Origin of the sequence: Gimesia sp., from assembly GCF_040219335.1 — a bacterium.
Lineage (GTDB): Bacteria > Planctomycetota > Planctomycetia > Planctomycetales > Planctomycetaceae > Gimesia.
The window spans coordinates 115344-230686 of record NZ_JAVJSQ010000006.1 but is presented as its reverse complement, the minus strand read 5'-3'; the positions used below and the strand labels follow the sequence as shown (position 1 = coordinate 230686).

Annotated in this window: 76 protein-coding genes, 1 tRNA gene and 1 pseudogene (2 of these 78 cut by a window edge); 50 read left to right on the top strand and 28 right to left on the bottom strand. The window is 53.8% G+C overall.

Annotation, left to right across the window (positions count from 1 at the left end; all coding sequences use genetic code 11):
* Positions 1 to 4875, top strand: the 3' portion of a protein-coding gene (locus tag RID21_RS06995) for a Calx-beta domain-containing protein (protein WP_350187944.1). Its footprint begins 4317 nt before the window's first position; the window shows 4875 of its 9192 coding nt (coding positions 4318–9192); its start codon lies beyond the left edge, outside the window; the stop codon is at positions 4873 to 4875.
* Between the two features lie 23 nt (positions 4876 to 4898).
* Here the strand turns inward: RID21_RS06995 and RID21_RS06990 are convergent, their stop codons facing one another.
* The 3 genes from RID21_RS06990 to RID21_RS06980 all read right to left on the bottom strand — a co-directional run bounded on the left by RID21_RS06990 (position 4899) and on the right by RID21_RS06980 (position 10512).
* Positions 4899 to 5297 carry a hypothetical protein gene (locus RID21_RS06990; protein WP_350187943.1) on the bottom strand — a complete coding sequence of 133 codons (399 nt, stop codon included), beginning with the start codon at positions 5295 to 5297 and terminating at the stop codon, positions 4899 to 4901.
* On the bottom strand, positions 5294 to 9772 hold the full coding sequence (locus tag RID21_RS06985; RefSeq protein WP_350187942.1) for a serine/threonine-protein kinase: 4479 nt from the start codon (positions 9770 to 9772) through the stop codon (positions 5294 to 5296). Before RID21_RS06985 ends, RID21_RS06990 begins: the two co-directional genes overlap by 4 nt.
* Before the next feature lie 167 nt (positions 9773 to 9939).
* Positions 9940 to 10512 carry an ECF-type sigma factor gene (locus RID21_RS06980; RefSeq protein WP_350187941.1) on the bottom strand — a complete coding sequence of 191 codons (573 nt, stop codon included), beginning with the start codon at positions 10510 to 10512 and terminating at the stop codon, positions 9940 to 9942.
* 141 nt (positions 10513 to 10653) lie between these two features.
* Here RID21_RS06980 and RID21_RS06975 point away from each other — a divergent pair, with 141 nt between their 5' ends.
* Positions 10654 to 12171 carry a polysaccharide deacetylase family protein gene (locus RID21_RS06975; RefSeq protein WP_350187940.1) on the top strand — a complete coding sequence of 506 codons (1518 nt, stop codon included), beginning with the start codon at positions 10654 to 10656 and terminating at the stop codon, positions 12169 to 12171.
* Positions 12172 to 13229: 1058 nt separating this feature from the next.
* Here RID21_RS06975 and RID21_RS06970 read toward each other — a convergent pair.
* Positions 13230 to 14819, bottom strand: coding sequence for an arylsulfatase (locus RID21_RS06970; RefSeq protein ID WP_350187939.1), 1590 nt, complete (start codon positions 14817 to 14819; stop codon positions 13230 to 13232).
* Positions 14820 to 15041: 222 nt separating this feature from the next.
* On the opposite strand from RID21_RS06970, the gene RID21_RS06965 reads away from it, so the two are divergent.
* Positions 15042 to 16139 carry a twin-arginine translocation signal domain-containing protein gene (locus tag RID21_RS06965; RefSeq protein ID WP_350187938.1) on the top strand — a complete coding sequence of 366 codons (1098 nt, stop codon included), beginning with the start codon at positions 15042 to 15044 and terminating at the stop codon, positions 16137 to 16139.
* Positions 16140 to 16208: 69 nt separating this feature from the next.
* Positions 16209 to 18131, top strand: coding sequence for an exo-alpha-sialidase (locus tag RID21_RS06960; RefSeq protein ID WP_350187937.1), 1923 nt, complete (start codon positions 16209 to 16211; stop codon positions 18129 to 18131).
* 52 nt (positions 18132 to 18183) lie between these two features.
* Here RID21_RS06960 and RID21_RS06955 read toward each other — a convergent pair whose 3' ends face one another.
* Positions 18184 to 19443, bottom strand: a complete 1260-nt coding sequence (locus RID21_RS06955) for an outer membrane protein assembly factor BamB family protein (protein WP_350187936.1) — start codon at positions 19441 to 19443, stop codon at positions 18184 to 18186.
* Positions 19444 to 19660: 217 nt separating this feature from the next.
* On the opposite strand from RID21_RS06955, the gene RID21_RS06950 reads away from it, so the two are divergent.
* The 4 genes from RID21_RS06950 to RID21_RS06935 all read left to right on the top strand — a co-directional run bounded on the left by RID21_RS06950 (position 19661) and on the right by RID21_RS06935 (position 24713).
* Positions 19661 to 20929: a sialidase family protein gene (locus tag RID21_RS06950; protein ID WP_350187935.1), complete on the top strand. Its 1269-nt coding sequence runs from the start codon at positions 19661 to 19663 to the stop codon at positions 20927 to 20929.
* A 168-nt stretch (positions 20930 to 21097) separates the two neighbouring features.
* Positions 21098 to 22222 (top strand): hypothetical protein, encoded by a 1125-nt coding sequence (locus tag RID21_RS06945; protein WP_350187934.1) that lies wholly within the window; start codon positions 21098 to 21100, stop codon positions 22220 to 22222.
* A gap of 119 nt (positions 22223 to 22341) precedes the next feature.
* Positions 22342 to 23628, top strand: a complete 1287-nt coding sequence (locus RID21_RS06940) for a Gfo/Idh/MocA family protein (protein ID WP_350187933.1) — start codon at positions 22342 to 22344, stop codon at positions 23626 to 23628.
* A 44-nt stretch (positions 23629 to 23672) separates the two neighbouring features.
* The gene (locus RID21_RS06935) at positions 23673 to 24713 is read left to right on the top strand and encodes a Gfo/Idh/MocA family protein (protein WP_350187932.1); all 1041 of its coding nucleotides are present in this window, start codon (positions 23673 to 23675) and stop codon (positions 24711 to 24713) included.
* Positions 24714 to 24732: 19 nt separating this feature from the next.
* Here RID21_RS06935 and RID21_RS06930 read toward each other — a convergent pair whose 3' ends face one another.
* The 3 genes from RID21_RS06930 to RID21_RS06920 form a co-directional block, all read right to left on the bottom strand.
* Positions 24733 to 26193, bottom strand: a complete 1461-nt coding sequence (locus RID21_RS06930; protein ID WP_350187931.1) for a sulfatase — start codon at positions 26191 to 26193, stop codon at positions 24733 to 24735.
* 114 nt (positions 26194 to 26307) lie between these two features.
* Positions 26308 to 27612: an anti-sigma factor gene (locus tag RID21_RS06925; RefSeq protein ID WP_350187930.1), complete on the bottom strand. Its 1305-nt coding sequence runs from the start codon at positions 27610 to 27612 to the stop codon at positions 26308 to 26310.
* Entirely contained in the window at positions 27599 to 28162 is a 564-nt protein-coding gene (locus RID21_RS06920; RefSeq protein WP_145041456.1) for a sigma-70 family RNA polymerase sigma factor, read from the bottom strand. Before RID21_RS06920 ends, RID21_RS06925 begins: the two co-directional genes overlap by 14 nt.
* 619 nt (positions 28163 to 28781) lie before the next feature.
* On the opposite strand from RID21_RS06920, the gene RID21_RS06915 reads away from it, so the two are divergent.
* The 10 genes from RID21_RS06915 to RID21_RS06870 all read left to right on the top strand — a co-directional run bounded on the left by RID21_RS06915 (position 28782) and on the right by RID21_RS06870 (position 43164).
* Positions 28782 to 30194, top strand: coding sequence for a DUF1501 domain-containing protein (locus RID21_RS06915; protein WP_350187929.1), 1413 nt, complete (start codon positions 28782 to 28784; stop codon positions 30192 to 30194).
* Positions 30195 to 30337: 143 nt separating this feature from the next.
* Positions 30338 to 31066 (top strand): 3-keto-disaccharide hydrolase, encoded by a 729-nt coding sequence (locus RID21_RS06910; RefSeq protein WP_232106587.1) that lies wholly within the window; start codon positions 30338 to 30340, stop codon positions 31064 to 31066.
* A gap of 290 nt (positions 31067 to 31356) precedes the next feature.
* A complete protein-coding gene (locus RID21_RS06905; RefSeq protein ID WP_350187928.1) occupies positions 31357 to 33642 on the top strand; it encodes a DUF1592 domain-containing protein in 2286 nt (761 codons plus the stop codon).
* A 14-nt stretch (positions 33643 to 33656) separates the two neighbouring features.
* On the top strand, positions 33657 to 34976 hold the full coding sequence (locus RID21_RS06900; RefSeq protein WP_350187927.1) for a DUF1552 domain-containing protein: 1320 nt from the start codon (positions 33657 to 33659) through the stop codon (positions 34974 to 34976).
* A 194-nt stretch (positions 34977 to 35170) separates the two neighbouring features.
* Positions 35171 to 35554 (top strand): cupin domain-containing protein, encoded by a 384-nt coding sequence (locus RID21_RS06895; RefSeq protein WP_350187926.1) that lies wholly within the window; start codon positions 35171 to 35173, stop codon positions 35552 to 35554.
* Positions 35555 to 35743: 189 nt separating this feature from the next.
* On the top strand, positions 35744 to 36742 hold the full coding sequence (locus tag RID21_RS06890; protein ID WP_350187925.1) for a DUF1559 domain-containing protein: 999 nt from the start codon (positions 35744 to 35746) through the stop codon (positions 36740 to 36742).
* Between the two features lie 94 nt (positions 36743 to 36836).
* Positions 36837 to 37265 (top strand): carboxypeptidase-like regulatory domain-containing protein, encoded by a 429-nt coding sequence (locus tag RID21_RS06885; protein ID WP_350187924.1) that lies wholly within the window; start codon positions 36837 to 36839, stop codon positions 37263 to 37265.
* A 189-nt stretch (positions 37266 to 37454) separates the two neighbouring features.
* Positions 37455 to 39578 carry a LamG-like jellyroll fold domain-containing protein gene (locus tag RID21_RS06880; protein ID WP_350187923.1) on the top strand — a complete coding sequence of 708 codons (2124 nt, stop codon included), beginning with the start codon at positions 37455 to 37457 and terminating at the stop codon, positions 39576 to 39578.
* 269 nt (positions 39579 to 39847) lie between these two features.
* A complete protein-coding gene (locus RID21_RS06875; RefSeq protein WP_350187922.1) occupies positions 39848 to 41992 on the top strand; it encodes a tetratricopeptide repeat protein in 2145 nt (714 codons plus the stop codon).
* Positions 41989 to 43164 (top strand): multiheme c-type cytochrome, encoded by a 1176-nt coding sequence (locus RID21_RS06870; RefSeq protein ID WP_350187921.1) that lies wholly within the window; start codon positions 41989 to 41991, stop codon positions 43162 to 43164. Before RID21_RS06875 ends, RID21_RS06870 begins: the two co-directional genes overlap by 4 nt.
* A 311-nt stretch (positions 43165 to 43475) precedes the next feature.
* Here RID21_RS06870 and RID21_RS06865 read toward each other — a convergent pair whose 3' ends face one another.
* Complete coding sequence (locus tag RID21_RS06865; protein ID WP_350187920.1) at positions 43476 to 43652, bottom strand: hypothetical protein; 177 nt, start codon at positions 43650 to 43652, stop codon at positions 43476 to 43478.
* 66 nt (positions 43653 to 43718) lie between these two features.
* Here RID21_RS06865 and RID21_RS06860 point away from each other — a divergent pair, with 66 nt between their 5' ends.
* Genes RID21_RS06860 through RID21_RS06840 form a run of 5 tightly spaced genes read left to right on the top strand, consistent with a single transcriptional unit; the run spans position 43719 to position 48919 of the window.
* On the top strand, positions 43719 to 44888 hold the full coding sequence (locus RID21_RS06860; protein ID WP_350187919.1) for an ABC transporter permease: 1170 nt from the start codon (positions 43719 to 43721) through the stop codon (positions 44886 to 44888).
* A gap of 46 nt (positions 44889 to 44934) precedes the next feature.
* Entirely contained in the window at positions 44935 to 45492 is a 558-nt protein-coding gene (locus RID21_RS06855; RefSeq protein WP_350187918.1) for a hypothetical protein, read from the top strand.
* A gap of 3 nt (positions 45493 to 45495) precedes the next feature.
* Positions 45496 to 47049 carry an HlyD family secretion protein gene (locus tag RID21_RS06850; protein WP_350187917.1) on the top strand — a complete coding sequence of 518 codons (1554 nt, stop codon included), beginning with the start codon at positions 45496 to 45498 and terminating at the stop codon, positions 47047 to 47049.
* A gap of 2 nt (positions 47050 to 47051) precedes the next feature.
* Positions 47052 to 47783 carry an ABC transporter ATP-binding protein gene (locus tag RID21_RS06845; protein WP_350187916.1) on the top strand — a complete coding sequence of 244 codons (732 nt, stop codon included), beginning with the start codon at positions 47052 to 47054 and terminating at the stop codon, positions 47781 to 47783.
* Positions 47780 to 48919 carry an ABC transporter permease gene (locus RID21_RS06840; protein WP_350187915.1) on the top strand — a complete coding sequence of 380 codons (1140 nt, stop codon included), beginning with the start codon at positions 47780 to 47782 and terminating at the stop codon, positions 48917 to 48919. Before RID21_RS06845 ends, RID21_RS06840 begins: the two co-directional genes overlap by 4 nt.
* Positions 48920 to 48940: 21 nt before the next feature.
* Here RID21_RS06840 and RID21_RS06835 read toward each other — a convergent pair whose 3' ends face one another.
* Complete coding sequence (locus RID21_RS06835; protein ID WP_145186013.1) at positions 48941 to 50386, bottom strand: DUF1501 domain-containing protein; 1446 nt, start codon at positions 50384 to 50386, stop codon at positions 48941 to 48943.
* A 465-nt stretch (positions 50387 to 50851) separates the two neighbouring features.
* On the opposite strand from RID21_RS06835, the gene RID21_RS06830 reads away from it, so the two are divergent.
* Together RID21_RS06830 and RID21_RS06825 are read left to right on the top strand one after the other, a co-directional pair.
* Positions 50852 to 51139: a LexA family protein gene (locus RID21_RS06830; RefSeq protein WP_350187914.1), complete on the top strand. Its 288-nt coding sequence runs from the start codon at positions 50852 to 50854 to the stop codon at positions 51137 to 51139.
* A gap of 230 nt (positions 51140 to 51369) precedes the next feature.
* A complete protein-coding gene (locus RID21_RS06825; RefSeq protein ID WP_350187913.1) occupies positions 51370 to 52716 on the top strand; it encodes a DUF1501 domain-containing protein in 1347 nt (448 codons plus the stop codon).
* Positions 52717 to 52783: 67 nt separating this feature from the next.
* Here the strand turns inward: RID21_RS06825 and RID21_RS06820 are convergent, their stop codons facing one another.
* The 3 genes from RID21_RS06820 to RID21_RS06810 all read right to left on the bottom strand — a co-directional run bounded on the left by RID21_RS06820 (position 52784) and on the right by RID21_RS06810 (position 55413).
* Positions 52784 to 53770, bottom strand: a complete 987-nt coding sequence (locus RID21_RS06820) for a DUF1559 domain-containing protein (protein WP_350187912.1) — start codon at positions 53768 to 53770, stop codon at positions 52784 to 52786.
* A 114-nt stretch (positions 53771 to 53884) separates the two neighbouring features.
* Complete coding sequence (locus RID21_RS06815) at positions 53885 to 54271, bottom strand: hypothetical protein (protein WP_350187911.1); 387 nt, start codon at positions 54269 to 54271, stop codon at positions 53885 to 53887.
* 110 nt (positions 54272 to 54381) lie between these two features.
* Positions 54382 to 55413, bottom strand: a complete 1032-nt coding sequence (locus tag RID21_RS06810; protein WP_350187910.1) for a DUF1559 domain-containing protein — start codon at positions 55411 to 55413, stop codon at positions 54382 to 54384.
* 686 nt (positions 55414 to 56099) lie between these two features.
* On the opposite strand from RID21_RS06810, the gene RID21_RS06805 reads away from it, so the two are divergent.
* Complete coding sequence (locus RID21_RS06805; RefSeq protein WP_350187909.1) at positions 56100 to 57413, top strand: PQQ-binding-like beta-propeller repeat protein; 1314 nt, start codon at positions 56100 to 56102, stop codon at positions 57411 to 57413.
* 393 nt (positions 57414 to 57806) lie between these two features.
* Here RID21_RS06805 and RID21_RS06800 read toward each other — a convergent pair whose 3' ends face one another.
* The 10 genes from RID21_RS06800 to RID21_RS06755 form a co-directional block, all read right to left on the bottom strand.
* A complete protein-coding gene (locus RID21_RS06800; protein ID WP_350187908.1) occupies positions 57807 to 58301 on the bottom strand; it encodes a hypothetical protein in 495 nt (164 codons plus the stop codon).
* Between the two features lie 26 nt (positions 58302 to 58327).
* Entirely contained in the window at positions 58328 to 59437 is a 1110-nt protein-coding gene (locus RID21_RS06795; protein WP_350187907.1) for a sialidase family protein, read from the bottom strand.
* A gap of 94 nt (positions 59438 to 59531) precedes the next feature.
* On the bottom strand, positions 59532 to 62699 hold the full coding sequence (locus tag RID21_RS06790; RefSeq protein WP_350187906.1) for an efflux RND transporter permease subunit: 3168 nt from the start codon (positions 62697 to 62699) through the stop codon (positions 59532 to 59534).
* An 83-nt stretch (positions 62700 to 62782) separates the two neighbouring features.
* The gene (locus tag RID21_RS06785; RefSeq protein ID WP_350187905.1) at positions 62783 to 64039 is read right to left on the bottom strand and encodes an efflux RND transporter periplasmic adaptor subunit; all 1257 of its coding nucleotides are present in this window, start codon (positions 64037 to 64039) and stop codon (positions 62783 to 62785) included.
* A gap of 76 nt (positions 64040 to 64115) precedes the next feature.
* Complete coding sequence (locus RID21_RS06780; protein ID WP_350187904.1) at positions 64116 to 64844, bottom strand: TetR/AcrR family transcriptional regulator; 729 nt, start codon at positions 64842 to 64844, stop codon at positions 64116 to 64118.
* A gap of 290 nt (positions 64845 to 65134) precedes the next feature.
* Positions 65135 to 66571 carry a sigma-54-dependent transcriptional regulator gene (locus RID21_RS06775; RefSeq protein WP_350187903.1) on the bottom strand — a complete coding sequence of 479 codons (1437 nt, stop codon included), beginning with the start codon at positions 66569 to 66571 and terminating at the stop codon, positions 65135 to 65137.
* A 162-nt stretch (positions 66572 to 66733) separates the two neighbouring features.
* Complete coding sequence (locus tag RID21_RS06770; protein WP_350187902.1) at positions 66734 to 67468, bottom strand: sensor histidine kinase; 735 nt, start codon at positions 67466 to 67468, stop codon at positions 66734 to 66736.
* 264 nt (positions 67469 to 67732) lie between these two features.
* The gene (gene pnp / locus RID21_RS06765) at positions 67733 to 69868 is read right to left on the bottom strand and encodes a polyribonucleotide nucleotidyltransferase (RefSeq protein WP_350187901.1); all 2136 of its coding nucleotides are present in this window, start codon (positions 69866 to 69868) and stop codon (positions 67733 to 67735) included.
* 55 nt (positions 69869 to 69923) lie between these two features.
* Positions 69924 to 70193, bottom strand: a complete 270-nt coding sequence (gene rpsO / locus RID21_RS06760) for a 30S ribosomal protein S15 (protein ID WP_145041487.1) — start codon at positions 70191 to 70193, stop codon at positions 69924 to 69926.
* A gap of 309 nt (positions 70194 to 70502) precedes the next feature.
* Positions 70503 to 72824, bottom strand: a complete 2322-nt coding sequence (locus tag RID21_RS06755) for an NfeD family protein (RefSeq protein WP_350187900.1) — start codon at positions 72822 to 72824, stop codon at positions 70503 to 70505.
* Positions 72825 to 73273: 449 nt separating this feature from the next.
* Between RID21_RS06755 and RID21_RS06750 the strand changes: the two genes are divergently transcribed.
* The 13 genes from RID21_RS06750 to csrA all read left to right on the top strand — a co-directional run bounded on the left by RID21_RS06750 (position 73274) and on the right by csrA (position 95901).
* Complete coding sequence (locus RID21_RS06750) at positions 73274 to 77845, top strand: DEAD/DEAH box helicase (protein WP_350187899.1); 4572 nt, start codon at positions 73274 to 73276, stop codon at positions 77843 to 77845.
* Positions 77846 to 77884: 39 nt separating this feature from the next.
* Entirely contained in the window at positions 77885 to 80830 is a 2946-nt protein-coding gene (locus RID21_RS06745) for a tetratricopeptide repeat protein (protein WP_350187898.1), read from the top strand.
* Between the two features lie 164 nt (positions 80831 to 80994).
* Positions 80995 to 81261 (top strand): MazG nucleotide pyrophosphohydrolase domain-containing protein, encoded by a 267-nt coding sequence (locus RID21_RS06740; RefSeq protein ID WP_145046299.1) that lies wholly within the window; start codon positions 80995 to 80997, stop codon positions 81259 to 81261.
* Between the two features lie 146 nt (positions 81262 to 81407).
* Positions 81408 to 83186, top strand: coding sequence for a hypothetical protein (locus tag RID21_RS06735; protein ID WP_350187897.1), 1779 nt, complete (start codon positions 81408 to 81410; stop codon positions 83184 to 83186).
* 35 nt (positions 83187 to 83221) lie between these two features.
* Positions 83222 to 84121, top strand: coding sequence for a hypothetical protein (locus RID21_RS06730; RefSeq protein ID WP_350187896.1), 900 nt, complete (start codon positions 83222 to 83224; stop codon positions 84119 to 84121).
* A gap of 20 nt (positions 84122 to 84141) precedes the next feature.
* Complete coding sequence (locus RID21_RS06725; protein WP_145186057.1) at positions 84142 to 84798, top strand: MotA/TolQ/ExbB proton channel family protein; 657 nt, start codon at positions 84142 to 84144, stop codon at positions 84796 to 84798.
* A gap of 20 nt (positions 84799 to 84818) precedes the next feature.
* Entirely contained in the window at positions 84819 to 85295 is a 477-nt protein-coding gene (locus tag RID21_RS06720) for an ExbD/TolR family protein (protein ID WP_149342201.1), read from the top strand.
* 107 nt (positions 85296 to 85402) lie between these two features.
* Complete coding sequence (locus RID21_RS06715; RefSeq protein WP_350187895.1) at positions 85403 to 86614, top strand: ExbD/TolR family protein; 1212 nt, start codon at positions 85403 to 85405, stop codon at positions 86612 to 86614.
* Between the two features lie 62 nt (positions 86615 to 86676).
* Complete coding sequence (locus RID21_RS06710; RefSeq protein WP_350187894.1) at positions 86677 to 90360, top strand: outer membrane protein assembly factor BamB family protein; 3684 nt, start codon at positions 86677 to 86679, stop codon at positions 90358 to 90360.
* Positions 90360 to 92903, top strand: coding sequence for an ABC transporter substrate-binding protein (locus RID21_RS06705; RefSeq protein WP_350187893.1), 2544 nt, complete (start codon positions 90360 to 90362; stop codon positions 92901 to 92903). Before RID21_RS06710 ends, RID21_RS06705 begins: the two co-directional genes overlap by 1 nt.
* Positions 92904 to 92925: 22 nt before the next feature.
* Positions 92926 to 94629, top strand: coding sequence for a hypothetical protein (locus RID21_RS06700; RefSeq protein WP_350187892.1), 1704 nt, complete (start codon positions 92926 to 92928; stop codon positions 94627 to 94629).
* A gap of 35 nt (positions 94630 to 94664) precedes the next feature.
* Complete coding sequence (locus tag RID21_RS06695; protein ID WP_350187891.1) at positions 94665 to 95459, top strand: MOSC domain-containing protein; 795 nt, start codon at positions 94665 to 94667, stop codon at positions 95457 to 95459.
* A 244-nt stretch (positions 95460 to 95703) separates the two neighbouring features.
* Complete coding sequence (csrA, locus tag RID21_RS06690; protein WP_145041500.1) at positions 95704 to 95901, top strand: carbon storage regulator CsrA; 198 nt, start codon at positions 95704 to 95706, stop codon at positions 95899 to 95901.
* A gap of 38 nt (positions 95902 to 95939) precedes the next feature.
* Here csrA and RID21_RS06685 read toward each other — a convergent pair whose 3' ends face one another.
* On the bottom strand, positions 95940 to 96830 hold the full coding sequence (locus RID21_RS06685; protein ID WP_350187890.1) for a sugar phosphate isomerase/epimerase family protein: 891 nt from the start codon (positions 96828 to 96830) through the stop codon (positions 95940 to 95942).
* A 274-nt stretch (positions 96831 to 97104) separates the two neighbouring features.
* On the opposite strand from RID21_RS06685, the gene htpG reads away from it, so the two are divergent.
* Positions 97105 to 99015, top strand: a complete 1911-nt coding sequence (gene htpG / locus RID21_RS06680) for a molecular chaperone HtpG (protein ID WP_350187889.1) — start codon at positions 97105 to 97107, stop codon at positions 99013 to 99015.
* Positions 99016 to 99027: 12 nt separating this feature from the next.
* On the opposite strand, the gene RID21_RS06675 is transcribed toward htpG, so the two are convergent.
* Positions 99028 to 100500 (bottom strand): NAD(P)/FAD-dependent oxidoreductase, encoded by a 1473-nt coding sequence (locus RID21_RS06675; protein ID WP_350187888.1) that lies wholly within the window; start codon positions 100498 to 100500, stop codon positions 99028 to 99030.
* A gap of 101 nt (positions 100501 to 100601) precedes the next feature.
* Here RID21_RS06675 and RID21_RS06670 point away from each other — a divergent pair, with 101 nt between their 5' ends.
* The 9 genes and pseudogenes from RID21_RS06670 to RID21_RS06630 all read left to right on the top strand — a co-directional run bounded on the left by RID21_RS06670 (position 100602) and on the right by RID21_RS06630 (position 109655).
* Complete coding sequence (locus RID21_RS06670) at positions 100602 to 102185, top strand: aldehyde dehydrogenase (NADP(+)) (protein WP_350187887.1); 1584 nt, start codon at positions 100602 to 100604, stop codon at positions 102183 to 102185.
* Between the two features lie 274 nt (positions 102186 to 102459).
* Positions 102460 to 102532 (top strand) — tRNA-Lys (locus tag RID21_RS06665).
* Positions 102533 to 102696: 164 nt separating this feature from the next.
* Positions 102697 to 103386, top strand: a complete 690-nt coding sequence (locus tag RID21_RS06660; protein WP_350187886.1) for a peroxiredoxin — start codon at positions 102697 to 102699, stop codon at positions 103384 to 103386.
* 18 nt (positions 103387 to 103404) lie between these two features.
* A pseudogene (locus tag RID21_RS06655) lies at positions 103405 to 103731 on the top strand (protein kinase domain-containing protein); the annotation flags it as partial.
* A gap of 99 nt (positions 103732 to 103830) precedes the next feature.
* Positions 103831 to 104187: a protein kinase domain-containing protein gene (locus RID21_RS06650; protein WP_350187986.1), complete on the top strand. Its 357-nt coding sequence runs from the start codon at positions 103831 to 103833 to the stop codon at positions 104185 to 104187.
* A 234-nt stretch (positions 104188 to 104421) separates the two neighbouring features.
* Complete coding sequence (locus RID21_RS06645) at positions 104422 to 107787, top strand: hypothetical protein (protein ID WP_350187885.1); 3366 nt, start codon at positions 104422 to 104424, stop codon at positions 107785 to 107787.
* Between the two features lie 241 nt (positions 107788 to 108028).
* A complete protein-coding gene (locus tag RID21_RS06640) occupies positions 108029 to 108598 on the top strand; it encodes a hypothetical protein (protein ID WP_350187884.1) in 570 nt (189 codons plus the stop codon).
* Positions 108599 to 108697: 99 nt separating this feature from the next.
* Positions 108698 to 109240: a hypothetical protein gene (locus tag RID21_RS06635; protein ID WP_350187883.1), complete on the top strand. Its 543-nt coding sequence runs from the start codon at positions 108698 to 108700 to the stop codon at positions 109238 to 109240.
* Positions 109241 to 109409: 169 nt separating this feature from the next.
* Positions 109410 to 109655: a hypothetical protein gene (locus RID21_RS06630; protein ID WP_350187882.1), complete on the top strand. Its 246-nt coding sequence runs from the start codon at positions 109410 to 109412 to the stop codon at positions 109653 to 109655.
* A 669-nt stretch (positions 109656 to 110324) separates the two neighbouring features.
* On the opposite strand, the gene RID21_RS06625 is transcribed toward RID21_RS06630, so the two are convergent.
* A complete protein-coding gene (locus tag RID21_RS06625; protein WP_350187881.1) occupies positions 110325 to 111368 on the bottom strand; it encodes a DUF1559 domain-containing protein in 1044 nt (347 codons plus the stop codon).
* A 603-nt stretch (positions 111369 to 111971) separates the two neighbouring features.
* Here RID21_RS06625 and RID21_RS06620 point away from each other — a divergent pair.
* Positions 111972 to 113600 carry a sialidase family protein gene (locus tag RID21_RS06620; protein ID WP_350187880.1) on the top strand — a complete coding sequence of 543 codons (1629 nt, stop codon included), beginning with the start codon at positions 111972 to 111974 and terminating at the stop codon, positions 113598 to 113600.
* A gap of 82 nt (positions 113601 to 113682) precedes the next feature.
* On the opposite strand, the gene RID21_RS06615 is transcribed toward RID21_RS06620, so the two are convergent.
* On the bottom strand, positions 113683 to 114333 hold the full coding sequence (locus tag RID21_RS06615) for a hypothetical protein (protein ID WP_350187879.1): 651 nt from the start codon (positions 114331 to 114333) through the stop codon (positions 113683 to 113685).
* A gap of 34 nt (positions 114334 to 114367) precedes the next feature.
* Positions 114368 to 115343: the 3' portion of a Gfo/Idh/MocA family protein gene (locus tag RID21_RS06610; protein WP_350187878.1), read on the bottom strand. 362 nt of this gene lie beyond the right edge of the window; only the last 976 of its 1338 coding nucleotides appear in the window; the start codon falls outside the window, past its right edge; the stop codon is at positions 114368 to 114370.

The following is a 115343-nucleotide window of genomic DNA, read 5'->3' as shown; positions in this document are numbered from 1 at the left end:
AAACAAGGTACTAACGATTATGAATCCAACACTGGCAGTGTGATCTTCCAGTCTGATCCGGAATCGATTGTTCAAACACAGACTATTTCCATTATCATCAATGGTGATAATCAAGTCGAAAATGATGAATTGTTTAATGTATACCTCTCAAATCCCTCCCAGGGAACAATACTGGCTACCTCCAGTGCCAGGGGAACTATCGAGAATGATGATCAGGCTCAGATTACGATCGATGACATCATCATTAATGAATCTGCGAGAACAGCATCTGTCAGAGTATCACTCGACAAACCCGTTGCCTCAGCCATCAACGTCGACTACACAACGGCCAACCTGTCCGCGATTGACACGGAAGATTACCTGGCGCAGTCAGGCACATTAACTTTTGGGGCTGGTCAACTATTCAGAACGATCAGTATTCCCCTGATCGATTCTGACAATATCGAAGCCGACGAAATGTTTCTCGTCAACCTGCTGAACCTGCAGAATAACGGCTTCAACGTTGTTCTTGCCGATGACCAAGCCGAAGTCACAATCAAAGATGACGATCAAGCCGCCATTTCCATTGCAGATATCGTAGTCAATGAAGATGCGGGTACCGTAGAGATCACTGTCTCGCAGGATGTACCAGCCAGTACTTCTGTCAGTGTCGATTATGCCACAGCAGACCAGTCAGCTCTCGATGTTGATGACTATCAGTCACAGAACGGCACACTAACGTTTGCTCCGGGTGAGCAGACAAAAGTCATCACTCTTAATATTGTGGATTCAGATCAGATAGAAGCTGACGAAATATTCCTGATTAACCTGTTCAATCTTCAGGCAGGTGGTGCAAATATCATGTTGGCTGACGATCAGGCAGAGGTCACTATTCGCGATAATGACCAGGCCAGTATTTCGATCGATGATGTTTCAGTCGACGAATCTATGGGAACAGCCATTTTAACTGTCACATTGACTCAACCGGTATCAACTACCGTTACGATTGACTTCACCACTTCTGACCAGACAGCAACTGAATCCACTGACTATCAGGCGCAATCAGGACTTCTGGTATTTCCACCGGGTGAACTGACAAAAACCATTACAGTTACCACCTTTGACTCGGACGAGGTGGAATTGGAGGAACGACTGGTGGTGCTCCTATCAAACATACAGTCAGGAGGAACCGATGTCGTTTTTGCCAAATCGCAAGGAGAAATTACGATCCAGGATAACGACGTTGCCAGTCTGACTATCGAAGATATCACAGTCGAAGAAGATACTGGCACTGTGGAAATTGCCGTTTCATTGAATCAGCCGATTGACACCACTATCACTGTTGACTATGCATCAGCAGACCAGTCAGCAATTGCCGTTGATGATTACTCTTTACAGACCGCTACTTTGTCATTCGCTCCCGGCGAACTTACACGGACCATTTCAATCCCTGTCGTTAATTCTGATCTGGTGGAACTGGAAAAATCCTTCCTCGTGAACTTGACCAACCTGCAGGCCAGCGGACGCGATGTGATTCTTGCCGATGACCAGGCGGTCGTGACCATCTCCGACGATGATCAGGCGCAATTGACGATTGATGACATTTCCATCAATGAAGCTGACGGGACTGCGGAAGTGACCGTTTCCCTCGATCATCCTGTTGCAGGTGAGATCAGTGTCTTCTTTGAAACAGCAGATCAGACAGCCTTTGCGAGCGAAGACTACGAGGGCCAGTCCGGCACGATCACTTTTTCCGCCGGTCAGCAGACCAGGATCATCAGCATCCCCCTGATCGACACAGATCACGTTGAACCGGATGAGCAGTTCCTGGTCAATCTGAGCCAGCTACAGAACAATGGATTTGATGTGTTACTGGCAGATGACCAGGCAGAAGTCACAATTCGGGATGATGACCAGGCTCAGTTTACGATCGACGACATCATTGTAAGTGAAGCCGATGGTACTGCTGTCTTGACCGTTTCTTTGAGTCACCCGGTCACATCCGCGGTCACCATCGATTATGCAACGGCAGACGATTCGGCGTTCTCTCCCGAAGATTACCAGGCTCAAACAGGCACACTGACCTTCCTGCCCGGTGTGCAGTCGCAGAGTATTACCATCGCTCTTATCAATTCCGATCCGATCGAACTCGATGAACGCTTTCTGATCAATCTCTCCAACATTCAGGCCGGAAGTGCAGATGTCGTGATGGGTGATCATCAGGGAGAGGTTACGATTCAGGATAACGAACAGGCACAATTGATTGTGAGTGACCTGACCGTCAATGAGGCAGACGGGACGGCTGAAGTCGTAGTCACGCTGGATCAACCGGTAAGCTTCGAAGTTCGAGTGAACTATTCACTGTCCGATGGGAAGGCCAGAAACTCACTCGACTACCAGAGTCAGTCCGGAACACTGACCTTTGCTCCTGGGGAACAGAGCAAAACAATCACGGTTGCCCTGATTGATAATGACAAGGTAGAAGAAATCGAAGACTTTCACGTGAATTTGTCTGGCCTCAACATACAGAGCGATGTGGTGATCATCGGCCGTTCCCAGGCAGACGTTTCCATCGTTGATGATGACCAGGCCCAGTTTTCAATCACCGATATCACCGTCGATGAAGCAGCAGGAGTCGCCCGACTCTATATCTATCTGACAGATACCGTGTACGCGAACATCTCAGTTGATTACAGCACCATAGATCAATCCGCTGTCAGCGATTCTGACTATCTGGGGAAATCGGGCAGACTGACATTCACTCAGGGACAGACGGCCAAGAGCATTACGATCACCATTACCGACGATCAGATAGTTGAAGGTTTAGAATCATTTTACGTTCAGCTTTCGAATATTCAGGCGAACGGGGCGCAACTCACTTTTGCCAGTGATTCTGGCGAAGTAACCATCGAAGACAATGAAGAAGCCAACCTGACGATGAGCGACGTGACTGTCGATGAATCGGCGGGAGTCGCACTTGTTTCACTGACACTGGACCAACCAGTCGAAGCGGCGGTTTCTCTTGATTTCAACACGCTGGACCAGAGTGCCCTGGCGAACGCGGACTACCAGCCTACAGCAGGTACGGTCACGTTTCAGCCGGGTGAAGTCTCACAGACGGTCAGCATCCCTCTGATCGACACGGATCTGGTGGAACTGACAGAATCGTTCCTGGTTCAATTCACAAATCTGCAGGCCGGCGGTGCGAATATCGCGCTGAGTCGTAACCAGGCAGAGGTGACAATAACGGATGTTGACCAGTCCAATATCACGATCGACGACATTTCGGTGGATGAGTCCGCCGCGAATGTGCAGGTGACCGTCTCGCTGGATGCCCCCGTCGATGCACCGGTGGTCATCAACTATGCAACCGCCAGCCAGACTGCCCAGTCGCCTTCGGACTACGCTCACAGATCGGGATCACTGACGTTTACGCCGGGAACACAGACCCAGTTAATCAGCATTCCGATTGTCGATTCTGGTCTGCTGGAAATTGACGAAACATTTTTAGTGATCCTGTCCGGTCTGCAGGCTAATGGACATAATGTAATTCTGGCTGATGACCGGGCCGTAGTTACGATCCTCGATGATGACAGTGCCTCTGCAGAGGTGAATCTGAGACTGGTCTCCTCCCCGACCCCGACACAGCCGGACGGTTCGATCATCCAGTTACCCGAACATGAGGCGTGGGTCAGTGAGTGGGCCACATGGTGGATTGAAATCTGGGTCCAGACCAACGATCAGACCAGCCAGGGGAGCATCTCTGTCGATGTCGATCTGTCTTACAATTCGGCCGTTGCCTCCGCGATGGAAATCGAATACGGGCCTCGGTTCTCTACAAACCAGACTGGTGATATTGATGATTCAACAGGAACGATCACCGACCTGCATGCGGAAACATCAACGGCTGGACTGCAGGTTAACCGGCGAACGCTGTTTGCCCGGATTCGCTTCACTCCCCAGGCGCAGGATCAGATTGATCTCGATCTGAGTACAAAGATATTGCCTGCTGAAGATTTGGAACTGCAGGCGAATTCCGTCGAAGTTCAGCTATCCAATGCCGCCCCCTTTGTCACGCCGACTGAAGCGATCCCCGCTGTCCAGATCTACGCCAACCCGTATGACCTCAATAACGACGACGCCATTAATTTCCGGGATCTGATTCTGTTTGCCAGTGTGTATAATTCGACTCCCAGCCTGTCTGATTCGGACTATGCCTGGTTTGCAGACTTGAATCAGGATGACCGGGTGCACTTCCGGGATCTGCTGCTGTTTGCTTCCAATTATGGGAAGTCTAAAGCCAATCATTCCATTGTCACCTACCCCTCCAACTTCCCGGATGCCTGGAATCAGCTGCTGGTGGCTGACACGTCGAGTGCACCGCAGCAGACGGCGACGCCCTTGTCACAAACAGTCGCGACGACTTCCTTCTCTCGGATTGTCGATCAGGTCAGTGGCAGTCTCTCTGCAGAACAGAATGTCATGCTGGAAGCCACGACTGTTCAAGTGGTCGATCTGGAAGGTGACGCGCTGGGACAGGTTGCTGGCGGGACGATCTATATCGATGTGAATGCGGCAGGATACGGCTGGTATCTGGAAGGAAGTCCTGCTGCTGATTTTAATTTCGTATATGAAAGTGATCTGAGTCTCATCGCGTTGCCCGGCAGTGACGCAGACGGCCGTTTCGATCTACAGACTGTGCTCTTCCATGAACTGGGGCATCTTCTGGGATATGAACACTCAGAAGACGGAGTGATGCAGGGTACACTCGCCCCCAGTATCCGCCTGCTGCCCGACTGGGAAATCAACTTCGAATTCGACCAGGACTTCTCTCTGGATGACACTGACGAATTCTTTCTGGACATTCAGGACGAGACGGAATTGACTCCTTTTTAGGAATCCAAGCAGGCGACAACCGACTAGAGGGCTGTCAGTTCTTCGAGCAGGTTGATCTGAATCGACGGACAAATATTGATTCGCAGACAGTTCTCGCTTTCTTCCGTGAACTGGATGGATTTGACCGGAAGTTGTTTGTCCGGTGTCTGACTGAGCACCACATATTTACCTCGCAAGGGGAAGTAATGGTCTTCTAAGCCTGCCTCTTCGAGCGTCATAAAGATCAACACGCCGTTTTTAATTTTGGCCCCTTGTACTCGCGTAAAGAGCAGAGACGATTTTCCAGGAGGGCGATCTGATATATCGTTTCGCTGCTCTGTAGAAAGGGCAGTTCTGGTATCGGTGGGTTCCGCCAGAAACAGCACCGACAGGCTGAACAGAATCACAAAGATTGATGAGACGGTTGTGAGTAGATCTTTCATTTTACTCCCCCTCCCACAGGCTCGCTGCTTTTTTCAGTAGCTTGTGAGTTTGCCTGTTGTCGCTGCTGAAATTTGGGATCGACGAGCCGCCTGGTTTTCTCTGACTGACCCGGCACGATCAGTTGTTTCCAGTCAGGCTGCTTGATATCGGAGAAAATATCTTCCAGTGACTTTAACTGGCTGTTGGACGACTTATCCAACTCGATGACATTTCCGAAGATCTTAAGGAGCTTGGTTTCCGGAACATCGGGCTTGCCGTCTGCGAATGCTTGCAACAGTTCCTGAACCACTTTTGCCTGCTGCGCTGAAAAGTCGAATTCCATACCGACGCCCTGTTGGGGATTCGGCCAGAGGAAGTAGAAGTGCTCGTCTGCTTTCCAGATCGGGTGATTCTCCGCCAGTTTCTGGAAATTATAGTGCAGCGTTTTCTCGACTGGTTTATCACCGATCACATTCAATTCTGAGTCAACATAGCGTGCGGATCGGCCATTGGTGGCCCAGCCGACGAGTTGGGTGCTGACCGTGACAGCGTACTCACCCGGCGTCACTTCGAAGGTACTCGCCCCGCGTTGCACGCGTTTCATGATCCGCGTGCCGGAATCGGCCTTGAGTGGGGCCAGATCGATGCTCATGCCCGGGTCTTTACCGAAGATGACGACAGATTTATACGGAGTTCGCGCGGGATGAGGTTTTGTCGCCTGTACTGGTTGTTGACTGAATGGGTTCAGAGTTCCTGATTCCTGTCCGGGAAAGACTTGCTGCTGCTGAGACTGGGTGCGATTGTTTTCGAATGTGCCTCCGCCGAATGGGTTCACAAAGCCGCCGATACCCGCCCCCTGTGAGAAAGAACCACCTATCATCTGCTGTGCCAGTCGCCACGTCTCATTTGTTTTGCCGGGAACGATCATCGTCTTCCAGGCAGGATGCTGACCATTGTTGAACAGCTCTTTGAGTGACTCCACAGGACCAGATGTACTATCCGCTGTCGCAATATTGAATAAAATAGATTCAGGTACATCCGGCTTTCCAACCGCACACGCTTCCAGCAGTTTCTGAACGACGCGTGCCTGTGGCAGGGAGAGTGTGTAGATCTTTAAGTTGTGCTGACCTGTGTTCGACCAGTAAAAACGGAACAGTCCACCCCGGGACCAGTCCGGATGATTCTTAGCCAGTTTACTGTAATCCAGTTGGATCGTTACTGAGACGATTTCTCCCGGCTTGACTTCAACCGTTTTCAGATCATATTGCGGTGTGCTATCGATCGATTCCGAGCCACGTCCGCCTCCCAGTACATCACGATCATTCCGGGGCTGTGTCACTTTTCTGCCCCAACCCGCTAATGTACTGGAGACCCGAATCTGATACTTACCCGCGGGCAGTTCGTGAGTCATTGGTTCCAGCGTGGAAAAGCGGTCTGCAAAGCCGTAGACATTTCGGGCTGCACTGCCTCCACCAAACATCCCCATACTCATATCCCCACCGCCCATTTCCATACCGCCTGGCATCATATCTCCCCATTCGGATGAATCTATGGGAAAGATACCGGCACGGAGATAAGGCGGTACCTGTCCGCTGATGAGAATGGCTCCCGGGCCGCGGAGTTCTGCTGGTGTCGGTTTTTGTAAATTGCGCGTCATCGCGACAATCTGGCTTGTCAGATCAACCAGTAAGGGTTCTCCCGGCTGTTTGTCGATCTTTTTCGTGAATTTGACGAGTTGTCCCGAGGCGGTGAAACTGACTTTAATATATTGCACGCCCGGTTCCACGATCAGTTCATAGGGCCAGGATTGAACCTGATAGTAGCGGTCGGCTTCCACAACTACATTGCTGATGGGAGTTGTCCCACTGTATTGTAGAATCACCTTCTCATTAGCCGGATTCCTCAGAGTCGGTATAAAGAGACTGAGTAACATCAGGCAGGCCACCAGGATCGTCACCCATTCCATGAAGACCCACGGATTCCTTTTCGCTGCAGCAGCCCCTTTGCGACGAATAAAGTAAGCAGCGATGAGCATCGCCGAGACCACGACCAGATTCAGTCCCCAGTTCAAGATAAAGCCCTGTTCGGTCGGATTCAGGTGTCGCCAGACCTGTACCACCAGGATCGAGCTTAACAGCAGGAAGATGCCGACCAGCACGCCGATGATGACCCGCTTATTGGAGCGCCGCTGCTCCTGGACAAACGGGTCACCTTCGGGGGCAGGTTGTTGCTCGAGTGTTCCTACCGCACGTGCATCGCGCCGTTTCAGATAGCGGGCAATGTAGAGTAAAATTCCAACCGGACCGGCAAACAGACAGGCCAGCAGAAACAATCCATCCAGCACCTTTTCCGAACGTGAGTCGGGTTCGACCAGATTCTGTGCCCCACAGATCATGACCAGCAGCCCGACGGGCACAAAAAACAGGGATGAGACCAGGACCATCTCCGACACACTGTAGGTAAAATGCAGTCCGGTAGAGATACCAAAGAGCCAGATCAACAGTGGCAGAACCAGCAGGACGGCACCGACGCCGACGACAATCCGGTCGAACTGCGATCCCCGTTTTCCTTGTGGGGCCATGACCGTTTCGGGGATTTCCAACGCATCCTCCGCGGATAGTCCCAGTCGTTTTTTGAGGTTCTGATCGAGCCAGAAACCGACGCTGAGACAGAGTCCGCCCAGCAGAGCGAGTACAATTACCGGAACCATCTGCCAATCCTTGGAGATCGACATCATCGCAGGTATGATTCCCGTCGCTTCGGCCCAGTTCCAGAGCACCAGCAGCACCCAGATTCCGATCCCCATGATGGTAAACAGCCAGGCATCGCGTTGCTGCATCGCATTGAACTGGCCGGGCTCCAGTGACTGGTAAAAACGCCAGAGTTGATAGACGGCGAATCCGCTGACGCCGAGCAGCGCGATCAGCGAAGCCAGCAAAACCTGGTACATATCGGGCTCCACGTTCAGCAGGGGGACCTTCATGCGGACCATCAGGGTGAGCACGAATGACAGAAAGAGCGTCAGGTTCAGTGAGGCGAGACAGAGAAACCAGGTCGTCGCCGGGAGTCGCCGTCCTTCAGTTCCCCGCACCAGATAGATGATTGTGGAGAACACCATGATCGCCAGCAGCGTGCCGGAGACTTTGACGACTTTGTCCAGCAAATGGACTTCCTCAAGTTGCGAACCGGTTCTCATCAACGAAAAGGCCAGGAAGATTCCGACGCCGACTGCCAGCAGCATCCCCCCGACCAGGTTGCCAGGAGTCTTATGCCTGAGCTCAGGTTCCAGGTCCGCGACCGTTTCGACGGGTTGTGGTGCCTGCGGGACTTCAATCTTTTGTCGTGGCGCGGGTCGTGCAGCGCGGGGCGGGCGTGCCTCCGGTGTGTATCCCGGATGCTGCAGGCGGGCGAGGTGCGTGCCCAGCAGTTCGGCAATTTCGGCTGCGGTCTGAATACGATGTTCGGGCTGTTTTTCCAGCAGACAATCGATGATTTCAATCAACCACTCGGGGATGTCTTCGTTGACTTCCTGAATCGGTCGCGGTGTGTCATCACAGACACGGCGGACGACGGCGGCCAGGTTACTGGCCCGGAAGGGAGATCTCCCGGTACACATGGCATACATGACTGCGCCCAGGCTGAAGAGATCGCTACGTTGATCCACGCGGTCTCCCGAGGCCTGCTCGGGGGACATGTACTGCGGAGTGCCTGAGACTTCGCCGGTCCTCGTGATCGTCACATCATCGACGGCGCGGGCCAGACCAAAATCAGTAATCTTGACCCGTTCGACACCATTTTCCAGGAGGATATTGGCAGGTTTGATATCGCGGTGAATCAATCCCTGTTTGTGAGCGGCGGCGAGCCCCTCGGCGATCTGATTGCCAATGCGGAGTATTTCGGTGACTTTGAGTGAGCCGACTTTGTCCAGTTTTTCCTGGAGCGACTGCCCCACGACGTATTCCATCACAAGGTAGGGGAGCGTCGCTTCGTCGACGGCATGAATGGTGACGATGTGCGGGTGGCTCACTGCAGCGGCGGCCTGCGCTTCCCGCAGGAAGCGTTTGCGGGCATTGGGATTAACGGCCAGGAGGGGGGACATCACCTTGATGGCGACGATCCGATTGAGCTTGGGATCCAGGGCCCGAAAGACGATGCCCATCCCCCCCTGCCCGATGACTTCCTGAACCTGGTAGTCTCCCAGGGTCCCTAACAGGTTCGGGTCGTCGGAAGGGGCAAGAAAATCGAGTGACAGCGGCTCTGCTGTGCCGGAACCGACGGGGGACTTTTCCAGGAAGCTGCCCGCGTCGTCGTAGGCCAGGAGCAATGCTTCCACACGACGACGCTGTTCGAGATCTGCACCGCAGGTTTCATCCAGAAACTGGGCACGTTCTGCCGGGGTCTTCTTTTCGAGTGCCGCCAGGAAGAGGCCCTCAACCGACTGCGGGTTCACATTCTCGCGCGTGGGTTCCGGATTGTCAGCAGCAGGATCAGACATGAGACTGTTTTCTGTTAAACCTTACGTCCCGGGAACCACGCCAGTCCCCTTCTATCATTACATGCGACAGCATGGTGCCCGGCGCCTCATCCTCACGGTCAATAAAACGCGATTTTCATCAGATTTAATGCAAGCGGGCCGAATTAGATCGCCCTAAGCTGCTGTAATTAAACGAGTTGATCGGTATCGCCCCGCATCTGGTGATAGAGCCAGGCACGCGAATAAGCCCAGTGCCTGGCCGCGGTCGCCCGGGAGATGCCCAGCACATCCGCCGCTTCCTGTTCGCTGAGACCGGCGAAATAGCGGAGCTTCACGAGCTCTGCTTTCTGCGGGTCCTCTTCGGCGAAGAGCGTCAGCGCTTCATCGAGGGACAGCAGATCATCGGGTTGTTCAAGGGCCGGAGCTGAGATTTCGGGGAGATCGACACGCTCGTGGTCACCGCCGTGCTTGAGTCGTTTTTTGCGTCGTGCATTTTCGATTAATATCCGCCGCATCGACTCGGCTGCCGCTGCGAAGAAATGGCCCCGGTGATCCCACTCCTGTTCTGCGGACTGTCCGACCAGACGCAGGTAGGCTTCATGGACCAGCGCGGTTGCGGTCAGGGTCTGTCCGGGTGCTTCGTGCGCGAGCTTCTGTCGCGCCAGTCGCTGGAGTTCGGCATAGACGACAGGCAGCAATTGATCGGTGGCTGCCAGGTCTCCTGCTTCCAGGGCCTGTAAGATGTGTGTGATATCCTGCATGCGTTGAGCTCGTACGCGATTAAGATTCATTCGACGGATTAATAGAAATGTTGCTATCCGCCAGTGTAACCTGTGAGACCGCCGATGCAAATCAGAATTCTGTTTCCCAGCAGTGTATCGATCCGTTAACATGGAAGCGGAATGCTAGTTGTTGTCCTCCGGGAAGTCATGTTCCCTCAAAGAAAGTTCCGAACCATGCTGCGTGCTCTCCGAGATTCCGTCTGGTGCCTGCTGATCCTGGGGCTGGTTGCTCAACAGAGTCAGTCAGTGCAGGCAGCCGAGTGGGGAAGTCTATCAGGTAAGTTTGTCTATACCGGCCCGTCTGTGAAACAACAAAAGACTCCGTTCCCCGAGGCTCCGTCACTGGTCGTTGGACCGCAGGGTGGCATCAAGAATATCTTTGTGTATCTCAAAGCACGAAATTTCAAACCGGAACGGATTCACCCTGACTTTCGAAAACTGCCGAACCTGGTGGTGATTGAACATCGAAACCAGCGTTTCGAACCGCATGCTGCCGCCCTGTGGCAACCACATCAGAAGCTGGTACTATCCAATCAATCGCCCCGCGTGCACGTAACTCAATTATTTCCACTCAAAAATCAGCGTCCGGATATAGCTGCCATTGGTCCGGGGCGTAAAGAAACCATTCCGTTTGAATACCCGGAACTACTTCCCATCCAAATCAAATGTGATATTCACCCCTTTGAAACCGGTTACCTGCTGGTTCTAGACCATCCATACGTGTCTATCTCCGATGAAACGGGGGCATTCCAGATCAAGAATCTGCCTGTCGGGGAATGGGAGTTTCGCGTCTGGCACGAGCAGGCTGGCCATCTGGCTGCGCGGCAGGAGTGGCAGAAGGGTCGGATCAAGCTCCAGATTAAGCCGGGGGATAATGATCTGGGCATAATTAAAGTGACTCCCAAAGTGTTCGTTCGAAAAGTGGCTGCCAAAGAACCTGCAAAGGCAGGAGTGGTCCTCACGTTTGACGACCGGAATATGAATCAGTGGGTCAAACAGATTCCGCTGTTCCAGAAGTACAATGCGCAGGTGACCTTCTTTGTTGATCACTTTCAGACATTGACAACGCAGCAGATTGATGCGTTGAAACAGCTCAAAGCGGCCGGACATACGATTGGCTGTCACGGGGCCAGGCATCGCAAGGCGGTCGACTATGTGCGTGCACATGGCATGGAGCGTTATCTCAAGGATGAAATTGATCCGGCGGTGAAACGGATGACCGACGCCGGATTTCCGCCGACCTGCTTTGCTTATCCCAGCAGTTCGCGGAATGCCGAGATTGACCAGGCTCTGCTGAAAACGTTCCGTCATCTGCGGGGTGGGACCGGGTTACCGGCAGGTCAGCGGATGCGGAATCTGAAAGCGATATATGTGCCGGTTGATCAGATTGCCGACCGCGGATGTCTGATCGGTACGGGCATCGATTACGCGGGGACGGAGAAGCGGCCCGATTACCTGGTGGAGATCAAAGACGCCCTGGATCATGCGCAGCAGCGGGGCGAGATTGTGGTCTTTTATGCGCACAACATCAGTGACAAGGGGCCGGGACATCATCTACAGCCGCGGGTGCTGGAGGCGATTCTGGCACATGCGCAGCAGATCGGGTTGGCGACGCTGACGTATGATGATCTGCCTTGAGGTTGTGATCGTAGTTAAATGGACTTGAGTTTAACAGGTGAGGTTTGTCGCTCGTCCAGCGCACGCTTGCTCTGAGACCTCTTGTTGTCTTTGACAACCTCGAATTTCATTCGAGGCTACCCGGTGATTTTCTTTTACTGGTGGTGGATATGCGCTGGTTATTCTTGCCGTGGCTCTGGGTGTGCCGATCTGTATGATTTTCTGGATTTTGGACGGTCGCTGATCGATGCTGTAGTCAGCTCTGTAATTGAACCGGGGCACTGTCTGTTTTCATGGCTGGCGTTTGAACTGGCGGGAGGACACATGGGTCCTCCCCTACAACTCTTTTTATCTCCAGACAGTCGAGGAGTTCGTTATGGATTTGGTGCCTGCGGTTATGATTGATGGTTTTGATTTTGCTGAACGGCGTCGGGGAGTCAAGACAGAATTTTGTCCCAATGTGGCCGGATTTTGTCCTGCTGTGTCCGGGAATTTGTCCTGGTCTGGCCGGTTTCTGTCCTGCTGTGCCCTGTGTCTAAAGTGGATTGATGCAATATGTGCGGGATGTTTCCGTGAACAGGGGGTGAAAACCGATGGTTTTTCAGGTGGATGTGAGGCACTGGTGCGTTTTGTTTCCTGGTGTCGCTTTCCCGTCTCGCGCGCGCGAGCCAGATTGGGAACAGGATACGGGGAAGCAGGAGCCGATCAAGGTGAGTTTATTCAGTTGTTGATGGGGGAAGTTCAGTGTGGGGTTACGAGTTTTCTGAGGCAGTTCGGATTGTTGCTCTGTCTGTTTCCTGCTCGCGTTGCTCGCCCCGAATTGCATTCGGGGTTACCCAGTGGAGGTGGTGATTGATGAAAGGAGTTGGAAAGTTGAATGTGGATTGTCTGTTTGCCCTGAGACCTCCTGTTGCCTGCGGCAATCCCGGATTTTATCCGGGACCAGCCGGTGGGGCGTGGAATGGGTGCTGTTCCTGTTCGCACCTTCGAAGTCTTACTCAATTACCGGTGGCTAGCGCCATTCCGCCCAGGAGAGTGATTGCAATATGATCTCCTTTCATTCCGGATTGCCAGCTCAACTATTTTGCCTTGATGTTCAACTCCACTTTGTTGGCCCAGGTGAACCAGTCTTGCGCCATCTGCTGGACGCGCTCGGGGTGCTGATCCGCGAGGTTGTTGGTTTCGCAGCGGTCGGCACTGATGTCGTAGAGCTCCCATTGCTTGACGCCTTTGTCCCAAACCAGCTTCCAGGGTCCCTGTCTGAGTGCCCGGTTGCCGGACCAGTACCAGGCCAGCGAATCGTGCAGTGTTTTCTGCTCCCCTGCGAGCAGGCTGAGCATGCTGGTGCCTTCCAGGGGGAGCAGTTCGTGTCCCTGGTAAGACTCGGGGTACTCGGTCTGCGCGATTTCCAGAAAGGTGGGCAGAAGATCGATGATGTGCGCGGGACTGCGATTGATGCTGTTGGCGGGAACCTTGCCGGGCCACCAGGCGATACAGGGAGTGGAGATGCCCCCTTCGTGAACCCAGGACTTGTATCTGCGGAAGGGAGAATTCTGAGCCCAGCCCCAGGCGGGACCGACGGCGACGTAATCGTCTTTCGGGCCGGGGCGGCGGACGTTGGGATCGCGTCCTCCCGGTTCTTCGCTGCAGCCGCCGTTATCGGAAAGAAACACGATCAGTGTATTGTCGAGCTGTCCGGTTTCTTTCAGTGTCGCTTTGATGCGGCCGATGTTCTGATCCATGCAGTCGATCATCGCGGCATAGACGGCCATCCGCAGATCTTCGAAATCGTGGTTCGCAGTCTCCCAGTCATAGCTGCGACTGTCACCCTCGGAGAGCGACCAGTTCTCGCCGGCGATGCCGAGTTCCTGCAGACGCTCCCAGCGGTTCTTACGCAGCTGGTTCCAGCCCATTTTGAATTTTCCGACGTACTTCCGGATGTCTGCGGGCTTGGCGTGCAGCGGATAGTGGGGCGCGGTGTAACAGAGGTGAATAAAGAAGGGCTGCTCATTCTGGCTGTAGCTGCGGATCATCCCCAGGGTGTGGTCGGTGAAGGCATCGGTGGTGTAATAGCCGTCTTTGAACTCGGTGACTGCTTTGTCGTCCTGACCGAAACTGCGAATCCCTGCTTTTTTATACGGGGGATCGGGGATGGTCGGGTCGAAAAAGTTGCAGCAGCCGTCGAGCACGCCATAATACGAATCGAAGCCACGGAAATAGGGATGCGTCGTTTTGTCGTAGCGGTCGAGCCAGCCTCCCGGGACTTTGCTCTTGGCGTAACCTTTGGTCTTCATCAGATGCCATTTGCCGCTCAAGCCGGTCTGGTAGCCGGCGACTTTCATCGCTTCCCCCAGCGTGACCATGTTCTGTCTGAGATGTCCCCCTTTACCGAAGCGGGGATACAGGCCGGTCAGAATCGAGGCACGGGTCGTGGTGCATTTGGCGTTGTTGTAGAACTGGGTGAACCGCATGCCTTCCCGGGCGAGCTGGTTCAGATGAGGCGTATCGACTTCGCCTCCGTAACAGCCGATATCCGAAAAGCCCATGTCGTCGCACATGATCAGAATGATGTTCGGTCGTTTGGCGGCCTCGACTGCGCCGGCAGTAAACAAGAGTGCCAGCAGCGACAGACAGACGGTGAGATAACGAAGGGAGCGCGGATGGACCATGGAGGCAGGTCTTCTATTAAAGGAGATAAATCGATCAGATTCAGGATTTATTGTAAGGAGCCGTGGAAGCAGACTCAACCAGAGATTCAGAGTGTCAGGAAGCCTTCACAAGAAATGCGGGAACCGACGGGTTCCGAATTGATCTGGGTTCTACCACCGGGTACATTTAATAAACCCCATTGCCGAATTCCTTTCTTTCCAGAGCAGCACGGGAACCAGTAAATGTCAGCTTCAAATCAGACGCGTCGCGACTTTCTTAAAACCACCGCAGCCGGAACAACGGCTGCTTTGTTCGGAGCCCCAGCGATTCACGCCGATTCCAAAACGGATTCGCGGATCGTACTTGGTACGGGCGATTACCAATATGAGGTGACCCACGACTGGGCCAGGCTCCCTTCGAAATTCACCTGGCAGACCACACATAACGTGGCCATCGATAAGGACGGCTTCGTTTACGTGATCCATGAAGGACGGGCGGACCAGAAAGATCATCCTTCCATCTTCGTGTTTGACCCCAAAGGGAAATTTGTGCGTGCGTTCGGCAACCAGTTCCAGGGGGGCGGGCATGGACTGGAAGTCCGTCAGGAGGGGAAGGAACAGTTTCTGTACGTGACCGGGTATCAACATCTGAAAACTTTTGCCAAGCTCGATCTCAAGGGGGAAACGGTCTGGCAGAAATACGCACCGATGGTGTCGGGCTTCTATGCTTCCGGGGAAGCAACGCGTCCTGAGAAGGTCTGGGGCCGGGACCGATTCCTGCCGACCAACTTTGCCTTCCATCCGGACGGGGGCTTCTTCCTGGCCGACGGTTACGGGGCGTACCAGATTCATCGCTTCAGTAAAGACGATAAATGGCTGTCCGCATTTGGGGGACAGGGGAAAGAGGACGGAAAGTTCAATCTGCCCCACGGTCTGTGGATCGACAATCGGCCGGGCCGCGAGGCTTCCGTGGTCGTTGCGGATCGGGCGAATGCTCGTCTGCAATGGTTCACGCTGGATGGCAAGCACCTGGAAACGATGACCGGCTTCATTCTGCCTGCGAATCTCGATACTTATAAAGATCTGCTGCTGGTTCCTGACCTGGCGTCGCGCATTACATTGCTGGACGGTAAGAACAAGGTGATCACACACCTGGGACAGGATCCGGACTGGGCCAAAGCGATGAAGAGTGCCAAGCCACGGATGCGGGAGACTCCCGAAAAATGGCAGGCAGGTCGCTTCGTGCATCCGCATGATGCCTGTTTTGACCAGGAAGGCAACATCTTCGTTGCAGAATGGGTGGCCACGGGCCGGATCAGTAAACTGAAACACCTTGGATAGTCTGTTCATCAGAGACTCCTACTTACAGTAAGCGCACGTTATCTCTCTCCTCGAATTAGAAATCACACCATGATAAAACGTACCCTCCTGCTGTTGACGCTTGTTTTCACTCTCAGTTCCCTCGCGCTGGCGGATGCCGGCTCTCCGCAACCGAAAATCAAGCTCAGTCCGGAAACGGAAAAGAAATGTCTGGCCGTACTGCGCGAGGCGATTCAGAGCGATGAGTTCTGGCCGTCGATGCACGCTGCCGAGGCGCTGACTCTCGCCGGCAAGGGAGCGGAAGTCCGCAAGATTGTGGAGCCGAAACTGAAGACCGACAAAGACGACCAGCACCGCTGTGGTCTGGCCCGGGAACTGGTGCGGGCGGGAGACCGTTCGAAAGCGGCCATCATGTTTCAGATCCTGGCAGGTAAGAATCCTTATGGACACGTGCATGCCTGCGAGTCGCTTTACAAAGTCAACGAACTGGGTGACGGGACGCTGATTCGAGAGGCCATGAAATCCGAGGATCCGAAGAAAGCGATGATGGCCGCCGCCCTGCTCTGTCGCTGGGGAAATCCCGAGGGGTATAAGGTCGTTCGCAAATATCTGGAAGATCCCGATGTCAAACTGGCGAGTATCGCTGCCTGGATCATTGCCCGGGTGGGAGACAAGCAGGATATCCCGGCTCTCAAAGCCAATCTTAAGCGGACCGACGATGCGTTTACCCGCTGCTATTTTGAATGTGCCCTGGCAATGCTGGGTGATGCCGAAGGGCTGGCAGCGGTCAAGCGGAACCTCTCCAGTGAGGATGCCGCGGTGAAGACGTACTCGGCCATCTTCGCGGGCGAAGCGGGTGCCAGTAACCTCAAAGACAAGCTGATTAAACAGCTGGATGACGAGACACTGGATGCACGCGTGCGGGCAGCCCAGGCACTGATCGTGCTGGCAAAAGCTGAGCCACCGAAGGACGAGATTATCGTCACTGATGTGTATGAAGCTTCGAAAGAGTATCCCCGCTACAGCGAAGGTTCGATCCTGCCTTTAAACGATGGTTCGTTGCTCTTCGCGACGACACAGTTTATCGGCAGCGGTTCCGATTTCGCGACGGCCCGGATCATTGCGAAAAAGTCGACTGACGGGGGACGCACCTGGAGCAAACCACGCGTCCTGCAGGAAAATACGGGGAAGAAGAATGTCATGTCGGCCACGCTGCGTTACCTGGCTGGCCCCGAGCATGAACAACGACCGATTGGTCTGTTCTACCTGAAAAAGAATACGCTGTCGGACCTGAAGGCGTACCTCAAGATTTCCAACGACAACGGAAAGACGTTCGGACCGCCGACCGAGATTACGACTCCGCCGGGATATCACGTGATGAACAATGACCGGATTACGATTCTCTCCACTGGGCGCTGGCTGGCCCCCGTGGCTTCGACAGCCGACGTTCACAAGGAGAACCATTTCGTCTGCACATGTTTCATCTCAGATGACCAGGGTAAAACCTGGCGACAGTCGAAAGGGAAAGTTGATTACGCCCGACGCGGAGCGATGGAACCGGAAGTGTTTGAGCTGAAGGACGGCAGAGTGCTGATGATCTTCCGCACGCAATTCGGGCATATTGGTTCGAGCGTATCTGGTGACGGTGGTAACACCTGGAGCACACCTGCTTCCTGGGGCGTTCGTGCTCCCGAAGCACCGGCGACGCTGCGACGGGTACCTTCCACAGGTGATTTAATGCTGATCTGGAACGACAACTACGATCCAAAGGCCAAGAGTCATGGAGGAACACGATCGCCGCTGACCTTTGCCATCAGCGATAATGAGGGGCATTCCTGGAAAATCAAACGGAATCTGGAGACAGAAACTGACCACGGTTACTCGTACATCAGCCTGATCTTTTACCAGGGACGGGCGATCATGGGTTATTACGTCAGCGATCCCGAGCACAAGATTTCGTCCCGCTTCCGTTCGATTCCACTGGCCTGGTTTTACGAGGAGACAGCCGACTAACATAACACGACTTCACCGTCACTCAGCACCGGTGACGGGGATCGTGAGTTGCTTACTTACTGCCGAGGCAGTAGAGCATTTCCTGTCGTTTGCCATCAACTTCTTCAGTCACCCGCATAAAAATGCGACTGTCGACGATGGTGGGAGTCGCGAAGACTTCGGTGCCGAGTTTATTTTCGGAGATCATGACGAACTTATCGGGGTTGGCCCGGAAGATATAGGTCTCACCGGCTTCGTTGGTTACATAGATTCGCGTGCCGACCATGACGGGTGAGGAACTGAATGTTCCGCCCAGACGGCCTTTCCAGCGTTCTTTGCCGGTTTTGATATCCCAGCAGATCGCGACGCCGTTGTCGGTTACGGAATAGATATAATCGTCTTTCACAAGCATGGAGGGAACGTAGACACGAGTGCTGTTTTCCCAGACGACTTCGCCGGAGCCATCGGCTTTGACGGCGGACATGTGATTTTTGGGATAACCGCCGCTGGTGAGAATGAGTTCGCCATTGGAAACAGTTGAGGTGACACATTCGGTGGTCGCCCCGTCGATTTCCCAGAGGATCTTCCCGGTCAATGGATTCATGCCGGTGACGAGGTTGCAGCCGGTCATCAGCAGTTGCTCTTTACCGGCGACATTCAGGATGATCGGCGAAGGGTAGTTCGGTGTTTTGGGGCGTTCATTTTTCCAGACGATTTTACCATCGGTACGGTTCAGGCCGGCGATCGCACCGCCACCTTTGTTGTCGGCAGAGACAATTACCAGCGGTCCGTAAATCGCGGGAGAGGAACCGTAGCCCTGGTGAATGATGTAATCGGTGATCTTCGTCTGCCAGAGCTGTTTGCCATCCAAGGAGAGCGCCGTGGTGTAAGCGGCGCCGTTGTTGATGAAGTTAATGAAGACCCGCTCGCCGTCACAGGCGACGGTCGAGGAGGCATGTGTTGATTTCTTATTTCCCTTGGTACTGAGGCCCCCTTTGAAGACGTCCATCTTCCAGAGTTTTTTGCCAGTCTGGCGATCATAGCAGAGGACGAATTGCGTTTCCTGTTCGGTATCAGCCGAGGCGAGGAAGACCTGATTGTTATAGACGGTAGGTGAACCATAGCCTCTGCCGGGGACGGCTGATTTCCAGATTACGTTTTCCGTGGCGCTCCATTTCACCGGTGGATTCTGGCTGGCGCTGGCAACGCCATTGCGGTGCAGGCCACGCCACCAGGGCCAGTCGCTGGCTTGAAACTGGGGCAGATCAGCGGCGGAGAGAATCGCAGACGGACATAACAACAGTGTCAGACAGACCAGCAGAGTTCGAGACATCAGGATGCTTTCTTCGGGTATGAATGTCGGAGAGACGGAATCGATTCAGTTGAATCGACGGGCAAGAAATCAGTCGTTCATTGTAAACCGTCTGAGGCAGACCGCAAGTAAAGTCTGCAGAATCTGAAGTTTGCTGTCTGAGACCCCGCCGGTTATCATGAAACGACCATCACTGACGATCAGGTTCTGCCACACTCTTTCAAACCAGGATAACACCATGCGAATCTTCTCCCCTGCTCTCTGGCTGCTGATGCTCTGCTGCTCTGTCTCGTCGGTTCAGGCGGGAGATCCGAAACTTCCCGAGCAGGATTCGCCGGACTTTCAGATTCAACTGAGCAGAGCCACCAAAGGGTATGACGGAAAGACCTGCTGGGTGCATGCGCGGGCCGGTGCGATTCCCGTTGACGCACCGGGGAACCCGCATAAACTTCCGATCGTTGTCATGACGATGCAGAAGCTGCTGCTGACCGGAAGCGATGTCTTCTACGCGTTGAATTCCATGCGAACCGATAATCTGGGTCAAACCTGGCAGGGGCCGTTCGAACAGAAGAACCTGGGGCGACACAATCTGGCCGATGGAGGCGAGGTCGTCGTCTCCGACTTCTGGCCACAGTGGCATGCAAAATCAAAGACACTGCTGGGCATCGGTCACACGGTCCGTTATTACAATAACCGCATTGATCACAAGAAAAATATCCGCGTGTCTTCATATGCGACTTATGATCCTGTCAAAAATGTCTGGTCGGACTGGCAGTCCCTCAAACTTCCGGAGGGCCCTGAGTTTGCCAGCAGCGGTGCCGGTTCGGTTCAGCGATATGATCTCCCCAATGGCGATATCCTGCTGCCGGTCTATTATCGACGACCAGAGAAGAAGCGTTCGGACGTGATGGTGCTCCGCTGTCGCTTTGATGGTAAGACACTGAAATACATTGAACATGGAAACGAGCTCTCGATTGATGTCAAACGGGGCTATGCAGAACCTTCGATCACGAAATTTGGAGACTGGTTTTACCTGACGCTTCGCAATGATGACGCCGCTTATGTCACCCGCAGCAAGGATGGACTGCATTTCGAACCGCCGCGGAAATGGACGTTTGAAGATGGTACTGACCTGGGCAGTTATAACACGCAGGCGCACTGGGTGACGCACTCTGGTGGTCTGTACCTGGTCTACACAAGGCGCGGCGCGAACAACGACCATGTGATACGTCATCGGGCTCCGCTATTCATTGGACGCGTTAATCCGGAGAAGATGGCCGTCATTCGTGACTCGGAGTGTATCCTGGTTCCCGAGCGGGGGGCCCGCCTGGGTAATTTTGGCGTAGTCGATGTGAATGAAAATGAGACCTGGGTGATTGTCACCGAATGGATGCAACGCTTCGGTCCCGATTATGTCATGCCCATCGACAACAAGTACGGCGCTGACAACAGTGTTTACGTTTCGAAGATTCTGTGGAAGAAGCCGAACCGGTTGATGGAGAAATGATTTAACTCAAGGAAAACGAGAGACGGAAATCGAAATTTACTTGCACCCGAATTCCGGTTTGCTAACTTGGTGAACAGATCCGTATTCGACAGGCACAGCTGATATAGTTCATTATTCGCAGCCGGTAGGGGAACTGTTCACAGTGCTCCCCGTCAGATCGGAAATCCCATGATGATGATCGTGTATGTGGCGTTGGGGGTTGTATTAGGGTTTGTGCTGCTGATCCTGCTGGTCTGGTTCTGGCTGAAGTGGAATTTTCGCAGCTTCGCTGCTCGATTTGCGGAAGGATTCGCAAGTGCGATGGCTCAAATGGGCGGCATGGCACCGCCGTTACAGATCGATCTGGAACCGCTACAGGAGGCTGACTGGTCTGACGGTGACAAGGCAGATTTGATTACCGAGACGCTGATAGAGCTGGGCTATGAACCGGATGGGCTGTTTGAAGCGTATGCCCCCTTGCAGATTGAGATCCAGGGTTTCAGAAACAGCCAGTCTTCTTCGCTTGCGGCATTATATGAAATCAAACAGATGGATCGCCTATGTCTGGATTTGGTTGCTGATTTATCCGACGGCACTCACATCACGGTCTCGAATGCTGAGGATAAAGGTCTGGATCACCCCCAGTTTTCAAAGCTGATTCGATTAGATCATCTGGACCTCTCAGAACCAGAGCAGGTCCGAGAGATGCATGCACGTCTCTTAGAAGAATTGCAGGGAGAGACGACTGTCGATCTCACAGGCCAGAAATTCGAAGACAATTTTGAATCCTTCTGGGCCAGGGAAATGGACTGGCGAATGGAACGGGGAGGCGTGACCACCGAGGAAGTCATTCGCATCTCTGCCAGGAACGGTGAACCTGAACCGAGCGAAGAAGAGATTGAACTGGCCAAACGCCCCTGGAAGCAGCAGATTGACAATTTCATTACTGATCAGATTCGGAAAGACTATCTCAACAACACGAACATGTCGGGCAAGGAGTGGGAAGAGACTCTTGATCGACTGGTGATTGTCCATGAACATTCAGAAGCGTCTCACCTGATCGATACACTCACAGACACCATCTGCTATGAAAGTGACCTCGATGATGAAGATGACGACGATCAAGAGGACCCGTATCTCAAAGCAGAACAGGAATTGAATCAAATCTTTCGGTCTGAAGCATGCGTGATGAACGCCTTCCACCGGGCCCTGGATTTGTTACCCCCCGATCGAAAATACACACTGCAGACAACAACCGAGTCTCCCTGGAAGAGTGAGATTTATCTCTCCCCGAAATACTACGATGAGTATTAACACCAGCCAGCCCCTTTTACATCAACCCCGCTTGATACATGGTTCTCCTGCGTGGTAGGATGAAAACCTGCGATTTGCGTCCGTACTCGAAATCAATACCCCCTTTGAGGAGATTCGTTATGCCCCACGTCAATCGTCGCACATTCATGGGTGCTTCCCTGGCTTCAATGAGCCTGGCCTCTCTGAGTCAGGCTGCTGTCTCCGAGAATGAAAAGGTGAATGTTGCCCTGGTGGGATGTGGTGGTCGCGGACGTGGGTTGGGAAGCTGGTTTGCAAAACTCCCCGAGAGCAATCTGGTCGCTGTCTGTGATCCCGATCAGAGTCGAAGTGGTCAGATGGCAGAGCAGGCTGAAAAAGCCGGTGCAAAACGACCGCGTCAGGTGGAAGACTTCCGCAGCCTGCTGGAGGGAGACGAGATCGATGCGATCGTGATTGCGACTCCTGACCACTGGCACACACCCGCGGCGATCATGGCCTGCCAGGCCGGTAAAGACGTGTATGTCGAAAAGCCCTGTTCGCACAACATTCACGAGGGTCGCCAACTGGTCAATGCCGCCCGTAAATACAAGCGTGTGGTGCAGCACGGAACGAATCTACGGGCGACTCCCGTCTATCAGAAAGCGTGGAAGCAGATCCAGGACGGTGCCATCGGGAAGGTCATGATGATCAAGGCGATCAACAATCAGCGTCGGGCCCTGTATCCGCCACGTCCCGATGAAGCGGTTCCTGAAGGTGTGAATTATGATCTGTGGCTGGGTCCGGCCCAGAAGCGGCCCTTCAATCGCAATTGTTTTCATACGTCCTGGCACTGGAACTGGGATTTCGGCACCGGGGACATTGGCAATGACGGAGTGCATCAGATCGACATTGGTCGCTGGGTGTTGAATCTCAAGGCACCGAATGCGGTTTCCTGCAGTGGTGCGAAGCTGGGTTCCAAAGGGGATGCCCAGGAAACTCCCGACACGATGGTGGTTACCTGGGAGTATGACGATCTGCTCTACGTCTATGAGCAGCGCGACTTCACCCCCTACCGGATGCAGGCTCATCGCCACGATAACGATAACATCATTTACGGCGACAAAGGGTTCATGATGGTTGATCGTTCCGGGTATCGGATCTTCTACAAGCATGAACGCGGCCCGGCTTTCGAACAGAAATGGCAGGACACGGGAGCTCATTACCAGAACTTCCTTGACTGTGTCAAAAGCCGCAAATCGCAGGAACTGCTGGCGGAGATTGAGGAAGGTCACTATTCAGCGATGCTCAGCCACCTGGGGAATATCGCATACCGCACCGGACGCCGGCTGGTCTTCGATCCGAAAACGGAGACCTTCCCGGAAGACAAAGACGCCAATCAGTATTTGACGAGAACTTATCGTGACGGCTACGAACTGCCGCAGGTATGATGCATTAGAGATCACAGCAACGCACATCAGAAGAAAGCAGACACATGGCAGATAAAGCAACAGTCGCGCTCATCATCAGTGAGACGTCGCCTCACCTGGGCGCTTATTTCCCGGCGCTGGCTTCCTCAGAGGACATCAAGGAAATCGTCCTCTCCGATGAAGGACACAAGCACACGGCCCTGGCCAAAGAAAAGCTGGGGGACAAACTGACGAGAGTGTATGACAACCCCAGCCAGCTGTTTGAAAAAGAGAAACCGGACATGGCGCTGGTCACGCTGGAAGCCATCAAGGCTCCGGCGGCGATCGACATGGCACTGGAACACGGCTGCCACGTGTTCGCAGAAAAGCCGGCCTGCACGAGTATCGATCAGTTCGAAGCCCTGGTTCAAAAAGCGGACAGCAAGCATCTCAACCTGATGCTCGCGCTCGCGAATCGAAGTAATCCGGAAGTCAAAGCGGCCCGCCGCATGATTCGCAAAGGAGTGTTCGGCAAGATCTATGCGATTGAACTCAACTACATTGCCGATCAGACGCGGCTCACGAGCAAAAGCTATCATCAAGGCTGGTTCGCCCAGAAAGATCGGGCTGGTGGAGGGCATCTGATCTGGCTGGGAATTCACTGGCTCGATTTGGGGATGTACCTGACCGACACCAGAATCAGTGCCGTGAACGGGTTTGTCACTAACATCGGAGGTCAGCCGATCGATGTCGAAGACTCGGTGGCGTTGAGCCTGAAGTTCCATAAAGGTTTTCTGGGCACGTTGTCGTCGGGCTATTACACGAATCGTGGGAAACAGTCGCTGATCAAGATCTGGGGTTCCAAGGGCTGGCTGGAGATGGATTATTCTACGGGTCGTTACCTGCAGTGGCATCTCAACTCGGACAAGCCGGGAACGATTCATAAATTTGAAGAATCGGTGCAGCCACGAGGTTACACGCCTTTCGTGCATTCGGCGATCCGCTCTGTGCTCGACAAAGAACCGCCGCCACTCGATAGCCACGACAGTCTGCAGGTTCTGAGAACGATATACGCATCCTATCAGGCCTCTGCTACAGGTGAGACGCAACAGATCCCCATCGAGTGAGCGACTCTGTCCCGCCGGTTCAGTCGTAACTGTGTCCCAGATCATTCGTGCGGACTGCCTTGAGCTTCTCAGTCATCCGTTGTTTGAACTGGGCCACAACCTTTTCATAACCCGGTTTTTCGGCCAGGTTCGTGTACTGTTTGGGATCGTTTTCCATATCGAACAGTTCGATGCCTCCCGAAGCGTCTTCCCGGTATTGAATATAAGCCCAGCGATCATCGCGGAGCAGAAAGCCGCGATTGCCTTTATTGCGTGGATCAACACTGAAGGCAGCTTCGCGGACACTCAGTGTGGGGTCATCCAGAAGCGGAGCCAGATTTTTGCCCTGAATGCCTGCAGGTACCTGCAGACCACATAGACTGCTGATCGTTGGATAGAGGTCGAGCAGTTCGGCGAGTGAATTACAGACGGTGGGTGATTTACCGGGGACACTGATAATCAATGGTACGGCAGCAGACTCCTCATGCAGGCTGACCTTCGCCCAGAAATCGTGTTCTCCCAGATGGTAACCGTGATCGCTGGTGAAGATCACAATGGTCCGGTCTGCAATCCCTGCCTGCTCCAGGGCATCGAGGACTTTCCCGACCTGACGATCCATGTATGCAACTGAGGCGAGGTAACCGCCGACCGCCTTTTTCTGTCGCCGGATATCCATCTGCATGCCTTTGCTGGTTTTATAATTGATCCCCAGTTTGGGAATGTCATCCCAGTCACCGGGTACTTTTTCCGGCAGGACATGTTTGCTGTAAGGCTTGTAAGGCGGGAAGTACGTCCGGGGCGCGACAAAGGGGACGTGGGGGCGAACAAAGCCGACCCCGAGGAAAAACGGTTCGTCTTTGTGCTGCTGGATCAGTTCGACAGCCTTGCGGGCGGTTTTTCCGTCGGAATGCACGAGGTCATCTCCGTCCGCTTCCACAACCACAAAGGTATTACCTCCCACGGCTGGCTTTTTGCCATCCGGGTTATTCTCGAGTGTCTCTCCATCCCCGGGAGCAGCCCACTCGGGCCCCTGGCTGTTAAAACGTTCGGTCCAGGAAGCCGGATCGTCGGTGCCGTCATTCCCCTTTTCAATGTCTCCGGGGACTCCCATGTGATAAATCTTGCTGACACGCGCTGAGTAGTAGCCGTTGTTCTTGAAGAGCTGTGCCCAGGTTGGTTTCTCGCCAATGTAGGACCGCGGACTGACATACCCGAAGGCTTTGGTCGCATGGGGATAATAGCCGGACATGAAAGACGCCCGCGAGGGGCCGCAGTAGGTCGCCTGACAGTAGGCGTGGGTGAAGCGTGTTCCTTTAGCAGCGATGCGGTCGATGTTCGGTGTCTGGCAGACCTGATTCCCGTAACAGGAGAGTGCCGTCGCAGTCAGGTCGTCGGAGATGATAAACAGCACATTCATCTTCTGCTCGGCTGCAGAAACTGCAGTATTGTGTGCCAGCAGAAATAAGAGACAGAGCAGAGGCAGTGTGCGGGGGAATTTCATCGATGGACACCCATGGCATGAGGACTAAGTTGCGTAGTCAATCTGAATAATTACAGATTTATTCTACGATGCCCCGCAGGCAGCCACAACTCTGATCCCGAGACAAGACATGACTTATTCGTTGTCGTCATGTTCACTGGCGGGAATCACATCGACAAAAGATACGCCGACGCGGATCTCGTCGAAGTCCGTCGAATAGCGACTGACGATCTTGACCCGTTCGATGCGGAGATCGGGGGCCATCAGCCGTAGATCGACCTCGTCCAGTTCGGGAATCTTATTCAGCACGGGGTTCAACCAGAGATCAACCTCTTCTGCGCCGGGACGAAACAGAATGCGACCTACAATCAGAACGGCCTGTCCCGAGAGTACTTCACTGGAAGCAGTATTGATCTCGGTACCATTGACCTGTCCGGCGGCAGCCCAGTTGCCACGAATGGCAGAGGACAGCTTTCCGATCCGCAGGCTCGACTCTTCGTTACCCAGATCGATGTAGGCATAACGTCCGTCGCCTTCATTGTCGTACGACTGGGCCATGAAACTGAACCAGAGAATTTCACCATCAGCGCCAAAGCCTTTGTCATCAGAGAGTGCATGCGGCACCTGCTGCAGATCGATGTGTCGCACTGAGACGGACTGAGAAACCTGGCCAGTCCGATACTGCCCCCCTTTAGTGAGCAGCATATTCCCGTACTGGTCAGAAAAACCGAGCGTGCCGAACAGTCGCATGTCGTTCTTGCCCAGGTTTTTCTTTTTCGTATCGTGTACGATCGAAGCGTAGACGGGACCTTCATCGATCCAAGGCCCTGCCCAGCCGACACCACCGTCGAGCCCATTAACGCCTTCGGCCTCTTTGTCCAACAGTTCTTTTTTCGAATAATCGAAGCCTTCATAGAGGAAGGGCTGTGCTGCCACTCGCGCCATCAGGAAGGTCTTCTTCATGTAATCAGAATCGAAATTGATGGGCTGCTCGAAGGCTTTCTCTTCGTCGTAAGGGATCTGGAAGTCTTTGATGAACAGGACAGCCAGATTGAATGTGGACACGAGTCCGATACCAATCAGCAGAAACCAGCGCCAGGTCAGCAGTGGATGCCGCCGACCTTTCGCGGGGGTGGGCTTCGTCTGCGGCTGAGGTTCGGGTTTGATTTCAATTTCCGACTCAGATGGCAGAATCAGCGGTTCCTGCTTACGAGATTCCAGTTCCCTTGCCTGTCGTTCGCCGATGGCCCGTGTCTGGAAACGCTGACGCAGATAGGAATGCAAAAACACGCGGCGGAAGGCCTGATCAGCATTTTCACTGTCGGTCTTGATCCACTGTTCAAGCTTGTGAGCTTCTTCTTCAGAAAGCTCTTCTCCATCCAGATAGGCGTCGATATTCTCGAGCGCCGTACTCTGTTTGTATTCGCTAAGATCCGACATTCGCTTCACCGGCCGCCCGCTTTTGAACACATTCCATTAACGTCGTACGAATGCGGGAGAGAGTCACACGCACGGAACCGGTTGAGGTGCCCAGTTCTCCGGCAATCTGTTTCGGTTTTAAATCTTCGGCATACCGCAGGCCCAGCAGTCGCCGCGAACGTTCTGTCAGCTGATCCAGGCAGTACTCGAGCAGATCCCGTTCTTCGGTCATCAGCTGTTGCACCCGGGAACAGGCGTCTGCCAGGGCGTCCATTGCTTCCCCCATGAACAGCACCCGGTCTTTACGCTTACCGCGATAGAAGTCGGCAATTTTTATTTTGGCAATCCACAAGGCCCAGGGAAGAAAGGGCCGCGTGTTATCATACTCGTCGTAACGAATTGCTATTTCTGCTGCGACTTCCTGCAGCAGATCTTCTGCATCACTAAACTGGGGAGTCGATGCTACAACGAAAGCCATCAAAGAAGGTTGAACTTTAACCCAGTTTCGAGCCAGCTCAGCACGGCTTCGCGCAGTTTCAGTTTGGAGTGAGGTCGTTTGTGTCGCATCCATCGTGCAAGTGCGTCTTTTCTTTCTGCAGTATGTTTTCTTATCTTAAGAATTCAGAATTCCATCGTGGAAAACTGTAAGATCTTCTTGCTGGAAATGTTATCGAGTAATTCATCTACGGCAATATTTTATATTGTAGAGAAATCTATTAAGAATTGATGAAGATCAGAAACAAGTTTGGTTCATTACTATAAAAAGTTTTGTTTCTAACGAATTTGATTATTTTTGAAATTCGTTGTTAACGTTTTGCCCCTTTCTGCGATATACAATAAAGGGCAGATTCCCTTCAGTTTTTAAAACCACATTTCACAGGGCATTCAGCTACAGACAATCGTAACTGGCCCGATTAGACGCGTGGTTTAACGCAGAGTGGAGCCTGTTTTGAAGCCCCTCAAACGCCGCTTGTTTTCGCTCTGGTGTATTTCAGCCCGCCCGAATCTCACATTCGGTGATTTCTCCAACTTTCTCTAATCGTTGGAATGTTCTCCCGTTCGAGAATCCTGCTTGAGTCCTTCCCACCCAATCTGGTATAAACATACTTTGATTTGTACCAGGCGCGTCATGAACCACAGGGAAGCGATTTCGCGTCGATGAATGACCTCTCGAGGGAAAAGGGATATTCATGCTGAAATTTCTGAGCGCACAGAGTCAGCAACATTCACAGGCTACCCGCCGCGATTTTCTGAAACTCGGCACACTCGGTCTGGCAGGACTGACACTGTCAGATTTACTGCGACTGGAAGCACGGGCGGGAATTCAGCACTCTCGCAAAGCAATCATCAATGTGCATCTGGACGGTGGTCCTCCGCACATGGATACCATCGACCTGAAACCCGAAGCCCCCGTTGAAATCCGAGGCGAATTTCAGCCGATCTCTACCAGCGTGCCCGGGATTCAGCTCTGTGAACTGCTACCCCGGATGGCAGCTCAGGCGGATCAGTTTGCGTTCGTGCGTTCTCTGGTCGGTTCAGCCGGGGCACACGATGCCTTCCAATGTCAGTCCGGATTCCGCAAAAAAGACATGCAGTCCGTCGGCGGACGTCCCGCGCTGGGATCTGTTGTCTCAAACCTCAAAGGTTCCCCCCGCGACCGAGCACCACTGTTCGTCGATCTCATGCAGGGACGCGGACAGGTGAGGAACAGCGCACGCCCCGGATTCCTCGGCCCCTCGTATCAGCCCTTTCGTCCCGATATCTCAGACCTGTTCGAACGACAGCTGGAAAAAGGGATGCAGAACGAGCTCAAACGGCTGGGTCAAGAGCATCAGGTCAGTCTCAAACTTAATCCCAGCCTCTCGCTGGAACGTCTGGAAAACCGGACAACGTTGCTCTCCGAACTGGACACCATCCGCCGCAAAGTGGATGCGAGTGGAATGATGGACGCCATGGATCGTTTTTCACAACAGGCCGTCAGCATTCTGACTTCAGGACGACTGGCGGATGCACTGGACCTGGAACAGGAAGACCCAGCCGTATTGGAGAAGTACAGTCTGGGTGTTGCATCTGAAAATCAAAAGTTTTACACCAGTGAGGGTCCGGGGGCGACACGCAAATTTCTACTCGCCCGGCGGATGATTGAAGCCGGCGTACGATGCGTGAGCATCTCGATCAGTGATTTCGACACACATTCCAGTAATTTCTCCCGCATGCGGCAGCTGCTCCCAATCGTCGACCATGGGCTCGCCACCCTGGTATCAGACCTGAAAGAAAGAGGCATGCTGGACGACGTCACGATTATCGCCTGGGGCGAGTTTGGTCGAACGCCGCGAATCAACTCCAAAAACGGAGGCCGCGATCACTGGCCGCGCGTCGGTCCCGCAATTCTCGCCGGGGGTGGCATGCGTACCGGCCAGGTCATTGGCGCAACCGATCGCACTGCCAGCGCTGTCACAGATCGTCCAGTGTCTTACAAGGACATCTTTACCACGCTGTATCACAATCTGGGCATCGATCCTCACGCCATCACGATTAACGATCCTCATGGGCGCCCTCAATATCTGCTTGACGAGGGAGAGCGTCTTTCCGAACTGGGGTGAGATTCGTAAGACGACTCAGACTGCTGTCACCGCCGCAATCTGCTTGTATCGCGATTCGGCGAGCGGTATGATCAAATCTGAAATGTGCCCTCGACTCACATACGCCTACCTGAAATCAGCGGTTCCCCACAGGAGACCTCATCATGCAGAAACAACGTGCGACCCTCTTTGGATCTTTCCTGGCTTTGTGCTTACTGACCAATGTGATTCAGGCAGCAGACCTGCCTCAATATAAGCCTCTGTTCAACGGTAAAGATCTGACCGGCTGGGTGAATGTGAATACCGACAAAGATACCTGGTATGTCAAAGATGGCATGCTCGTCTGCACGGGACATCCGATTGGCGTAATGCGAACCGATAAACAGTACGAGAATTTTCTCCTGCATATCGAATGGCGACACATGGAAGCCGGCGGTAATTCGGGGGTCTTCGCCTGGAGTGAAGGGACTGTTCCCGAAGGTCGACGCCTGCCCAAAGGGATGGAAATCCAGATGCTCGAACTCGACTGGGTCAATCAACACAAAATGAAAGACGGCACCCTGCCCCCCATCGCTTACGTACACGGCGAACTGTTCGGCGCCAATGGTCTGATCACCACTCCCGACAATCCCCGCGGAACCCGTAGCAAGTCGATTGAAAACCGCTGCAAAGGCAAAGGGCAATGGAACGTGTACGACGTGGTCTGCGTGGACGGAACCGTCAAGTTGTCTGTGAACGGCAAATTCGTGAACGGCGTGCGCAACGCCTCGATCAAAAAAGGCTACCTCTGCCTGGAATCCGAGGGAGCCGAAATCCAGTTCCGCAACATTCAGATCATGGAACTCCCGCCCGGAGTCACCACCAAAGCACAGACGGCTCCGGTCCTGAAATGAACATCTGAAGCGAATGAGTTTCTATCGGAAACGATCAGACTGACCACGGGAGACAGCCAGAACGTCACCCGTGGCGATTTCAGCGGCAAAACAGAGCTCTTCCTTAACTAACCTCAGTAATTCAAACGATTTGGAGCAATTCCCAATCCTTGACGAATGCCTGGGGAGCGAATATAATAAGGATAAGGTAATCCACTAACCGATGATGTAGGTTACCGGTACGTGTTTTCGCCACCTTTGAAAATGCGAACTCCCTCCTGCTTTTCCTGCCTTAATATGTGATGCCTGGTATGATGATCATCCCTCAATACCGACGCTTTCCCGTATCCGCGATCACGTTGTTGATCTGTGGTATGTTCTTGAGTTCTGCTGATGCCGCCGACAAGAAAACGGTGACCGGTGCGCAGATTTATCAAAAGTTGTGCATCGAATGCCATGCAAAAAATGGTCAAGGTGTCACGGAAAAAGCCAATCCGTTTCAGGGGCAGAAGAGCCTGGCTGAACTGACCATGCTTATTGAAGAGACCATGCCGGAAGAAGATCCGGAGCTCTGTGAGGGTGAGGATGCGAAGCAGGTCGCTCAGTATGTGTTTGACCGCTTCTTTTCCCCGGATGAGCAGGACCAGAGCCAGGCCTCCCGGATTCAGCTCTCGCACATGACGGTCCGCCAGTACCTCTATACGACCGCCGACCTGATGTCTCATTTCCTCGGAAATGCACGTGTCACGAATAAAGAGAACGGTCTGCGGGCCGAGTATTTTTCTACCCGGAATTTCAAAGGGGACAAACGGGTTGAAAAACGCATCGATCCCGTTGTCAGCTTCCAGTTTGGAGATAAGGCCCCCCACGAGAAAATCAAGAACGCCGAAGAGTTCTCCATGAAATGGGAGGGTTCGGTCTACGTGGAAGAGACCGGCGACTACGAATTCATCATCAAAACCGAGAACGGGGCACGGCTCTGGGTCAATGAGCAGGAACCGATCATTGATGAATGGGTCAGCTCTCAGGGACGGGCCAAGGAACATAAAGCGACGATCCGCCTGCTGGGTGGTCGCCCTTATACGCTCCGCCTGCACGTTTTCAAATACAAAGATAAGTCTTCTTCCATCAGCCTGGAGTGGAAACCGCCGCATAAGGCTCAGGAAGTGATTCCACAACGGCACCTCGTCCCGCAACAGGTTCCGGGAACCTTTATTGTTTCGACTGAGTTCCCACCGGATGACAGTGTTTCCGGGTATGAACGCGGGGTAGCCGTCTCCAAGTCCTGGGATGACGCAACGACGTCTGCGGCCCTGGAAATCATGACGGGGGTGATCAAACACCTGGATCGTCTGGCCGGAACCAAACCCGAGGCCAAAGACCGCCGGGATAAAGTCCAGAAGTTCTGTCATCGCTTTGCCGAGCTCGCTTTTCGCCGGCCTTTGACAACAGAGCAGAAAACGTTTTTCGTAGATCAGCATTTTCAGCCTGAACTGGAAACTGAGCTGGCAGCCAAGCGATCCCTCCTGCTGATTCTGAAGTCTCCCCGCTTCCTGTATACCGACCGCGAATTCGCACAGCCGGACGATTTCACAATCGCATCCCGTCTCTCGTACGGGTTGTGGGATTCCATGCCGGATCGCCAGCTGTATGATGCCGCCAAAGCGGGACGCCTTAACAAGCCGGAACAGATTGCCCAGCAGGCCGAACGCATGCTGAATGATCCCCGGGCCCAGGCCAAACTGCGATACTTTTTCCACCACTGGTTACAGCTGGATGAAAAAGAAGAGCTGGCGAAAGATAAAGCGCTCTTCCCGGAATTCGACGATCAGGTGGTCGCCGATCTGCGAACTTCGCTGGATATGTTCATCGACGACGTCGTCTGGAACGGATCGTCCGACTATCGTCAGTTGCTGCTGGCCGATTACGTTTACATGAATTCGCGACTGGCCAAAGTGTACCAGGTTGAGATGCCGGAAGGAGAATCATTCCAGAAGGTATCTCTCGATAAAGACAAACGGGCCGGCGTCCTGACGCACCCGTACCTGATGGCCAACTTCGCCTACCACAATCTGAGTTCACCGATCCACCGTGGCGTGTTCGTCACGCGTCGTCTGCTGGGTCGTTCCCTGAAGCCGCCACCACAGGCAACAGAATTCAAAGACGGCGATTTTCATGCAGGAATGACAACCCGCGAAAAGGTCGTCCAGATCACGAAACCGTCCGCCTGTATGTCGTGCCATAGCATCATTAACCCGCTCGGATTCAGTCTGGAGCACTTTGACGCCATTGGTCGATACAGAAAACAGGAAGTCAAAAAAGACATTAACGCCTCTGCAGAGCTGGTTTCACTCACCGGTGATACCGTCAGGTTTAATGGTGCCCGCGATCTGGCAGAGTATATCTCTCAGGATCAGAACGCCCATGCCGCCTTTGTAGACCAGCTGTTCCATCAGGCCGTCAAACAGCCGATTAATGCCTATGGCGAAAAAATCCGTGACGATTTGACCACCCGATTCGAAAAATCCGGATATAATATTCAACAACTGCTCGTAGAAATCATGAAGGTTGCTGCCCTGCACCAGCCTCAATCCTGAGAAAGAGCCTACCAATGAAATATCAATCCCGCCGCCAGTTCCTCAAAAAACTCGGACTCTCTTCTGCAGTCCTGCCGCTGGTTTCGCATCTGCCCAGCCTCGGTTTTGCCGCCGATGCCGGCATCCGCAAAAAGCGTATGATCGTGATGTTCAGCCCCAACGGTATCGTTCCCAAAACTTACTGGCCCGATGAGACCGGCGATAAGTTCGAGCTCAAGGAAATCATGCAGCCCCTGAAGAAATATCAGGACCAGATGCTGGTGATCAAAGGGGTCGCTGACCGCGTCCGGGGAGACGGTGACAGTCACATGCGGGGCATGAGCTGTCTCTTAACCGGAATCGAATTACTCCCCGGTAACATCCAGGGGGGATCGCACACTCCGGCCGGCTGGGCCAGCGGACTGTCGATCGACCAGGAACTCAAACGGTTCCTGCAGAGCAATAAAGAGACCCGCACCCGTTTCGGTTCACTGGAATTTGGTGTGAACGTTCCACATCGTGCCGACCCCTGGACCCGTATGGTTTATGCAGGCCCCAACAAACCGGTCGCGCCGATTGACGATCCCTACCTGATGTTTGAAAAGATCTACGGTCAGATGAAAGATCGTAAGAGCCTGGCCAGCATTCTGGACGACGTCCGTGAAGACCTGAAAAAGGTTCGGTCTCAGCTGAGCAGCTCCGACAAGCAGTTGCTCGAAGAGCACGAAAGCTACGTCCGCCAGATGGAACAGGAACTCAAAGCCAGCGCAGAACAGAAACTGGCTGTCAAAGTTCCGGTTCAGGAAGTCGGCATCAAGAACGACAACGACCACATGCCGGTCACCAGTAAAATGCAGATCGATCTGATGGTCAATAGTCTGGCCAACGATATGGCACGCGTCGCGACGCTGCAGTATACGAATTCGGTCGGTCAGGCACGGATGAAGTGGCTGGGGATCGACGATGGTCACCACTCACTCTCCCATAAACCGGACAGCGACGAAGATTCGCAGGAAAAGCTGACCAAGATCAACAAATGGTTCTGCGAACAGCTCGCGTATCTGGTTGAAAAACTCGACAAGACTCCCGAGCCCAATGGCGAAGGAACCCTGCTCGACAACACCACGGTCGTCTGGACCAACGAACTGGGTAAAGGGAACTCCCATACGCTGAACGATGTGCCGCTGGTACTCGTCGGTAAAGGACTTGATTTCAAAATGGGACGTTCATTACAGTTCAAGAACATTCCCCATAACCGTCTGCTGATGTCGCTGGCCCACGGCATGGGTCATCACATCGAGACCTTCGGTAAACCCGACTTCTGCGGCGACGGCATCATTTCTGAACTGACCTGATCTCGTCCGCAGAGAAATAATCAACAAACTCGAGTGAGCACCAGTCTCCCCAGGCTGGTGCTCGTTTTTTTACTCAGTCACAGTACAACCTGTTGGAAAACGGCCCCGATACTTTCATTCTACAGGATTGGTCTTTATGATTCGGGTTCAGACAATACTCTGACGACAATCAATGCACTTGAAAGGATACGCGCATGGATCACATCACCCGCCCCCAGGAACAAGACGAATACTACTTTGAGGAAGGGTGCTATATCCTGGAGATGTCTAGCCCGGATGTGGATCCTGAAGTCTCCCTCGCCCGTGCCCGCGTCGAGCCTGGCAAGCGAACCCGGTTCCATCGTCTCAAGGGAACCTTCGAGCGCTACATCATGCTCTCGGGAACCGGTCTGGTCGAAGTCGGCGACTATGAACCCACGGAAGTGTATCCTGGCGATGTTGTAAGAATCCCGCCCGACACTGATCAGAGAATCACCAATATTAGCAAAGACGATCTGGTATTTCTCGTCGTCTGTAATCCGCATTTCCTCCGCTCCTGCTACACAGACTCAGAAGATCTTCGCACTTCGGGGTCATAAAATCCTCATATTGCGTAAGAAGTTCCTCTGCAATTCCTTACATCAAGGTAAGATGTACGCAGATTGCAATTTCTTAATATAATTTACTTGTGCGGTCTCCCCCTTGCGATTTAAAATACAATTCCTCGGAGCATGCCTCTGCTGTCCCACCTTTTATTCCTTCCCAGTTATATTTCCAAAAGGTTACCAATGTTGAATTACCCGCCGCGTGTCACGCGCAAATCTGGTTTTACGCTCATCGAGCTGCTGGTTGTGATTGCGATTATCGCGATTCTGATCGCCCTGCTCCTGCCCGCCGTGCAACAGGCCCGCGAAGCGGCCCGCCGCAGTCAGTGCAAAAACAATCTGAAACAAATGGGGCTGGCGCTCCACAATTATCACGACGTCTATCTCAAGTTCCCCATCGGTTCGCGAGCGCCCAATGATGGCCCTCACAACTGGCGTTTCGCTCTGCTGCCTTACATGGATCAGGCAAATATTTACGAACTCGCCAAGAACAGCCCGACCAGCGACGTCGATTTCTGGGAAGGCGGAGGCGGCGCATACAACGGCGACACCCTGCTCTTCAAAGACAAAGTCATTACTCCCATTTACATGTGCCCTTCCAGCTCAGACCCGGCCATCAGCTATGCCAATGGCGAACCACAGCAGGGTTCCCAGTCTCATCAGTATGTCGGCATCATGGGTGCATATCCTGACCCTGCAGCGCGCACGAATGTCTCTTACGAAACACAGTATAACAGCTTTGCTACTAACACGGGCTGTCTGCTGATCAACGAGTGCAAAGGTATGCGGGACGTGACCGATGGATCGTCGAACACGATCATCATTGCCGAACAGTCGCGGATCTCAGCCAGTAATCCGGTTCTGAAGCGTTCCGATTACACTTCAGGCTGGGCGGGCACCAGTTATGCCGGTACAGTCACTCAGTGGATTGCCAGCGGAGCCGGACAGCATCGTTTCGGCACCGGAGTAACGTCGGTCTTCCACAGCCCCAATCCGAAATCGACGGGTGCGGAAGCCAATGCCCAATGGGACTGGAACACCCCCCTGACCTCCTACCACACCGGCGGTGTGCATGTGCTGCTCTGCGACGGAGCAACCCGTTTCCTGAGCGACAACGCAGACCTGTTACTGATCCAGAAACTCTGTGTCCGCGATGACGGCCAGACCATCGGCGAGTGGTAAGCCACGGCCACTGGTTCTATTTTCTTTTCCTATAGACTTGAGTGACGTATGTGATACCAGTCACGTACGTCACATTTGATTCAGGATTTTCATAATGTATCGTCTATCACTTTTCAGTTGCCTGCTGAGCTCTGTGCTGCTGGCTCAGGGTTGTTCGGGAGATCCGAATGTCCGTCCCGCAGTGGAGATCTCAGGAACCGTGACCCTCGATGGAGCGCCCTTGCAACAGGCCAGCATCCAGTTCACTTCGTCCAAATCTGGCGAAAGTGCGTACGCCAATCTGGATGAGAACGGAAATTATTCAGTCTCATTTCCCCAGGCAGATGTCGGCTCAGCATATGAAGTCACGATCAGTCCGCCTGTCGTTGAAGAAGAAAACGCGATGGCCCTCGCGGAAAAGCCACAGGAAAAATCGACCGTAAAGATTCCCGCGAAATACACCAAACGCACCACCAGTGGTCTGATCGCCCAGGTCAATGAACCGGGTGAGAACAAAGCCAACTTTGAGTTGAAGAGTAAGTAAGCAGCTTTAGACCAACATAAGCCTGCAACAGCCATTAATGCACTGTTGCAGGCTGTTTTTTTAACCTGCCATTTTAATTAAGAACTCTAAGTATCTCCATTTCGTTCTGTAAAACCAGCGGATATACTCGAAGTCTACGGTGATGAAACTTCAAACCCGCAGTTGGCTGTCATTACAAAGGATCCTCACATGAAACCGACTCTCGCCCCCCTCCTGCTCGCCTGCCTTGCTTTGCTGATCCCGGAACGTTCCTACGCGGAACTGCAGGTCGGCGCCACCATCATGGATGTCACCCCGGTGAAACTCCCCGTCCTCGTTAATGGCAGCATGAAGAGCCGTAGCGTCGATAAGGTTTACACCAAAGTCAATGCCCGGGCGATCGTCGTCGCCGATGGCGAAGACCGCCTGGCAATCGTCGTCGTTGACAGTTGCATGATGACGCGTCCGTTTCTGGATGAAGTCAAAAAACTGGCCGCACAGAAAACCAGGATCCCGGCCGACCATATGTTGATCTCCGCCACCCACGCACACTCGGTCCCTTCCAGCATGGGCTGCCTGGGAACCAGTGCCGATCCGGAATACACGCCTTTCCTCCGAGGCAAGCTGGTCGACGCCATCGTTGCAGCCGAAGCAAAACTGGAACCGGCTCAGATTGGCTGGGGTGTTGGCAACGCTGCCAAGTTCACCGCCCTGCGTCGCTGGATCAAGCGTCCCGATCGCATCAGCAACGACCCGTTCGGTAACCCGACCGTGCGGGCCACCATGCATGCAGGTCGGAATTGGGATGATGTCATCGGCGAATCCGGTCCCGAAGATCCCGATCTGTCGCTGATCTCGTTTCAGTCAAAAGACGGTCGTCCGATCGCGCTACTGGCGAACTTTTCGATGCACTACTTTGGTGCCCCTTCACTGAGCGCCGACTACTTTGGTCTCTACTGTAACGGCCTGCAGGAAGAAATCGGTAAGAAACTACCCAAGGATGCTCCCGAGTTCGTAGCGATCATGTCGCACGGCTGTAGTGGTGACATTTACCGCCGCGACTATACCAAGCCGCAGGATCAGTGGTCATTCACCGATGACATCAATGAATACTCCAGCGAGCTCGTTAAACTGACCATGGGCGTCTACAAAAACATCACGTATCGCAAAGACGCCGACGTTGAAATGGCTGAGAACCGGATGCAGTTGAACTATCGGGTTCCCGACAAACAGCTGCTCGAATGGTCTCAGCGGATCGTCGAGAAAATGGGCGATAAGCTGCCGGAAACACAGGAAGAGATTTACGCTCGCGAGCAGATCATGCTGCACGAACGACAGTCAACCGAGGTCGTCACACAGGCACTCCGCATCGGCGACATCGCGATCGCGACCACTCCCAATGAAACCTATGCCCTTTCCGGGCTGAAAGTCAAAGCACAAAGTCCGCTGCCACAGACCATGGTCATTGAGTTGGCCAACGGAGGCGATGGATACATTCCGCCTCCCGAGCAGCATCTGCTCGGCGGATACAATACCTGGGCCGCCCGATCCGCAGGCCTCGAAGTCCTGGCCGAGCCCCGTATCGTGGAATCGGACATCGAACTGCTCGAGAAAGTTTCGAATCAGCCCCGTCGCTTCTATGAGCAGAGCCGTGGTCCTGCCGTCGAATCAATCCTGGGCTTCAAGCCGGCTGCCTACTGGCGACTGGACGAATTCAATGGTCCCCGGGCCCGCGATCTCTCCGGCAATCAGCGGGACGGCATTTACGAACCGGCCATCGCTTACTTCCTCGAAGGAGCCCGTTCGAAATCGTTCTGCACGGGAACCGAAACCAACCGGGCCGTTCACTTCGCCGGCAATCGTCTGCAGACTCGTGTGAATGACCTGGGTGATCAGTTTACCGTCTCGCTCTGGATCTGGAACGGCATTCCTCTCGACGCCCGCGACATCAGCGGCTGGATGTTCTCACAGGGACCGAACCACGGACTGGCCGCCTATGGCGATCACCTCGGACTGGGAGGCAAACAACATCCGGGCAAGCTGGTCTACATGAACGGTACGGATCGCAAACTGCACGCCGGCAAAACTGCCGTTGAACGCTGGACGTGGAATCATGTGGCGATCGTTCGCAATGGCAACAAGTTGACCGTCTACCTGAATGGCAAACCGGAAATCGAACTGGAATCGAAACCGGGGGCATCCGGCGTGCTGCTGGAACAACTGTTCTTCGGCGGACGGACAGATAATGACTCCAACTGGGAGGGCCGCCTGGATGAAATCGCGGTATTCGATCGGGCCCTCAATGCAGGTGAAGTCAGTCAGCTGGCAAAATAAACTTGTCTGAAACGCACTATCTGTCATCTTCGAAAGCCCGGTCGTACCTGCGATCGGGCTTTTCTATTGGGAAAGCCCCGTTTTTTATCGCGAATCGACGAACTGACGCGTATGAGAAGAGACAGACCGCTCGAATTACGGAATCTCTGCCCGATGGGAGGTTCCTGCATATTCACAGCCCGCGCGGAACTATATAATCAAAGGGAGTTCACGTCCTAATCGTCTGATGTAATTGACTTTATCACATTTCCGTTCCAGTGGCTCAATCCATGACTGAACCTGACCTGTCGACAACAGATCGGAGACTGCGCCGCCTGTTTCTGCTGATCGTCACCGCCAGTTTCGTACTGACGCCGATCGCTGCGGCGGACGTCTGGTGGCAGTTGAGCCGGGGACAGACAGTATTGGCAGAGCTGGCAGTTCCGGGGCCAATCCTGGCGGCAGGCAATCCGACAGCGGAAGCAGACTGGCTGGGCGGTTTCCCTTTCTTTATGAGCTGGCTGATCGCCGGCTTTTCGGGGTTGATGCTGCTCAAGTTCTGCAGCGTCTTGCTGTTACTCTATCTCCTCATGCGACGGTTTGAGCCGCAACTGCAGTGGGCCGCGTTTGCATTGGCGCTGGTCACGCTGCTGGCTGCGAATGCTGCCTGGCAACCGACGCCCCGACTCTGGGACTGCTGGTTGCTCTTTCTGAACTGGATCGCCACAGTCCGCTGGAGCAAGTCCCCAACGAAACAGAATGCGGTCCTCGTGCTCATCTCACTGGTGGTGTGGGCCAATCTCGCGCCACTCTGCCTGTTGGGAATTGCTGTGATCGCGATCGTCCCCTGGTTGACCGGCATCCAGACCGAGTCCACAGTCACCCGCAAGCAGGCTGGTCTGCTCGTTGCCGCATCCGCTTTTGCCCTGATGCTCACCCCACGTGGCTGGTTTACGCTCTCCGATTCACTGACACAGCTCCTCCCTGGCCTGTTCTACGCCCGAGACCTGCTGGCCACAACGGTCTGGCAGCCGACGTTCGCACAGGGACTGACAGTCGAAACAGCCGGGCTGGGTATTCTGACTCTGGTCACCGTGTGTTATCTCATTTTTTACTCCACCGGCTGGCTGGAAAGTTTTGCATTCCTGATCTTCGCGGTTCCAGCCTGGCTGAATGCCGATGCCGTTCCCCCTTGCGCGATTGGCATCGCCCTGCTGCTGGGACGCAGCCTGGAGGCACACCCCTATCCAATAAAACTGCTCAAAACCAAAGATCTGCTTTCACCCGCTCTGGGACGCCTGCTACTGGGACTCGGGTTGCTTCTGCTCAGCGGCAAAGCGGCAGCCGGAACGCTACCCGGTCAGTCACAGCGACTGGGCTGGGGCCTCGCTCCCGAGCTGGATATCACGCTACTGAACCAGGCGATCGGACCACTCGAATATGAGGGAACGGCCCACTGCATGGACATTGATTCCGCGGGCATGTTGTGCTGGATCAAGGCGGATCACAAAGTTCGCCCCTACCTCACTCACAGACAGGCGCTGAAACAGGGACGCTTATTCGATGAACTTTCCCTGAACGCGGAACTTTCTGACGGCTGGATGTTACAGAAGCCACGCATGAGTGGTGGCTGGGGGGGCTGGTGGGTCCGCCTCAAAGATCGGAACTGCCAACTGCTGCTGGTTCCAAACGGTCAGACCCGGACAATTCGTGCCTTGTTTGACAGTCGCTGGCAGCCAATGTCGGTCGACGCGGCAGTCATCCCCTATGGCTGGTCGGGTGAATTACTCAGTACACCGCAGATCATCAAGTTACTCCCCGTCAAAGAGTTTCTGAATCGTAAACAGTGGACCTATTCCCTGCCCGATCCGAGTGGCACGCCAGACTGTGCTGACTGGTGGGGCATGCTGACCGGCTCTCCCAATTTGAAACCGGCGCTGCTTCAGGCGCGAACGTTTCGTGCGATGCAGCTCTATACAGCCGCGTTGCGTGTGCTGCATCCACTGTTGCAACATTACGACTCTCCTGAAGTCAAACGGGAATTCGAACTCTGTCAGAAAGAACTGGCTTATCAGGAACAGCTCGACACGGGTGCTCCCAGCCTGTTACGCCTGCAGGCCTATCAGCAGACCAGCCCGACAGACGAATTCCCTCTCGCTCAGGCAGGTCCGGGAATCAAAGGTGACCACAGTCCGCCCGAAAAAGTTTCAGAAACGCTCGCGCGGGCGATCAACGAATACATTCACGGCGACTGTTCCGAAGCCATCGCCGCTTTGACTGCTGATGACAGCGAGAGTCTGTATGCGAAAGCGCAGATTCAGTTGGAATCCGGCGATCCCGCGAATGCCGCGTCAACTTTTCGTCAGTTAATCGAACAGCATCCCCAGGACCGACTGGTCGTCCCCAGTCAGAACATGTTAGATGCCCTGCAATGATCCAGAAGTACCCGTTTCTCATCCCCCTGTCGATCCTGTTACTGGCCTGCCTGTCAGGTGCCGGCCTGTTTCTGTACGGATCACAGCAGAAAACGGAGTTCGTTCCGCATGTCCGTTCGGTGCATCAGCCGGTCCCGTCGCGTTCCTGCTGTGAATGTCACGACAAATTCTGTCAGCAGTTCGAAGGCGCCCCTCATCTGCGGACCCTCCGCAAAGCCACCGATCCAGGCGTACTTGAAAAATTTGTTGACCGGGAAGTCACCCTCAAAGAGAACGGGCATACTTACCGGTTCTTCAAAGAAGATGATGCGCTGTGGGTCGACTGCGACAGTTATCCGGCACCCGTCCGGATCGACTGGGTCTTCGGTTCCGGCATGCATGCGATGACACCGGTTTCGCTGTTTCCGAATGAAAAGGGAGAGTCAGAACTGCTGCAGCACATCGTCTCCTGGTATCCCTCCGGCAAACTGGGAATCACACTCGGTCTGCAGGAACTGGCCCATGAGCAGACCGGCATCAACGCGCTGGGAGAAGTCAGCGACCATGCTAAAACTCAGAACTGCTTTGGCTGTCACGCGGCCTGGCTGGGGGATTCGCCAGGTGAAATCAAATCGGACGTGATCATTCCGGGGGTCTCATGTGTCCGCTGCCACTTGAATGGCGAAGAACACATCAAAGCCGTCGAACGTGGGGATAAAGATCTCAAGCTGACCAAATGGAGTTCACTGACCCCTCTGGAGTCGATCAATCGCTGTGGAGAGTGCCATCGCCGCTTCGATCAACTGGAGGCGGATGAAATCCATCCTGCGAATGATCTGCTCTATCGTTTTGCCCCCGTGGGAATGTCTCAGAGCCCCTGTTTCCTGAAGCAGACCGACGTCAAACTGGCGGACGGCAAATCGGCCCGCTTTGACTGTACCACCTGTCACAATCCGCATCAGCAGGCCAGCCGCGATCCGGAATATTACCGCCAGATCTGCCTGAACTGTCACAGCGATCTCAAGGATCATGCACCGGTGTGTTCCAAAGAGTCGATGCAAAGTCAGTGCCTGCAATGTCATATGCCGGCAGTGGAAGTTCACGACAACCTCTCCTTTACCGATCACTGGATACGAGTCCGCGAGCGCGACAAAGAACGCTTCCCCGAATTTCAGATGCGGCAGGCGAAATGATGTTGTCTTGAGACTTGGGAACGACTAGGATGAGAAGGAACTAGTAAGAAGAAGGTTATTTGTGACTGAGAAGCTGTTTTCATTTCTGTGCTCCCTGATGATTCTGGCCTGCCCGTTAAATTGCATGCCAGCCGGCGCAGAATCTACAGACGCCGTCAGCACTGGCTGCTGCAGTCACTGTCAGCCGCCGACTTCAGAAACACCACTCTCCCCAGAGCATGCCTCTGATGAATGTTGCCAGTGCTTCTGTTTCGGAGCGATCCATGATAAAGCCGATCAACTGGATCTGACATTGCTGACTCCCCTCTGGATCATGCCTGTCCTTTCAGAGACCGAATCCCTTCTCTCAGACATTCACTCGGTTTCCCGACCGCTTTCTTCCGCGCCGCCCCCACCCGCCGGTCGTGCGCTGCGCTGTGCGCAGATGTCGTTTCTCTGCTGATCTGCTCCTGAATCAGTACCGCCTGCGTTAATTCCGCTTGCTTCACGTATGTCCTGCTGCGCGCTGACTCGATTTGTTGTGCCGCGCTGCAGATACTTCAAAAGAATCATTCATGCTCCGTTTTTCATTAATCCCCTGGGAATATGGCGTACGGAATCTGTTCCGTCGCCCCCTGCGTACCCTGCTCACGTTGACCGGCCTGACGACCGTGATCGTGCTGGTGTTTATCGTAGTCGGTTTCATTCGGGGACTGGAACACAGTCTGTCCGCCAGCGGTGATCCAGATGTGGCTATTCTGTTTTCGCTGGGCATGGGGGAAAATCTGGAATACTCATCCATTCCAATGCGGACCAGCGAACTTGTTGCCGCCAGTGTGGGTGGCATTAAAGAATTTCACGGCCGCAAATACGCGTCTCCCGAATTGTACCTGGGAACACAGATCACGCTCCCCGAACAGGAACGAACTGCGATGGGTCTGGTGCGCGGTGTAACGCCGGCGATACTCCTGGTCCGTCGTAAAGTCGAACTGGAATCAGGTCGTTGGCCCGAACCGGGAGAAGTCCTGATTGGCCAGCTGGTCGCTACCAAGCTGGGACTCTCCCCCGAACAGCTGACGACCGGCCAGGCAATCGAACTGGAGGGGCGCCCCTGGAAAATCAGCGGTACCTTCTCCGCAGGTGGCTCTGCGTTTGAATCAGAGATCTGGTGTCGCCTCGACGAACTGCAGCAGGCAATGAAACGCCAGGATCTGAGCCTGGTTGCGGTCACGCTGGACTCCCCCGATGTTTACCCTGATCTGGATCTGTTCTGCAAAGAACGCCTTGACCTCGAATTACAGTCAGTTCGCGAAGTCTCCTACTACCAGGGACTGAAAAAAGATTATGGTCCGATTCGGATGCTGGCCTGGCTGATTGTGTTTCTGGTCTCCGGCGCCGGTGTGTTCGCCGGTTTGAATACGTTGTACGGTGCGGTTGTCGGCCGGACCAGTGAACTATCTATGTTGCAGACACTCGGCTTTGTCCGCCGGGCGATTGTGATCAGCCTGATCCAGGAGGGCATCCTGCTCTCGACGGCTGCCAGTCTGATCGCAGCTTTGATCGCGGTGCTGCTGATCAATGGGGTCGCCGTTCGTTTTACAATGGGCGCGTTCTCACTGCAGATCGACACGGTCTCACTGTTGATCGGTTCGGGAGTCGGAATTCTGCTGGGTCTCCTGGGAGCGATTCCCCCCGCCCTGCGGGCATTGCGACTGCCGATCGTCGATGGTCTCAAATCTGTTTAGTAATGCTTTTAACCTGTTGAATACTCATTTTAAAGGATTGAATTCAATGAAACGTTTGATGTTTTCCACTCTGTTCCTCTCCGCTGTCTGTCTTTCTGCAGTAGGCTGTGGCCAGTCTTCCACTGAACCTGGAGAGTCTGCTGATGCGAACTCCGCAGTCGAGTCTGCTACAAAACCGACGGCTGCTGCCTCGGAAATTATTTTAACCAGTGAACCGGCGGGCGCGAAAGAAGTGATTGCAGCTCGCGAATCATCCCAGGATGAAGAAGAGGTTGTCGTGGTAGGACGAATTGGCGGGAGCGAAAATCCCTGGATTGACGGCCGGGCCGCGTTTTCCATCGTGGATAATTCCCTGAAGGCCTGTAGTGATATTCCCGGCGATGGTTGTGAGAAACCCTGGGACTACTGTTGTGAAACCGACAAGTTACCCGGTGCGACCGCCCTGGTCAAAGTCGTCGATGCAGACGGCACGCTGATCAAGGAAGATGCCCGCAAGCTGTTGAATCTGAAAGAACTACAGACGGTTGTCGTCAAAGGGAAAGCCAAACGGGACGACTCCGGTAATCTGACCGTCTTCGCCAACCAGGTTTTTGTACGGAAGTAAATCATGTCACAGGTTGATTTATCCCAATTGGCCCTGGATCGCAGTGCCCCCCCACAATTGCGGGGGCACACGCGATTCCGGTTACTCACGCGCTATCTGCTGCCTGGCACTCTGCTGGTCGGTTTTGCCGCTCTGATTGCCTATGCCTCCCGTGATTTGATCTTTCCTCCCAAACCGGTCACGGTGATGCCGGTGATCGTCTCGCAGGCCCAGGTCCGCAGCGCCGGCACGCCTCTGTTCCAGGCGGCTGGCTGGGTGGAACCGCGGCCGACCCCCATTCGGGTCGCTGCACTGGCTCCCGGTGTAGTGGAAGAGTTACTGGTTGTCGAGGATCAGAAAGTCAAACAGGGGGAACCGATCGCACGGCTGGTGAAAGTGGATGCCGAACTGGCATTGAAGAACACCATTGCCACGGGGAAGCTGCGGGAAGCGGAACTGCAACAGGCTCGAGCGACGCTGAAAGCTGCTGAGGTGCGCCTGTCACAGCCCGTGCATCTGGAAGCGGTACTCAGTTCAGCGCAGGCGGAACTGGCTAAGATTCAGACCCAGCTAAAAAATCTGCCTTTCATGACCCGTAGAGCCAAAGCAGATCTGGAATTCGCGCGGCTGGATTTTGAGCGCAAGAAATCAGCCCGCGGCGCAGTCACTCAGCGAAGTATTGACGAATCGAAGACCGAGGTTGAATCGACGACTGCGGCGTATGAAGAACTGATGGGACGTAAGGAATCCCTGATCTCAGAACAGAAGGCACTGCAGGCGCGGTGCCAGGCACTACAGACGGAGTTGAAACTGCTGACAGCGGAACAGAAAGACCGAGATGAAGCCCAGGCACAGGTGGCTGCAGCCGCCGCACGTCTGGAACAGTCCCAGGTGGCCGTCGATCAGGCGCGACTTGCTTTGGAGCGTATGACGATCCGCGCCCCAGTCGCGGGACGCGTGTATCAGCTTGTGGCGCAGCCGGGTTCCAGTGTGGGAAACATGCTGACTCAGATGACTAAATTCGATGGCAGTACGGTCGTCACCATGTATCGTCCGGAATGGCTGCAGATTCGTGTCGATGTGCGTTTTGAAGATATTCCCAAGGTTTCATTGAATCAACCGGTTCAGATCGATAACCCGGCACTCAGCGAACCAGTGCGTGGTAGCGTCCTGTTTATCAGTTCGGAAGCAGATATTCAGAAAAATACGCTGCAGGTCAAAGTCAAAATTGATGAACCGACGCCGCTGCTGAAGCCTGAGATGCTGGTGGATGTAACCTTCCTCGCTCCGAAACATGAGCAGACAGAGAAAGACCAGGACCGGGAATCCCGAATTTACGTCCCCAGAAAGATGGTACAACAGAACGCCGCCGGTCAGTCCTGTGTCTGGGTTACAGATCAAAGTCGCCAGATCGCCCGCCAGCAGGTCATTGAAACCAGCCCGCATGCAAATGGCCCTCTACTGGAGGTCACACAGGGGCTGAATGTATCGAGTCGACTGATTGCCTCCCCGACATCGGAACTGCAGCCAGACGAGCGAATTACTATCACCGGCGAAACTAATCATGAAGGTAACTGAAAATGCCACTGGTTGAAATTCATAATCTGACCAAACAGTATCACAAGGGGGGCGAGACCATCACCCCGCTGAACCAGGTCTCTCTCAACATTGAACAGGGCGAATTTCTTTCGCTGATGGGATCGAGCGGTACCGGAAAATCGACACTACTGAATCTGATCGCCAGCATCGACCGCCCCGACTCGGGTACGATCATCGTGGATGGTGTTGAGATTACCTCATTATCACGGAGCCGCCTGGCTCACTGGAGAGCTGCCCACCTGGGTTACATTTTCCAGACACATAACCTGGTTCCGGTTTTGACCGCGTACGAGAATGTCGAACTCCCACTGCTGCTACTCCCGCTCTCGCGGAACGAGCGACGCAAACGGGTGGAAGTCGCGCTGGAAGCCGTCGACCTGCTGGACCGGGCCGATCATTATCCGCGACAGATGTCAGGTGGGCAGGAACAGCGGGTCGGGATAGCCCGGGCAATCGTCAAACATCCCCTGATTGTCGCGGCTGACGAACCAACGGGTGACCTGGATCCGGAGACCTCAGAACAGATTCTAGATCTGCTCAAACGTCTGAACCGGGAACTGGATATCACCCTGCTGATGGTCACTCACGATGCGGAAGCGGCGACCATCGCAGACCGACAGTTCTATCTGGATCACGGCAAACTGGTACAGCGAAACAACGAGCCAGAGACGGCGCTCTCCGGATCAGGCGTGAGTATCAAGGAGACCCCATGAAACTATTGGGCTATATCGTGAAATCATTGTGGGGACATCGTTCCCGGACCATGCTGACGGTGGCCGGCTCTGCGGTGGCTCTGTTCGTGTTCTGCTTCATCCAATCCATCCAGGAAGGGATGCGCGATCTCAGATCACGGCAGGAAGCAAATGGCTCATTGATCGTATTCCAGGCCAACAAGTTCTGTCCCGCCACGAGTCACCTGCCTCAGGATTACGATCAGCAGATTCAGCAATTCAACGGGGTCAAAGACGTCATTCCAATTCAGGTCTTCACCAACAACTGCCGGGCCAGTCTGGACGTGGTCGTTTTTTATGGCGTTCCCCCGCACAAACTGCGCACCGCACGGGACTTTGAATTCATCCAGGGAGACTGGAACGAGTTCGAGTCACACCAGGATGCCGCTATCGTGGGTCAGGCGGTCGCGGCGCGGCGTGGAATCGAAGTGGGAGATAAATTTTCTATTGGCGATCTCTCTGTGAATGTGGCAGGCATCTATCGCTCGAACAACCCGGCTGAAGAGAATTACATCTACAGTCATCTGGAATTCCTGCAGAGGCGACAGGGAGCGAACCTGGTGGGGACCGTGACACAACTGGAAGTCCTCCTGCAACCAGATGCGGATCTGGAAGCAGTCAGTACCCGCATCGATGACCTCTACCGGGCAGGTCCTGTGGAAACCAATACCCGTTCTAAAGGGGTGTTCCAGGCGAAGAGCCTGGGGGATCTGTCGCAGTTAATCGAGATGGCTCACTACCTGGGTCTGGCTTGTGTAGGACTGGTGCTGGCACTGGTGGCAACGACAACGCTGATGTCGGTCGAAGATCGAATTCAGGAACATGCGGTACTCCGCACACTCGGATTTTCAGGCAGTAAGGTCTTCGGCGTGGTGCTGGCGGAAAGTACGCTTTTGAGTTTGGCGGGCGGAATTCTGGGAGTCGGGATCGCTTTGATCACTCTCAAACTCAGCAGCCTTTCGGTGGGTGCGGAGGCAGTGACCGTCGCGTTCATTCCCTCATTTCGGCTGGCGGGCATCGGCCTGCTGCTCGCACTGGTCACGGGAATGGGCGCGGGGGTTGTCCCTGCCTGGTATGCCTCACGAACCGAGATTGTTCCGGCCCTGCGAAGTGTTTAACCTGCCTGCTTTCCGTACGTATCAGGTGAGCCCTGGAATGGGTTCACCTTCGTAGATATAATGCGGACGGTCGACATCATCCTGCCAGAAAGCGGTCTGGGGCAGGCCCAGTGCCTTGTAGATGGTTGCGGCGAAGTTTTCCGGTTTCTGCGGCTGATCGATGGGGAAGCCGCCGATCTTATCGGTCTTTCCGACAACACGTCCCCCTTTGACTCCACCACCGGCGAGCAGAATAGACTGGGTCGCCCCCCAGTGATCCCGGCCCGGATTTGCATAGACTTTGGCCAGTTGAGAAATCTTGGGAGTGCGACCGAATTCACTGCACATGACAACCAGGGTGTCTTTAAGCTGTCCACTTTCGTGCAGATCATCCAGCAGAGCGGAAACGGCACGGTCGGTGGGAGGCAGAAGCTTGTCTTTGAGATGCGGGAAGATGTTTCCGTGTGTATCCCAGGATTCGTTGTTGCCCAGATTGACCTGCACCAGATTCACGCCCGTCTCAACCAGGCGTCGCGCCATCAGTAGTGACCAACCAAAGGAGTTTTTGCCGTAGCGTTCCTGAATCTTATCGTCTGCACTGGTGACATCCATCGCATAATGCACTTTGTCGTCATTCAGCAGAGAGATCGCTGCGGCGCGGTAGCGGTCGAAACTTTCGACCTGCCCTGCATTGTCCAGCATCTGCCGCTGTGCGCCGAGTTCCTTCAGCAGTTGAATGCGATTACTCATCCTGCTGTGAGTCATCCCCTGGGAGAGTTTGAGGTGCGGTGTCTTGAAGACCCGCTTGTCTGTTCCACCTCGCTGCTGATGGTCGAATGCGTAATCCGGAAAAGCACCGTAGGACTGCGCGTGGAAGGGAGAAGCTTCGATGATCCAGGGATCACGATTGGAACCCATGCGTCCGGCGAACTGTCCGGGAATGACGCGACCGCTGCGATGAACGATTTTATCCGGCAATACGATGGCGGGGGGCAGATTGGTTCGCGAACGGAGTACATCCCCGGCGATGGCGGCAATCGAAGGATGATCGGTAGTCATGGGACGCCCGGGATTGAATCCAGTGGGGATATCCGATCGACCGGTGAGCATGATATGGTGCCCCATCGAATGTTCGTTCGTCCCATGCGACAACGTACGACAGACGGACCAGAGGTGACTGCGCTGCGCGAGCATCGGCAGATGTTCGGAAACCTGCACGCCCGGAGTGCGGGTGGCGATGGGATCGAACTCACCGCGGATCTCCGCGCTCGCATTCGGCTTCATATCAAAACTCTCATGCTGAGAGAGACCGCCGGAGAGGAAGATGAAGATGCAGGACTTTGCAGTACGGTGTTTCGTTCCGCCAGCCGCTTGTGCCCGGAGTGCATCCAGGTGATTGATTCCCATCCCCAGCAGACTCACCGAACCGACTTCGAGTGCGGTCCGACGAGAGATCAGAGGATGGCGGGTGGGACTGTGTGCAGGCATGGTAACTCTCCTGAATCCAAGAGATTGACTCGACAAGCGCAAGCTGATATTCCGGTTCACCTTATATCACATCAATATAATTCAATGTGACAGGCAGTTAAAGTCCAATTGCAACAAAATCATCAACGTTTGTATTTATGTTTTCGTATCCTGGAGCATCCTCTCTGAGGTCAAAAAATATTTGTCCCTGAATACCAGCAGATTCGGCTGATCGACGATGAATAAACCGAACTTGCCTCAAATTTTGATTGACGATCGACGATAAGCCTTATATGCTTTGCCCGTGTTGATTCCCTCCCCATTCACCTGGTGGTGGCCGCGTGTGACTCGCTGAAGGAAGTCACTTTTGAATCATTGCGTTTTTCTTCTTCAAGACCTGTATAGGAATCCGGGTCTGATTCTCAAGGATGATTGTGGGCTCTTTCTGCGCCCTCAGCTGCGCATGTGATGCGCAAGGAGAAATCAATGAACCAGTATCTCACCGATCGTGAACAGAATATTCTGGACTATATAACTCGTGAAATTGACCGGACCGGAATCTCTCCCTCGGTCCAGCAAATCGCTTCTGAATTCGCCATTCCCTCCCCCAACCGGGTCACACGTTATCTGAATGCGCTGGAAGGAAAGGGCTGGATCAGCAGTCATGGTAATACCGCCGGTGGAATCTCGTTGATCGAGAATGATCGGAACTACCGCCTCTCCATCTGTGGTGATGTAGAAGAGGGCCGGATCGACTTTAGAAAACGCTTTTAAAGTCTCTAACTTCGCAGGTATTGCTGTCACAAAAGGTTAAATCTCAGGTCTCATCCCGCTTCTCCACTGAAGTGCGGGTGAGAACCGGTGAATTTCTTAATTTTCTTTTGTTTTCAGCCGATTCTTCTATTCAAACGTCTTGTATTGGTTTACGCTTATATGAGAGGTAACCTGTTACAGGTGCAAGCGTTAGTTAGTTGATGGTTTGGATTCACTGAAAGGGAGCATTGATGCTCAGGCTAGAAGATCAGTCAATTCGTTTATGTGACCGCATGCCCCGCCGCTCTTTCATGCAGATTGGTGGCCTGGCAATGGGTGGAATGTCCCTGCCCCAGATTCTGAAAGCACAGGAACAGTCGGGGAAGCGTTCTTCACACAAAGCCGTCATCATGATTTTTCTCGCCGGTGGTCCGCCTCATCAGGATATGTTCGACCTGAAGCCAGACGCGCCGGATGAAGTCCGCGGTGAATTCAAACCGATTGACACCAACGTCCCCGGGATACAGATCAGCGAACTGATGCCCCGCGTCGCCGGTATGATGGATAAGTTTTCGATCATCCGCTCACTGGTTGGCGCAGAAGGTCGCCACGATTCATTTGAGTGCTGCACCGGTCATCACTTCCGTAGCTCTCAACCTCAGGGAGGCTGGCCCTCTCTGGGATCGGCTCTCTCCCGGGTCGAAGGCCCCGTGCATCCCACAGTCCCTCCCTACATCGATTTATCACACACGATGGCCCACGATCCCTGGAACATTAAGGGTCCCGGCTACCTGGGACTGACACATGCCCCATTCCGTCCCGATGGACGCGTGATGGAGAACATGACGTTGAATTCAATCAATAAGGGACGGCTCTCCGAACGAACGCGACTGCTGGAAGACCTGGACCGTTTCCGCAGGACCTCGGAAACCGGTCTGACCGACGGCACCTACGATGGCTATACGCAGCAGGCACTGGATGTCCTCTCTTCCTCCCGTCTGGTTGAGGCACTGGATCTGGAACGCGAAGACCCCAAAGTCCGCGCCCGCTATGGTAAAGATGATCCCAAGGTTCTCAGCTACAAACTGGACATGGGATACCAGGCGATCATGTCCCGCTTTCTACTGGCCCGCCGGGCAGTGGAAGCAGGCGCACGCTGCGTCACCTGCAGCTTCGCTCACTTCGACTGGCACGGTAATAACTTTGGTCATGCCCGCAAGGTCGTTCCCCTGCTCGACCAGGGAGTCGCAGCCCTGGTTCAGGATCTGCATGATCGTGGCATGGATAAAGATGTAACCGTCTTAGTCTGGGGCGAATTTGGTCGCACACCTAAAATCAACAAAAACGCTGGCCGTGATCACTGGCCCCGCGTGCACGCCGCCCTGATGGCCGGCGGAGGCATGCAGACAGGCCAGGTGATCGGTTCGACTAACCGACTGGGTGAGGAAGCCGTTGATCGCCCCGTGCATATGCAGGAAGTCTTCGCGACGCTGTATCACAATCTGGGCATCGATGTCGCGTCCACGACAATCGAAGACAACAACGGACGTCCTCAGTACCTGATCGATCAGCAAACTCCGATCCGGGAACTCGTGTGACACATTGAGTCGTTCCGAATGACACTGCATTTCTGATTGCCAAGAGTTGGTATAATCCTCCGTCAACTCAAGGACTAAAGTTCGTCGATTCCTGACCGTCTGCGGTTCCAAGTTCCAGGTAGACGCGGGAGCTCATGTTTTCGCTGAGAAAATGGACTGAGCCATCCGCGAAACCGAAATGGGCGCCCCCTTCATGGTCGGAACCAGCCGACTGGTAGAAACTATTGTTAAAGCCCCCTGCAGTTCCCCCGGAAATCCCGGTATCAAACATGGTAGCCACACCACCAGCGGCCCAACAATCCTGGCTCGATTTCGGAGCACTGGTACTGTGCAGCTTCTGCAGTTCTCCGGTCATGATGGTATTGGAAGTGCCGTCATCGACGTCGCGAATCGCGGTATCGCTGTTCACAGAGAACATCCCCAGAAAGGCACCACTGCCTCCCCCGAACGTGCCGATCAGCGAATCGGTACGGTGCGTCAGATGAAAGTAATCACCATCGGCCCAGCCATTTCCACCGCCAATGCAGGTTCCATAATCGGAGCCCCCTTTGACAAACCGGTTGGACGGTAATGTTGAACCCGCTACCGGATTTTCTCCGAGCATGATTCTGTCATCAACTTTACGGATCTTACTGCGGCGCGTAGGGCAATAGAACAAAGGAATGTCATTCTCTGCCAGACTGCGATTGCCCATCACGTTGGTGTTGAAGTTCCATTTATTGTAGAGCGGGGCCTGGTCCACATAGGGGAGAATCTGGACCATCCAGCTCGTCCCATGTAAACCGGTCCCAGGAGTTTTGCCAGCATCTCCCCAGACATTGTAAGCACTGGAGGTCGCCGTTGTAGCGATCGCTCCCGGCGGAAACAGTCCATGTGTTTCGTGATAATTGTGCAGCGCGAGCGCCAGCTGCTTCATGTTGTTTTTACAGGTACTGCGGCGGGCGGCCTCACGCGCCTGCTGGACAGCAGGCAGTAGAAGTGAGATTAAGATAGCAATGATCGCGATGACCACCAGCAGTTCGATGAGCGTAAAGCCCGATCTTCGATAGCGCATTACAGGGCCCTTTAGATAAAAAAGAAATGAATATGAGCAGAATGCAATTACTTTATCTAAAAAGAATGTTTGAGTCGTTCAATTATCGCTGTTGAGTGGAAGCCTCCTCGCAAATCATTTCGATGAGAGATCAAAATTGATTTCATTCTCTCCGGATTTCACCTGAGCAGTCAGTTCCGTTTCGTCACTGTAATTCGGAGGGATGGTCTCTTTTTCATTGACCAGTTTGCTGACGACTACCTTATGGTCCCCCAGGGCTGCCCCTTTTTCATCGCGAATATAGACCAGCTCGTATTTGCCGGCACTATCGGTTTTACCCGATGAAGCACGGACTGCATCCGGCATGAACGTGACATAAGCATCCGCCAGCGGCGCTCCGTCCATGGTAATTGTCCCTGTCACATTCCCCAGGTCCGGCGAATCACTGCCGCCACACGCGGTGCACAACAGCATCATTCCCAGACACAAACCGGCCGACCAGATCATTTTCAGTTTCTGCATATTTCGCTATCCTTTTCAGGCTGTATTATTGAGACTGCAGGCAGACACAGCGTCTCTAAAGAATGCTGTGCCTACCCCCGTCAGGTTAGACCATTCTCGTCAGCTATAGTTTAGAACTCACCTGCAACTTTATTCCCGTCGGCGGTGCCAATCCGGTTAAAGGTCGTATTATCAATGTTCTCGCTGATAAAGCGGACGGAGCCATCGGCCATGCCGAAATGAGCGCCCCCTACATGGTCGCTGCCAGGCGCCTCGTACTGGCCGCCATTAATACCACGGTTATTTCCGCTGCCGTTCTCTGAACTGCTGCCTGCCGTATCGGTGTTGAAGATATTCGCAACTCCCCCCGCGGCCCAGCCGTCCAGACTCAGCGAAGCGTCGTTTCCGCGCAGACGCTGCATTTCACCTGTCATCAGGGTATTGGTAGTCCCGTCCTTCACGTCGCGTATCTGGGTATCGCTGTTGGGATAGAAAATGCCCAGGTGTCCGCCCGAGAATGTACCCATCCATTCACTGCTCGCACCAACCCCCAGCGATTCATGACCGGTCCCACTGAAACCGTCACCAAAGCCGTTTCCAGCACCTTTACACCCGCCGTAGTCGTTCCCCCCTTTCTGGAAGGGGTTGGTGATCGTGGTGGAACCGGGTGTTTCATCCAACTGCAGTTTCTGATCAACTTTGCGAACCTTGCTGCGGCGGGTCGGGCAGTAAAAGATCGGGATATCGGTTTCTGCAACCGCACGGTTCCCCATCACGTTGGTGTTGAAGTTCCACTGGTTGTAGACATTGGCCTGATCGACAAAGGGCAGGATCTGCAACATCCAGCTCGTACCGTGATAGCTCACGGGAGACATGCTTCCGGCCTCCATCCAGTCCCGCCAGCGGACCGTGTTACCACTTCCCCCATTGGTCAGAGTGACAATGGATCCTGGAGGAAAGACGCCATGTGTCTCATGATAATTGTGCAGCGCCAGTCCAATCTGTTTCAGATTGTTTTTACAGGTACTGCGTCGCGCCGCTTCCCGCGCTGACTGCACCGCCGGCAGTAACAGGGCAATCAAGATTGCAATAATCGCGATCACCACCAGTAGTTCAATCAGAGTAAAGCCCTTTTGGTATTTCTGCTTGTTTGTCATCAACATAACGCCTCCCGCACCAAGGAATAGAAAAAGGAAAAATAGAACCACACCACATCTGGTGAGTTAAGAAAAGCAGTCGAATTTTTGAATTAAGAAATGAAAGCTGAAAGGCTCTAACACCAGGCAATCCCTTACCAATCAAGTACACTACTTCTAATAGAACACTATTAGTTGAACAGTAGTGTTTTTATTTAAACAAATTTTTTCGAATAATCAAAATATTTACACCAAATTCCCCGTAAAACATAAATTTACAAAGACTTACTTAACCTTAATTACAGCATTGTTTATTAATGGTTTCTTAATATCTAGTTAAGATCACGCTTACCAACTACTTAGGCCCGCAGACCCTGTTCACTATTTCTAATTTTTAATAGAGGAGTCAGCGATAGAAAATACGGGCATTGATCAGTTTCTTACACTGCATAACCCGCTGGAATATCTCGCCTTAAACTTGCATCTCACTGTTGAATTAAACACAGTTAAAGTCTCGATCAGAATCGGAGGTCTCTGATTTTAAAACTGTCCATTTCACCGAAGTCTGCTGGAATTGAGACTCAAACGCGCACCAGGATGATCTGCAGCGTGCAGACAGGTATAATCGGGATATGGAATTTCAACACGTTGGGACTTTATGTCTTTACGACGGTCTCTCTTCTGCTGCCGCCAAAAATAAGGAACACTCACACATGCTTTTGCGATTTTTCTCCTGTGCCGCCGTCGTCCTATTCAGCACCGCGCTCGCTTCCGCGGAAGACTGGTCTCAATGGCTGGGGCCGGACCGCTCCAGCGTCTGGGAAGCAAAGGATATCGTTGAATCGTTTCCACAATCAGGACTGAAAGTCGAATGGCGTGTGCCTGTCGGCCTGGGCTACAGCGGTCCTGCTGTCGTCGACGACAAAGTCTATGTGCTGGACTATGTCAAAGATTCAGGCGAGGTAGTCAACAACCCGGGGGGCACATCCAAGATTGAAGGTAAGGAGCGCGTGCTCTGTGTTTCTGCAGAGAATGGCAAAACAATCTGGGAATATGACTACAGTTGCCCCTACGATATTTCCTATGCAGCCGGCCCCCGTTGTACTCCTACCGTGGCAGACGGCAAAGTCTATGCTCTCGGAGCAGAAGGAAATCTCACCTGCCTGGACGCCGCTACTGGAAAGTTAATCTGGAGCAAAGATTTCAAAAAGGAATACCAGTCCAAAACGCCGTTCTGGGGACATGCTGCCAGCCCGCTTGTTGATGGCGAAGTGGTTTACTGCCTGGTTGGTGGTCCGGGTTCGGTTGCAGTGGCGTTTGATAAAAACACCGGCAAAGAACTCTGGCGGGCTCTGGACAACGACGATATCGGTTACTGTCCGCCAACCATGATTACACACGAAGGTGTCAAACAACTGTTGATCTGGCATCCGAAGTCACTGAATTCGCTCAATCCTGAAACGGGTCAGGTCTACTGGTCACTCCCTCTTAAACCCCAATACAACATGTCGGTGACGGTTCCCCGGAAACAGGAAAATTTCCTGTATGTCTCCGGAATCGGCGACGAAGCGGCCTGGATCGAACTGAAGGGAAAAGCCAAGCCTGAAATTGCCTGGAAGGGTAGGACCCGCGAAGCACTGTTCTGCTGCAACAGCACACCGTTCATTGTGGGAGACACAATCTACGGCAGTGACATTCAGTCGGGCGACTTTGTCGCAGTCAGCCTTAAAGATGGCAAACGCCTGTGGGCCTCCAAGGAAGTGACTCAGGCAGGTCGTCGGGACCGTCATGCGACGGCCTTCATCGTCAAACACGACGATCATTTCTTCCTGTTTACTGAAAAGGGAGACCTCGTACTCGCTGACCTGTCGCCCAGCGGATACAAGGAAATCAGCCGCTTCCACGTTCTGGAGCCGACGAACGAGGCCTTCGGTCGTCCCGTCGTCTGGAGCCATCCCGCGTTTGCAAATCAGTCGCTGTTCGCCCGCAACGATAAGGAACTGGTACGCGTGAGTCTGAAGAAGTAACGCTCTTCGAACTATTGTTGGGACGTATTCGCCGTCTGCTGTTTCCTCGAACGGAATTCAGCAGGCGGCTTTTTTATGCCTTCAGGCGTCCAGGATCGCTCCCATTAGAATCAGTACAGGATCATCTGCAGGAAGATTCTCAGCATCATAGATTGCCCGCGTCCCCCCTCTCAGACACTCTTTCACGCGTAATTCGGAAGCATTTTCCTCCAAAAGCCTGCTGATGTTCTGCACAAGGAGTTCACGTAACCAGCTTGAAAGTTCTGATTCCCGCGATGACTGTGCCAATGTTTTCAGTCTCAATAACTGTTCGCGTAATTCTGGGGGCATGGTCAAGCTTATAAGATGGATACCTGAGGAATATATTTGAATGCTAAATGTTCAGAGCAGACTTCAATGAGTTGAACCTGTTTGTGATTGTTGACCGGAGAGTTCCGAATCTGTCTCCGTACGGATTGACCAGTTGTTCCAGTTGCCTGGTCCAAAGAGAATCAGTACGAGAATTGTCAGCAAGACCGCAGCGATGGCCGCACCAAAGGCGGTCTGGAATGCGGTATCAAGTTCCCAGGGTCTCTGGAATAGAGAGTCGAGCCTGGTTTCTGCGGTGGTTGTGCATTGGGGAAAGAGCTGATAGCCCCACAGCGGACCGGTGATTACACATAATTCGGAGATCAGCAGCAGTTGTGGCTGTTGACGGAACTCCCATAAATAAATCAGGGATAAGGGGAGTAGCGAGCAAACAATAGAATCGAGCCTGTAATATACGGCAGTCGGCAGATGGGTGTCCGGGAATGTGTGCAACCAGCAAGTGAGACCACAAAGCCAGCCGACGAACGCACCGAGAGTCGAGAGCAGCAGTAGCTTCAGAATTGTCTGCAGTTTGTACATTTCATCTCGCTCAAGTGGCAACTAACTCACTTGGTTACAGCCGCCGGTGCTTTCCAGACCGTCACTCCCAGGTGATAACCTTGATGCAGGGGCGAATTGTTCGAATACCAGGCGGTCACAATGTCACCGTTCGCTTTCTGCACGCTGGAGGGATAGCCACAGTCCCCACCATCGGCCGTATGGGCCAGTCGCAGGGGACTGCTCCAGGTCTGACCGTCATCGCTGCTGAGTTTGGCACAGACACCACGCTTGCCGTTTACCCGGACACCGTAACTGAGCAGTAATCCCCCGTCCTTTAGTCGCAGCAGGTGCCCGTTGATTTCGTTACGTTCGGTCACCGGCAGCGGTTTCTGCCAGGTCGTTCCATTATCGTCACTGCGAATCAACTCCATTTTATCTACACGGGCTGCAGCCAGCCACTTGTTTTCGCCCAACGGAAACAGGTCCGTCTCATTGTGTCGGTCACCGATAATGGATACCGGCTGCCAGGTCCAGCCGTCGTCTTCGCTACGAAAATGCCAGGAACGCCAGCCACTGGTACGAGTAGACAGGGTGGGGTCTTTGAATTTCCCCTGATAGCAGGAGACGTGCAAGGCACCATCACTGCCTGCCCAGATATCACCAAAGGGAATAAATTCCGACCAGCCGGGCTCGGCAGTTGGAAAGACATCCCGCTGCTCCCAGGTGCGTCCCCCATCCTGAGAACGCAAAACCCAGTTAAGTAAAATATCATCGCGAAATGGAGCCTGCTTGGGTCGTTCGGGTTGCCTGTGATTGGTCCAGCCGGAACAGAGCACAACCAGATCGCCGTTGCTGGCGACTCCCGCCGCATGATTCATCCGCACCGTCCCGGGTTTGTGCCGGGTAATCGTACTTCGTTTCTCCCATGCGATCCCATCGGAACTGGCCCAGCAGTCAATGTCCCCTTCCTGCTGTCCATGACTGGGTTGATTGTGGAATACCACAACGATCGTTCCATCGGGGAGCAGCGTCAGATTAGGCCAGGCACAAACATTCTTGACGGCAACGACCTGTTTGACAATTTTCGGTTCTGCTGCAGGTTCAGCTGAATTAGTAATGCTGGCAGTGAACCAGGTAGTCAGAACGAGCAGGGTAAAAAGCAGGCAGTGACGCATCATCTCTCCCGGAATTTCAGTTGATTGAAAAAAGGCTTTACCAGCCTTGATCGTAATCAATCACACACCGGGATGCACGAAAACTCTGAACTAATTATCGTAAAGCAGGTAAGCGGTCTTTAAGCTTCGAGAAGAGTGTGGAGCCCTCTCCTTCGGGAACCGGATCTTCTGCGCCTGCCCGCAGAGGACAATTGCGACACATCACCAGAATGTAGGCCGAGGGGATGAAGTAGAGTGCCAGTAAGGTCGCTCCACCGACGCCCCCCGCGATCGTAATCGCCAGGGGAGGCCAGAAGCCGCCTCCCGCCAGCACCAGGGGAATGAATCCAGCGACCGTCGTCAGGGAGGTCGCGACGACGTGCCGCGTTGAACGCAGAACAACATCGCGGACGACAACCCGATCCCCTTTGCTGGCCCGTGGATTCGCGCGAAGTTCCGCCAGCACCACGATGGCATCATTAATCGCGACCCCTGCCAGACCCATAGAACCGACGATCGCCATAAAACCGAAGGGAAAACCGAACAGCCAGAGCATGCCCAGCCCCAGACCGATCGAGAGGATCCCAACGGCCCCCACCAGTCCTGCGACCCGAAACGAGGAAAACGAGAGCACCAGTGTGGCAACCATTAACACCATCAGCACGCCAACGTTGGCCATCAGGTTTCCGACAGCATCATCCCGCTTGGAAGCCTCCCCACCCCATTCCAGGCGATAGCCGGGCGGGAGTTCATAGCCGGCCTGCTGCAGTCGTTTCTGAAAATCAGACAGCACCTTTGCGGGTAGCACACCGGCTTTGATATAAGCTTGCACCTCGTTCATGCGTTCCCCGTTGAAATGGGAGATCGCTGCGATCTCGGACGACATTCTGACATCGGCAATTGCAGTCAGGGGAACATACTGTGCCTGACCGTCAGGGGTCTTCTTACTGGAGATCAGCTGCAGTGATGCAATATTATCAAGCGATCCCCGGCGGTCGTGAGGTACGCGAATTCGCACCGGCAGTTCCTCAGTCTCTTCCAGGATGCTGCCCCCCAAAGCCCCTTCTAGGGCCGCATTGAGCTGCCGTGAAACCTCAGCATGGTCCAGCCCCGCGAGCCGTGCCTGCTCTTCATCAATCTTGAGTGTGAGTTTCGGAAGCGGGTCGGCCAACTCCGCTTTGTGGTGCAGGACATCAGGTGTCTGACTGAGTATGGTGCGAAGTTCATCGCCACTCTGGCTGAGTTGATGCAGGTCGGGCCCAAACAAACGGACTTCAATCGGCGCATCGAAAGGAGGCCCCTGCTCCAGCTGACGGACGAGGACCCGCGAATGCGGTACTTTTCGATCTAACTCCTGCTGCAGTTCGTGAATCAGCTCCTGTCCGCCGTGCGCTGAGTTGAGTTGCACCAGTGCCTGGGCGAAATTGGAACTGTTCTCCCGCTTGGCGATGATGTTGTAATAGAACTGAGGAGCACTCTCCCCCAGAAACCATTCGATCCCTCTGACCTGGGGATGCGCAAGGACCACCTCACGGATGGCAGCGATGGTCTCCCGCGTTTCCGCAAGGGAAGCATGAGCGCTGAGTTCCAGCTCGATGTTGATCTGATCTCTGTCGGCAGGGGGAAAGAACTGTTCGGGCAAAGAACCGGCCACAATGAAGCCACTGATCGGCAGGATGCAACCCAGACCGACTCCGAGTATCGGTTTGGAAAACAGAAAATCGAGTGATTTCGAATACGCGTTCCGCAATCCCGCATGACTGAAACCCACCTGCCACCAGTGACTGGCCTCTGGATCTTCTTCAGGGTCAGCAAACAGGGCAGCGATCGCAGGAATGACCGTCATCGCGAGGAAGAACGAACTACAGATAGCCAGAATCACGCTGATCGCGATCGAGCCCACAAATTCTCCCGCCGGTCCTGGCATGAGTGCGATTGGTGCAAATGCGAGGGCCGTGGTCAGAGTTGATCCCAGCAGGGGAACCGCCAGATGCTTGACCGTTGAGATCACGGCATCTTCGGGAGCCATGCGGGCATGCAGCTTGGAACGGACTTCATCGACCACTACAATCGCGTTGTCGATCAAAAGTCCCAGCGCGATAATCAGCCCGGTCACCGACATCTGGTGAATGGGAATGTCCAGCATCCGCAGTCCTGCGAGAACCATGAAAGCCGATAGTGGTAATGCGGTGCCAATCACCAGCGCATTCCGCCAGCCCATCATGAAGACGATCACCACAATTACAGCCAGTCCACCAAACAGCAGGTTCCAGACCAGCCCACTCAGACGGGCTTCAACGTAGCGGTTCTGGTCGAACAGCATCTGCACCTGCACATCATCGGCAAGAGACTGTTCAAACTCGCGAATGACGTTTTTCGCCGCCTGGCTCCAATGATCGATGCGCATATTATCCCGAACAAACATTCCCAGGGTCACCGCGGGTTTCCCATCAGCGACCACCAGGCTGCTCAAGGGCTGTGCTACCCCTTTGTGAATCGTCGCGATATCTCCCAATTGAACCGAATGTCCTTCCGAGCCGAACTGCACCGGAGTACGGGCGATTCGCGCCAGGGAATTGAGTTCGGAATCGACGTCGATCAGCAGATCACTTTTCTGTCCCCGGAGTAGTCCTGCTGTCAGCTTGGCATCGGAGGCCTCCACCTGCTGGGCAATTTGCTCAACACTCAATCCAAGCGTCGCCACCCGGTCCGGTTGAATCTCGACCAGAATTTCTTCATCGGGATCGCCAAAGGTGTCGATATCTTCGGTGCCGGAAACGGCCCGCAGGCGATCTTCCAGCTGTTTAGCCGACCGACGGAGCACAGCGTAGTTAACCGGGTTCGGATTATCCCAGACCAGCGCCACGATCAGGGCGTAGGCTTTGACGTCCATCTCTTCGAATTCGGGCTCTTTCGCTCCCGAGGGGAACTCGACACGGGCATCATCGATTTTATCGCGAATCCGCGACCAGACTTCATCTACCTCGTAGACATCGTCGCGGAGTTCGATGGTAATCGTGGACATTCCCGAGCGGGAGATGGACCGCAGTTCCTTGATCTCGTCGATCTCGCGGAGTTCTTCTTCGATCTTCTCAGAGACCAGCGATTCAACGCGCGTAGCATCGGCACCGGGAAAGCGGGTCTGCACCAGAGCCGAGCGTTTGGTGAGTACGGGATCTTCCATACGGGGCAGTATATAGAAGCTCGACAGTCCGGCGACGGTAATCAGGGCCATCAGCAGAATCAGTAAGCGGCGGTTGCGATAGAATAAGCCTTCCAGCATTTCTGATTTTCCCATTCTGTCCTGAAAGGTTGCAGGCTGAGGCTCAACGTGTGCTTTTGAACTGGATCAGTGATTTCCATGAATCAGGAATCGGACTTGATCACCACCCGTTGATTATTCGCCAGTTTATGAATTCCATCCACGACCATCCGGTCTCCTGATTTCAATGTCCCCCGGACGAGGACCCGGTCACCTTCCGTATGCAGAACTTCGATCTGCCGTTTCTCCAGAATCAATTCCCCTTCCACTTTCCCCGGTACGACAGCATACGCCGACCAGAGGCCGCGTTCTCCCCGTGCCAGGGCACTGAGTGGCAGCCAGAAGCCCCGCATTTCCACAGGCTCTTCCATCGCAAGACGAATCACCTGCCCGGGAATCAACTGTTCGGCAGCCTGTTTATCGAGTGCCAGTACGACTTCACGGGTGCGGGTCACCGGATCAAGTTCGGGCAGGACCGCTTTCAGAGTTGACTGGTATGTTTTACCATTGAGTTGTACCTGCTGACGGGCACCACGCTTCAGACCGGGTGTCATTTCGACTGGCACCCCGATGTGGGCTTCAAGCTGTTGATCTTCTACCAGTCGCAGCAGCGGTGTCTCGGGGGAAATCACGGTCCCTTCATCTGCATAGCGTTTCGAGATGCGTCCTGAGAATGGTGCTTTGAGTACCGTGTCTTCCAGATCGATCTGGTTGTCTTCCAACTGGGCATCCAGGTTGGCGACGACCGCTTTCTGAGCAGCCAGCTGTTCCTTGCGCGTCCCTTCCTTCAGTTCCGAGAGTTGACTCTTTGCAGCATCGAGCTGTGCCTGCTGCTGCTGGACATCGTATTGCGAAGCTTCATACACAGACTTGGAGATTGCATTGCGTTCCAACAGTTGTTCGTTGCGGGCATGGTCCGCCTGCAGATTATTCAGCCTGGCGATCAGCTGTCTGACGGTGGCCTCGGCGGCGGCAATGGTCTGGGGACGTGGACCGGCTACCAGCTCATCCAGCTTGGCCTGGGCAGCATCGCGTTCTGCCTGGAGCTTCTGACGGACAATCTTCAAATGGCGGGTGTCGAGCCGGGCCAGGATCATGTCGGCTTTGACCGGATCTCCCTCGTCCACGTTGATCTCAATCAACTTGCCGCTGCGTTCCAGTGAGAGTTCACTGGTGCGTGCAGCTTCGACTTTACCGGTATAGGTGCGTTTCCGCGCAAATGAATCGACAGGTTTCAGCTCTAAGACTTCAACGGGAATCCCCTGCTCCAGAGGCTGCTGTTTCGCGGTCACTTCTGTGGAGAAGGCCTGCTTATGAAACAACCAGTAGCCGCCGGTCAGACAGACCATCAGCGCGAGCATCAAAGGGAGTCTCAGTCGCCTGAACAGGTATGAGGCAAATTGACGATTCGTCAACTTCGGATCAAAAAAAAGCGTCTCAGACAGAGATCTGCTGGAGTTCATTTCCAAACACCTCCTCGCTGACACGATCAAAGACCGCATCGTAGTCGACGGTAGAACTGAGCGGCTGCCACTCGATTCCATCCAGAAAACGATTGAAATTACGACGCAGCATTTCGAAGGGCGCAGAAATTCCGATTTCATCCAGCGAATTACTGGTGGCGATGATCGAATAGCCCCCGAAGGAGAGCGACCAGAGACCGAAGACGATTTCTTCGGGTGTTGCGTGATCGTCCAGGACGAGATCATCCCGGGCAATGGCATCACGAACGATGCCTCCTACAACCCCCATGCAGCGATGTTCACAGTTGGCCATAATCTTCCGCCGTTCCTCTGAGGTCTTTTCCCAGATGGAATCGAGGCGAATCGTCTGCTCGACCCGGAAGTGATCGGGGTAGAGTTTCACAAACAGTTCAGCAGCGGTTCCGATGGCGGCAATACGCTCGCGCGATGTCCCCTGGAAGAGGGACGCCTTTTCGAACATCGCCAATCGCTTTTCCAGCGTCTGGATCGCGAGGGTGATAATGATCTCTTCTTTGCAGGAGAAGTGATTGTAGATCGTCCCTTTGGAGTACTCGAGCATGCTGGTCAGGCGGTCCATATTCAGACCGTTATAGCCCCCCTCAATGAACATGGGACGGGCGCATTCGAGGATTTTGGCCTCGCGTTCCTGAATTTCACGTTGTTTGCGTTCTCGTGTACTCATCGTGTCCTTATTTTGACGGATCGTCAATATTTGTCAAGATGTCGCAGGAAATTATTCATTTTCCCGGCGTACCTGGGCAGATAAATGGTTTACCTGCTGCAGCTCACGCGGACATCTATCACACCGATACCATTACTAATTAAGGACTTACGGAACAAGCCCCCAAGAAGGCACTCGAAAGACAGATGGAGAAGAATTGAGGGACTTTAGAATGGGAAGACAGCAACAAGGTCTGTTCACTGCGCCAAATCGAGAGCGAAAGGGGCTGTTGAAGAGGCTGGCAGCGAGGGTCAGACGCCCCCCTGCTCCTCTTTCTGCTTCTGATACTCTTTGAGCTTCCGGTAGAGGGTTCGCTCACCAATGCCCAGCATCTTGGCTGCTTCTTCCCGCTTGCCATCCGCCAGATCGAGGGCCCGCTCAATGTAGTAGCGTTCTACCTCAGAGAAAGGACGGCCAATGAGAAAATCGGCTCCGGAACGATCCGAGGTATAGCTGCTGTCTCCATCCGGTCCCGCGACAGGTACGATCTCTTCAGGCAGGTCGTCCAGATCCAGAATCCCATCAGTGTCCAGCACCAGCATTCGCTCGGCGGCATTGCGGAGTTGACGGATATTGCCAGGCCAGTCGTATGACATCAGCGCGCGACGGGCGGCCCGCGAAACACCTTCGTAAGGCTTGTCGTACTGGGCAGAGAGCTCTTTCAGGAAATGATCGGTCAGCAGCGGTATGTCCCCCCGCCGCTCCCGGAGTGGGGGCAGCTCGATTTTTACCACTGACAGCCGATAGTACAGATCCTGTCGGAAGGTTCCCTTCTTCACCATTTCGAGCAGATCCGCATTCGTCGCAGCCACCAGGCGAACGTTGAGACTGATCTCTTCATTGGTTCCCAGGCGGGCAATCTTACGGTCTTCCAGAACACGCAGCAGTTTGATCTGTGTCTGCATCGGCATTTCGCCAACTTCATCCAGGAACAGGGTTCCCCCGTTGGCATGCTCGAACTTACCAATCCGCTTACCGACGGCACCGGTAAAGGCCCCCTGCTCGTGTCCGAAGAGTTCACTCTCCAAAATACTGTCCGGGAGTGCCGAGATGTTGAGGGGAACGAAAGGCTTGCTCTTACGCTCACTGTTCTGATGGATCGCACGCGCGACGAGTTCTTTCCCGGTTCCGCTCTCACCTTCGATCAGCACGGTGCTGTTGGTCGAAGCGACATTCTTCAGCTTTTCAACAATCGTATGCATCTGGGGCGTGTTACCGATCACGCCTTCGAAGCCGAACTTTTCATCCAGTCGGCGATGCAATTCTGCATTCCGTCGCATGAGACGGACGCGGGTGGATGCCTTTTCGACTGCGTTGCGGAGTTCGTTGATATCCAGCGGTTTGGTCAGGTAAGTGTAGGCCCCGAGTTGCATCGCAGTTACAGCGGAGTTGATTGAGCCATGACCGGTCAGCACGATGACTTCAGCGTCGGGAAGTTCTTCCTTGGCAGTGCGGAGGATCGAGAGACCATCGACGCCATCCATGCGGAGGTCGGTAATCACGATGTCTGCCGTTTCGCGTTCAATCAGTTTGGCACCCTGCTCCCCTGAGGTGGCGATTTTACACTCGCAGCCGACCCGCTCCAGGCTTTCTGCCACCGCCTGGGCATGTGCTTCATCGTCATCAATGATCAGGACACGAATAACGATTGATTCAAGATCAGTTTCCGGGGCGTCTTTTGCGCTCATCGAGCAGACTTTCTGCCTTCTATCTGTTAGGAACCTAAAATGCAGTCATCAGGGGCTGACCGTCGTGCACCATGTTTTCCCGAAGGAACGGACACAGCCGGACGGACAGAATACATCTTATTCAAGTCGAAAATGTAATGAAATTGTGCAGGGAACCATTCTTCAGCAAACGGGGAAGGAAATGGTAAACCGCGTCCCGCGACCGGGTTCACTGTCACATTCAATCGTGCCGTGATGGGCGTCGACGATCTTTTTGACCGTGGGCAGCCCCAGACCACTGCCTCCCGCTTTCGTAGAAAAGAAGGCATCGAACATCCGCGACTTAACCTTTTCATCGATGCCTTTACCGTTATCGATGATGTCCAGGTAGACGGTGCCATCCCGATGCGATGTCTGTAATTCGATCAGACCGCCATCGGGCATTGCCTGGACCACGTTCAGCGCCAGGTTCATCAACACCTGCCGAAACAGGGCTGGATCGATCTGGACCGCAGGCAGGTCTGCATCGAAGTGCGGGCTGATTTCGATGCCTGCTTCATTGGCCTGAGGGCGGAAGAAGTCGATGAAGTCGCTTACCAGTGTATTCAGATTGGCGGTGGTCAGTGCCAGCTTCCCTACCCGGGCAAACTGCAGGAAGGCATCCAGGATGTCCTGCAGGTGTTTGCATTCCCGCTGCACGCTTTCGACTTTTTTGAGCATGCGATGTCGGGCGGGGACATCCAGTGTTTCCAGATCTTCAGTGAGCAGTTCGAGGTTCATGCTCATCGTGGAGAGAGGATTTTTGATTTCATGCGCTAAGCCGCCGGCCAGCGTTGCGATTTCGGAATACTGGGCTTCCAGCTTTTCCCGTTCTGCAACACTCAGCGGGCTCTCGTTGACTGCGGATGGTCTCTGCATGGTTACTTCCCAACCGGACGGATAAAATAGTGGAGCACGATGGTCTGATGTTCCACTCTTGTATCAGAAACTGCTGTTTCAAAAATAAAACGATGAAGTCATCTCAAATCGAGCTCCTTCATCGTTTTATATTTATCTCAGATCAAAAAGAGTGACTGAGCCATTTTAAGTCAGACCTGGAATGACGGGATTTTCGGCAGTTCAACACATTCGCTGGTGTGTGGTTTGCTTTGAATCCCAGTCAATTCAAGTGATCAATGGCCCCTACTCTTCTTCCGCTGCAGCAGCGTCGCCATTTCCTTCCGCACCAGCCTGTTCAGCCAGAACCGCTTTGCGGGAGAGTTTGACGCGGTTCTGATCATCGACAGCGATGACCTTCACCTGCAGACGGTCGCCCATTTTACAGATGTCACTGACCGATTTCACGAACCCATCCGACAGTTCGCTGATGTGGCAGAGACCATCTTTACCGGGAGCAATCTCAATGAATGCACCGAATTCTTTGATCGAACTGACCACACCATCGTAAATCCGTCCGACGCGAATCTCTTCGGTCAGGGCTTCAATGTGAGCCAGGGCTTTCTCTACGATTTCTACATTGCCACCAGAGATGGTAACAGTACCGTCGTCTTGAATATCGATGGTTGCACCAGTGTCTTCCTGGATCGCACGGATAGTCTTACCACCGGGACCGATGAGCAGACCAATCTTTTCGGGATTGATCTTGGTCTGGTGCAGACGTGGTGCGTAGGCAGAGATTTCTGCCCGGGGACGACGAATGGCGGTGAGCATGGTTCGCAGCAGTTCCAGACGGGCCTTTTTGGCGGCTTCCAGAGTGGCTTTGATAATATCTTCACCAATACCATCGTTTTTCAGGTCGAGCTGAATCCCGGTGATCCCTTTCTGGGTACCGGCGACTTTGAAGTCCATATCGCAGAAGTGGTCTTCATCGCCGATGATGTCGGTCAGAACTTTGAAGTCGTCTCCCTGAGTCACCAGACCGATTGAGATCCCGGCAACAGGCTGACGCAGCGGGACACCAGCGTCCATCAGCGAAAGAGTCGCCGAGCAGACAGAGGCCATCGAGCTACTACCGTTGGATTCCAGAATATCGGAGATCACGCGGATGGTGTAAGGGAAGTCTTCTTCGCTGGGCAGTACCGGTGCAACGGAACGTTCTGCCAGACAGCCGTGACCAATTTCACGACGTCCTGGTCCACGAATCGGGCGACATTCACCCACGGAGAACGAAGGGAAGTAGTAGTGCAGCATGAACCGCTGCAGTTCTTCTTCAAACAGACCATCAACCCGCTGCTGGTCACGCGATGTACCCAGGGTAACGGTTGCCATGGACTGAGTTTCGCCACGCGTGAAGACGGCAGAACCATGCACGCGAGGGAGTGTCGATGTCTCACAGGCGACATCCCGCAGCTGATCGGGAGTACGACCATCCAGACGACGACCGCTCATTGCCAGTTCGCGAACAGCCCGTTGTTCCAGATCATGGAAGGCTTCTTCGAACTGAGCGCGAGTTGCGCCGTCTGCTGTTTCTTTTGCTTCTTCGGGGAAGAACTTTTCTACCAGTTCGTTGTGAATGACTTTGGTGCCTTCACGACGTTCTGCTTTGACCGTGCTCTGCATGGCAGCGGCCAGTTTCTGGTAGATGGGATCATCCAGTTTCGCGATGAAGGGATTTTCCGGAGGTGCTTCGTACACGAAAGGCTCAACACCGGCCTTTTCACGCAGTTCCAGCTGCAGATCAATGATCTTCTTCAGCTCGGAATGAGCGTGCATGATTGCTGCTGACATCTCGTCTTCGGGAATCTGACTTCCGAAACCTTCGATCATCAGAACCGATTTGCTTGAGCCGGCGACGATCAGATCCAGGTCGCTTTCAGCGATCTGTTCCCGGGTCGGGAAGGTAATCAGCTCGCCATTGATGCGTCCCAGGCGAACGGCACCAATTGGTCCCTGGAAGGGAACCGGAGAGAGACACAGTGCCGCACTGGCACCGTTGATGGAAAGCACGTCAGGATCGTTAAATCCATCGCAGGACATGACGTTAGACATGACCTGCAATTCATCTTTAAATTCTTTGGGAAACAGGGGACGAATCGGACGGTCGGTCAAGCGTGCCGTCAGGATTTCCTTGGTGGTAGGACGTCCTTCCCGTTTTAAAAATCCACCGGGGAACTTGCCTGCAGCAGCAGATCGTTCCCGATAATCAACTGTCAGAGGGAAAAAGTCAGTTCCCTCTCTTGCAGAGCCTGTCGCCGTTGCGACAAAGACAACAGTTTCACCATATTGAACAAGAACAGCCCCTGCGGCCTGCTTCGCTAACTGACCAGTTGTAAGACTAAGTTTCTGTCCGCCAACCTCACATTCAACAACTACTTTCACAATAATTTCCTAATTCTTTTCCGACAAACCGACAAAGATCAGCGAACAATCGAAATTACTTTCTGATATTCAGCCGATCGAGAATTTCCCTATAGCTTTCTGCATTCTTTTTGTGCAAATAATCCAGCAGACCACGGCGGCGACTGACCATCTGCAGCAGGCCACGACGACTCGCGTGATCTTTCACGTTGGACCGGAGGTGCTCGGTTAAATTAACAATCCGTTCGGTAAGCACAGCAATCTGCACTTCAGCAGATCCGGTATCCCCTTGTTTCGACTGATACTCTTGAATCAATTCTGCTCTTCGTTCCTGAGTGACTGACATTCTTTCACTTAAACCTTTACAACAAACAACTTGACAAACAGAGAAGATCGGGGACTTCCCCATGCAAAGACAGCCACTACGATCCTTGTCTGGACTTTCTGAGACGGGTAATGGCGAGAGAAAACAAAGCTATTACGCTAGCTTTCAGGGTATTTAAGCACTTAATGTAGCAATTTGAATAGATTATTCAATGGATACGCTAGACGGTTTATAAAAACGTTTCTGAATCGATTTAAACCGTCAGCATACCCTGACAACCGGAAAAGAGTGCACAAATAAACCCCAGCCACAGACAGCAACCCGCTCACCCTAAGCAGTTTCCTCATCGGGAGTTACTTCACGCACCACAATTTCATTCCCTTGAATTTGTGCAATTTCTACCGGTACCCCTACCTGAATGTAGGGGCCTTCGCTGATCACATCGACCCAGACTCCGTCAATTTCAACCCGTCCTGCGGGTCGTAAAACGGACGTGGTGACACCGTGCATGCCCACTTTTAGCTCCAGGCCATGACGGTGGACACTGGCCAGGTTGCCGAGCAGTTCGGGGTCCAGGCGGATCTCGTGACCGCCAGGACGCTGATCGTCGCCCGGGGGTGCGAGAATAATCGAACTCATCAGCCGCGACTCGGGGAGAAACCGATTCAGAATCAACGCCAGCACAATAACCGTCACCAGGGAGGCACTCATGGTGCCGACCGTATTGGTCATGTTGGTGAAATCGGAACCGGGACGCAGTGTATTGAAATCCCCGAAGGTCTGGCTGGCTAAAATGATCGAAGAGACGATCAGCAGCCCTCCGGAAACGCCGAAGATCCCGAAACCGGGAATGACGAAGATCTCCATCAGAATGCAGATCATGCCGATCACGAACAGGACGATCTCGAGGTATCCAGCAGTCCCTCCCAGGAATTTGCTCCAGAAAAACAAGCCGAAACAGACGGCTGACATGATTCCGAACATCCCGGTCAGCGTGTAGAGTTCGAGGTAGATGAACAGGGCTCCCATGAAAAACAGCAGAAAGGTCACCGCTCCCGTGTTAAGGTAAAAAACGAGGGTATCGACCCAGGTGCGCCCGACTGCTTTCAAGTTGACACCAGCGGCAATTCCCAGGCGCTGCTTGAGTTCATCCATTTCACGTACGGGAGGCTCTGCGAGTTTGAGTTCGTGAGCCCGAACGCCGTTGACGGTCAACAGGTTGCCCTTTTTCGACTCGGGAATCATAGGGCCTTTGATCCATTCCCCGTTCGATTCATGAATTTCGGTATCGGACATGAACCAGAGCTGACCGGTTTTGCTGTTGGTGACTTCAAAGACTTCGAGGTCTTTATCCATCATCGCTTCACAGACCGCCGGCGGTCGGCCTTTCTTTTCCGCGAGATCGCGAATCGTTACCCGGATCGGACTCAGAATTTTTTCCGGTACGAATTCGAACTGCCCATTTTTGTTCTCATGCATCACCCCCGCATCGCCAATCTGCCCGTTGGGTTTGAGGAAAATCTCATCACAGCCCAAGGCAATAATCGCGGCACTGCTCATGGCACGTTCGGGGATATAGGCGACAGTACGGACCTTACTGGATTCGAGATCGGCAATCCGGTTTGCCAGATTCATCCCGGAAAGCAGGTATCCACCGCCGGAATCGATTTCGAATACCAGCATATTGGCCCCGGAATTGACGGCCCGATTGATCTGCCGTTCGATGAACGTTTCCAGAATGGGTGAAATCATCCCGTCGACCTTGATCAACATTACTTTAGGCGCTTCTCCCACCGTCGGATCGTCGCGCAGCTTTTCCCGCGGAATGCCGTAGAATTCGGAGAGATCTCCCCGGGAATGGGCCAGTTGCTGGACCAGCACATCGACGGCCCGGGCTTTGCTGCCCGAAAAAACGCCCAGCGAACCGACTTCTTTGATGGTTTCCACATCGGTGATCACGGCCTGATTGTCCCGCAGTCGCTTCAGTTCTTCGGGAGTGACCACCCGCGATTCGACCTGCTTATTCTTGCCCTCGCCCTGCTGGATTTTCACTTTCAGGACGGCCTGCTGCGGATCCATCATGCCCAGAGCCAGTGCCCGGCTCAGCTTGGGATTGTGCCGTTTTTCCACGATCGAGAGCACAAACTGCTGTTCGTCCCGATCCAGTGCTTTGCCGTATCCGATGTCGCCCAGTTCTGCATCGGGGTGCATCACGATTTCATCACAGGCCAGTGCCAGAACCACGTTATTACCGATGACGGTCTCCGGGATCCAGGCAATTGTTTTCAAGCTGGATAATTTAGACGAGGCCAGAAATTTCGCCAGTCCCTGCACCTGGTGAAAGGGGCTCGAACCGGGTGTGATTTTAAGCACCAGATAGCCGGTCTCTCCGGCTTGAGCAGCTTCGTTCTGCAGTGCCAGGGCGGCATTGGTCACGCGTCCGTAGGTGACCTCACCCACGGGACTTTCGATTGACATGAACTGCGCGGGAATCGATGGGGGCCCGTCGGGCTCTGCTTTCTTAGCAGGTGGATCCGCTGGTTTATCAGATTTGGGAGCCTGTTTTGCAGGATCAGCCTGGAGCGCAGAATTTCCGTTGAGCACTAAAAGTCCCAGAATCAAGGCCAGGAACATCTGGTTGACGTGTTTCATGTTGTGACTTTCAATCAGGTCTGAACTGCAAAGGCTGAACTCAAATTCGCGGTCTCAGCTGTCGGCCTCAAGATGGGACAGCGCCCCGGCTCTACCACTATAATGAGTTTCGGAAGAGGGGGTGTACTCATTTAACGGTATTTTATCCCACAGGGATCATTTCCTGCACAAAAATTATAGATGATTTTCCCATTCGAAATAAGGCCCTGATTTTCATTCCAGCCCGAACAGAATGAATCTTCACAAATCGTAGCGTTTCTCTCTAGACAGATGGGAGACACTTCATGTTCATCGTAAAAGCCTCGATTACGTTCACTGTTGAGAGACGCGCGTGTCTCAACAATCCTGACCTGTGAAACCGTAAGAATTTCGGAGAAAACAGGTTAAATTTTCAGCGGTCACTCCTTACAATACAGGGACGAATCGTATCAGCACCCTAAAGGGCAACCATGTCATTCTACGGCTATCACCCCATCATCGAAAAGTGGTTTCGCAAACGCTTTGCGGGCCCTACCGAACCGCAGCAGCAGGGCTGGCCCTGCATCAACCGGGGTGAGCACACACTGATTTCCGCCCCCACCGGGAGTGGTAAGACATTGACGGCGTTTCTTTCAGTGATCGATCGCATCGTGAAACGCTCACTGGAAGGCGACCTGGATGATGAGACCGTGGTCGTTTACGTCTCCCCGTTACGGGCGCTCTCCAATGACATGCATCGCAACCTGACCGAGCCGCTGGAAGAAATTTCCGAGTTGCTCGAAGAAGAAGGCTACCTGTTCACGCCGATTCGCATCGGACTGCGCACCGGCGACACCCCTTCTTCTCAGCGTTCTGCGCTGGTCCGCCGTCCGCCCCATATTCTGGTGACGACTCCCGAATCGCTGTACCTGATGCTGACCGGCACTAAAAGCCGGGAGACATTGAAAACCGTCGATACTGTAATCGTCGACGAAATCCATGCTCTGCTCCGCGACAAACGGGGATCGCACTGGTCACTGACCCTCGAACGACTCGAAACACTGGTCGAGCATCCGCTGCAGCGGATTGGGCTGTCAGCGACACAGAAGCCACTGGAACGAGTCGCACAATACCTGGTAGGAAACCGTCCCGAGATTGAGATCACGAGTTCTGCTCCCCCGGCACAGGAGAGTGCTCACCCCGAACGGACCTGCCGGATTGTGAATATCGGCCACTCCCGCACACTGGATGTGGCGATCCAGGTCCCCCCTTCGGAACTGAGTGCGATCTGCACTCACGAACAATGGGCGGAAGTGCTGGACCAGATCGTCGCGTTGATTGAATCTCATCACAGTACGCTGATCTTTGTCAACACACGGCGTCTGGCCGAACGGATTACCCATCAGCTGACCGAGCGACTGGGAGAAGAAGTCGTCGGCAGCCATCACGGCTCGTTGTCCGCCAAAATCCGGCATCGTACCGAGCAGAAGCTGAAAACAGGGGAGCTGAAGGCGGTCATCGCTACCGCGTCACTGGAACTGGGGATCGACGTCGGCTATATCGACCTGGTGGTACAGATCGGTTCGCCACGCGGCATCGCGACCTTCCTGCAGCGGATCGGTCGCTCGGGGCACTCACTGGGACTGGTGCCTAAAGGACGGATCTTCGCGCTCTCCCGCGATGAATTAATGGAAAGCATGGCCCTGGTTCGGTCGATCAAGCAGGGAATCCTGGATACAGTCCGCATGCCGGAAGCCCCGATCGATATTCTGGCCCAGCAGATCGTGGCGGAAGTCTCCAGCCAGGAATGGAACACTGAAGAACTGTTTGCAGCGGTTACGCGTTCGTATTCCTATCGCAATCTGAAACGGACCGACTTCGACAGCACGATTCAATTTCTGAGTGAAGGCATCAGCAGCACAGCCGGCCGCAGTCGCGTCTATCTGCACCATGACCAGGTACAGAAACGGGTCCGCAGTCGTAAGAATGCGCGTCTCGTCTCGACCATGAACGGCGGTGCGATTCCCGAAATCGCCTCGTACCGTGTCGTCACCGAAGACGATCAGACGGTGGTCGGATCGGTGGATGAAGAATTCGCCGTGGAAAGCATGGCCGGGGATGTCTTCCTGCTGGGCAACACGTCCTGGCAGATCCGCTACGTGCGTGGCGGCGATGTGACTGTGGTCGATGCCCACGGTGCGCCGCCGTCAATTCCCTTCTGGTTTGGTGAAGCACCGGGACGTTCGCTGGAGCTCTCGACCGAGATCTCGCATCTGCGGGAAGAACTATCTCAGCGAATTGAAGATCCCGAACAGGCGATTCTCTGGCTGACGACCGAATGCAATGTTGATGAATGGGCGGCCAAGCAGACGGTGGAATACATTCAGGCTCAGAAAGCGGCCCTGGGAATGGTGCCCACGCAGAAACGAATTGTCTTCGAGCGGTTCTTTGATGAATCCGGAGGTATGCAGCTGGTGATTCACGCCCCTTTTGGTGGCGACATCAACCGGGCCTGGGGTTATACGATGCGCAAGCGGTTCTGCCGCTCTTACAACTTTGAGCTGCAGGCGACCGCCGACGATAACGGCATCATTCTCTCGCTCGGGCCGCAGCATAGCTTTCCGCTGGAAAGTCTGTTTTCGATGCTCAATACCAGCAACGTGCAACAGCTGTCCGAACAGGCGATCCTGGATCATCCCATGTTCCATGTCCGCTGGCGGTGGAATGTGACGCGCTCCCTGCTCGTCTCCCGTATGCAGAACGGAAAAAAAGTTCCGCCTCCGCTGCAGCGGTTTCGCGCAGAAGACCTGCTGACCGCCGTCTTCCCCCGTCTGACCGGCTGTCCGGAAAACGAGATCGGCGAAATTGTCCGCCCTGATCATATTCTCGTCGACCAGACACTCTATGACTGTCTTAACGAACAACTCGATATCGACGGGCTCAAACAGGTACTCCTGGAAATTGAGCAGGAACAGATCAAGCTGATCCCCCGCGATACCCGGGAGCCATCCCCCTTCTGTTACGAGCTATTGAATTCCAGCCCGTATACCTTCCTGGACGGGGGCGAAGCCCAGGAACGACGCGCCCGAGCTGTAGCGACGCGGCACACACTGTCTGTGGAAAGTGTGGAAGATCTGGGACGACTGTCGCCCGAGGCAATTGCGCAGGTCTGCCAGGAAGCGCAGCCCCTGGTTCGCAATGCAGACGAATTCCACGATGTCCTGCTGGGACGGATTCATCTTCCCATCAACCAGTGTCCCGACTGGGCCGACTGGTATCACGAACTCGAAGCCACAGGACGCGCGACGACACTCACACGTGCGACTGACGATGCCATTCCAAGTTGGGTAGCGACCGAACGACTGCCCGCGGCCCTGGCTGCTTTCCCGGATTCCACACATGCACCTGCAGTCGATGTTCCTGCAGGCGTGCAGCAGGAATGGGAGTCGACCGAGGCCCGTACGGCCATCATTCGGGGACTGCTGGATACCTGTGGTCCCCTGTCGGTGGCGGAGCTTGCGGATCTGGCTGGCATGACCGAATCGCAGACCGAAGCGGCCCTGTATGCACTCGAAGGGGAAGGTTCTGCCATGCAGGGTTACTTCCGCGTGAAAGACCCAAACTGGGATCAGAGTGCAGATGAGGGACAGGAGCAGGCGGAAGTTAAAGAGTCAGACAGTGTCGTCCCACCCAAAGAATGGTGTCATCGCCGGCTGCTGTCCCGTATTCATCGTCTGACGCTGCAGGGACTAAGAGCCCAAGTGCAGCCTGTTGATCCCAGTGTGTTTATTCGTTATCTCACACATCACCACGGACTGGCTGGCGGCGAGAAACGGACCGGCACGAATGGTCTGTTCGAAGTACTCTCGATGCTGCAGGGGATTGACATCCCGGCGATCTGCTGGGAACGGGACATCCTGCCGGCACGCCTGTCGAATTATCAGAGTAATCAGCTGGACGAACTCTGTTTCACCGGCGAGATCGGCTGGGGGCGACTCTATCCTCCCAAGCGAAACCCAGATCAGGGGAAACCGATGACCGGCATTACCCGTAATGCGCCGGTCTCATTCTTTCTCCGCGAGGATATTCCCTGGCTGACCTGTTTCAACCCGGTGCAGTCAGAGAGCGAATCAGAAGAATCCTGCCTGAGCAGCCCGGCACAGGAAGTACAGGAACTGTTGACCCAGCGGGGTGCCCTGTTTGCCACCGATCTGATGACGGTGACCGAGTCACTCCCTTCGCAGATTGCTGATTCATTAGGCGAACTGATTGCCCGCGGTCTGGTCACTTCGGACAGTTTTTCCGGTATGCGACAGTTTACGCAGGACCGCTCCACACAGAAGCGGCGTTCTTCGCGGAAATCGCGGATCGGTCTGGTCCGCAAACGTTCGACTCCCAACAACACCGGACGCTGGTCAAGCTGGCGACGCGAGCCTGAAGAACCAATCGAAGAACGGGGACTCAAGCATTACGAAAATGTCGAACAGTGGGCGTGGCAGCTGCTCAGGCGGTGGGGCGTGGTCTTCCGCGACCTGCTGATTCGGGAACCCGGTGCACCGCGGTGGTTTGAACTGCTGCAGATCTTTCGTCGGCTGGAGGCTCGCGGTGAAATCCGCGGGGGTCGCTTTGTCACGGGCGTTGCCGGCGAGCAGTTTGCCATGTCGGGTACGATTCAGGAACTGAGAAAGTTACGGGATGAATCGGGCAGCGATGAACTCACGATCCTGTCCGCCGCCGACCCCCTGAACCTGGTGGGCATTCTGACCAAAGACGCACGCGTTCCCAGCACGGCTCACAATCGCCTGGCTTACTGGAACGGAAACCTGATCGCCTACTCGAAGAGCGAAGAACTGTTCCTGGTAACCAGGGTCAACGACAAACTCAAACGGGAACTCGTGCTCGGCTTCGGGCTCCCTCTGCCTGCAGGATCCAGTCTTGAACAGAACACCGTCGACGACGAAACGAATTCCTCAGACCAGTTGCAGACAGTCGAAGCAACTGAAACAGAGAACCCGGTTGAAGAGTCGACGCCACGAAAATCACCTCGCCCCTCATTTCTCTAAACACAGGAATGCCCCGGGGATTTTAATACGGAAGAGCGCATGCGGAAATATGTCATCTACTTTGCCCTGATTTACCTGATCACGGGACTGCTGCCCCCTGCTTCCCTGCCTGTCAGCCTTGTGCGTGCTGCGGAAACAGAGAAACCATCTGCTGTCAACGAACAGTTAACAACAGCTTACGAGCACCTGCAGCATGGGCGATACGCAGAGGCACGTGAAGCTTATGCAGAGGTCGAGAAGAAGCTGGCCGACGCCTCCTCCCAAACCAGCGAGGCGCACTGGAAGCTGATGCAGGGCCTGATGCGGATCGACATGGAGACGGGCGACACACCAGTTGCATTCCGTCGCCTGGAAACCGCGTTGAAACAGGATCCGCGTCGTGCAGAACTCCAAGCATGGGCCGCGAAGCTTTATTATGAGGCGGGCCAATATGAGAAGGCCGAAAAGCATGTCGCGACGGCGCTGACTCTGGACGCCGATCAACCGCGGGCGCATCTGATTCAGGCACACCTGCTCACCGAGGCAGGTAAGATTGAAGAAGCCAACGAAGCCTTCCGCTGGTTTGTCCGCTATTATAATCGTGCTCAACCGGAAGATGCGGAGACGCTGCTGGTGATCGCGGACGGCGCAACGCAGTATGCACGCTGGAACAGCGTTTCGCAGATCTTTAATTTCGTGGTCAACACGCTCTGCCCGGATGCTCTCAAAGATGACCCGCTGGCCTGGGAGGCGTCTTTCCTGAGCGGTTCCATCCTGCAGGAAAAATACAATCGACCACAGTCAGCCGAAGAATTCCAGGCGGCGCTGACGACGAATTCCCAGGCCGCGCCGGTTTACGTCGCACTGGCGGAGACCGCGGTTGAAATTCGCGAGTTCGATACCAGCAGCGAACTGCTGGAAAAGGCTCTGAAGATCAACCCGCGTCTGCTTTCCGCTCTACTGCTGAAATGCGACCTGGAGCTGATCAACGGACAGTACGCACAGGCTCTGAAAACCGTTGCAGAAGCCGAAAAGGTCAACTCCCGCAGTCAGCTGGTGCTGGCACGGAAGGCGGCCTGCTTTCTGCTGCTGGATGGCGTTCCCACGACCGACGAACTCAAGCCCTTCTTCGAGCATTCAGAAACGAAACCAGCGGTAAAATCATCCCGGTTTACTCAGCTATTGACTGATCTGCTGGCAGAGAATCCCAAACCGGGCTACTTTCTGTTTGAATTGGGGAACCTGCTCGAATTCAAACGGCAGTTCGCGTTTGCTGAGTTTGCTTACCTGAAAACCAGGGAACTGATGCCACAACTTTCCGGTCCTCAAACGTCCCTGGGAATGCTCTACATGCAGATGGGCCGGACAGATCTTGCTCAGGAAACCCTCAACGCTGCCTTCCAGGCCGACCCCTATCATGTGCGGGTCAGCAACATGCGCAAGGTTCTGGGCGTGCTGGAGTCTTACGGCTCGATCGTGACCGATCATTTTGTAATCCGCTATGATTCGAAAGCCGATTACATTCTCGGACAGTACATGGCGGACTATCTGGAAGAGATCTACCCGGAGATGGTAGCGCAGTTTGGCTACGAACCGCCGGGCAAAACGCAGTTTGAGATCTACCACGACGCCAAAGGACTCTCGGCCCATCAGTGGTTCAGTGCGCGGATGATCGGCCTGCCCTGGATTCAGACGATTGGTGCATCAACCGGCGCTGTCGTCGCGCTGACTTCCCCGACGGCCATGCAGGAACCATTCAACTGGGCCAGTGTCCTGAAACACGAACTGGTGCATGTCTTCACGCTGCAGCAGACGAAGTACAAAATCCCGCACTGGTTTACCGAAGCCCTGGCGGTTCGCAGTGAGAATTCAGCCCGACCGCAGAAATTTAATCAACTGCTGGTTGAACGGGTTCCTAAAAATGAAATCTACAGTCTCGATGAACTGGACGGCGTCTTCGTCCGTCCCAAATCGTCCGCGAACTGGAACTTCGCTTATTGCCAGAGTCTGCTTTGTGCTGACTTCATGGTGGCCGAGTTCGGAGACGACGCGCTGAAAAAGCTGCTGCTCTCCTATCAGGAGCAGGGATCGACTGCGACCGCCATTCAGGATTGCTTCGGGATCAGTCAGGACGAGTTTGAAAAACGTTACCATGCCTACCTCAAAAAGATTACCGCTTCACTGAAGGGGTATCAGTCCGAGGAGGAGGACCTGAGCTTTCGCGAGCTTCAGAAGCAGTACGAAGCCAATCAGAGTGATCCGGATCTTGCGGGGAAATACGCTTATCGCCTGCTCCGCCTGCGCAAGAAAGGGGAAGCCCGCAGCATTGCCAGGAAAGTGCTCGAAACACATCCTACTCAGGCCCAGGCAGCACTGACGATCGCACAGCTGGAACTGCTGTCCGAAGATCTGGACTCGGCACTCGCTGTTCTCCAGAAACCACTAACTACCAAAACACCAGACGTCGATGTGCTGAGTCTCGCCGGTAAGATCCTGCTGAAACAGACGAAGTTTGACGAAGCGCTGCCCGTTTACGAACAGGCGCATCAAACCTATCCTTATCAGACCGAATGGCTGCAGGGGCTGTCGATCATTTATCAGCAACAGAAAAAAGAGAAACAGCTACAGGAGGCACTGCTGAAACTCGTGCATCTGGATCCCAACGATGAAACGAGTATGAAACTGCTGATGGAGGGTTACCGGAAACAGGGAGACCTGGAACAGGCGCTGCGCTGGGGACAGGCAGCTTTACAGGTGGATGTGCTGGATCCGGAAACGCATCAGCAGCTTTCTGAAATCGCTTTGAAGCTGGACCGCAAACCGGTTGCCATTCGCGAACTCAAGATGCTGCTGCACCTGCAGGAGGACAACGCTGAACAGCGTTACCTGCTTGCTAAAACACTGCTGGATGCAGGACAACCAGAGGCAGCCCGGACTGAGCTGGATCTACTATTAAAACAGAACCCCACTCACGCCGAGGGGCTCAAACTGAAACAGAAACTGTAACACGCCCGACACGCATGGCGTATGATGATCTTCATTTAAACTGACGCAGACAAGGAACCATTGTGACCAACGACCTCCCCCCCGCTTCGGAAACTTCCTCGACAGACGCAAACCCGCGGCAACCCGGCTTAACGGTTTCTCAGTTCCAGGAGGTAATACATAAAATGTTTTTCGAGAAAGACCAGTCACGGGGGATCGAAGGCACGTTTATGTGGTTCATGGAAGAGGTTGGCGAACTCTCTTCTGCACTGCGTGAAAACGACGATCCACAGAACCTGGAAGAAGAATTTGCTGATGTTCTGGCCTGGCTGGCGACGATGGCGAATGTGGCGGGCGTCGATCTGGAACAGGCCGTCAGTCGCAAATATGTCCAGGGATGTCCACGGTGCAATGAGGCAGTGTGTACTTGTGATCTCTCCTGGAAGCCCTGAATCGTAAATGTGAATATCGCAATGATTTGGGGCATAAAGATTGACACTGCTTTATATCTGAATTTAGACTGGAGAGATGCGGAGAAGTTTCGGCTTCTTTCTCCTGTCAGCAATATTCTCTCATCTCAGATTGCTAACGCATCAACATGGAAAATCATTGCGCCTTAATCAGACGGAATGCGAACCAGCACCGAACCAGCCTGACTGGCATCTGGTGCCTGTGTGCTCTCCTTCTGCTCGCGTGCTTTGCCGAGCAGGCAGCAGCCCAACCTCCTCAGGCGGAGATTGACGCCGCCATCAAACGCGGAGTTGCTTTCCTCAAAAAGAAGCCCGACTATGGCCGTAGCGGCATGAATGCCTTTGTGGCATACACGCTGTTGAAAACGGGTGAATCCCCCGACTCTCCTTACATCCAGAACTGCCTGAAAAACATCATGGCAGATCATAACCAGAAGAATTCCGACGGCGAAATCGTTTATACACCGGGCGGAGATTACAATTACACTGCCGGCGTACAGCTGATGGTGTTCGAAGCGATCAGCCCGGAAAAGTATCATAATGAAATCAAGACCACGGTTGATTTTCTGATCAAGACCCAGCAACCAGCCGGCAGCTGGTATTATCCACAGCAGGAACCCAATAATGGCGACACCAGTATTACGCAGTATGCGATTCTGGGGCTCTGGGCTGCGGAACGGGCCGGGGTAATGATTCCCACCCGCGTCTGGGACAATGCCGCCCGCTGGCATCTGACAACCCAACTGCCTAATGGCGGATTTGGGTATCATCCCGGGGGCAAGACAGACCGGGGTGCCAAACATACGATGGGTGTGGCGGGGACCGGCAGTATGTATGTGATTTCCCGCCAGTTGTATCCCGACGGAAAGCCCCGCACCGCGCCTGGCAGTGGTAAGGAAGGTGAGCCCAAAAAGAAATTCGGCTTCCTGGAAAAAGTGAACCTCACCGAAAAAGATAAAGAGGGTGAGGAGAACCTGTTCACAAAACCAACGATTGCCCTGTCAGCGCTTGAGACCGGCAAAACCCGGGGCGCGAACTGGGTCGTCAACAATTACAATTATCGCAATCCGACCGGCTGGCCTAATTACTATCTATACGGGATTGAACGTCTGGCCGCTTTGGCCGATGCGAAAAAACTGGGGCCTCACGACTGGTACGCCGACGGTGCACGGCACCTCTTGATGATGCAGTTGGAAGATGGGAGCTGGAAAGGTTCGGGAAATATCGATGCCGCAACCTGCCTGGCAATCATATTTCTGGCCAAGGCAACCGTAAAAACCATTGACCGCAAGTATAAGCCCGATCCGGTAGGCTCTGGTCTCCTGGCCGGGGGACGGGGACTGCCCAAGAACCTGGCTGAGGTTCAGATGCGGAATGGTAAGGTGGAAAGCAAAACATTATCGGGAGATCTCAGCGAACTGCTGGCCCAGCTCGAAGATCCCGCAACTGCGGATCTGGACACAACCCAGGAAACACTGGTCGAAACAATTACCCTCGGGAACCGGGAAGATCTGATCAAACAGAAAGATCGGGTCCTGAAACTGATCGATGCCCGCTCTCCGGATGTCAGGCGGACTGCTGTCTGGGCATTGTCACGGACCAATGATTTTCGCATGGCTCCCTATCTGATTCGATCATTGAAAGATCCGGACCTGAGCGTGCGGATCGAGGCCCGTAACGGTCTCTGCACACTCAGCCGAAAAATCCGGGGACTGGGGATGCCCGCAGATCCCCTGGCTGATGTTCCGGAAGACCTGACAAAAGAAGAACGCGTGATCATCGCAGATCAATGGGCCGATGAAGCCACCCGACGCTGGCAGAAATGGTACAACAGCGTGAAACCCTTTGATGAAAAATTCAACCTCTACGAAGTTCTCGACCAGCTCCCCAAGTCAAAGTCCAAATAACCACCAATAGAAAACTCAGAGGATACTTTAGTACGATGGCCCAGAGCACATCACAAACCGATCATCGTAAATCGCCGGTCATGCGGGTCACCCAGTATGACCAGGTGAGTTCATCGTTGATCGCAGTTGTGCTGGCGTTGATCGTGGCAGTCCTCTGGCTCTCGATTGTCTGGTTTACCAATCGCCTCCCCCAGACAGAAAACGAGGTCGCTTTGGAAATGGTGGACCTGGCGGGTGGAGCCGAGGATGGATCGCCGGATGAAGAGCTGCTGGTGGAATCCCCGGAAGACCCCGTGGATGATCCCTCACAGATCGACACGCCGACCGAAGAGAACCAGGTCGAGGAAATGCTGGACAGTGTGGTCGAACTGTCTGACAAGGCGACTCAGCAGGTACAGCAACAGATGCAGACCGATCTGACCAACTCCGGAAAAGTCGGTAGTGCCGCGGGCACGGGAAAGCGGGCTCTGGGTTTTGGTCCGGGCAAGAAGGGATTGCCCCGCGAACAGCGCTGGTTCATCAAGTTTTCCGATCGAGGATCTTTAATCGATTACGCCAGCCAGCTGGACTATTTCAAAATCGAGCTCGGCGCCCTGCTGCGTAACGGCAAGATGGTCTATCTCTCAAATGTTTCTGCCGAAAAACCGACCAGCCGAACGGCCACTTCGGGTGAAGATGAGAAGCGACTGTATATGACCTGGCAGGGAGGCGAGCGTCGCACCAGTGACCTGAGCCTGTTCAAAAAAGCGGGTTACGATGTGACCGGGGCCATCCTGTTCCACTTCTACCCCAAAGAGGCCGAAAACCGACTCCTGCTCCTGGAGAAAAAATACCGAGATAAAAAATTCGACGAAATCCGGCGTACCTATTTTACAGTACGCGGTAATCGTGGCAGCTACGATTTTGAAGTGACCCGTCAAACTTATTTCCGATAACGAGTGCAAAGCAGGCATCCATGAACTACTCACTAGCTCCGATTTTAAACGCAGCCGGGATCGCCATCTATGTCGCCCTGGGTCTAACGGCCCTGTATGGCGTCTTCTGTGTGATTCTACTCGTCCGCCAGATCGCGCAGAAGCGATTCCTGACCCAGAACGCGGCCAATGAATTCCTCGACCAGGTCCATGAAGACATCGAACGGAAAGATTACGAAGCGGTTGTGAATCTCTGCGATTCTCCTCCTTACTGGAGTAAAGCGGTACCCCAGCTGATTCTGGTTGCCATGGCGAATATGGAGCGACCGGCCAAAAAGCTGCGACAGCTGCTCGCAGAGAAATTCGAACGTGACATTCTGGCCGACCTCGAATACCGCATGTCCTGGATCAGCACGATCGTCAAGAGTGCCCCGATGCTCGGGCTGCTGGGAACCGTGATCGGGATGATCAACGCCTTCGACAAGATCGGCAACATGCAGGAATCAGGAGGCGACCCGAGCCAGCTGGCGGGCGAGATCAGCTTCGCGCTGTTCACAACCGCCGCGGGTTTGTCGGTCGCAATTCCGCTGGTGATGGCCGGCGCTTTAATCCATATTCGCATCGCTAAACTGCAAGACTCGGTGCAGGAACACACGGGTGAGTTTCTGGATATTCTGGAAGCCTCACGTAAGTCCTGAATCGAGAAGGTGACGGGCGCATGGCACGTAAAAAATCATTATTCAATTCTGACGATAGCGGCTGGAAGAAACGTCCCGCCTCCGGTGGAGGCGACGACCTGGACATCACTCCCATGATCGACGTGACTTTCCTGTTGCTCATCTTCTTCATGGTCACATCGACGATGCAGGCGACGCAAGACTCGGATGTTCCGATCGCCCGGCATGGTGTCGGTGTAGACACCCGCAGTTCTACGATTGTACTCGTCCATAACGACGGTAACGGTCTGAATGGCCAGAGCGTTGTCGAGATTAAAGAATCGGGCGGGGCTACTGAAGTCACCCTGGATGAACTGACCGCACGCGTCCGCGAACGGGTTCAGGGAGGTGTGATGGATGTCATTATTAAAGCAGACCGGAATGTCCCGCACGGGTTCGTCCAGGAAGTCACCCGGGCCGTTACCGATGTGGATGGTGTGAAGTTCTATATTGGAATTGAAGAGAAGAAAGACAGGTAAATATTCTCAGTTGGTGCATTACAGCCTGCTGATATTTAAGATTTAAGACTGAATACGAAATTATGCCGATCAAGTTTTACTGTAAACACTGTGGCCAGAGATTGAGCGTGGCCAGCAAGAAAGCCGGGAAGAAAGTTGCCTGCCCGGCCTGCAAGGGTCGCATTACGATCCCAGTGGAGAGTGAAGCCCGGCGAATAGAGAAAACACCAGATCCGAGTGAAACACCTGGCAAGAAAGCATCTTCATCAACAAAAAAGAAAAAACCAGCCAAAGCCGCTCCACCAACAGAAGCGATGCTGGATGCGGACCAGAACCAGTTCCTGGAAGATCTGGACGACATGGGTCCCCTGGGCGAAAGTTGGGATGAACTGCTGGATGGGGACTGGGACGCCGCCGCATCCACAGAAACAGAAGAGGCTGCGATCGAGGAACGGGAACCGGCCCCTGAACCCGCGTCCCAGCCTGAGAAACAACCAACGAAAGCGAAAAGCTCTCCCCCACGGAAGCCGGTGATTGAACCTGCTCCCGAACCTGAGCCAGAGCCTGCTCCTCCTGTGACACCAGCTGCAGAAACAGAAGTCACAGCTGAAACGAGTCCCGAGCCCGAGACTTCTGAAGAAGACGCTCTGCTGGCAGCCTCTAAATGGCTCGAAGAGATTGAATCGCCCGAAGCTGATGAAGACCTCGCGACAGAACCGGTATCAGAGCGACCAGCCGAAACTGAGCAAGACGACGCGGCAGAACTTGAGGAAGTTGCGAGTACAGAGCCAGAACCGGATACAGAAACAGCTCCGAAGCCGGTAGCTGCGTCTGCCCCCAGCCCCCGCTTTGTTGTGGAAGAGGAAGCAGACGATGACGATGATGACGACGAAGGCTTTTCCATTCGCTCGGCCGAGTCGGAGTTTGAGGAGATGGATCTGACGCCGATGGTCGACGTGACCTTTCTGCTACTGATTTTCTTCATGATTACCGCTTCCTTCAGCCTGCAGAAAAGTATTCAGGTTCCTCCGCCGAATCCAGATGAAGACGGCGTTTCACAGTCGTTGCAGACGCTGGATGATTTCCGGGAGGAATCCATTATCGTTGAGATCGACAGTAATAACGGCATTTATGTCGATGACACCAAGCTGTCCAACCCTTCGGAGATCGTACAGGCGATCCTGGATCGACGTGATGAGGGGGGTAGACCCAAATCAGAACTCGTCCTAAGTGCACACAAAGCGGCGCGGCATGAGACGGTCGTTGCTGTTGTGGATGCGGCGAACGAGGTTGGCATGCAGAAAATCAGACTCGCATCGTACAAAGGACCTGATGACTGACAGTAGCACTCGTGATTGTGTCTTCACCGCGTTCTACAGTCCTGAAAAGATAAGTAAGCTTCATGGCCAGATTAGAAATCTCATTCTTATCCGGAAATACTCAAAACATTGAGCTCTCCAAGCAGCAGCCGATCTCGATTGGCAGCCATTCGTCCAATGACCTGCAGGTGGACAATGTGGCTTCCATGCAGTGCCGGATCAGCTGGAACAAAAAAGGGTACGAATTGATCGCCGCGACCAGCGATGGCGTGGAGATTAACGGCGTGATGTCGGGGCGTTCTCAACTGAATGACGGGGACCTGATCCGAATCGGTGAAGCCGACATTCTGTTTACCGACGAAGTCGACCTGCTCGATCTGGACGCCCCCCTGCCCGATGTCACGGGTGACAATGAAAGTTCGATGTACGACCTCAAGCCGGTCAGTTCGGAACAACTGGATTTCAATCGTCCCCAACCGGAACCCGTAATTCCAGATAAATCAGAGCCGGAAAAGGCGTCTTCCAAATCAGGTTCGAAAAAGAAAAACGGTTCCAAATCCAGCAAGCAGAAATCATCCAGGTCTTCAAAAGCATCCACACCAGCTCCCGAAGAGAAACCAGAGGATGAATTTCTGGAAGATGATGACCTGGACCTCGCCTCTGCCGCAGAGTTGCTGACGGACGCCGAACCCGAGGCAGACCGTTCACCAGCCCCGAAACACTTTTTATCCCGTACCAACGAGAATTCCGCGGCGACCAGCGAGGAAGAAGACTCCCCCGATAAAGAGAAAGCGGATTCGCTCTCACTGAAAGATCGGATCCGCCATCGCTCATCACGGAACGCCGTCCGTCCTGGCGAGCGTCAGATTGTGCGTTCGCCCATGATTCTCTCCCTGGTCGGCGGCAGTGTTCTGCTTGCACTGACCGCGCTGGTCTTCTGGTTTATCATTGGCCGCGATACGGCAAAACGGCACTATGATGCTGCCGTCCAGGAAATGGAAGCGGGCAAGTATTCACAGGCCATCCAGCTCTTCGAGTACTTCCTCGAGAATTACAACAAGAGTGACTACGCCGAGGAAGCCCGGATTTTACTCAGTAAATCGTTCGTCGAAAAAGAGATCTCCGGTTCAACCCCCGCCTGGCAGGCCGGCCTGGAAGCCACCCAGGGCTTTATCAAGAAACACCGCGATGATTCCGACTTCAAAGAGCTCTACCCGACACTGACCGATTACGGACAGCGGATCGCGTTGGGAGCCGTTCAAACCGCGAGTCGCACCAAAGAGCGTGAACTGCTGGACGTCTCCACGGAAGCCGAAAAGATTCTCACCCGCTACAGTCCACCAGATGCACCGCCGACCGAAGCACTGGCAAAAATCAAAGCTGGCTACGAAAAAGCAGAAGCGGAGATTCTGCGGAAAGAGGTCTTCGATGTAGCCGTCAAGGAGATCGAAGAAGCGATCAAACAGAAGCAGACCTTGAAGGCACTCGAACAGCGCAGGCACCTGCTCGACCGCTATCCCTATTATCAGAACGATCGTAAGATGTCGACGGTGCTGACCCGCATCCTGGAAGCGGAACAGGCGCTGATCCAGTCCAGTAACGAAGCGATCGCCGGTTCGACGAAAGATTATCCGGATGCCTTTCCGCAGGCGGTCACTCTGTCGCTGCACACCCGCTCAAGGTCCAATGAAGTTTCTGACGGACGCAATGTTTTCGCTCTGGCCAACGGCAGCTGTTTCGGCATTGACTCTGTGACCGGCGATCCCATCTGGAAACGGCCCATCGGACTGGATTCGCCGTTTCCTCCCGAAACGGTCACCGTGAAAGAACCGTCACTGCTCCTGTATGACACACGCCACAACGACCTGCTCTGCGTCACCCAGAAGAGTGGTGAACTGGTCTGGCGACAGCAGATGCCTTCACGCCCCACGGGGCCTCCCCTGGTCAACCAGGGCACGATCGTCGTTTCCTGCCAGGGTGGCGAATTGCTGAACCTGGATCTGCAGACAGGGGCCATTGCTGCCCAGCTCAAGTTTGCCCAGCCCCTGGTGGGGGCTCCCGGTCTGGTTTATGGCGAACAGTCCGTCGCGGTCGCCGGCTATGAGGGGATGTTGTACCTTGTCTCACTGCGTCCCTTTGAATGCACCAAGGTCGCAGCCCTCGGACATCGCCCCGGCACCATTCAGATTCCGATTATCCCCATGGGTAAGCTACTGATGGTCTGCGAAAATGACCAGGCCGACGCCGCCCTGCTCCACGTACTGGACGGGGATGGCCAGAACGCAACTTTAAATGAACTGGAACAGTTCCGCATTAAAGGTCAGGTTCACAGCCAGCCGATCATGCGCGGGAAGCAACTGTTTTTCCCGACTGTCCCCGAACGAATCACGGCCTTCACCGTCACAGATGAAGAAGGAAAACGAAAGCTCACGGAGATCGGCTCTTACCAGCTGCAGGATCCCCTCTCCTGTCAGATCTATCTGTCCGCTGGTTCCGGTGGTCAGCTCTGGATGAGCAGTTCAGCCCTCCGAAAATTCACCCTGCTGAGTACCGGCATCAAAATGGATGACCAGAAAATCGCCGATGGTCTGGGATCACAGCCGATGCAGCTGATTGGAAATAATCTGTACCTCGGACGGCGGTTGCTCTCTTCCAATTCGGTCATTTTCACGATCGCGAACCGGAATGAGATGACCAGCACCTGGAAATCGATTCTGGGAACCGACATTCTGGCCGTTTACCCTTATGGTGACGACAAGGAGCCGCAACCTGGTCTGCTCTGTATTACTTCTGATGGCGATGTATTTCGATTGCGGGCCAATGACTTCGAATCATCCTCGGCTGGTTTCATGGAACGATCGCTGACGCAGCTCAAGCTGCCGGAGAACCTGAAAGCACCACTGCAGTCGACACGTCTGACCGATGGTAAAATCGCCGTGATCTGTGGCGCACCACAACCGACTTTGTGGATTCTGAACAGATTTGGTCAGTTGGAACAGACAATCGAACTGCCAGAGCCTCTTGAGGCGCTGCCTATTCAAATCGGCGATGGCATTGCGTTACCGTTCAAACGCAAGGTGGCTGTCTTCCGGAAAGGGCGCGGCTTGAATACGGTTCAGGAATTTGCCCTGCCCGGAAATGTGGGCAAGGATGTTCGCTGGCGTCAACTGATCCCGACTGGCAAAGATCAGTGTCTGGCCATCACCACTGCCGGTCAGATTATTACACTCCAATATCGCAACACCCCGGTACGTCATCTGGCAGCACTCTCGACCATCGACCTGAAACAACCAGTCGATGTGGATGCGGGTATCAGCCAGACGGACATTGCAGTCACGGATGCCTCAGGTCAACTGCAGGTTTTGGATGCAAAAACGGGGCAATTGAAAACCAAGCTGCAACTCCCTGCCCCTGCCTCCAATGACCTCTGGATTACAGACAATCTGCTGTTTGTCGAATCTCGAAAGACGCTGACCTGCTACGAATTGAAAGACAGCCTGCAGCAGTTATGGCAATTGAAACTGCCGGGCCACTCCCTGGCGGGTTCTCCTTCGAAAGATAGCAGTCGACTGTTTCTGTCACTGCAGAATGGCAGCGTCCTGGCAGTCGATCCTCAAACGGGCCGGGTCCAGTCCGAAACTATGGCGCCGCTCCCCAGCAGTGGTTCCGTCGTCACGCTTGAGAAGCTGTTACTGGTGCCGAGCGTGGATGGCAGCCTGTATCGCATCGATCAGGGTCTGCAGCAGAAAGGTCAGGCTTCGCTATGATGAAATGCGGCAAGTTCCTGATCCTGCTGATGAGCGTCATCGGCCTCACCTGTTCTGTGGGGCTGTCCGACAGCTTTGCGCAAAATGAGAACAAGACAGATCCCCCGAAAGCAAAACAGGATGGAAAAACCGAAACCGAAGAAGAAACGGCAGAGTCTTCACTTCCCAAAATCGAGGAGATGCAACTCCCGTCCGTGGAAGACCTGCTAAAGAAGCGTCCGGTCGACTGGATCGTCCTGGAAAATGATTATGTGCTGATCGTCGATCCCGTCTATCCCCGCCCCGATACGCTGGGACAACTTGAAGCATCCATGAAAGAGAGTTTCAGCTGGCCGCGTCCCAAGAATAAAAAAGAAGCTGATGAGCAGCGTCAGAAACGGGCGACATTCAATTTCATCAACCTGACGCTGGTCGGCGAAAAAGAAGATCCTGAGTACCGGGTCCAACGACAGAACATCAAACAGATCGTGCATTACGAAGATCAGATCCTGCAGCGAATCGATCTGCTGCTGAAAGACGGCGATCTGAAAACGGCGTTTGAAATGCTGCTCTTCCTCGACCGCAGACACCGGGACTGGCCCGGCTTTGAACAGCGACAGCAGCGGCTGCTGTTTCTCGAAGCCCAGGACAAACAGAAGGCAGAACAGTACGTCAATGCGCTGGCATTCGTTGAAGACCTGCAAAGTCGTGTCCCCGATTACCCGGGACTGAGTAAACTTGCCGGGGAAATCATCAACAGCATGATCACCCGGGCCGTAAAAGTGGAGGATTATCGCGAGGCCCATCACTACCTGAATCGACTGGCAGCGATCTACCCCCGACAGGAAACCGTAGCGAAGTGGCGAGAGACGTTTCTGAAACAGTCCAATGAGATCCTGCAGAAAGCGAATCAGAGTGCCAAAGCTGATCAGTATCAGCAGGCGTTCGACCTGGTGATGGAAGCCTCGATTGTCTGGCCCTCTAATCCCCGTTTACGGGATGACCTGCGGCGGTATCAGGCGCGATATCCGGTCATCAATGTCGGAGTGCTGGGAACAGCTCTGGATCAGAGCCCCTATTTCCTCGAACACAATGCGACCCGTCGTCATAAAAAGCTGACGCAAATTCCTCTGTTCGAAGTCGGCAAAGTAGACCAGACACCTCAGTACCAGAGTCGTTTCTTTGAACAATGGGAACCGACCGACCTGGGCCGACGGGCCGACTTCGTCCTGCGTCAGTCGTATGCCACCTGGGAGTCGCATCCGATGCTGCTGGCTGCCGACATTGCCCAGGCGGTCCGGGCCAGACTGACTCCCGGCTCGAGTACCTACGACGAACGTTTCGACAGCTACGTGCATTCGGTCACGTCTACAGCCCCGTTTGAATTTCGCATTCATTTTGACCGGGTCCCCTTGAGTACCGAATGGCTGCTCTCATTCCCGATTACTTCCCCACCCGCATTCAGCGCCGTCGTAGCTAATCCTGAAGACGTACGCCTGGAGACGGAACAGAAAATCGGTGCGACCAGCCGCTTCGTTGTGGATGAGCAGGAATCAATGGCTTCGGACCAGGTCAGCTATGTGCGGGCCGTCCCCGAACCCAAGGGACTGCGCGATTATAATGTAGCCCAGATCAACGAAGTCCATTATTCCAACTTTGAAAAATCGTTCCAGGCACTGTTGCGCGGGGAAGTCGCGGTGCTTCCATTCCTGCCGGCCGGTCTGGTCTCCTATTTCAAAGAGCAGGATGAGTTCAATGTCGTCCAAAGTGCGATTCCGCTGACTCATGTGCTGCAGTTCAACCCGGAAAGTAAACCGCTGCAGATTCTCGAACTTCGCCGGGCACTGGCCTATGCCATCGATCGCCAGAAGATTCTCAACGAGAAACTGCTGCATGAAAACAACCTGTTAAACGGTCGCCTGGTGACGGCCCCGTATTACACGGGTCTCCAGGTTTACAATCAGCAGGTGCCTCAACGCGAATACAATTTTCCGCTGGCGGTAGCCCTCGCGGTGGCGTCACAGAAGAAACTGGGAGGACAATTCCCACCCCTGCATATGCTGTGTGACCCTAATCCCGAAGCACAGGATGCAGCCCAGGAGCTGATCAAGGCCTGGCAACGGATTGGCGTCAACGTCACGCTGATCCCCAATACGCCTGAAGAAGCAAAAAAAGAGAAACTGGAATGGGACATCGTCTATCGCACGACCGCGATGACCGAACCAATTATGGAACTCTGGCCTTTCCTGACCGTGGGGAGAGGCGCTGAGATTAAATCACTGGAGATTTTCCCGGACTGGATGCGACAGAAACTGATTGAGCTCGATGAAGCGACCGACTGGGAAACCGCGACCGCGCTGCTGAAGAAGCTGCAACAGCAGCTGTACTCCATGGCGCACATTGTTCCGCTTTGGGAAATCGACCAGTTTCATGTGTTCCGTACGAATATCAAAGGGTACGCCGACCGGCCCCTGAATTTTTATGATAATGTCGAGCAGTGGGTTACGACCCCCGTCTACCCGCGGGTTGAAACACTGACGTCGACACAGACGACCTCACCATAGACTCAGGAATCAGAATTACTCCATGCGTTGGTTTGATGCTTTCATATTTGGTTGCTGCCTGACATTGATCGGGATATTCTGTCTGCCTACAGAGAACGCCCACGGTGCGCAGGCAGAGACTACGACCACGGAGCAATCAGAAACCGAACCAGATTCAGAGCCGAATTCTGAGCCAGCGTCCAAGCCCGAATCCGAACAGAAAGCCGAGCCAGAATCTAAGCCCGAACCAAAGCCAACTGCCCAGCCTGACACGCGACACATCAGCTTACGGCCTTACCGAATCCGCATCGAACTGGCTTTTGCGTCTGAATGTCGTCTGACCGATTTCGACCGCCGGCAGATATTCACACGCTTGCCCCAGATTATTGAACGTTCCGCGGGTGAGAAATGGGAATTGAATCCGCCCACACCTGGCGAGAACACAGCCGGGGTCTTTGAAAATGCCTGGCTGACACTCCCCACCAGCGCCGGTCTGAACCGCCTGTCAGCAGCGCAGGTACTGCAGCAGTATCCCACGCAGGCATTTGACAAGTTGTTTCTGCTGACAGTGGAGTCAGCGGGAATCGGGTACCAAATCGCGGGCCGGGAGTTCGATGTCGATTCCCAGCAGTTAGGACCACTGGTCGAACAGACGACCTATGCAAGACCGTTTCTGGCAGAGACCAGTTTTCAGATTCTCCGCAACCTGTTTTCCGCGGTTGTCACAATAGAAGCGGTCGAAGGTGACCAGGCGATCGTCAGCGAACAGGGGAGTCAGTACCTGACACCTGACCCCGCGATCGGCACCCTGCAGAAACGGGACTTCTTTGTACCGTTCTTCCGCTATCTGAATCGAGATCGTGAAGTCAAAGATATTCAGATGATTCCCTGGACCTATCTTATTCTGGAAGAGGTCGACCGCAAGCATGCCCGCTGTTCGATTTCTTCCGGCTTGCGAGGCATTCTGAGCAGCAGTCGCCGGCGGGTCGAAATGCAGGCCATCCGGGTCGTCCCGCGTTTTCCCGAGACGGAACTCGCCTTGGTTCCACGGGGGACTTCAACTCAGTCTTACGCCGGGATGCGAGTCCAGATTTCTCCGCTGAATCCGCAGGAAGTCCGTCAGTTGCAGGTTGCAGCGCAGAAAGAGAGCGAAGAGACCGGCAAAAAAGTTTCTTTCGAGAAGGAATACATCACTGAGGAACTGCTGACCAACCGGGAGGGAACGATCACCGTCAAAGCCGATCCGTCCGATCCGTTAATCTGGCTCTATGTCCGCAGTGGTAAAGCTCTGGTGGCGAATGTGCCTTATATTCCCGGCATCGCACCGCGGACTGCAATCCAGGTTCCCGATGACCGGATTCGTCTGGGCGTCGAAGGGGAACTGGCAGTTCTCAACGGGGAATTAATCGAAGAGGTCGCTTCCCTCTCGATGCAGATGTCCCGCATCCGCAGTTGGGCGAAAAAGAATGACTGGAAGAAAGTGGATGGAGGAATTCGCGAACTGGAGAGCGGCATTTCCCCAAGACAGATCTTCCAGGACAAGTTAACCGTGATCCGCGTGACCGCGACCGAAGCCGCCCAGGAACAACGGAACCGGGCCGCCGAATCCCGGATTGCCACTCTCTGTCGAGAAGCAGAATCCCGCATCAACCGTTTTCTGGATCCCACGGGGATTATTGATTTCAAAGCCGAGATCAAAGACCTGCGTGATCTCCAGGAACAGGAACGTCCCAAACGTCGCAGATGAAATCCCCCTGTCCCCGCTCAGGATAAACTCACCCCATGTGGACTCTCTCTCGCATCGCCTTGTATCCGGTGAAATCGCTCGACCCGATGTTTGTTGAACAGGCCGAAGTACTCCCCGGAGGAGGCCTGGCCTGGGATAGGCAGTATGCTTTATTTGATGCGGACGGAAAGGTCATCAATGCGAAGAAGCAGTCCACTATTCAACAGATCCGGGCCAGTTTCGATCTCGCCGGGCAGACGATCACTGTTTCCGCGCCTGACCGCGATCTCGCCGCGGAGCAGTTTGCGCTCTCAGAAAACCAACCCGGTCTTGCAGCGTGGTTCAGCGAATATTTCGATCAGCGCGTGACTCTGAAAGAGAACCGCACCACCGGCTTTCCCGACGATCTCGAAGCCTCAGGGCCGACGATCATCAGCACGCAGACGTATGAAGAACTTGCCCGCTGGTTTCCAGGGATCTCGGTCGATGAATTGCGGCTGCGGTTCCGGGCCAACCTGGAATTCGCGGGGGACCTCCCCTTCTGTGAAGACCGGCTTTACAACTCTCTGGATCCGCCGGTGCTGTTCCGGGCAGGAGCGGTGACCTTCGCCGGTTCGAACCCCTGCAAGCGGTGTGTGGTTCCCTCACGTGTTCCGACGACTGGCCAGACGGATGCCCAGTTCATGAAGACGTTCATTCGGAAACGGGAGGAAACATTTCCCTCCTGGGGCGTGCTGTCACTGTTCCGGAACATGTATCGGCTGGCAGTCAACACGCGTCTGCATGAGCTGCCCGAGGGTCAACCGCCGCGAATTCAGTGCGGTGACACACTGGAAATTCTTTCCCGATAGTACGGGCTGCAGCGAAAATTCAACAAAAATGTCCAGGTGCAGAATCGCGCTAACCGTTATATTCCTGTGGAAGAGACAGGCGGTTAGAGGTTTCCCCTGCTTTTTTTGAAGATCCAGGCAGACTGTTCAAAAACAGTACGCTAAGTTTCAAGTGTCGCTTTTCAGAAACAGCTGCGAAAAAAACACGCACTGTTTCCCAAAGAAAGCTTTGAAAAACCTCCCAACTTATTCGCAGGGAATCGCGATGCTTGTTCTCAGCCGTAAAAAAGACGAAAAAATTATGATTGGTGATTCAATCACATTGATGGTGATTGAAATCAAGAACGACAAAGTCCGCCTTGGAATCGAAGCACCGAAAGACGTTACCGTACACCGGGAAGAAGTCTACGCTGCGATCAAGGAACAGTCTGCACACGACAGTAAAGACTTTACATCTCACTAGTCGTTTCTGACCGTCTTTCAACCAGCCGCCCGCAGGAATCAGCTGTCTTGTGCCTGCGCCCACATTTTGTCGAACAGTTTACTCTGTTCTGCCAGGGCCGCCACGGGATCACCTTTAGGTAGTTTTCCTTCTTCCAGCATCAGCCAGCCGGTGTAATTCGCTCCCGCCATCAGTTCAAAGAACCGTTTGTGCGGATAGGGATTATGAATCAGGTCGTGAATGTGTGTCGTATCGCCGAGGCGATCTTTCACCATCGCGAAATTCGCATCCAGGCCTGCCCCTTCCAGATCCTGCTTGTTGCAGTTCCAGCAGATCGCCACATTGGGATGATCGGCTACATCCAGAATTTTTCGGATCGTAGGCAGATGAGCACATTTGCCGTGGACTTCCAGACGAATCTGCTGTCCGTAGTCGGCACCGAAGGCTCCCATTTCATTCAGTGATTTTCCGATCTGTTCGATGGTCACTTCTTCGGGAACGTTCTTGTGAAATGAATCGGGTTTAACCTTAACGCCGGTTCCCCCTACATCATGACTGAGTTTGATGAACTCTTTCGTCGCTTCTTTGGCCTGCTTCAGCACGTCGGCATTCGGGTTGTCGTAACGCTCGTTGCTGCCGATACCCACCAGGGTAACGGGGCTGTCCATGAATTTCTTTGCGACTTCGCGGCGTTCGTTTTTGTTCAGATCGCGTTCGACGCCGTGCTTGTGTGTGGTCCGCAGTTCGACGCCAAGGACGTTCGCGGTTTCACAGTTTTTCAGTAGCGTAGGCAGATCCCAGTCTTTCGCCCACTGATAGGTCACCAGACCGTATTGTGCCTGAGCTTTCTTTTCTTCGGCACGAGCGAGGGCCGGCAGGCCTCCCCCCATTGCCAGCATTCCCCCCAGTGCACTTGTTTTCAAAAAGTCGCGGCGGGAGTAAAATACCATATCAGTGATCTCCGTTGTGTAGGAATGCTGTGTCAATTGCCTCACTCTCGCGGGCTGCCTCTATTATTACGCAGGTCGCTCACAGATTACAAACGTCTTTTGAATGGTTTTCTGAGTTAAGTCGGTCTGCAGCCGATTGGGGCAACTTTACAAGTCATTCCGTTCTCTTTATAAACGGAGCACGATCTGTCCGGCTGTCGCATGTTGACCAGCAGGGCATCAATGTTGATTGATTCGTTACTCTATTTGTCTGTTTTCGATTCAGAGAAAGATCATGAACGAAAAAACCGCACCAGAAAAATTCACGTTTCAGGCAGAAATCAAAAAACTTCTCGATCTGCTTTCCCACTCCCTGTACCAGAATCGGGAAATCGCCATCCGGGAGCTGATCTCAAACGCCTCGGATGCCCTGGACAAGTACCGGTTCCTTTCGTTGACGGATGAATCCCTCAAAGATGAGCAGCCTCTTGAGATTCGTCTCGAGCCGGACAAAGAAAACCGCGTACTGGCCATCTGTGACAACGGCGTCGGGATGACTCACGATGAGTTGATCGAGAATATCGGAACCATCGCTCACAGTGGTTCGCTGGACTTTCTGAAAAATGCCCAGGGCGATGAAAAAGAAGAAGTCTCGCTGATCGGAAAATTCGGCGTCGGTTTCTACTCCGCCTTCATGCTGGCCGACAAGGTCGAAGTCCTGACCCGCAGCTGTCGGGAAGAAACAGGCTGGAAATGGGAATCGGACGGTTCCGGCGACTTCACCATCGAACCGCAGGAAGACATCGGCCGGGGAACTTCCATTCGCCTGCATCTCCGCAAAGATCTGGATGAATACACCCAGGACACGCGGCTCAAATACATCCTCAATAAATATTCGACCTTCGTTCCCTACCCGATCAAGCTGGGGGAAGAACTGGTCAACGATCAGAAGCCGATCTGGATCGAGCCCAAAACGCAGCTCACCCAAGAGCAGTACGACGGCTTCTACCAGTACCTGGCTCACAATGGAGAAGAATCGGCCCGTTGGCACCTGCATCTCAGCAGCGATTCACCGTTCCAGTTCCACGCCATTCTTTATTGTCCGCAGACCAACCTGGAACTGATGGGCTTTGGCCGGACCGAGCACGGCATCAGCCTGTGTGCGAAACGGATCCTGGTACAGAATGATAACCGGGACCTGCTCCCCGAATACCTGCGGTTCCTGTATGGCCTGGTCGACTCAGCCGACCTGCCGTTGAATATTTCACGCGAATCACTGCAGGACAATACCGTATTTCGCAAAATTAAAAAGGTACTCACCAAACGAGTGCTCTCTCACCTGGCGTCGATGGCCAAGGACGACGAAGATAAGTATCTCGAGTTCTATCGCCAGTTCGGCAGTGCCCTCCGGGAAGGCATCGGCACCGATTTCGAGAACCGCGACACCCTTGCCAAACTGCTGCGGTTCCCTTCGTCACGTGGGACCTCTGAAAACGAGCTCGTTTCGCTGGAAGACTATCTCGAAAAGGCCGACGAGAACCAGAAGCAGATCTATTACCTGGGCGGTAATGATTTCCATACGATTTCCCGCAATCCAAACCTGGAAATCTTCCGCAAGAAGGGGATAGAAGTCTTCTATCTGCCTGATCCAATGGACGAAATTGTCCTCTCTAATCTGGCGAAGTTCGAAGAGTTTGATATCGTCTCGATCGACTCTGCCGAGGTAAAACTGCCGGGCGACGAGAAAGCGGAAGCGGACAGCGACGAAAAAGAGGACGACAAGAAGGAAGAACAGGAAGCGCTGTCTCCCGAGTTCGAGAAGGTTCTCTCACTGTTTACGGATGAACTGAAAGACGACGTGGAATCGGTGACCAAATCGGATCGCCTGACCGACAGTCCCTGCTGTCTGGTGATGCCGGAAGGGGCCATCAGCTCGCAGCTGCAGAAAGTCCTGAGTATGAACAATAAGGACTTCCCGACCAGCAAACGGATTCTGGAAATCAATCCGGACGCCGAGCTGATCAAGCGGCTCTGCACGCTCTCGTCGAACGCTGATCAGCATGCATTCATTAAGCAGTGCGGCCGGCAGCTGTTCTGGAACGCATCACTGATGACGGGGATCGCAACCAGCCCGGAAGAGATCACGTCCAATATCCAGAGCATGATGGAAGAGCTGGCACAGAAACGCTCTCCCATCATTACCTAGGAGACTTATTGCTCACCGCGGTTCCGCTTCCGGGGCCGCGGTGTAGTAATACATGTGGGGCACCGCTGGTTCGAACAGTCCCACGCGATCCCAGGGCGCGAGCAGTTCACGCGCAGTCTGCAGCCAGTCTGTTTTGTGGTCTGCGGAAAGGTCATCGCGGGAAACAAGCCCATACCAGTCGGCAACCGCCTGTCGAAAACGTTCATCGTCGGCACAGAGGAGCCAGGGTCGTTGCTGTTCGTGAAAGCGGAGGTGCTCATAGCTCGTCGCGGCGGCGAAATAGAAGAGCGTACTCAGCCAAAACCGTTCAAAATCATGCCGACTACGATAACAGCAGGCGACCAGAGTATCGATCAATGTGCGTTCGGTCTGCAGTGATTGTGAGTATGCGGCGAGAGCTTCGGTCAGCGTCCCCTGCCCTGAATGCTGTTGCAGGATGGTAACGAGTCGTTCGATGCCGCACAGCGTGTGGGCGATGCCCGTGCTGTGTAACGGGTCGATGAAGCCGGCGGTGTGAGGAAGCAATGCCCAGTCCGGCCCGGCACACTCTTTCCAGCCTCGCTGCAGGCGGCCGGTGGTCTGCAGTCCGTCTACCGGGGCGACGCATTCTGCAGTAGCGAACTGTGCTTTAATCGAGGGATAACGGTCCAGCATTGTTTCCCAGTTCTGCTGCCCTGTTTCTCCGTCGAAAACGAAGCCGGCGCTGGTGATGCCGTTATTGAATCGCAGCTGCCACATCCAGCCTTCATCGAGAACATGATGCAGGGCGCTGCGATCGGAGTTGAAGGGATAATCGTCCCGCTCGATGCCCTGCCGGTCCAGGATGGTCTGCCAGGGTGCGACATTGTGGAAATGCCCGAAGATCGCGGACGAGTGAGTTTTGAAATCGGTTTCCGCTTCGATGCCCAGCGTGTGGGCAACGATACCCGCGGCCCCGGTGGCGTCGATCAGAAAGTTCGCCTGGAGATCGATACGTTCGCCGAATCGGGTCCCCTGGATCTGCCAGCCCGGGTAGTTGTGCTGTAATTCAACTTCGGTCTGATCTTGATAGACAATGCCGGACGCAGCTACCTGCCGGGCGAACCAGTGATCGACGTCGGCCCGGTACCAGTGTGTGTCGGCGAGCATGTCACTGAGATTGGCGGTCACCAGCAATTCACTGCCATGCGCGGGCTGTGCCTGGAAGGGCTGATGCGGCGTGTGGGCAAAGTAACTGAAGCCCCGCTTAATGCCGCAGCCGATGTCGGGATAGGCCTGCTGCCAGGTCCCATACTTGCAAAATGGCTCAAATTGTGGAAGATCGTACTGTGCAGCCAGTGACTGGAGCAGATAGCCGGCGGCGGGCGTGGAGGATTCCCCAATCGCGAAACGGGGATGGGTGCCGCGGTCGACCAGGGCGACGGAGAGTCCGATGCGATCGAGCAACAGGGCCGTCAGACTGCCGCCGAAACCGGCTCCCAGGATCACCACATCAAATTGCTGCATCAGAGCGGACAGCCTCTGCTCGAATCGAAAGACAAACGAAAACACACGCTGCACATACTAACTGATTGCCCCGCAAAAAAGCAGGTTGAAAAGGATAGATCATGGAAACACAACCGGTTCTGATTAACGGAGAATGGACAACCTCGACAGGGTCTCAGACGTTTCAGGGAGTGAACCCCGCGACCGGCGAAACGCTGGCCCCGCTGTTCCCCGTCAGCCCCTGGGACGAAATCGAATCTGCCATCATTGCGGCCGCTGAGGCATCCAAAGCGATGCGAGGCTGGCCGGGCGAGCGGTTCGCCGCCTTCCTGGAAGCATACGCGAATGAGATCGAAGCCCGCGCCGACGCCCTGGTCGAGGCCGCACATGCGGAGACCGGCTATCCCGAATCACCGCGGCTGCGTGACGGCGAGTTGCCGCGGACGACAAATCAACTGCGTCAGGCCGCCAATCATGCCCGCGAAGGTTCCTGGGCACAACCGACCATCGACACCGCGACCGGCATTAGTTCGATGTTCGGGCCGATTGGTCCCGTGACCGTGTTTGGCCCGAACAACTTCCCGTTTGCGTTCAACAGCATCGCCGGGGGTGACTTCGCCGCAGCGGTTGCCGCGGGGAACCCGGTGATCGCCAAGGGACATTCGTCGCACCCGGAAACCACACGCATCTTCGGTGAAGCCGCCGACGCTGCCGCCAAAGCGACTGACATGCCGGCCGGTTTCGTGCAGCTGATCTACCGGACGAGCCACTCCGACGGCTGCCGACTCGTGTCGCACCCATTGATGGGGGCCATCGGTTATACCGGCGGACGGAGTGCGGGGCTGACCATCAAGGAAGCAGCCGACAAGGCGGGCAAGCCGGTCTATCTGGAACTCTCCAGCATCAACCCGGTCTTCGTTCTGCCGGGTGCACTGGCCGAGCGGAGCGCGGAGATCGCGGAGGAATTCAAGGGGAGCTGCCTGATGGGAACCGGTCAGTTCTGTACGAACCCGGGGCTGGTGGTCCTCAAAGCCGGGGATGCTGCGGAGACTTTCATCGACCAGGTCAAACAGCAGTTCGAAGCGGCCCCGGCCGGCGTGCTGCTGAGCGAAGGAGTGCAGCGTGGCTTCCTGTCCGGTATTACCGCGATTCAGGAAGCAGGGGCGACACTCGTCACCGGTGGGACTTCCACCGAAGGCGACGGGTTCTCCTGTGCGAATACGCTGCTGCTTGTCTCGGGGAGTGCCTTCCTGAAAGATCCCGAAGCTTTACAGGCCGAGGCGTTCGGCAACAGTTCGCTGTTTGTCGTCGCGGAGAGTGATGAGGAGCTGGTTCAGATCGCCGAGTGCCTGGAGGGGAACCTGACCGGATGCATTTACAGTCAGACCACGGGCGAGGATGACGGGCTGTACGATCTGGTCGCCCCGGCCCTGCGTCAGAAGGTGGGCCGACTGCTGAACGACAAGATGCCCACCGGCGTGGCCGTCAGCCCGGCGATGAATCATGGCGGCCCCTTCCCTTCGACGGGACATCCGGTCTTCACGTCGGTCGGAATTCCGGCGGCGATCCACCGGTTCTCGATGCTGCAGTGCTACGATAATGTCCGCCCCGGGCGTCTGCCGGCGGCTCTGCAGCCAAAGAATTCGAATCCGGCCCAGTGGCGTTATATTGACGGAATGTACACACAGGGCGATTACGGAGCGTAGTCAGGGGACGAAACGGGCCGTGGACTGCGGCCCTGCAGTCACTTTAAAAACGTTCAGAGGCGGGAATAAGCGAACCTGTCAGGGAGTAGAGGCGTCTGAACGACTAAGGGTTGAGAAAATATGAATTTAGAGAGATTTTTTTTGCCCGTAACGTTGTGAAGTGATTGTGGTTGTTGCTATTATCCTGACTCAGTCATCAAACGGCCTGTCGAGCAGCGGACACCGACCATACCGCACCAAATGCTCCGGCCGATCAAATACAGTGAGAACAAATGAGGGCGTAGCTCAGTTGGTAGAGCAACGGACTTTTAATCCGTAGGTCCAGGGTTCGAATCCCTGCGCCCTCATTCTTAAGAGCCTTAAGCTTCTATAGCTTAAGGCTTTTTTGTTTTATGGCCTGCTTGTTTCATTTGACCTCGCTGGTTATGACGAGAGTTAAAGGCATTCCTGTTAAACTGGAGTGCCTGCGTTCGTGTCGCGTCTTTGAGTCTGAACTGTCAGGGGAGATTGAATGAACTCCGTACAAAACTGTGTCGTTGGTTCACAGGTTCGACCATTTCAATTGAGCGTGGTTACCCCCGACCTGCAACACGAGCAGATCCAGTCCGCAGATTACCAGGGACGCTGGCTGGCACTGATCTTCTATCCGCATGACTTCTCCTTTGTCTGCCCCACCGAACTCACAGGATTCAGCGCTGAGAAACTGCAGTTTGATCAACTCAACTGCGATCTATTGGGGGTGAGTATCGACTCCCTCGAGACACACGCGCAGTGGCTGAATACCCCCGCAAATGAAGGCGGCGTTGAAGGTCTCCGTTTTCCACTGGCCTCTGATCCCCAGGGGGCGCTTTGCCAGTATTTTGGCGTCTGGCGGGAGGTCGACGGCCTGCCGAATCGCGGATTGTTTCTGATTGACCCGGAAGGGATCCTGCGCTTTGCTGCCAGTTATGACTTGAGCGTGGGTCGGAATGTACAAGACGTCCTGCGTATCTTGGATGCCTTACAGTCCGGAGGACTCTGTCCGGCCAACTGGAAACGTGCCGATGGTGTGCTGGATACCGTGTCGCTTTTGAAGCCGGGCCGGGTTCTCGGCCATTACCGCATTGAACGCGAGCTGGGCCGGGGTGCTTTCGGGCAGGTTTTCGCAGCCGAAGACATGCGTCTCGGTCGTAAAGTTGCGCTCAAAATCATCGTGAAATAGGATGATCAGACTGAAAAACAACTCCTGCGTGAGGCACGGTCGGCAGCCGGCATCCAGCACCCGAATGTCTGCACGATTTATTCTGTGGATACGATTGACACCATACCGACGATTGTCATGGAGTACATCGATGGTGGCTCACTTGCAGATCTGATTGACAGCGGATTCGATCGACGTCAATTCCGCAGGATCGCGGAGCAGATTGCTTTGGGACTGGCTGCTGCTCACGAAAAAGGAATCGTGCACGGAGACCTGAAGCCGGCGAATATTCTGCTGCGGGGAGGCGACGAACCAGTGATCGTCGACTTCGGGCTGGCCCGTTCTTTTCGTCATCAGGAGGTCGTCACCAGAGCCGGTTCCGATACCGGACCGCAGTTTACGGTCACGACGAACGCAGATGTCGCTACGGAACCGGAAGCAGCAGAGCTGGAGTTGGATGAAACCGTGGTGCTCAAATCCAATCCCATCGATGCAGCCACCGTCTCAGCTGCCGACTCCAACGGCATCTCTGGTACCCCGGCTTATATGTCTCCCGAACAGGCCCGCGGCGCTCGCTTGAGTGCCGCCAGCGACATCTTCTCCCTGGGATTAATATTCGCCGAAATGCTGTGTGGTGCATCAGTAATGCGCGACATGTCGGCTCTGGAAATCATCTCTGCTTTATGGAGACCGGATTTCGTCGAATCATTAACAGAGAAGATTCCCCCTGAATTCCGCAGCGAGCTGATTGATCTGCTGGCGATGGAGCCTGATAAACGCCCCAGTGCGAAAGGAGTGAGCAGAAGGATGGGAAGACACTAGGACTCATATCTAATTCAATCCTGTCCCCTTAACTCACTGCCAAGGAAGTGAGGTGATTTGGACGAATTGCAGCTCACTTTAAAAGTATGTAATGCGGGAAGGCAACCCGCGTCCTTTGTCGCGATAAGTCTCTTTCAAGAAGAGCTTGACGAAGCGAAAGTGAACTATACAATTGAACAATCCTGAATCTGTTCTCTCTCACTCAAATTCCCTCATAGGGACATGAGGTCCGCGATGCGCACGAACACTCTCCGTTTTTTTCTGAGCCTGGTTATTGCATGTTTCTTTCTGGTGCCACTTGCCCTCATTTCTGCTTTTCAGGACAAAGAAGAGTCTGCTGTGCGAATTGAGCAGGGGGCCATCAATATTAAGGTAGAATTTACTCCGCAACAATATTTGAACACATCGTTTCGCGTTTCGTATACGCTGCATAATCCGTCAGACAAACCTGACAGTCTTACGCGAATCTTTCCCGTGTCTGCTCCACTAAGGGCGCTGTATGATACCAAAAAGCCGTGGTGCCGTATCCTGGTTGATGGTAAGCCAGTGAATTATGAAACTCAGCCGGTCTTAAAAGCAGCAACTCCTAATACTGGATTTCGGCAATTTAAAAATCAGGACGAGTGGGGGGATCGGTTTGAAGCCCTGATTCAGCAAGATGTGGAACTACTTGGTTTGGTCACCAAATATCGGCAACTCATCAGAGACCGTGCAAATCTCAGGGAAATTTCCACGACTTTTGAGAGTCGTGGAAATAATCATTTGATTTATAAAAGTCACCAAAAAGTATCTGCTGCGTATCATGTTGCCAGGGGAGATGCTTCTCTTCTCGATCTAATCGAGTTGATGCCTGAGATCGATCCGAAGTTTAGAATTGACTTACCCGATACTCAAAGGAAATACGTTTCGATTCTTGCTCGAAGTTATGGTTTCGCCCCCTATGAGAAGCAATGGCGTGCGCAGGCTGACAAGTGGTTAGCCTCTAAGCCAGATCTTGCAGAGCTTGTACCGAAGTTGCGTCAGGCCTGGGATATGCAGCGTGAGCCAGAGGAACTGCTCAACGGTCCGATGCTAAAATACGTTCACGACCATATGGGCTTAAGCCTGCAAATGTCAAAGCAGTTTGTCGGATATATCCAGGCCGGTGCTTTCCATCCGCATCCCCATCTCCCGAGTGTATCGCTCATGAGAACCTTGTTTCCTGATATCGATCAAGAAATAAAAACAGAGGATCTCGAAAGAACAAAAAAACTCGCTGAATGGGGATTCAATGAGTCATTGGTGAGCCCCTACACGGGGAAATTGATAAAGTATGACACTGAGCCACGCAGAGAAAGTAACGATTTTTATTCTGACCCGACTGTGTTGGATGCAATTGGTCGGCCACAGCAGGCGGAATTTTTATCGCGCAGATACCGTTTAAATCAGAATTGTCAGCCAGTATTAATTTCCTTTGCCGCACCATTACAGGCCAAAAGTCATAGTAAGATCTTCATTGAGTATGATTGTCACACGGATTCATTTCCCAATCCAGGGAACTCTGGCCAGCCTTTCAATAACATAACTGAACTGTCGGCTGTCTTTCCCGCGCTTCAAACTGTACCTGTGACAGTTACATGTCCTGCAACCGTCCAGCCAATTATTGCTCCTGCTCCTCAATCAGTTACAAAACTAGAAAATGGTGGCTGTCGCTTTGAGACTCGGCTCATCAATGAGGCAACGATGCTGCATTTGATTGCGGTCGATTTCCAAGGTAATGGCTATTCTTTCGGCGAGTCCCGTGTTGAGTTGGCTGATATTGAGACAGTTCTTAAGAAGACCAAAAATATAACGGTCAGACCACTGTTAATGACTAAGTTGTTTTCCAGGCTGAGAGGAAAACAGGCCTATCAAGTTGGAGTTAAGATCCAGCAGGAATACCCTGGCTTTCTGGACAAGTATTCGCGATCACGGAGACAACGGAGGATTGATCCTGATCGCGTCGCAGAAACCAACAAATGGATTGAGGCTAAGGGGAAGTCGCCTAAAATGATATCCGACAGTGACTTCGCCAGATTGGAAACAATCTACAAAAACAAGGATTATGATCCAGACATTAGTGAACTGCAAGAATTTGGTAAATGGCAAGTGTTCATAAAGCGACTCGATCAACTTGATATCGCGAAGCTTGATGTGCAGGAACAAATGGGCCGATTGTTTATGCTGTGTACTGCTGGAGTTGACTCGAAACAAAACTTCGCCAGGTTGTTGAAACTTGCTGAATCGAACCCAAAGCATGTTAATGAATCGCTCAGGATCATTGAAGCTTTGCAAATGGATAAGTCAGCCGCATTACCGTTTGTGCTCAACCAATTTGATCCGGATCTCCCTGAAAAAATGCGTGCTAAGAAACTCACTGCTCCAGCAGAAGTCTGGCAACGACGAAACCAGGCTCTCCGCACACTTGGTTCCTTTCGATCCCCCCAGACTGCAACACGGATTATTGCATTGATTCAGTCGACCGATGATTCATTATCGATCCAGGAAGCCATGGAAGCTTTATCTCAGATGACTCTCCCTGAGCATTTTGAGGAACTCGTTCGCATTTCTGATCATGTTGCAGAATCTTCAGAAAGTGATTTCATTCGGTATCTCGAGTTATTAGTTCGGTCAGATGATCAAAAAAAGGCACCACCGGTATTAAATCGTCTGCGCAAAAAATATCCTGAACTGGCAGCACGTATTACTCTGTCTCTTGCTCAATATCAGCCGGCTGTGGAAATCGCTCGCGCTCAAACTGTCTATCAGAATCCCAAAGCTCAGGAAGAGGAACTGCAAGCAGCCATTAATGTTTTATTCAAGTATGCTGAACCGACTGATATCGTAATACTTGCTTATAGAAAAGGATTACCCCAACGGATGAACCAACGGCTCGTCAGGGTTATTGCGAAAAAGGGGGGAGATGAATCTGCCTATCCATTTGTTGAAGCTTATTATCTGGAGTTTATCCAAGGACAGAAAGCAGACAATGACTTGACCTGTGTATCAGCTTTCGAAGAGATAGGAGATCAACGCGCCATTCCCTACTTGACAGAGATTGTCAAGAACTCAGAACGAAAAGAAGATGCAGCACACGCCATTGGTAATATTATCTTTGACAAGCGAATCAAAAAGAAAATTGATTACCATAAGTTGGAAAAGTTGGATGAGAATATTCGCACACTCTTTCGAGATCCCGCATACATAACTGAGAAGGAACACACTCAGGCACTCGATGTTTTGCTCAAAGACCCTGGTGAATCTATCGAACGCATGTTTCAGCGTGGAGATTTGCAATCAATCATTGATAGCCCCGACTCTCAAAGGTATATGATGGATCGCCAGGTATTTTCCATCCTCAATCGATTTGGCGATTTGCCGACCCGTCTGATTCTGGAAAAAAGCGATGGTTGTTCATTGGAGAAGCGATACAAGATTGCAGAGATACTCGCGGTCTTGCTGCCCGAATCTCGTCCGCTGATTGAGGCAGCTGCCCTCGACAAAACTGCTGACATCGATCGCAGAGCAACGGCTCGGCTTGCTTTGAAAATGTATCAAGACCGCTTGAAACTGGCGCACTGAGAATATCAAGAGTCTGATTTCTTTGGACGCCTTCGGTGATCGTTTAAAAATTCGTTTTTTCGAACTGCTACTGAAAAGCTCGACATCCGCCCTGAAAACCACGGATAGAGTCCGACTTTGTCGTGTGCGATATCATAATTCCCGGGAAGATAAATTGGGTAGCGACTCATGTCGAATTGAATCCTGCCCTCTTAACTCACTGTCCTTATTTTCAATCATCATTCTCAATGGGAGACTACAGTTGTCATATTTTAAAACAGCCATTCGTGCTGCGACTGAGGGAGTCATTGAGAGACTGAAAACAGCTCACTGTAATAACGAGGTTTATGCCCTGGTTTTTTATCCGACATCAGGCTTTGGCGATATTGATATTTTATATGCAACCAAAGGTTGGTTGAGCAAACAGCCGGCAGGAGAAGGTCCGCAACCTGACGATGAAATACTTGAGTTGCTTAAATCACATCCAGATTTGTTACAGCAGGTAAAATCCCACCGGACATCGGAATATTACTTCGAAGTGAATGCGTATAAATGGGATTCCCCTATCTCTTTTTTCGATCTTTTTACTGCTGTGAACGAGATACTCCATGAAATGGAAGAGAACGATTCAATCGAATCAATACTGACTGAGGTTTTGCAGGATCTGCGAAGCACTGGTCAATTCCAAAGCGATGCGTTTGCCGAGGATGTGTTACTGGGGGTTCAGTTTTCTGATCCCAGTCCCAACGAAGTTGATCTGGTCACAAGAATCTCGCTGGCGGTCAACTCAGCAGAGACGCATGCAAAAATCTGTGACGGCTATGGTATCTAGGTTAATATTATTCACAGGCTTCAATAGTCCATATCAACCCAATACATAAACCTCATTCCCATGCTTTTAGAGAATGAAGAAATTGATTAGAACAAGAAGATGGCGATACTCTCAGAAATTGATAAGCAGCTGATACTTGATCTGGCAGTTAACAAGATCGAGATTGATGAATTTTACAATCGGTACTCGGTTAATATTTCAGATGATCACAGTTATGTTCTACGGATGCTTGAGCTGGCAGAACAGGCACAGGATGCAGAAACAATCGAGTATTTAACTTATCTCCGAGGTTATCATCGGGACGTAGAACCGAAGCATATTCATTGTGAAATCTTTCGCAGACTGCTATTAGAAGAATGGCACCACAGCCATGAATACATGATTGATGCATTGTGGTTTGAAAAAGAAACTGCAGGCATTCCCGTTTTAGTGCAACGGGCATTGGGAACGTTGCCTCAATTAGATGAATTAGACGATGCTTCTTTACGTAAAAGATCTGTCTACGCCATCGCCAAGATTGGCGGGGAGTCAGCAGTTGAGGCTTTAAAAGATTTAGCAGAACGCGGTTCTAAACAGGTTCGCGAGACCGCTCAGAAGTGTATTCAAGACATTCATAACGATGCGAAATATTTAGGATCCTGAAAAACCATTCTGCCTGACTTAACTCTTTGATTCGCCTTGTGCTTCAAGTCTGGAACGAAGCTTCCTGTTGAAACGGCGATTCCATTCTCATTGAAATCGTGTAAAATGGGTTCTGCACATTTCCAACCCTTTAGAGATTATTCGCATGACGCAAAGCAGGCGTTCAATTTTGATCCGGTTTGCAGCTTATGCGATTCTGCTGTTGCTGGTGATCTATGTATTAAGCATCGGACCTGTTGTTGCATTATTGATTGATGCAAAGGGCAACGTGATCCACCCGGAATATGTGAATGGCTATTCCGCCTTCTATGCCCCCGTGATTATGCTGGTCGATCATGTTGGATTCATACAGCGGTATTACTGGTGGTACGTCAATCTTTGTAATGGCTCAGAGATTCACATTGTCTATCAATAGCCAGGTAAACGTGCACATGGCTGACAGAAGAGTCTAAAACCATCCGCTTTCTGGGCTTATCGCTACCTCTCCTGTTGATGGGGTATGTCTTAAGCATTGGGCCATTGGCTGCCCTTACGTACGACGCAGACATGAAACCCCACAATCCTCAAATCGAAAAATTCCTGACACGGTTTTATGCGCCGTTGACATGGGCAGCTGATCAAAACGCTTACCTGGGGCAAGCATTTATCTCATATATCGAATTCTGTCGCGGTTCTGAAATAACCGACGCTGATTGATCGTGCTGACATAACGAGTTCGATTTGCTCAATTCCGATGTTGAGAGGGTCATACGAAACGATTTGACAATGTTGTCCAGGTTGCAGACATCTGCTGTCGAATCTCCCCTACTTCCTGCTCGTCAGCTACATCAGAGTCTGGCACGGCATGGTCCCCGAATCGCTGACCTGGTCCGATCCGATCTGGGATTAGCCTCTTTTCTGCACTGATGCCTTTGGGAATCTGTTCTGGTTAGAATATCTCCAGGCGGGCGGACACGCGGGTACCGTCGCTACGGTTCTGTTGAGCGAGCAGATAGTGTGCTCTCCGACAACGAAAACAGCCTTCAGCAGGAGGTCCGCTGAAGGCTGTGATTCTTTGGGTTGGCAAGTGAGTTCTCTTTGAGGCTTAATACTCGCCGACAACTTCGCCGTCTTTGGGGTTGCAGAGGCGGCGGATGATGTGGACGTCGATGTTTTCCGACAGGAAGTGGACGCTGCCGTCACCCAGCAGAGCGTGGCAACCGCCGACATGGGCACTGAAGGGTTCATCATTGGGTCCGCAGTTATTGGTGGCCCAGGGACAACCTGAGGGGCCGTTAATCGGCGAACTGTTGTTGTTGATGATGTTCTTGCGATTTCCGGCAGTCATGTTCGGAGGACCGGAGACACCACTGCCGTTATCGGGGTCAGCCCAGCGGTTGGGGGCACCGTAAGGTCCGCCAAAGGTTCCGGGGACCACGTCGGCTGTGGCGAACAACTGAGTTGTATCCAGACCGGTTGCACCGTTGACGATTTTCTGAGTCTGGTTGTAGTGTCCGGCGGTCTGAGTCGGGCGGTTACCGTCTTCGATCACCAGGATGGTGTTACTCAACCCGTCGATGGAAGTCGTGATGGGATTGTAAGGTCCCAAAGCACCACAGCGGTCCGCGTTCAAGGCACCGCTGCCACTCGGGTTTCGCAATCCGGTGGTCGGGTCGAGGTCGGTATAGGCAATCGGCATGTAGTCGGTGATTCCATAACCGAGGGAGTCGACCTGAGTCAGCGAACTGGAGGGACAGACATAGACCGGCAGCTTTGTCTTACACAACGGGGCATTGACGGCGTTGGTGTAGTGGAAGTTGAAGTTCCACTTCTGAGCCAGCGGAGCCTGGTCGGTGTAAGGCAGAATTGCGACGTGCATCGAAACCGGCATCATGCGACGGGTAACGGCGCGTTCGTCGGTGTATTCACCTGATGTGGGGAAACGGGTATAGCTTGACTCGTAGTTTGCGATCGCGAGACCGATCTGCTTCAAATTATTTTTGCACTGTGAACGACGGGCGGCTTCCCGTGCCTGCTGAACCGCGGGGAGTAATAGTGCGATCAGAATAGCGATAATGGCAATTACCACCAGCAATTCAATCAACGTAAAACCTCTGTGGCTGACGCGCAGCCCGGACTGTGAACGCATAATCTTCCTTTCATTGGATGTAAAACCACCGCCCTCAATTAAAACGAATCGTCCAAGGGCAGATAAAACCTACGGCGTGTATAGACCGTGGGCGTCCAGGTGGCGGGTAGCAATGGCCGTTGACGTACGTAAGGCGGGTGATCGAGGACCAGGTAGTCCCATGGCGGGCAGCTAAAGCCGAAAATGTACGGATGGCGGGTGAAAAGTTATTGGGCGTACCAGCGGCGGGGGGCAAGGACGGAAGATGTCCAGGTGGCGGAAGCGAGTACCTTTTGGCGGGAAATTGAAAAACCGGATTCGCGGATTGATGACCTACGATCTCCGAATTTTTCCCCATTGTACGAGTCGAAATGAAGTCTTAATGTGCAATATATGAATATTGCGTGAAGCCCCTGGAAGGAATGAGGGCGTTTTAAATCCATTTGAAATCGTGTTGTAAACAACGTGCAAAAGACGACTTCGTGGAAACTCGGGCCACGTAACAGTACCATGGACTTATGTTGCCGCTGGTTTTGGAGGACCTGTTTCCAGTTGGATATTTATGAATGACTTCCTGAGCCCTTCACAGGTGACATGATATTACATTTTCGAAAGGTTGCCACCATGAGACTTTCCCTGACGCTCACCTGCCTCCTTCTGTTGCTGACCTGCGGTTCTCTGCCTGCGGAATCGAAGGACACTCCCGTCGACACTGGAGAGTTGCTGAAGGATTTCGTTCATCCACCGGTTAATTTCCATCCGGGTGCGGAATCGAACTCGGAGGCACGTAAATATCAGGGAATCCCCACGATTGAACGCACTCCCGGTGGTCGTCTGTGGGCAGGCTGGTATGCCGGGCCGATTCATGAAGACCGCTTCAACTATGTGATGGCGGCGACCAGCGATGATGATGGCAAGACCTGGAGCGATTTGAAATTTGTGATCAACCCCGACGGCGACGGCCCCCGCCGTGCTTCGGATCCCTGTTTCTGGCTGGATCCATCGGGCAAGCTGTGGCTGTTCTGGTGGATGAACGGGGGCGATCTGAACGTGACGATGTCGATCACAACCGAGAACCCTGATGCGGAGAACCCCACCTGGACCAAACCGCGGGCGTTGTTCCCCGGTGTGATGATCAATAAGCCGATCGTCACGAAGAATGGGGAGTGGCTCATGCCGGCTGCGATCTGGCACCAGGATGACAGCGATCGGGTCATGGTCTCGAAGGATCAGGGGCGCACATGGGCACTGCGGGGTGCCGCCAACGTTCCGAAGGACCGCCGGAACTGTGATGAACCGATGCTTGTCGAACGGAAGGATGGCTCTTTGTGGCTGCTGGTTCGCACCGCTGGCCACGGGATTGGCGAAGCGGTCTCCACCGATGGCGGTCGTACCTGGACCGAGGTGAAAGATCATCTGCAGCAGACGACATCCCGCTTTCATATCCAGCGACTGGCATCTGGTAATCTGTTGATGATCAAACATAATGGAATCGATGAACGGGCCCGCGGGCGGAATCATCTGACCGCCTATCTCTCGGATGATGACGGCAAGTCATGGAAAGGCGGGTTACTGCTGGATGCACGGGATACGGTTTCTTACCCGGATGCCACCCAGAGCCCGGACGGAACGATCTACGTGATTTATGACTGGAACCGTGCGGACGAGAAACATATTCTGCTGACGACATTCACGGAAGCCGATGTGTTGGCCGGGAAGTATCAGAGTTCCGCGGCGCGTGAGCGGGTGCTCATCAACCATGCGACGGGCGTTAATCCGAAGCCCTGGCGGAAGAAGCAGCGAGTCACATCTTTGAAAAATAATGAAAAAGGTGCCGCCCTGCTTGAGGAGCCGGGTGCACAGTTGAAACCCGTGAAGGGCGAAGTGCGTAACGTGAAGCTCGGTGAGGCGATCTTCAGCAACCGCAGCTATGCCTTTCACGACAAGCTGCCCCGTTTTCTGCAAGGCGGGCAGTTTATATTCAGCCCGATGGAGCAAACCGAACTCGTCTGTACCTCACCGGGCGTGGTTTACGCCGTAACTCCCCTGCCGGACCGTAACCAGGACAGCGTGACGGACGAATTACAGAAGCAGGGATTCGAACTGGCGGCGGTCCCTGAATTCGTACTGTTCCTGATGCCGGGCGGACGCGAAATTCCCGGGAACGTCTGTTCGGTCTATCAACGCCGTGTCGCGGCAGGAGATCGCATCAAGTTCGGTAAATGGGGCGTCGTGATCACAAAACCGGAATGATCGTAGAGATCATAGTGCGAACCTGTTCAGCCCCTGGCGATCGGCGGGGATCACGTCTCCGATCACATCCTGGCGACTAAAGTCACTTTTCGGTATGTTGAGACAGATTGCGATAAAAGGTGTCGCGGATGTTTTGCATTGACTGCCAGATGTTGGCTTTCATCTCCTGCGGCGAAACGCAGGCGAACAGATAGCCGGTCCCGGTTGTTTTGTCTGTCCAGGTCTGGATGATCAGATTCAAGGTTTGCGGTTTCCGGGTGACGAACGGTTCCGTCCAGTTGACCTTTGCCGCATATTCTGTGAGATCCTGCGGGTAAATCTTCTGTGGATCGACGGGGGTGGCTTTGGTCAGTTTGCAGGTAAAGCCGCTGGTATCGATTTCCATCTTCCGGCTGTTGAAGATGGTACTCGACAGTCCCTGATAATACGTGAGTAGTTCGCGTTCAATGTTTTTTTGTGTCAGTTCTGTGCCGGGGTCGAGTTTAAATACGAAGAAGTAGGAAAAAAATGAATTCGATTTTTCCTGAAACATGCCCGGTGAAAAGCGAGCTTCTTCGATCCCCTTGAACTGCATCTCCCTGGCGAAGGAAGGGGGCAGCGGAATCTGCTCCCCCTTCCAGCCAGCAGGTACTGTGATATTCTTCGCCAACTCGGTATCAGCGGCCAGCACGGCGCTGGCCCCAGACAGAATCACCACTAAAACGGCAAGACGGCGGAGATTAAAAAACTGCATACGAGTCGTTTTCCAGATTGAGGAATACAGGAGTCTAGATCGAAGCGATCTCGAAGCCGGTGCGGTAGTCCCGTGTCAGGTATTTGTTGGCAGCCGAGTTGTTAGTGATTTTGAGGGCTTTGCCATCGAATTCGAGGGTTTCACCCGGGAAGTATGCGGCCACGTTGCCTAACTGTACGGCTTCGGTCAGATGACCGCCGTATTCAAACCCGTCGCTGGGCTGTTTACCGGACAGGCATCCATCGACCCAGCCGTGATAATGGTCGAGACCTTCTACCGGCTCGATTGTCACACCTTCGATGTTGACGAACGGCATGCCGACGTGGGGCAGAATCATGTTGCCTTTTTCACCGACAAAGATCGAACCGCCGCCTGGCAGCGACTGGCCGGGTAACAGTTTGGCAATTCCGTTCGCAGGACGCCGACCACCATCGTACCAGTTAATGGGCAGACTGCGACCAGCGGTATACTGCGTACCGGGGATGATATATTTGATGGTTTCCTGGGCGGGCCAGACTTCATCATTCATGCCGGTGTGTTCCGAGTGGACGCTGATCGGGTCGCCTGTAATTTTGAGGGCCGTGTAGACCGGATCGAGCAAGTGACAGCCGAAATCGCCGATGGCTCCGGAACCGAAGTCCTGCCAGTCTCTCCAGGTGAAGGGATGGTAAACCCGGTTTCCGCCATAGGGACGCATCGGAGCGACGCTGACCCAGAGGTTCCAGTCGAGTGTTTTCGGAACAGCTTCATTTTTCACAGGCGGTTCGAGCAGACCACTACGTCCGTGTCCGGTGGTGCCGACCCAGGAATGTACGGCCGAGACCTTACCGATGACGCCATCCTGAATCGCTTTGACTCCGGTGCGATAAGCGGAGTGCGAATGGATCTGGTTCCCCATCCGCGTGATGACGCCTGATTTTTTGGCCTGCAGTCGCATCTGGCGGGCTTCCCACACCGTACGTGTCAGCGGTTTCTGGCAGTAAACGTGCTTGCCGCGTTGCATGGCGTCC

Bases quoted from the DNA above. Each gene is read 5' to 3' on its own strand.
- RID21_RS06920 (WP_145041456.1), bottom strand. From the start codon at position 28,162: ATGGATGCGACACAAACGACCTCACTCCAAACTGAAACTGCGCGAAGC.
- RID21_RS06980 (WP_350187941.1), bottom strand. From the start codon at position 10,512: ATGCAGGATATCACACACATCTTACAGGCCCTGGAAGCAGGAGACCTG.
- RID21_RS06870 (WP_350187921.1), top strand. From the start codon at position 41,989: ATGATCCAGAAGTACCCGTTTCTCATCCCCCTGTCGATCCTGTTACTG.
- RID21_RS06635 (WP_350187883.1), top strand. From the start codon at position 108,698: ATGGCGATACTCTCAGAAATTGATAAGCAGCTGATACTTGATCTGGCA.
- RID21_RS06845 (WP_350187916.1), top strand. From the start codon at position 47,052: ATGCCACTGGTTGAAATTCATAATCTGACCAAACAGTATCACAAGGGG.
- RID21_RS06820 (WP_350187912.1), bottom strand. From the start codon at position 53,770: ATGCGCTATCGAAGATCGGGCTTTACGCTCATCGAACTGCTGGTGGTC.
- RID21_RS06800 (WP_350187908.1), bottom strand. From the start codon at position 58,301: ATGTACAAACTGCAGACAATTCTGAAGCTACTGCTGCTCTCGACTCTC.
- RID21_RS06875 (WP_350187922.1), top strand. From the start codon at position 39,848: ATGACTGAACCTGACCTGTCGACAACAGATCGGAGACTGCGCCGCCTG.
- RID21_RS06805 (WP_350187909.1), top strand. From the start codon at position 56,100: ATGCTTTTGCGATTTTTCTCCTGTGCCGCCGTCGTCCTATTCAGCACC.
- RID21_RS06645 (WP_350187885.1), top strand. From the start codon at position 104,422: ATGCGCACGAACACTCTCCGTTTTTTTCTGAGCCTGGTTATTGCATGT.
- RID21_RS06975 (WP_350187940.1), top strand. From the start codon at position 10,654: ATGCTAGTTGTTGTCCTCCGGGAAGTCATGTTCCCTCAAAGAAAGTTC.
- RID21_RS06785 (WP_350187905.1), bottom strand. From the start codon at position 64,039: ATGCTCGCGCTGATGGTCTGTCTGACCGGCGGCTACTGGTTGTTTCAT.
- RID21_RS06910 (WP_232106587.1), top strand. From the start codon at position 30,338: ATGCAGAAACAACGTGCGACCCTCTTTGGATCTTTCCTGGCTTTGTGC.
- RID21_RS06900 (WP_350187927.1), top strand. From the start codon at position 33,657: ATGAAATATCAATCCCGCCGCCAGTTCCTCAAAAAACTCGGACTCTCT.
- RID21_RS06615 (WP_350187879.1), bottom strand. From the start codon at position 114,333: ATGCAGTTTTTTAATCTCCGCCGTCTTGCCGTTTTAGTGGTGATTCTG.
- RID21_RS06695 (WP_350187891.1), top strand. From the start codon at position 94,665: ATGTGGACTCTCTCTCGCATCGCCTTGTATCCGGTGAAATCGCTCGAC.
- RID21_RS06880 (WP_350187923.1), top strand. From the start codon at position 37,455: ATGAAACCGACTCTCGCCCCCCTCCTGCTCGCCTGCCTTGCTTTGCTG.
- RID21_RS06815 (WP_350187911.1), bottom strand. From the start codon at position 54,271: ATGCAGAAACTGAAAATGATCTGGTCGGCCGGTTTGTGTCTGGGAATG.
- csrA (WP_145041500.1), top strand. From the start codon at position 95,704: ATGCTTGTTCTCAGCCGTAAAAAAGACGAAAAAATTATGATTGGTGAT.
- RID21_RS06735 (WP_350187897.1), top strand. From the start codon at position 81,408: ATGGAAAATCATTGCGCCTTAATCAGACGGAATGCGAACCAGCACCGA.
- RID21_RS06840 (WP_350187915.1), top strand. From the start codon at position 47,780: ATGAAACTATTGGGCTATATCGTGAAATCATTGTGGGGACATCGTTCC.
- RID21_RS06750 (WP_350187899.1), top strand. From the start codon at position 73,274: ATGTCATTCTACGGCTATCACCCCATCATCGAAAAGTGGTTTCGCAAA.
- RID21_RS06965 (WP_350187938.1), top strand. From the start codon at position 15,042: ATGTCAGCTTCAAATCAGACGCGTCGCGACTTTCTTAAAACCACCGCA.
- RID21_RS06985 (WP_350187942.1), bottom strand. From the start codon at position 9,772: ATGTCTGATCCTGCTGCTGACAATCCGGAACCCACGCGCGAGAATGTG.
- RID21_RS06705 (WP_350187893.1), top strand. From the start codon at position 90,360: ATGAAATGCGGCAAGTTCCTGATCCTGCTGATGAGCGTCATCGGCCTC.
- RID21_RS06915 (WP_350187929.1), top strand. From the start codon at position 28,782: ATGCTGAAATTTCTGAGCGCACAGAGTCAGCAACATTCACAGGCTACC.
- RID21_RS06925 (WP_350187930.1), bottom strand. From the start codon at position 27,612: ATGTCGGATCTTAGCGAATACAAACAGAGTACGGCGCTCGAGAATATC.
- RID21_RS06970 (WP_350187939.1), bottom strand. From the start codon at position 14,819: ATGGTCCATCCGCGCTCCCTTCGTTATCTCACCGTCTGTCTGTCGCTG.
- RID21_RS06710 (WP_350187894.1), top strand. From the start codon at position 86,677: ATGGCCAGATTAGAAATCTCATTCTTATCCGGAAATACTCAAAACATT.
- RID21_RS06895 (WP_350187926.1), top strand. From the start codon at position 35,171: ATGGATCACATCACCCGCCCCCAGGAACAAGACGAATACTACTTTGAG.
- RID21_RS06770 (WP_350187902.1), bottom strand. From the start codon at position 67,468: ATGCAGAGACCATCCGCAGTCAACGAGAGCCCGCTGAGTGTTGCAGAA.
- RID21_RS06860 (WP_350187919.1), top strand. From the start codon at position 43,719: ATGCTCCGTTTTTCATTAATCCCCTGGGAATATGGCGTACGGAATCTG.
- RID21_RS06725 (WP_145186057.1), top strand. From the start codon at position 84,142: ATGAACTACTCACTAGCTCCGATTTTAAACGCAGCCGGGATCGCCATC.
- RID21_RS06625 (WP_350187881.1), bottom strand. From the start codon at position 111,368: ATGCGTTCACAGTCCGGGCTGCGCGTCAGCCACAGAGGTTTTACGTTG.
- RID21_RS06960 (WP_350187937.1), top strand. From the start codon at position 16,209: ATGATAAAACGTACCCTCCTGCTGTTGACGCTTGTTTTCACTCTCAGT.
- RID21_RS06850 (WP_350187917.1), top strand. From the start codon at position 45,496: ATGTCACAGGTTGATTTATCCCAATTGGCCCTGGATCGCAGTGCCCCC.
- RID21_RS06990 (WP_350187943.1), bottom strand. From the start codon at position 5,297: ATGAAAGATCTACTCACAACCGTCTCATCAATCTTTGTGATTCTGTTC.
- RID21_RS06775 (WP_350187903.1), bottom strand. From the start codon at position 66,571: ATGAGCGCAAAAGACGCCCCGGAAACTGATCTTGAATCAATCGTTATT.
- RID21_RS06675 (WP_350187888.1), bottom strand. From the start codon at position 100,500: ATGCAGCAATTTGATGTGGTGATCCTGGGAGCCGGTTTCGGCGGCAGT.
- RID21_RS06740 (WP_145046299.1), top strand. From the start codon at position 80,995: ATGTTTTTCGAGAAAGACCAGTCACGGGGGATCGAAGGCACGTTTATG.
- rpsO (WP_145041487.1), bottom strand. From the start codon at position 70,193: ATGTCAGTCACTCAGGAACGAAGAGCAGAATTGATTCAAGAGTATCAG.
- RID21_RS06830 (WP_350187914.1), top strand. From the start codon at position 50,852: ATGAACCAGTATCTCACCGATCGTGAACAGAATATTCTGGACTATATA.
- RID21_RS06720 (WP_149342201.1), top strand. From the start codon at position 84,819: ATGGCACGTAAAAAATCATTATTCAATTCTGACGATAGCGGCTGGAAG.
- RID21_RS06855 (WP_350187918.1), top strand. From the start codon at position 44,935: ATGAAACGTTTGATGTTTTCCACTCTGTTCCTCTCCGCTGTCTGTCTT.
- RID21_RS06930 (WP_350187931.1), bottom strand. From the start codon at position 26,193: ATGAAATTCCCCCGCACACTGCCTCTGCTCTGTCTCTTATTTCTGCTG.
- RID21_RS06810 (WP_350187910.1), bottom strand. From the start codon at position 55,413: ATGTTGATGACAAACAAGCAGAAATACCAAAAGGGCTTTACTCTGATT.
- RID21_RS06950 (WP_350187935.1), top strand. From the start codon at position 19,661: ATGCGAATCTTCTCCCCTGCTCTCTGGCTGCTGATGCTCTGCTGCTCT.
- RID21_RS06755 (WP_350187900.1), bottom strand. From the start codon at position 72,824: ATGAAACACGTCAACCAGATGTTCCTGGCCTTGATTCTGGGACTTTTA.
- htpG (WP_350187889.1), top strand. From the start codon at position 97,105: ATGAACGAAAAAACCGCACCAGAAAAATTCACGTTTCAGGCAGAAATC.
- RID21_RS06955 (WP_350187936.1), bottom strand. From the start codon at position 19,443: ATGTCTCGAACTCTGCTGGTCTGTCTGACACTGTTGTTATGTCCGTCT.
- RID21_RS06885 (WP_350187924.1), top strand. From the start codon at position 36,837: ATGTATCGTCTATCACTTTTCAGTTGCCTGCTGAGCTCTGTGCTGCTG.
- RID21_RS06790 (WP_350187906.1), bottom strand. From the start codon at position 62,699: ATGCTGGAAGGCTTATTCTATCGCAACCGCCGCTTACTGATTCTGCTG.
- RID21_RS06620 (WP_350187880.1), top strand. From the start codon at position 111,972: ATGAGACTTTCCCTGACGCTCACCTGCCTCCTTCTGTTGCTGACCTGC.
- RID21_RS06835 (WP_145186013.1), bottom strand. From the start codon at position 50,386: ATGCCTGCACACAGTCCCACCCGCCATCCTCTGATCTCTCGTCGGACC.
- RID21_RS06940 (WP_350187933.1), top strand. From the start codon at position 22,342: ATGCCCCACGTCAATCGTCGCACATTCATGGGTGCTTCCCTGGCTTCA.
- RID21_RS06825 (WP_350187913.1), top strand. From the start codon at position 51,370: ATGCTCAGGCTAGAAGATCAGTCAATTCGTTTATGTGACCGCATGCCC.
- RID21_RS06890 (WP_350187925.1), top strand. From the start codon at position 35,744: ATGTTGAATTACCCGCCGCGTGTCACGCGCAAATCTGGTTTTACGCTC.
- RID21_RS06660 (WP_350187886.1), top strand. From the start codon at position 102,697: ATGAACTCCGTACAAAACTGTGTCGTTGGTTCACAGGTTCGACCATTT.
- RID21_RS06795 (WP_350187907.1), bottom strand. From the start codon at position 59,437: ATGCGTCACTGCCTGCTTTTTACCCTGCTCGTTCTGACTACCTGGTTC.
- RID21_RS06935 (WP_350187932.1), top strand. From the start codon at position 23,673: ATGGCAGATAAAGCAACAGTCGCGCTCATCATCAGTGAGACGTCGCCT.
- RID21_RS06730 (WP_350187896.1), top strand. From the start codon at position 83,222: ATGGCCCAGAGCACATCACAAACCGATCATCGTAAATCGCCGGTCATG.
- RID21_RS06670 (WP_350187887.1), top strand. From the start codon at position 100,602: ATGGAAACACAACCGGTTCTGATTAACGGAGAATGGACAACCTCGACA.
- RID21_RS06685 (WP_350187890.1), bottom strand. From the start codon at position 96,830: ATGGTATTTTACTCCCGCCGCGACTTTTTGAAAACAAGTGCACTGGGG.
- RID21_RS06905 (WP_350187928.1), top strand. From the start codon at position 31,357: ATGATGATCATCCCTCAATACCGACGCTTTCCCGTATCCGCGATCACG.
- RID21_RS06945 (WP_350187934.1), top strand. From the start codon at position 21,098: ATGATGATGATCGTGTATGTGGCGTTGGGGGTTGTATTAGGGTTTGTG.
- RID21_RS06700 (WP_350187892.1), top strand. From the start codon at position 92,926: ATGCGTTGGTTTGATGCTTTCATATTTGGTTGCTGCCTGACATTGATC.
- RID21_RS06745 (WP_350187898.1), top strand. From the start codon at position 77,885: ATGCGGAAATATGTCATCTACTTTGCCCTGATTTACCTGATCACGGGA.
- RID21_RS06780 (WP_350187904.1), bottom strand. From the start codon at position 64,844: ATGAGTACACGAGAACGCAAACAACGTGAAATTCAGGAACGCGAGGCC.